The 115,343-nt window shown below is 45.4% G+C and carries 83 protein-coding genes and 2 tRNA genes (1 of these 85 only partly in view); 44 read left to right on the top strand and 41 right to left on the bottom strand.

All coding sequences use genetic code 11. The features are described 5' to 3' along the window. Positions 1 to 138: 138 nt before the first annotated feature. The 6 genes from ABD960_RS11455 to ABD960_RS11430 form a co-directional block, all read right to left on the bottom strand. On the bottom strand, positions 139 to 693 hold the full coding sequence (locus tag ABD960_RS11455; protein WP_345331291.1) for an acyl-CoA thioesterase: 555 nt from the start codon (positions 691 to 693) through the stop codon (positions 139 to 141). Positions 694 to 701: 8 nt separating this feature from the next. Then, positions 702 to 2,357 (bottom strand): M28 family metallopeptidase, encoded by a 1,656-nt coding sequence (locus ABD960_RS11450; RefSeq protein WP_345331290.1) that lies wholly within the window; start codon positions 2,355 to 2,357, stop codon positions 702 to 704. A gap of 130 nt (positions 2,358 to 2,487) precedes the next feature. Beyond that, on the bottom strand, positions 2,488 to 2,877 hold the full coding sequence (locus tag ABD960_RS11445; protein ID WP_345331289.1) for a hypothetical protein: 390 nt from the start codon (positions 2,875 to 2,877) through the stop codon (positions 2,488 to 2,490). A gap of 159 nt (positions 2,878 to 3,036) precedes the next feature. Next, positions 3,037 to 3,669 carry a uridine kinase family protein gene (locus tag ABD960_RS11440; RefSeq protein WP_345331288.1) on the bottom strand — a complete coding sequence of 211 codons (633 nt, stop codon included), beginning with the start codon at positions 3,667 to 3,669 and terminating at the stop codon, positions 3,037 to 3,039. Continuing rightward, positions 3,662 to 4,651 (bottom strand): DPBB and LysM peptidoglycan-binding domain-containing protein, encoded by a 990-nt coding sequence (locus ABD960_RS11435; protein ID WP_345331287.1) that lies wholly within the window; start codon positions 4,649 to 4,651, stop codon positions 3,662 to 3,664. The genes ABD960_RS11440 and ABD960_RS11435 overlap by 8 nt, the downstream gene beginning before the upstream one ends. A gap of 21 nt (positions 4,652 to 4,672) precedes the next feature. After that, positions 4,673 to 5,434, bottom strand: a complete 762-nt coding sequence (locus ABD960_RS11430; RefSeq protein WP_345331286.1) for a DUF4905 domain-containing protein — start codon at positions 5,432 to 5,434, stop codon at positions 4,673 to 4,675. 98 nt (positions 5,435 to 5,532) lie between these two features. Between ABD960_RS11430 and ABD960_RS11425 the strand changes: the two genes are divergently transcribed. Continuing rightward, entirely contained in the window at positions 5,533 to 6,012 is a 480-nt protein-coding gene (locus tag ABD960_RS11425; protein WP_345331285.1) for a Dps family protein, read from the top strand. A gap of 155 nt (positions 6,013 to 6,167) precedes the next feature. On the opposite strand, the gene ABD960_RS11420 is transcribed toward ABD960_RS11425, so the two are convergent. Both ABD960_RS11420 and ABD960_RS11415 read right to left on the bottom strand, forming a co-directional pair. Beyond that, positions 6,168 to 7,634 (bottom strand): OmpP1/FadL family transporter, encoded by a 1,467-nt coding sequence (locus ABD960_RS11420; protein WP_345331284.1) that lies wholly within the window; start codon positions 7,632 to 7,634, stop codon positions 6,168 to 6,170. Positions 7,635 to 7,670: 36 nt separating this feature from the next. After that, the gene (locus tag ABD960_RS11415) at positions 7,671 to 8,576 is read right to left on the bottom strand and encodes a hypothetical protein (RefSeq protein WP_345331283.1); all 906 of its coding nucleotides are present in this window, start codon (positions 8,574 to 8,576) and stop codon (positions 7,671 to 7,673) included. A gap of 104 nt (positions 8,577 to 8,680) precedes the next feature. Here ABD960_RS11415 and proS point away from each other — a divergent pair, with 104 nt between their 5' ends. Continuing rightward, a complete protein-coding gene (gene proS, locus ABD960_RS11410) occupies positions 8,681 to 10,153 on the top strand; it encodes a proline--tRNA ligase (protein WP_345331282.1) in 1,473 nt (490 codons plus the stop codon). A gap of 57 nt (positions 10,154 to 10,210) precedes the next feature. On the opposite strand, the gene ABD960_RS11405 is transcribed toward proS, so the two are convergent. Beyond that, positions 10,211 to 11,269, bottom strand: coding sequence for an endonuclease/exonuclease/phosphatase family protein (locus tag ABD960_RS11405; protein ID WP_345331281.1), 1,059 nt, complete (start codon positions 11,267 to 11,269; stop codon positions 10,211 to 10,213). Positions 11,270 to 11,380: 111 nt separating this feature from the next. Between ABD960_RS11405 and ABD960_RS11400 the strand changes: the two genes are divergently transcribed. Continuing rightward, a complete protein-coding gene (locus ABD960_RS11400) occupies positions 11,381 to 11,899 on the top strand; it encodes a hypothetical protein (RefSeq protein WP_345331280.1) in 519 nt (172 codons plus the stop codon). 109 nt (positions 11,900 to 12,008) lie between these two features. Here ABD960_RS11400 and ABD960_RS11395 read toward each other — a convergent pair whose 3' ends face one another. Further along, positions 12,009 to 12,491, bottom strand: a complete 483-nt coding sequence (locus tag ABD960_RS11395) for an NADH-quinone oxidoreductase subunit B (RefSeq protein ID WP_194102738.1) — start codon at positions 12,489 to 12,491, stop codon at positions 12,009 to 12,011. Beyond that, on the bottom strand, positions 12,481 to 13,104 hold the full coding sequence (locus ABD960_RS11390; RefSeq protein WP_345331279.1) for an NADH-quinone oxidoreductase subunit A: 624 nt from the start codon (positions 13,102 to 13,104) through the stop codon (positions 12,481 to 12,483). The genes ABD960_RS11395 and ABD960_RS11390 overlap by 11 nt, the downstream gene beginning before the upstream one ends. Between ABD960_RS11390 and ABD960_RS11385 the strand changes: the two genes are divergently transcribed. The 7 genes from ABD960_RS11385 to ABD960_RS11355 all read left to right on the top strand — a co-directional run bounded on the left by ABD960_RS11385 (position 13,103) and on the right by ABD960_RS11355 (position 20,027). Beyond that, entirely contained in the window at positions 13,103 to 14,317 is a 1,215-nt protein-coding gene (locus ABD960_RS11385) for a BaiN/RdsA family NAD(P)/FAD-dependent oxidoreductase (RefSeq protein ID WP_345331278.1), read from the top strand. The genes ABD960_RS11390 and ABD960_RS11385 overlap by 2 nt on opposite strands. 66 nt (positions 14,318 to 14,383) lie before the next feature. Beyond that, entirely contained in the window at positions 14,384 to 15,157 is a 774-nt protein-coding gene (gene kdsA / locus ABD960_RS11380; protein WP_345331277.1) for a 3-deoxy-8-phosphooctulonate synthase, read from the top strand. Positions 15,158 to 15,230: 73 nt separating this feature from the next. Next, positions 15,231 to 16,166, top strand: a complete 936-nt coding sequence (locus ABD960_RS11375) for a KpsF/GutQ family sugar-phosphate isomerase (RefSeq protein WP_345331276.1) — start codon at positions 15,231 to 15,233, stop codon at positions 16,164 to 16,166. Between the two features lie 83 nt (positions 16,167 to 16,249). Next, positions 16,250 to 17,578 carry a nucleotide sugar dehydrogenase gene (locus ABD960_RS11370; protein WP_345331275.1) on the top strand — a complete coding sequence of 443 codons (1,329 nt, stop codon included), beginning with the start codon at positions 16,250 to 16,252 and terminating at the stop codon, positions 17,576 to 17,578. Between the two features lie 264 nt (positions 17,579 to 17,842). Next, positions 17,843 to 19,246: an undecaprenyl-phosphate glucose phosphotransferase gene (locus ABD960_RS11365; RefSeq protein WP_345331274.1), complete on the top strand. Its 1,404-nt coding sequence runs from the start codon at positions 17,843 to 17,845 to the stop codon at positions 19,244 to 19,246. 110 nt (positions 19,247 to 19,356) lie between these two features. Beyond that, positions 19,357 to 19,438: transfer RNA gene (locus ABD960_RS11360), tRNA-Leu, on the top strand. Positions 19,439 to 19,553: 115 nt separating this feature from the next. Then, complete coding sequence (locus ABD960_RS11355; RefSeq protein ID WP_345331273.1) at positions 19,554 to 20,027, top strand: hypothetical protein; 474 nt, start codon at positions 19,554 to 19,556, stop codon at positions 20,025 to 20,027. Positions 20,028 to 20,052: 25 nt separating this feature from the next. Here ABD960_RS11355 and ABD960_RS11350 read toward each other — a convergent pair whose 3' ends face one another. Genes ABD960_RS11350 through ligD form a run of 3 tightly spaced genes read right to left on the bottom strand, consistent with a single transcriptional unit; the run spans position 20,053 to position 23,986 of the window. Beyond that, entirely contained in the window at positions 20,053 to 20,811 is a 759-nt protein-coding gene (locus ABD960_RS11350) for a DUF72 domain-containing protein (RefSeq protein WP_345331272.1), read from the bottom strand. Then, positions 20,811 to 21,248 carry a hypothetical protein gene (locus tag ABD960_RS11345; protein ID WP_345331271.1) on the bottom strand — a complete coding sequence of 146 codons (438 nt, stop codon included), beginning with the start codon at positions 21,246 to 21,248 and terminating at the stop codon, positions 20,811 to 20,813. Before ABD960_RS11345 ends, ABD960_RS11350 begins: the two co-directional genes overlap by 1 nt. Before the next feature lie 2 nt (positions 21,249 to 21,250). Continuing rightward, on the bottom strand, positions 21,251 to 23,986 hold the full coding sequence (ligD, locus tag ABD960_RS11340; protein WP_345331270.1) for a DNA ligase D: 2,736 nt from the start codon (positions 23,984 to 23,986) through the stop codon (positions 21,251 to 21,253). Positions 23,987 to 24,203: 217 nt separating this feature from the next. Here ligD and ABD960_RS11335 point away from each other — a divergent pair, with 217 nt between their 5' ends. After that, a complete protein-coding gene (locus tag ABD960_RS11335) occupies positions 24,204 to 26,177 on the top strand; it encodes a tetratricopeptide repeat-containing sensor histidine kinase (RefSeq protein ID WP_345331269.1) in 1,974 nt (657 codons plus the stop codon). On the opposite strand, the gene ABD960_RS11330 is transcribed toward ABD960_RS11335, so the two are convergent. Further along, positions 26,178 to 27,752 carry a Na+/H+ antiporter gene (locus ABD960_RS11330; RefSeq protein WP_345331268.1) on the bottom strand — a complete coding sequence of 525 codons (1,575 nt, stop codon included), beginning with the start codon at positions 27,750 to 27,752 and terminating at the stop codon, positions 26,178 to 26,180. Positions 27,753 to 27,924: 172 nt separating this feature from the next. On the opposite strand from ABD960_RS11330, the gene ABD960_RS11325 reads away from it, so the two are divergent. The 7 genes from ABD960_RS11325 (at position 27,925) to ABD960_RS11295 (ending at position 38,663) form a co-directional block, all read left to right on the top strand. Continuing rightward, complete coding sequence (locus ABD960_RS11325) at positions 27,925 to 29,286, top strand: M28 family metallopeptidase (RefSeq protein WP_345331267.1); 1,362 nt, start codon at positions 27,925 to 27,927, stop codon at positions 29,284 to 29,286. Positions 29,287 to 29,391: 105 nt separating this feature from the next. Continuing rightward, on the top strand, positions 29,392 to 29,733 hold the full coding sequence (locus ABD960_RS11320) for a HopJ type III effector protein (RefSeq protein WP_345331266.1): 342 nt from the start codon (positions 29,392 to 29,394) through the stop codon (positions 29,731 to 29,733). Positions 29,734 to 29,769: 36 nt separating this feature from the next. Further along, positions 29,770 to 30,354, top strand: a complete 585-nt coding sequence (locus tag ABD960_RS11315; RefSeq protein ID WP_345332811.1) for a Crp/Fnr family transcriptional regulator — start codon at positions 29,770 to 29,772, stop codon at positions 30,352 to 30,354. A 102-nt stretch (positions 30,355 to 30,456) separates the two neighbouring features. Continuing rightward, positions 30,457 to 31,353: an SDR family oxidoreductase gene (locus ABD960_RS11310; RefSeq protein WP_345331265.1), complete on the top strand. Its 897-nt coding sequence runs from the start codon at positions 30,457 to 30,459 to the stop codon at positions 31,351 to 31,353. Between the two features lie 207 nt (positions 31,354 to 31,560). Further along, complete coding sequence (locus ABD960_RS11305; RefSeq protein ID WP_345331264.1) at positions 31,561 to 31,983, top strand: response regulator; 423 nt, start codon at positions 31,561 to 31,563, stop codon at positions 31,981 to 31,983. A gap of 327 nt (positions 31,984 to 32,310) precedes the next feature. Further along, positions 32,311 to 33,825, top strand: a complete 1,515-nt coding sequence (locus ABD960_RS11300) for a GAF domain-containing protein (protein ID WP_345331263.1) — start codon at positions 32,311 to 32,313, stop codon at positions 33,823 to 33,825. Further along, positions 33,822 to 38,663 (top strand): chemotaxis protein CheB, encoded by a 4,842-nt coding sequence (locus ABD960_RS11295; protein ID WP_345331262.1) that lies wholly within the window; start codon positions 33,822 to 33,824, stop codon positions 38,661 to 38,663. The genes ABD960_RS11300 and ABD960_RS11295 overlap by 4 nt, the downstream gene beginning before the upstream one ends. A 278-nt stretch (positions 38,664 to 38,941) precedes the next feature. On the opposite strand, the gene ABD960_RS11290 is transcribed toward ABD960_RS11295, so the two are convergent. From ABD960_RS11290 to ABD960_RS11265, 6 genes are all read right to left on the bottom strand, one after another. Continuing rightward, positions 38,942 to 39,265 (bottom strand): hypothetical protein, encoded by a 324-nt coding sequence (locus ABD960_RS11290; protein WP_345331261.1) that lies wholly within the window; start codon positions 39,263 to 39,265, stop codon positions 38,942 to 38,944. Positions 39,266 to 39,401: 136 nt separating this feature from the next. Continuing rightward, positions 39,402 to 40,763: an FGGY-family carbohydrate kinase gene (locus ABD960_RS11285; protein ID WP_345331260.1), complete on the bottom strand. Its 1,362-nt coding sequence runs from the start codon at positions 40,761 to 40,763 to the stop codon at positions 39,402 to 39,404. Then, complete coding sequence (locus ABD960_RS11280) at positions 40,764 to 42,038, bottom strand: sugar isomerase (RefSeq protein WP_345331259.1); 1,275 nt, start codon at positions 42,036 to 42,038, stop codon at positions 40,764 to 40,766. A gap of 59 nt (positions 42,039 to 42,097) precedes the next feature. Then, positions 42,098 to 44,212: a bifunctional aldolase/short-chain dehydrogenase gene (locus ABD960_RS11275; RefSeq protein ID WP_345331258.1), complete on the bottom strand. Its 2,115-nt coding sequence runs from the start codon at positions 44,210 to 44,212 to the stop codon at positions 42,098 to 42,100. A 25-nt stretch (positions 44,213 to 44,237) separates the two neighbouring features. Continuing rightward, positions 44,238 to 45,311: an L-rhamnose/proton symporter RhaT gene (gene rhaT / locus ABD960_RS11270; RefSeq protein WP_345331257.1), complete on the bottom strand. Its 1,074-nt coding sequence runs from the start codon at positions 45,309 to 45,311 to the stop codon at positions 44,238 to 44,240. Positions 45,312 to 45,446: 135 nt separating this feature from the next. Continuing rightward, entirely contained in the window at positions 45,447 to 46,475 is a 1,029-nt protein-coding gene (locus tag ABD960_RS11265; RefSeq protein ID WP_345331256.1) for a GntR family transcriptional regulator, read from the bottom strand. Between the two features lie 245 nt (positions 46,476 to 46,720). On the opposite strand from ABD960_RS11265, the gene ABD960_RS11260 reads away from it, so the two are divergent. From ABD960_RS11260 to uxuA, 7 genes are all read left to right on the top strand, one after another. After that, on the top strand, positions 46,721 to 49,366 hold the full coding sequence (locus ABD960_RS11260) for a family 78 glycoside hydrolase catalytic domain (RefSeq protein ID WP_345331255.1): 2,646 nt from the start codon (positions 46,721 to 46,723) through the stop codon (positions 49,364 to 49,366). Between the two features lie 235 nt (positions 49,367 to 49,601). After that, on the top strand, positions 49,602 to 50,369 hold the full coding sequence (locus tag ABD960_RS11255; protein WP_345331254.1) for an NUDIX hydrolase: 768 nt from the start codon (positions 49,602 to 49,604) through the stop codon (positions 50,367 to 50,369). 169 nt (positions 50,370 to 50,538) lie between these two features. Further along, on the top strand, positions 50,539 to 54,684 hold the full coding sequence (locus ABD960_RS11250) for a hybrid sensor histidine kinase/response regulator transcription factor (RefSeq protein ID WP_345331253.1): 4,146 nt from the start codon (positions 50,539 to 50,541) through the stop codon (positions 54,682 to 54,684). Between the two features lie 136 nt (positions 54,685 to 54,820). Next, entirely contained in the window at positions 54,821 to 56,008 is a 1,188-nt protein-coding gene (locus ABD960_RS11245) for an endo-1,4-beta-xylanase (RefSeq protein WP_345331252.1), read from the top strand. A gap of 107 nt (positions 56,009 to 56,115) precedes the next feature. Beyond that, entirely contained in the window at positions 56,116 to 57,231 is a 1,116-nt protein-coding gene (locus ABD960_RS11240; protein WP_345331251.1) for a glycoside hydrolase family 43 protein, read from the top strand. A 48-nt stretch (positions 57,232 to 57,279) separates the two neighbouring features. Further along, positions 57,280 to 58,092: an SDR family oxidoreductase gene (locus ABD960_RS11235; protein WP_345331250.1), complete on the top strand. Its 813-nt coding sequence runs from the start codon at positions 57,280 to 57,282 to the stop codon at positions 58,090 to 58,092. A gap of 32 nt (positions 58,093 to 58,124) precedes the next feature. Then, positions 58,125 to 59,318 carry a mannonate dehydratase gene (gene uxuA, locus ABD960_RS11230; protein WP_345331249.1) on the top strand — a complete coding sequence of 398 codons (1,194 nt, stop codon included), beginning with the start codon at positions 58,125 to 58,127 and terminating at the stop codon, positions 59,316 to 59,318. Positions 59,319 to 59,342: 24 nt separating this feature from the next. Here the strand turns inward: uxuA and ABD960_RS11225 are convergent, their stop codons facing one another. Continuing rightward, positions 59,343 to 63,506, bottom strand: coding sequence for a hybrid sensor histidine kinase/response regulator transcription factor (locus ABD960_RS11225; protein WP_345331248.1), 4,164 nt, complete (start codon positions 63,504 to 63,506; stop codon positions 59,343 to 59,345). Between the two features lie 287 nt (positions 63,507 to 63,793). Here ABD960_RS11225 and ABD960_RS11220 point away from each other — a divergent pair, with 287 nt between their 5' ends. From ABD960_RS11220 to ABD960_RS11205, 4 genes are all read left to right on the top strand, one after another. After that, positions 63,794 to 65,752 (top strand): family 43 glycosylhydrolase, encoded by a 1,959-nt coding sequence (locus ABD960_RS11220; RefSeq protein ID WP_345331247.1) that lies wholly within the window; start codon positions 63,794 to 63,796, stop codon positions 65,750 to 65,752. 2 nt (positions 65,753 to 65,754) lie between these two features. Beyond that, positions 65,755 to 66,606, top strand: coding sequence for a sialate O-acetylesterase (locus ABD960_RS11215; protein WP_345331246.1), 852 nt, complete (start codon positions 65,755 to 65,757; stop codon positions 66,604 to 66,606). Between the two features lie 371 nt (positions 66,607 to 66,977). Further along, entirely contained in the window at positions 66,978 to 70,040 is a 3,063-nt protein-coding gene (locus tag ABD960_RS11210) for a SusC/RagA family TonB-linked outer membrane protein (RefSeq protein WP_345331245.1), read from the top strand. Positions 70,041 to 70,051: 11 nt separating this feature from the next. Next, positions 70,052 to 71,971 (top strand): RagB/SusD family nutrient uptake outer membrane protein, encoded by a 1,920-nt coding sequence (locus ABD960_RS11205; RefSeq protein ID WP_345331244.1) that lies wholly within the window; start codon positions 70,052 to 70,054, stop codon positions 71,969 to 71,971. A 72-nt stretch (positions 71,972 to 72,043) separates the two neighbouring features. On the opposite strand, the gene ABD960_RS11200 is transcribed toward ABD960_RS11205, so the two are convergent. Both ABD960_RS11200 and ABD960_RS11195 read right to left on the bottom strand, forming a co-directional pair. After that, a complete protein-coding gene (locus tag ABD960_RS11200) occupies positions 72,044 to 73,618 on the bottom strand; it encodes a glycoside hydrolase family 43 protein (RefSeq protein WP_345331243.1) in 1,575 nt (524 codons plus the stop codon). 12 nt (positions 73,619 to 73,630) lie between these two features. After that, positions 73,631 to 75,769 (bottom strand): alpha-glucuronidase family glycosyl hydrolase, encoded by a 2,139-nt coding sequence (locus ABD960_RS11195; RefSeq protein WP_345331242.1) that lies wholly within the window; start codon positions 75,767 to 75,769, stop codon positions 73,631 to 73,633. 271 nt (positions 75,770 to 76,040) lie between these two features. Between ABD960_RS11195 and ABD960_RS11190 the strand changes: the two genes are divergently transcribed. Then, complete coding sequence (locus tag ABD960_RS11190) at positions 76,041 to 77,978, top strand: sialate O-acetylesterase (RefSeq protein ID WP_345331241.1); 1,938 nt, start codon at positions 76,041 to 76,043, stop codon at positions 77,976 to 77,978. 83 nt (positions 77,979 to 78,061) lie between these two features. Here the strand turns inward: ABD960_RS11190 and ABD960_RS11185 are convergent, their stop codons facing one another. After that, the gene (locus tag ABD960_RS11185; RefSeq protein ID WP_345331240.1) at positions 78,062 to 78,976 is read right to left on the bottom strand and encodes an alpha/beta hydrolase; all 915 of its coding nucleotides are present in this window, start codon (positions 78,974 to 78,976) and stop codon (positions 78,062 to 78,064) included. 831 nt (positions 78,977 to 79,807) lie between these two features. On the opposite strand from ABD960_RS11185, the gene ABD960_RS11180 reads away from it, so the two are divergent. The 6 genes from ABD960_RS11180 to ABD960_RS11155 are packed head-to-tail and all read left to right on the top strand — an operon-like array spanning position 79,808 to position 92,460. Next, a complete protein-coding gene (locus ABD960_RS11180) occupies positions 79,808 to 82,987 on the top strand; it encodes a SusC/RagA family TonB-linked outer membrane protein (RefSeq protein ID WP_345331239.1) in 3,180 nt (1,059 codons plus the stop codon). A gap of 12 nt (positions 82,988 to 82,999) precedes the next feature. Continuing rightward, a complete protein-coding gene (locus ABD960_RS11175; protein ID WP_345331238.1) occupies positions 83,000 to 84,907 on the top strand; it encodes a RagB/SusD family nutrient uptake outer membrane protein in 1,908 nt (635 codons plus the stop codon). A 35-nt stretch (positions 84,908 to 84,942) separates the two neighbouring features. After that, on the top strand, positions 84,943 to 87,969 hold the full coding sequence (locus ABD960_RS11170) for a SusC/RagA family TonB-linked outer membrane protein (RefSeq protein ID WP_345331237.1): 3,027 nt from the start codon (positions 84,943 to 84,945) through the stop codon (positions 87,967 to 87,969). 21 nt (positions 87,970 to 87,990) lie between these two features. Beyond that, positions 87,991 to 89,751 (top strand): RagB/SusD family nutrient uptake outer membrane protein, encoded by a 1,761-nt coding sequence (locus ABD960_RS11165; protein ID WP_345331236.1) that lies wholly within the window; start codon positions 87,991 to 87,993, stop codon positions 89,749 to 89,751. A gap of 27 nt (positions 89,752 to 89,778) precedes the next feature. Beyond that, entirely contained in the window at positions 89,779 to 90,753 is a 975-nt protein-coding gene (locus ABD960_RS11160) for a DUF5627 domain-containing protein (protein ID WP_345331235.1), read from the top strand. A 24-nt stretch (positions 90,754 to 90,777) separates the two neighbouring features. Further along, positions 90,778 to 92,460, top strand: a complete 1,683-nt coding sequence (locus ABD960_RS11155; RefSeq protein ID WP_345331234.1) for an endo-1,4-beta-xylanase — start codon at positions 90,778 to 90,780, stop codon at positions 92,458 to 92,460. Between the two features lie 69 nt (positions 92,461 to 92,529). Here ABD960_RS11155 and ABD960_RS11150 read toward each other — a convergent pair whose 3' ends face one another. The 4 genes from ABD960_RS11150 to ABD960_RS11135 form a co-directional block, all read right to left on the bottom strand. Beyond that, the gene (locus ABD960_RS11150) at positions 92,530 to 92,877 is read right to left on the bottom strand and encodes a nuclear transport factor 2 family protein (RefSeq protein WP_345331233.1); all 348 of its coding nucleotides are present in this window, start codon (positions 92,875 to 92,877) and stop codon (positions 92,530 to 92,532) included. 33 nt (positions 92,878 to 92,910) lie between these two features. Beyond that, the gene (locus ABD960_RS11145) at positions 92,911 to 93,828 is read right to left on the bottom strand and encodes a helix-turn-helix domain-containing protein (protein ID WP_345331232.1); all 918 of its coding nucleotides are present in this window, start codon (positions 93,826 to 93,828) and stop codon (positions 92,911 to 92,913) included. Positions 93,829 to 93,909: 81 nt separating this feature from the next. After that, positions 93,910 to 94,680, bottom strand: a complete 771-nt coding sequence (locus tag ABD960_RS11140; protein WP_345331231.1) for an SDR family NAD(P)-dependent oxidoreductase — start codon at positions 94,678 to 94,680, stop codon at positions 93,910 to 93,912. Between the two features lie 135 nt (positions 94,681 to 94,815). Next, positions 94,816 to 95,865, bottom strand: coding sequence for a helix-turn-helix transcriptional regulator (locus ABD960_RS11135; protein ID WP_345331230.1), 1,050 nt, complete (start codon positions 95,863 to 95,865; stop codon positions 94,816 to 94,818). A 113-nt stretch (positions 95,866 to 95,978) separates the two neighbouring features. Here ABD960_RS11135 and ABD960_RS11130 point away from each other — a divergent pair, with 113 nt between their 5' ends. Continuing rightward, positions 95,979 to 96,803, top strand: coding sequence for a hypothetical protein (locus tag ABD960_RS11130; protein ID WP_345331229.1), 825 nt, complete (start codon positions 95,979 to 95,981; stop codon positions 96,801 to 96,803). Between the two features lie 121 nt (positions 96,804 to 96,924). Here the strand turns inward: ABD960_RS11130 and ABD960_RS11125 are convergent, their stop codons facing one another. Genes ABD960_RS11125 through ABD960_RS11095 form a run of 7 tightly spaced genes read right to left on the bottom strand, consistent with a single transcriptional unit; the run spans position 96,925 to position 104,950 of the window. Then, entirely contained in the window at positions 96,925 to 98,310 is a 1,386-nt protein-coding gene (locus tag ABD960_RS11125; RefSeq protein WP_345331228.1) for an MFS transporter, read from the bottom strand. A gap of 51 nt (positions 98,311 to 98,361) precedes the next feature. Then, on the bottom strand, positions 98,362 to 99,144 hold the full coding sequence (locus ABD960_RS11120) for a gluconate 5-dehydrogenase (protein WP_345331227.1): 783 nt from the start codon (positions 99,142 to 99,144) through the stop codon (positions 98,362 to 98,364). Between the two features lie 12 nt (positions 99,145 to 99,156). After that, positions 99,157 to 99,993 carry a 5-dehydro-4-deoxy-D-glucuronate isomerase gene (kduI, locus tag ABD960_RS11115; RefSeq protein WP_345331226.1) on the bottom strand — a complete coding sequence of 279 codons (837 nt, stop codon included), beginning with the start codon at positions 99,991 to 99,993 and terminating at the stop codon, positions 99,157 to 99,159. 31 nt (positions 99,994 to 100,024) lie between these two features. Further along, positions 100,025 to 101,203 (bottom strand): DUF4861 family protein, encoded by a 1,179-nt coding sequence (locus tag ABD960_RS11110; protein WP_345331225.1) that lies wholly within the window; start codon positions 101,201 to 101,203, stop codon positions 100,025 to 100,027. A 4-nt stretch (positions 101,204 to 101,207) separates the two neighbouring features. After that, the gene (locus ABD960_RS11105) at positions 101,208 to 102,401 is read right to left on the bottom strand and encodes a glucuronyl hydrolase (RefSeq protein ID WP_345331224.1); all 1,194 of its coding nucleotides are present in this window, start codon (positions 102,399 to 102,401) and stop codon (positions 101,208 to 101,210) included. Continuing rightward, the gene (locus ABD960_RS11100) at positions 102,398 to 103,666 is read right to left on the bottom strand and encodes a BNR repeat-containing protein (RefSeq protein ID WP_345331223.1); all 1,269 of its coding nucleotides are present in this window, start codon (positions 103,664 to 103,666) and stop codon (positions 102,398 to 102,400) included. The genes ABD960_RS11105 and ABD960_RS11100 overlap by 4 nt, the downstream gene beginning before the upstream one ends. 57 nt (positions 103,667 to 103,723) lie before the next feature. Then, positions 103,724 to 104,950, bottom strand: coding sequence for a DUF2264 domain-containing protein (locus ABD960_RS11095; RefSeq protein ID WP_345331222.1), 1,227 nt, complete (start codon positions 104,948 to 104,950; stop codon positions 103,724 to 103,726). Between the two features lie 266 nt (positions 104,951 to 105,216). Between ABD960_RS11095 and ABD960_RS11090 the strand changes: the two genes are divergently transcribed. The 4 genes from ABD960_RS11090 to ABD960_RS11075 all read left to right on the top strand — a co-directional run bounded on the left by ABD960_RS11090 (position 105,217) and on the right by ABD960_RS11075 (position 108,905). Then, positions 105,217 to 105,924 carry an adenylate/guanylate cyclase domain-containing protein gene (locus ABD960_RS11090; RefSeq protein WP_345331221.1) on the top strand — a complete coding sequence of 236 codons (708 nt, stop codon included), beginning with the start codon at positions 105,217 to 105,219 and terminating at the stop codon, positions 105,922 to 105,924. Positions 105,925 to 106,021: 97 nt separating this feature from the next. Continuing rightward, positions 106,022 to 107,542, top strand: a complete 1,521-nt coding sequence (locus ABD960_RS11085) for a PepSY-associated TM helix domain-containing protein (RefSeq protein ID WP_345331220.1) — start codon at positions 106,022 to 106,024, stop codon at positions 107,540 to 107,542. Between the two features lie 161 nt (positions 107,543 to 107,703). Next, on the top strand, positions 107,704 to 108,408 hold the full coding sequence (locus tag ABD960_RS11080; RefSeq protein ID WP_345331219.1) for an SGNH/GDSL hydrolase family protein: 705 nt from the start codon (positions 107,704 to 107,706) through the stop codon (positions 108,406 to 108,408). An 11-nt stretch (positions 108,409 to 108,419) separates the two neighbouring features. After that, the gene (locus tag ABD960_RS11075) at positions 108,420 to 108,905 is read left to right on the top strand and encodes a hypothetical protein (RefSeq protein WP_345331218.1); all 486 of its coding nucleotides are present in this window, start codon (positions 108,420 to 108,422) and stop codon (positions 108,903 to 108,905) included. Between the two features lie 54 nt (positions 108,906 to 108,959). On the opposite strand, the gene ABD960_RS11070 is transcribed toward ABD960_RS11075, so the two are convergent. The 5 genes from ABD960_RS11070 to ABD960_RS11050 all read right to left on the bottom strand — a co-directional run bounded on the left by ABD960_RS11070 (position 108,960) and on the right by ABD960_RS11050 (position 112,496). Further along, complete coding sequence (locus ABD960_RS11070) at positions 108,960 to 109,124, bottom strand: hypothetical protein (RefSeq protein WP_345331217.1); 165 nt, start codon at positions 109,122 to 109,124, stop codon at positions 108,960 to 108,962. Positions 109,125 to 109,141: 17 nt separating this feature from the next. Then, positions 109,142 to 109,582, bottom strand: a complete 441-nt coding sequence (locus ABD960_RS11065; RefSeq protein ID WP_345331216.1) for a tetratricopeptide repeat protein — start codon at positions 109,580 to 109,582, stop codon at positions 109,142 to 109,144. A gap of 68 nt (positions 109,583 to 109,650) precedes the next feature. After that, positions 109,651 to 109,723, bottom strand: a tRNA-Lys gene (locus ABD960_RS11060). A 66-nt stretch (positions 109,724 to 109,789) separates the two neighbouring features. Continuing rightward, positions 109,790 to 111,181, bottom strand: coding sequence for a M16 family metallopeptidase (locus ABD960_RS11055; RefSeq protein WP_345331215.1), 1,392 nt, complete (start codon positions 111,179 to 111,181; stop codon positions 109,790 to 109,792). Positions 111,182 to 111,185: 4 nt separating this feature from the next. After that, on the bottom strand, positions 111,186 to 112,496 hold the full coding sequence (locus ABD960_RS11050) for a M16 family metallopeptidase (protein WP_345331214.1): 1,311 nt from the start codon (positions 112,494 to 112,496) through the stop codon (positions 111,186 to 111,188). 213 nt (positions 112,497 to 112,709) lie between these two features. Here ABD960_RS11050 and ABD960_RS11045 point away from each other — a divergent pair, with 213 nt between their 5' ends. The 3 genes from ABD960_RS11045 to ABD960_RS11035 form a co-directional block, all read left to right on the top strand. Continuing rightward, a complete protein-coding gene (locus ABD960_RS11045; protein WP_345331213.1) occupies positions 112,710 to 113,309 on the top strand; it encodes a TetR/AcrR family transcriptional regulator in 600 nt (199 codons plus the stop codon). 118 nt (positions 113,310 to 113,427) lie between these two features. After that, the gene (locus ABD960_RS11040) at positions 113,428 to 114,609 is read left to right on the top strand and encodes an efflux RND transporter periplasmic adaptor subunit (protein WP_345331212.1); all 1,182 of its coding nucleotides are present in this window, start codon (positions 113,428 to 113,430) and stop codon (positions 114,607 to 114,609) included. An 82-nt stretch (positions 114,610 to 114,691) separates the two neighbouring features. Further along, on the top strand, positions 114,692 to 115,343 hold the start of the coding sequence (locus ABD960_RS11035; RefSeq protein ID WP_345331211.1) for an efflux RND transporter permease subunit. The gene runs 2,528 nt beyond the window's last position; only the first 652 of its 3,180 coding nucleotides appear in the window; the start codon lies at positions 114,692 to 114,694; its stop codon lies off the right edge, out of view.

Raw genomic sequence — 115,343 nt, 5'->3', positions numbered from 1 at the left:
TGTTAAAGAATACTGATCTAACTTAATTTGTGTGCAATCAAAGTGGTTATGTAAATCAATATATATATTGCCGTTATTAAATTCAGCCAGATTTTCAAATAGCTCAGGCTTCAATAATTTAACTTGATGCACTTGATTTTAACTTTTTCGTTGAATGATGCAACGTTCGTTCTTCAACAATTCCTCTGACTCGGCTATCTCGTATACCGATTTCATGCGCTTCTCCTCAGTTTTATAATATTTCTTTAATTCCTTGCGGTGATAGGCCTGGTAAAACCGGCGTACTTCTTCATCGGTTTGTAATATGAGGCCTGGTACAGGTAGCGTATTACGGTGCTCATCCATGGCTACCATGGTAAGATAGCTGGTGTTGGTATGCTTTACGTGTTGGGTGGTCACATTTTCAGAGATCACCTTGATGCCGATAACCAGCGAGGTTTTGCCCACATAATTAACCGAGGCCATAAGCGATACCAGTTCACCAACCTCGACAGGCGCTAAAAAGTCGATGGTGTCAACAGACGCGGTAACGCAGTAGGCCCCGGCATGTTTGGCGGCGCAGGCGTAAGCTACCTTATCCATCAGTCCCATAATAATACCGCCGTGTATCTTGCCTCCAAAGTTAGAGTAAGCGGGTATCATCAATTCAGTAAGCGTAGTTTGAGAGGCGGCTACGGTTTTAAAATCTTCCATGTCTACAGTTATTTACCAGCCATTGATTTTTCGCGGATCGCTCTGAACTCTGAATTCTTCTTCCATTGCGGAAAGGTGGTCTCGCCGGCCAGTTTAGCGCCGATCCGGTACAGGATATTTGCGGTTTGCGTCATGCCGCTCAAATCCATATCGCGCGTATAGTTATCTGACGGTTGATGATAGTGCTCGGCATTAAATGTGTCTGCCTGTTTTGTGCCCCATTCGCGGCCATGTTCCTTGTTGTCGGGGCCGGTATGCATATCTAAAGCAGGTACGCCTACCTTGGCAAAGTTGAAATGATCCGAGCGGTAATAACCCCCAGCCCAAGGATTGGGATCGGCTTCGACTGTTAAGCCTTGTTCCTTGGCTATGGCTTCCACATAGTCTTCCAAATCGTTCTGGCCTCTTCCTGTGATAGGGATATCCTTACTCTCGCCATCGGGTGAAAGGGCATCCATATTCAGATTTCCAACAGTTTTATTCAATGGGAATAGTGGATGTGAACCATAATATTCCGAACCCAATAAGCCTTGTTCTTCGGCTGTTACCGATAAAAATACTATGGAGCGCTGAGGTTTTTCTTTAGCGTTTTTAAAAGCTTTTGCCATTGCAAGCAAAGCGGCCGTTCCGCTGGCATTATCAACCGCGCCATTGTAAATGCTGTCACCTTTTGCATCCGGCTGACCAATGCCCAGGTGATCCCAATGCGCCGTGTAAATAATGTATTCATCAGGCCTGGTGCTGCCCTTTAACACCGCCGCTACGTTATGCGAGGTAGAGTATTTTAATTTATTGACAATACTAATAGTAGTTGTGGTTTTAAGCGGGACCGCTTTAAATTCTTTTTTACGGGCATAAGCGCGCATATCCTCAGTAATACCTGCACCGGCTAATAACTTTTTGGCTGTTTCCTCACTTACCCAGCCTTCCATTTTGCAGCGGGAAAGGTGCTTGTCATCCTGTTGCAAATAAAGTTTCGAACCAGAAAAACTGGTGTTCACCACGCTCCATGGATAGCTCGCTGGTTCTGATTGATGGACTATTAGCACACCCGCGGCACCCTGGCGGGCAGCCTCTTCATATTTGTACGTCCAACGGCCGTAATAGGTCATGGTATCGCCGTGAAATAGCGTACGGTTGCCCGACTTAAATCCCGGATCGTTCACCAGCACCACTACGGTTTTGCCTTTAACATCTAAACCCTTGTAATCATTCCAACCATACTCCGGCGCTACAACACCGTAACCTGCAAATACCAGCGGAGAGTTTTTTATCTCTACGGATGATAACTCCTGCCGGGTAGATGCCACGAAATCAGTACCGGGTTTTAATGTTGCCGATGTTTTGCCATTCAACTGCATGGCCGTAGGCGTGCCGGTAATTTCAACCAAAGGCACATCCTGAAAGTAGCTGCTGTTGTTAGCTGGCTCTAAGCCTATTTGCTTAAACTGTGCAGCCAGGTAATTTATCGTTTTGGTCTCGCCCTCGGTAAAAGGTTTGCGGCCGGTAAGCGAATCATCCGCCAGCGCTGAAAGATAACCGCGAATGTCATTATCGGCAATAGGGCCGGTATCTGTTTGGCTATCTGTTTTTTTGTTATTGTTACAGCTAAACCAAACTGCGGCGGTTAACATCAACCAAAAGATTAAGGCGTTGCGTTTCATGGTGTTCATACTCAAATGTAATAAGCGCATTTCAAAAAGACAATTTTACAGCAATAGATGATTGGTGTATTAACAGAAAAGGGTTATCAATTAGCTGATAACCCTTTTCTGTTTGTTTTATAATGTTGTTCTAATCGGCGTCTTCGTCAGGTGTAAAATCCTTGTCTGAGCGCGAAGCTTCGTAATCAGGTTCACCGTCCTGTTCGTCGCTCTTAAAATTCACTTTGTCGTTTTTTTCGTCAGACGGTTCTGTGCGGGCGAAATACGCATTGGTATAACCCGCGTTTTGTGACGGGTTATTAGGCGCATCGCCGGAAGGCGTATTGTTCTCCTCGCCAAAAGCATGACCGCCATAACCGTGGCTTTCCATACCCGGAGCATCGGCCTTCTTTACCTCGCCACCCAATATCGATTTTTTTAGGTTCTCCTCTTTCAGGTTGCTATCATCATCAACCGGATAGGCATTAGCTTCGCTATTCGGGTTTTTGTTTTTCAATTCATCATCGCTGTAAGCATTCATAACATTAGTTATTGGTACTCATAAATAAGCTTTGGTTTGATGAAATTGTTTTTATAATTGATAGATTGTAGTTCATAGTTGATAGATCATGGTTCATTGTAAAGAAGCTGTTTTCTATATTCCAACTATTAACCATAAACCATCAACCATGAACTACTCTCAAAACACTTTTGCGCGTATTTCCTTCGCTATTTCTTCCGTAACACTGATAATGTCTTCAGCTACATGGCCGTTATTGATAACCACCTTGTGGCATTCATTTTTATACGGCAGTAAGTACTCTTTATATGCAGGCACCACGTGGTTAATCCATTTATAGTGCACATCGTCGTTTGAGTAGCCGCGCTCTATCAAGTCACGTTTTAAACGGCGTTGCAGGGCAACATCTTCATCCGCATCAATAAATACCTTCAAATCCAGCATGTCGGCAATTTTGCGGAAATGCAGGATAAACAAACCCTCAACAATCAGTATCGGCGCTGATTTTATTTCGAGCGTTTTTGGCTTGGCGTTGGGGTTGTTAAATGTGTACTCAAGTTTGTTGATGCTTTGGTTGTTCAGCAGTGCCTCAATATCGTTTTCAAAATGGGTATGGTCAATGGTATCGGGCAGGTCAAAATTATACAGCTTATTTTCCTCGGCCGTCATGGTATGTCCAACCGGAAAGTAATAGTCATCCTGCGATACAAGGGCAACCTCGTTGTTACTGAAATGCTTTAAAAAACACTTTAAAAAAAAAGTTTTGCCAGAGCCGCTGCCACCGGCTATGCCAACTATATAGGGTTTATTCATTCGTAGTACCGTAGCTTAAATTTACGTGGAAACGTTTATCAAGCGCGCCTAATGATTCGGCTACATTTTTAGTCATGACAATGATAACGTCCTTGGTTGATTCGTTATCGGTAAAGCGGCCAACAACCTTTGCAAATGTGGTACGGTTGGTCATGGGGTTGATAATCTTGATCACCGTGCCGATAGGAGCTGTACGGTGCAGCACCAGTTTCTTGTTCGGGTCAAGTCCGGCCTCTTCCATCCAGGTGGCCACGCCTTTTTCATTCTTTTCGTACAAGCCGTAACGGTTTGGGCGAACACCGGCGCCTACGGAGTCGGTTGTTGATACGGGCATCGGTTCTGTCGAGTCGCGCACGGCGGCAACTTTACTGGTGTCCGGCATGGTAACTACCGGGGGCGGGGTAGTGGCGGTTTTGTTGGCACGCACTTTAATAATTTGCCCGGCGGTAAGCGATTTTTTTGTGAGCTTGTTAATGTTTACAATATCATCAACCGTTGTATTAAAGCGGCGCGCAATGGCAAACAAAGTTTCACCGGCTGATACCTTGTAATCCTGGTATTCGGGGATGTTGCCTGCGTCCGCGTTCGGTTGAGTTTGTTGCTGCGCTGCGGGTGTGTTGTTAGCTGGCGTTTTTTGTGCTGGCTGTTGCGCAATCGGCCTGGTTTGCGTTTGTTGCTGTTGGACGGGTGGGGTAGTAGTAGCTACCTGTTGCTGGCCATCTTCATAAGGTAACTCAGTAGGTACTTTAATTACATTGCCGATGCGCATAGGCGCGTTGTTGTTAAATTTGATGATCGCGTTTGGCTTTACATTGTAACGGCGGCCGATGGCGTAATAATTATCTTTTGGATCTATTTTATGCAGGATGATCCTTTTTCCGTTCTGGTTTTCAACGCCAATTGAATCAATTACGTTACCTGCAAATACGGGGACTGAAAAGGTAAAGGTTGATATCAATAATAAAGGGAGCTTAAATTTCATAATGTTTTATAATACAATAAATTATAATTCCAAAACCAACAATTCGGTTCTGTTTTTCAGGCAGATAAGCCAATTTTTATGTAATACAAACGCCTCGGGCTGTAATTTTTGTATACCGGTCATCAATAATTCTTCGTAACAAATACGGTTGTTGTTAAGTACGAACAACCATTGTTGCAATACCCCGCCGTTACGGGTGTGCAAAGATACAATTCTGTAACCATTGTGCTCAATATAATGTATCAAACCACCTGCAGGCTCTAAATGCTGTAGCGGTACAGGCAGTTGTTGTATCGGCAGGTACTGCGGAACGTCAACCTGTTTTAAAAAATCATTATCAGTAATACAATCATAAGGCCTTAACACTTTACCCGTTTCAATATCATGCACATAAAGCTTTTTGGGCAGCATTTGTGTGTTGAATAATACCGGTCCGGCATCGCTTAAATGGTCGTAAGCGAGCGAGAAATTGCTCCACATTTCCGATCCGTACTTAGCATTTATGGCGGTAATGCCTTTGTGTACCGGGGTACTTTCACTTTGGAAATAGTGCAGCAGCAACACGCCGTTATGGATGGTTTCCATGCCGGTGAGCCAGCGTTCGTGCGTGGTGTAGTTCTCAAAATTTATCTGTGCGCCAGGCAGATCGATGGCGGCAAAGCTTGTCGTTCTGTCAGCCTCGTTCCGTATCTCGAGTGCCAGAGTTGCAGTTACCTCATCAATATCCATGCGCCAGATAACGCCGTTAAAGCTTTTTTGTATGAAGGGTTTCCATGCTGTCATAAGTTTGCAAATATCCCCATAATTATTAAAAACTGCTTAGCTTTGGTACAAACATTGACTTTATATACCTGTTAAACACAAAACCACAATTAAATAATATGGACGCTAAAGAAATAAGCCTCGAAGAACGTAAAGTAAAACCGGTTGTTGATTTGTTAAATGACCTGTTAGCTAATTACCACATTCATTACCAAAAACTAAGAGGCTGCCACTGGAATATTAAAGGACAAAACTTTTTTACCCTGCACCTTAAATTTGAAGAGCTATATACCGAGGCGCTTACTACTATTGATGAGCTTGCCGAAAGGATTTTGACCTTAGGCAAACCACCGCACAGCACCTTTGCCGATTATATCAAAGAATCATCAATCAAAGAAATAAACACTATAGGTATGAAAGATACCGATATGGTGCGTGCTATTATTCAGGATATGGCTACTTTGATTGCTATGGAACGTGAGATATTGGATGTAACCGCCGATGCGGGCGACGATGGTACCAACGACATGGTTAACCGCTTTATGCAATTCAAAGAGAAAACTACCTGGATGCTCCGTTCATTTGTGAACGAAGATTAAGGTTTAGATTTAAGATATTAGATTTGAGACCTTAAAATAAGCTCATAAAATAATATAAAAAGAGAAGTCCCGCTAAATTTAGCGGGACTTCTCTTTTTAAAAACATGCAGTTTAAAATTCTGTTAACTCCCAAATTTCGAAAATTCAGGTTCAGATCAGAATCTGTAACTTACTGTCAGATACAAATTATCGTTTGTGCGGTTTATAGTAGCTGACGGACTTGCGTCACCTACCTCATAGGGGAAAACTGTGTTTGAGCCGGTGCTATGCAGATAAGTAGCATCAATAGAGTAATGGCCCGAACGGAAGCCTAAACCACCTGATGCGGTTTTAATATTGCTGCCATTATCTTTCATCGGGTTGCCAAAAATGTTGTAACCACCACGTAAATAAGCAAACTTACCTAAACGCGCTTCGGCACCAAAACGGGTATTGATAGCACCTTTATAGAAGGTGCGAATGTTCGGGTTATCTTCATATTCAGCATCATAGCTATCATTACTCATCAGCTTCGCGGAGCTGTAATCAACGTACTCCACATCGCCGGTTATAAAACCATAGTTTTTAAAGAAGTAAGCAATACCGCCAGCTACTTTCAATGGCGTGCGCAGGTCATAATTCAAAGTATAAACCTCTGAGTTACGATAGCTCTTGTCGCCGCTTATATCGGTGGCCAAAGTTTCTCGGTAAGTGTCTTCCATATTATACCAGGTAGGCGAGGTAAAGTTAAAGCCTAAACGTAGCGCCTCAACGGGTTTATAGATCATACCCAATTTAATATTGGCGCCCGTACCCCGCGTGGCCTGATCCTGCATGAAAGCCGATTGAAAGCCTCGCGTTACGTCTGTATTGTTTTCTAATAACGAAACATCACCGCTTTCAGAAAATACTTGTGTAGAATTATAGTTTATAGTAGCGATACCTAAACTTGCACCTATGTAAAACTTGTTGCTGTTGTTTGCGCCAAGGGCAAGGTTAAATTCCGATTGTCCGCCGGTGCGGGTAATCACGTTGCGCTGTATTGCATCCGTATTACCATTGATGATAACGTTGCTGCCATAAGCGTTGCCATAAACGTCAATCAATTTATGTGCAAAGGCCCAATCCGCCAATAAATCTGTACCGCTGTTATTTGCTCTGTCAGCATAATAATCACTTATCGAACTTGACCCATTGTTGCCACCGTAAGTGGTATTATCATAAAAATTATTAGTGCGGCTATACCCTAAACCGAAGTTAAGACTTAACCAACCCTCTGTTTTTTTCGCTCCGCGTGCAGTACTCAGCTGAGAGTAAAAAACGGCCGCCGCGTTATTCAGGTTGCCATTGTTCTTACTATCGTTAGTGGTATTGCCGAGGTAATCACTTTTTGATTTGAACATGTTGAACTCCGGCGTCACGCTGATCTCAGACCTTGTAAAAAAACCCAGGCCGGCCGGGTTGCCACTAACTGAAGTAAGGTCGCCACCTACGGCAACGTTGGCATTACCTATTGCCTTTATACGAGCGGTTGAACCGGGTTGTGTGGTTGAAAACCTCAGCGCATCCTGAGAATATTGGGCAAAGCTACTTTTGGCGATGGCTACCATAGCCATCGCACTTAGTATATGTTTGAATTTCATTTGTTAATATAGGTTAACGTGATAATTGGATGAATATTAGTTGCGTGAAGGACGGCCGCCACCACCACCGCCACGTGAGCCACCACCTGACGAACCGCCACCAAAGCTTGATGGAGATGAAGACGGACGCGAAGTTGGTTGCGGCTGATATGATGGTTGCGCCTCGCGTGTAGGCCTTGTTACACGGCTATCGCCGCTCACATCTCGGCCTGCGCCATTACTACCTCGGCCTGTGTATGATCCGTTTGCGCCGGTGCCGCTAAGCCTGTTCGGGCGGTTTGGATAATAAGCTGCGCCATTGTTGTTACCCATACTGTTACGGCCGGCTGTTAAACCACTGCGCGGATTGCCTGAACCTCTGATAGGACGGGCATTGCCTGATGAACGGTACGCAGAGTATACGCCCCAGTAAGGTGAACCACCCCAACCGGTGCCCCAGTAAGAATAACCTAACCCACCGTAACCAAGTCCGTAGCCATAACCACCATAACCCCAGGGCGAGTAACCCCATGGAGAATAACCATAGCCGCCCCAGCCGTAACCTACGCCTAAACCCCAGCCGCCATATCCGTAACCTAAACCAAGGCCCCAGCCGCTGCCGTAACCTGGTCCGTAAGGGCCATAGCCATAGTACAAATTATCGTAATAACCGAACGGCGAAAAATAACCGAAGCGGTTTATGCGCGATGAATAATCATCGTAGTAATAATACTCATCATCAGTTGTGTAGTAATCATCCTCGTAGCCGTCGCTGCCCACACCCGGATCCTCGTTGCGGTAAACGGGGCGTGCCGCGTAAACCGGTGCGTCACCTGCTTTGGCCTGGGTATGATACACATCGTCATCGCCAAAACTCTGGTTGGAAGCCAGTTTGGTGGTTGAGCATGAACTCAGTGCTGCAGCGCCGAGTAATGCAATTCCTATGGTAATATGAAGTTTCATGTATATGTTTGGTAAAAAGTTCGAACTCGGATAAATTTTAAATGTATAAATTTGGCGGCGTTATATATTAATCTAACGGTCAAATTTCATTCCACAAATATAAAATGAGCAAAGGCATTATTAGTAAAGACGAAGATTATTCGCAATGGTTTAATGAGTTAGTAATAAAAGCTGACATGGCTGAATATTCGCCCGTGCGCGGCTGCATGATCATCAAGCCTTACGGCTATTCGATATGGGAAAAGATGCAGGCCGTGCTCGATAAAATGTTTAAAGATACCGGTCACAGCAATGCTTACTTTCCGCTTTTAATACCAAAATCATTCTTCTCCAAAGAGGCGAGCCACGTTGAAGGCTTCGCTAAAGAATGCGCGGTTGTAACTCATTATCGCCTGAAAAACGACGAGAACGGGCAAATTATTGTGGACGAGGAAGCAAAACTGGAGGAAGAGCTGATCATCCGCCCGACATCCGAAACCATTATCTGGAATACCTATAAAGGTTGGATACAATCGTACCGCGACCTGCCCATACTGGTTAACCAGTGGGCCAACGTAATGCGTTGGGAAATGCGCACCCGTATGTTTTTACGTACCAGTGAGTTTTTATGGCAGGAAGGCCATACTGCGCATGCTACGGCTGAAGAAGCTGTTGCCGAAACCGAACAAATGTTGGATGTGTATGCTGACTTTGCCGAAAACTGGCTGGCCCTACCTGTAGTGCGTGGCCGTAAAACGGCCAATGAGCGTTTTGCAGGCGCGTTAGATACTTATTGTATTGAGGCTTTAATGCAGGATGGTAAGGCTTTGCAGGCCGGTACCTCGCATTTTTTAGGGCAAAATTTTGCCAAGGCATTTGATGTGAAGTTTGCTAATAAAGAGGGCAAGCTTGATTATGTTTGGGCTACTTCATGGGGCGTATCAACCCGTTTAATCGGTGCTTTAATCATGGCGCACTCAGATGATGCCGGCCTGGTATTGCCACCGAAACTGGCACCGATACAAGTAGTTATTGTGCCGATTTATAAGCATGATGAAGAGCTGGAAAACATCAGCGCGTATGTTAAAACCTTAACGACTGAATTAAAGGCAAAAGGCATCTCCGTTAAGTTTGATAACCGGGATACGCAGCGCCCCGGCTTCAAGTTTGCTGAGTACGAATTAAAAGGTGTGCCGGTGCGTGTGGCCATTGGTAGCCGCGATATGCAGAACGGCACTGTGGAGCTTGCCCGACGCGATACCAAAACCAAAGAAACCGTACAACAGGAAGGTTTGGCCAACGTGATTGAAGGATTACTGGATGAAATACAGAGCAACATTTATAGCAAGGCCTATAACTTCCGTGAAGAAAATACTACCGAGGTGGATACTTACGAGGAGTTTAAGCGTTTACTGGATGAAAAACCGGGTTTTCTATCGGCACATTGGGATGGCACACCCGAAACGGAGCAACGTATCAAGGATGAAACTAAAGCTACCATTCGCTGCATCCCTTTGAATAATAAGCAGGAAGAAGGTAAATGTATACTGACCGGCAAGCCATCAACCCAAAGAGTATTATTTGCCAGGGCATATTAATACCTGCCTGATAATATAAAACGGGGTTAAGTGATATTCACTTAACCCCGTTTCTGTTTAGTCCTTTTCTACTTCCTTTTCCAGTATTTCTTTAGCTTCTTCAATGTCTTCGTGGTCGGCATCGGGGCCATCTTGAACACGTTCAAGACGCTTGTTAAATATCAGGTGGGTAAATATCGGGTAATGGTCTGATCCGTTGTAGGGCAGGCGGCGCATTTGTACCAAGCCAAACTCGGCCGAACAAAAAATATAATCAAGCGGAAAACGCAAAAACCAGTGCTTGGCCGAAAAGGTACTGTAAAAGCCGCGGCCTTTACGCACATCAAGCAGATCGCTCACCTTGCTGAAAAGAGTAGTGGTATAGCTCCAAGCCACGTCGTTCAGGTCGCCAAAAACCAGAATGGGTAATTCGCAATCACGGGCCTTTAAAGCGATCTTCATCAACTCTTTATCCTTGGCGGTAGAATATAGGCTTTCGCCCGGTACCGGCGGCTCAGGATGCAAGCCCCACAGCTGTACCTTTACGCCGGATGGCAGATGAATTATAGCTTCTATAGAAGGAATGTCGTTTTTTATGAGATAGTTAACCTTTCCATCGCTCAGCGGAAAGCGGCTGTAAAAAAGTAGTCCGTAAGTGTTATCCAGCGGTGCCTTGAGCATATGCGGGTAGTCCGCTTCGAGTTGCTGTACGCCCGCTTCCCATTTGTCGTCTGTTTCCAGCAGGAATATCACGTCCGGATCGGCGCTTTTAATCTGTTCAAGCAGGCGCTGATATTGTGTATTGTCCTGAAATACATTGGCAGATAGTACTTTAATTTCGTTTTTTTCATCGCGGCTTTTTATTCCGCGCACTTCTTTAGGGGCGAAAACAGTGTAGTTATATATTTTAAATATCAGGTATATGATTGCTGCGCATAATGCCGCGAGGGCATAAATATTTATCTGCCGGGTAAAAGAATAAAGTATACCCCAGCCAATAAATACTGCTACACAAATAATAAATTTTTGGAAACGTGGATATTCCAATGAGCGAAACACCCAGTAGCTATGTTTAATGAGCGGCAAGAAAACAAGAAATACAAGCAGAAAACTTGTGATGGTTAAAGCTAAATACATATTGTGGGTTCAAGGTACTATGCCTAAACCGGCATTTCACTTATTAAATTACTGCTATTAAATGTTATAACGGTAAAGTTGTTTTAATTTTTTATGTTTGATAACCTTATTATGAAAAAATACAACCTTATCCTAAAAATTATCTCGTGGCTGCAAATAGTAGGCGGTATAACAGGCTTGCTGATGCTTGCCTATTTGCTTAGCGGAACAGGTGCGATTAATGGACCAATACTGCTGATATTTACAACAGGCTTATCACTGTTCATCTTCTCAATCGTTTCAGGCGCAAAGCTTCTTCATGGTGCAAAGTATGGCGTGTTATTTACTATCATAAATCAAATATTGCAACTTGTACATTGGAAGATGCTTGGTTACGGGTTTGCTTATAGTTCAGGCGTACAACTGGCGCTTGGCTTTAATGAAGGTAGCTTGAAATTTAATTTAGGGTTGATACAATCGAATTTTTCAATGGCGATTAAATCAAATGAAGGGTTTACCTTTCAACTAAATATAGCAGCTCTAATAGTATTAGTTCTTGTTATTGAATGTGTACGCCGACAAAAAAATCAACAACAAAAAGAAGAGAATACAACTATTTTTGATGAGCCGGCTACCGAGGAGAAACTTTAATCAATGAATAAAAGATGCATTTTTGCTGTTTTTTGAACGCCATATGAAAAGCTAATAATACTAAGTAATAAAAATAGCAAAGCCTGGTAATGAGTATCCAAAAACTCCATCATATCCTAACCAATTGCTCAGTTTCAATCTTTTTCTGTAGTTCTAATATAGCGCCTATCAATGCTTCGGGGCGTGGTGGGCAGCCTTGTACGTAAACATCAACGGGTATAACACGGTCAACACCTTTTACTACGTGATAACCGTGCTGCCAGTAAGGGCCGCCGCAGTTGGAGCATGATCCCATGGAGATAACATATTTAGGATCGGGCATCTGCTCGTAAAGGCGTTTAATGCGCTCGGCCATTTTAAAGGTAACGGTTCCCGCGATGATAATTACATCTGCCTGGCGTGCTGATGGACGAGGAAATACGCCAAACCTGTCCAGATCGTACGTTGATGCCATGGAGCCCATCATCTCGATAGCGCAGCAGGCAATACCAAAACTCAATGGCCAAAGGGATGACATACGCGCCCAGTTGAGCAGGTCGTTCATTTTGGTTACTACTAAACCACCACTTTCGTTCGTTAAATCAGGCGTCATTTCCGGGCTTTTTAAAAGTTGGTTTAAACATAGGTTTGCGTACAGGAGCTTCGGCATTAGCCACGGCAGCGGTCGGTGCAGCAACAACTGTCGGTTCGGCGGCTATAGCTTCGATACTAAAGGGCTTTACCTGGTAAACACTTTGCTCAAGGTTTATTTTTTCGTACAAAGCGGCAGGAATGTTTACACCGCTGCTTGGCAGGGTAACCTTGGGTTTTATCCATTCCAGGTCGCCTTTGCGCCAAACGTACACCAGGCCCAATATCAGTATGCCTAAAAATATGAACATCTCAGCTAAGGCGAACCATCCCCAGCGGCTATCAGCGGCTATCAGTTCATGATTGCCGAATACCGTAGCCCAGGGAAAAACGAACACCATCTCTACATCAAACAGCAAAAAAATGAGGGCAATAACATAAAAGCGGGAGTTAAAGGGCAGCCATGCGCTGCCGGTTGGTTCCTCGCCGCACTCGTATGAGGATAGCTTTAAATCGTTAGGGTTTTGCCTTGACAGTAGCTTGTTCAAAAAAAAGGTTAAGCCAACGGCTAAAAAACCGACAATTAAAAATATCATTATCTTGCCAAATTCGGATATTTGCGAAACCTCGTGCATGACAGCAAATTTAATAAAACAAACAGATTTTGACGCTATAATAATTGGAGCGGGCGCCTGCGGACTCATGTGTGCCGTACAAGCCGGCTTTTTAGGTAAGCGTGTATTGATATTGGAAAAGAACGACCGTCCCGGTGCTAAGATACTCATCAGCGGTGGCGGCAGGTGTAATTATACCAACCTGTACGCTTCGGCCCAACAGTTTATATCGCAAAACCCGCACTTCTGCAAATCGGCCTTCGCGCAGTGGACAGTAGATGATACCATCAGTTTTTTTGAGGCTTACGGCATCAGCGGAAAAGAAAAAACATTGGGTCAGCTATTCCCGGAGACGGATAAAGCGCGTGATGTAGTGAATATATTTGCCAACCTTTGTGCTGATTTGGGTCAGCAAATCTACTATTATGCCACGGTGAAAAGTATTGAACAAACCGATAATGGCTTTGAGATTGTATACGAACAGCACATGCGCGAGCAAAAAATATCCGCGCCCAAAGTAGTTATGGCTTCGGGCGGCTTGCCAGTTGTTAAGCTGGGCGCTACAGATATTGGGATGCGCGTAGCACGCAAATTCGGTATGGCAGTTGTTGATACAGCGCCCGCGCTGGTACCATTAACTATTACCGGTAAGGATCAGCCCTGGTACGAGAAACTATCAGGCAACAGTATTTTTTGCCGGGTGTGGAATGATGAGGCAAGTTTTGAGGAGAATATCCTGTTTACCCATTGGGGGTTGAGCGGCCCTGCTATATTGCAAATATCATCGTACTGGAAACCCGGTGAGTTTATTTATATCGATTTGCTGCCCACCCAAAATTTAACCGAACTGATACAGCAGGAGCGAACCATCAACGGTAAAAAGACTTTGCTGGCCTTACTTTCCGGATTGTTTACCCGCAAGTTTGCCGATGCGCTTGCCGATAGGCTGCCGGTGCAAAAAAATCTGGCATCGTTAAGCAAGGCAGATGTTGATGTGATAGAAAGCCTGATACATAATTTCAAAGTGAAACCGGCAGGAGATAAGGGGTACGATAAGGCCGAGGTGATGCGCGGAGGGGTGTCAACCGATGAACTATCATCCAAAACACTGGAAGCTAAAAAGGTGCGCGGCCTATATTTTGGCGGCGAGTGTGTTGATGTAACCGGTTGGCTGGGTGGCTATAATTTTCAGTGGGCATGGGCAAGCGGTTTTGTTATAGCACAGGCACTGTAAGCCAAATTGTCATAAATTTATAATTGGCTCGAATTTTAGCATCTTTGCTGATATTAATATAGCATTATGTTGTTTGAACAAATACGGCAAAAGCCATTCTTTATATTAGGTCCCTGCGTTATGGAGAGCCAGGAACTGCTATACACCGTTGCCGAAAAAGTTGCCGAAGTAGGGCAAAAATTTAATGTGCCGGTAATATTCAAATCATCGTTTGATAAGGCTAACCGTACATCTATCCACTCATACCGTGGTCCGGGTTTAGAGAAGGGTTTAGAGATGCTGAATAATGTAAAGGAGCGCTTTGGCTTACCCATATTGACCGATATACACGAAAGCCACCAGGCAGCAGTAGTGGGCGAGGTGGTTGATGTGTTGCAGATACCAGCCTTTTTATGCCGCCAAACCGATCTGTTGGTTGCTGCCGCGCAAACCGGTAAAATTGTGAACGTTAAAAAAGCGCAGTTTCTTTCAGGGGCGGATATGTTTTATCCGGCCCAAAAGGTAATTGAGGCCGGTAATAACCAAGTGATATTGACCGAGCGTGGTAACATGTACGGCTACAATAACCTGGCAGTTGATTTTAGGAATATCTATGATATGAAAGCTTTTGGCCACCCCGTTTGTATGGATTGTACCCACTCGGTACAGCGCCCGGGTGGTGCAGGCGGCAAAACCGGCGGCGACCGTACCTTTGTACCCATGATGGCCCTTGCCTCTAAAGCATTTGGCGCTGACGGTTACTTTATGGAAGTACACCCCGACCCCGACAATGCTCTAAGCGACGGCCCCAATATGCTCAAACTCCACGACCTGGAAAAAGTAATAGCAACACTGGTGTAATTTAGAGTAAATACAAATCGCAAAGCAAAATTCTGTCAATTCTCTAATTCTGAGAATTCAGGTTCAGAATAAAATGAAAAATATCGCCAAAAGAGTATTTGATATCGAAATAGAATCGCTTACGCATGTAGCCGGTTTGCTTGATGACGCTTTTGACGCGGCTATTACTACCATACTCGGCAGCAGTGGCAAAACCATTGTTACCGGCATAGGTAAATCAGGCCTTATCGGTAAAAAAATAGCGGCAACGCTGGCCAGCACCGGTACGCCAAGTTTTTATATGCACCCGGCTGAGGCCTTTCATGGCGATCTGGGGATGATCAGCGAGCATGATGTGGTGTTGCTGATCTCGTACTCCGGCGAGTCAGACGAGGTGCTGAAACTCATCCCATTTCTTAAATGGCACAACAATATTATTATCGGTATTACGGGTAATCCGGCATCAACCATTGCTAAAAATAGCCATCATCACCTTAACGTGAAAATAACCCGCGAGGCTTGTCCGCTTGAACTGGCGCCAACCTCATCTACCACAGCTATGCTGGTAATGGGCGATGCCCTGGCAATAGCGCTGATGGAGGCACGCAATTTTAAACATGAGGATTTTGCCCGTTTTCATCCGGGGGGGAGCCTGGGGCGTAAGTTATTAACAAAGGTAAAAGACGTTATGCGGACGGATAACCTGCCTTATATCGATAAAAATGCGTCCTTTACCGATTTGCTGATGCGCATGTCGGCCGGACGTTTGGGTATGGTAATGGTAGGCAACAGTGCGGGTATTCAGGGTATTGTTACCGATGGCGATCTGCGCCGTGCGCTGTTGAAGAATAGTGACACCACTGCCTTGAGGATAGCGGATATCATGACCACGTCGCCCATCATCATCGGTAGTGACGAACTGATGAGCAATGCCGAGCAGTTGATGATCGATAAAAAAATTACCACCCTTTTGGTAGGTAACGCCGAGGAGCGCACCGTTGAGGGTGTTTACCAAATCTACAATCAGTAAAAACAAAATACAGGCTGCCTGTATTTATGCATAATTGACTTATTCAACCTGAATGCTGTTGTCGCAGTGTGTTTATTTATAAAATGACAGATACCGTTAGTCCATCATCCGTATTTATATCGCCTCAAAAGGTTCAGATAGCAATTATTGGTCTTGGTTATGTAGGCTTGCCGTTAGCGGTGGAGTTCGCTAAAAAATATCAGGTTTGGGGTTTTGATATCAGTGCCGGGCGTATTGGCGAATTACTTGAAGGGTATGATCGTACTTTGGAGATTGCGGAAGAAGATTTAAAAGCCGTATTAAACAGAAGGGATGATGATACGGGCCTGCAACTAACCTCGAACGCTGAGGATATAAAAAGCTGTAATGTTTACATCGTATCGGTACCTACACCAACCGACAAGCATAACCGCCCCGACTTAAGCCTGATAGAAAAAGCCAGCGAAACCGTTGCCCGCGTATTTACTGATGGTGATGTGGTAATCTATGAGTCAACCGTTTACCCAGGAGTAACTGAAGAGGTATGCGTGCCGATATTGGAGCGCGTTTCGGGATTGAAATTTAACCAGGGCTTTTTTGCAGGCTATTCGCCTGAGCGTATTAATCCGGGTGATAAGGTGCACACACTTACCAACATCCTTAAGATAACATCGGGTTCTACCCCTGAGGTGGCTGGTTTTATTGATGATTTGTACCGCAGCATCATCACGGCAGGCACACATAAGGCGCCGAGTATTAAAGTTGCCGAAGCCAGCAAGGTGATAGAAAATGCCCAGCGCGATATCAATATCGCCTTTGTGAACGAGCTATCAAAAATATTTAATTTGTTAGGGATAGATAGCAATGATGTGCTTGAAGCGGCCGGTACCAAATGGAACTTTTTGAAATTCAAACCCGGGCTGGTAGGGGGGCACTGTACCGGAGTTGACCCATATTACCTCGCGCAAAAAGCCCAGGAAGTAGGTTATCATCCCGAAATAATATTAGCCGGCCGCAGGCTTAATGATGGCATGGGTACCTATGTAGCCTTAGAGGTTATCAAGCTGATGGTAAAAAACAGCATACCGGTAAAGAAAGCCGAGGTGCTGGTGTTAGGCTTTACCTTTAAAGAGAACTGCCCCGATGTGCGTAATACCCGGGTTATTGACATTGTAAAGGTACTCGATGAGTTTGAGACTAATTACGTTGTGTACGATCCATGGGTTAACCCTGCCGAGGTTGCAGCGGAGTACGGTATTACTACAATTGCCGATAAGCAAGCGCTTGATAAAAAATACGACGCTGTTATTGTTGCCGTAGCGCACGATGAATTCTTGAAGCTTGACTATAATCTCTTAAAAAGAGATCAGAATGCTGTGATTTATGATTTAAAAGGACTGCTCAACAGAAATATAATCAATGGCAGGTTGTAGCGGGTGCGCGTTCACCATTTTAATATTTATAAAATATTTATATTTAATATTAAATTAATTTCAGGTGTTGCTTAATGTATAGATATTTGAATATTAATTAATTCGCGTACCGTTAATGAAAAGGTTAATTTGTGTGATTTTATTAGCAGGGGAATTTAATTTTCTTAATTTTGTTGGTGTCAGGGCTGAAAATTCATAATATTAAGGTTTAAATTTTAAAAACTTAATAATTTTTAGCTGTCTAATTTACAGTTATTCGTTTCTATGATCCATAGGTATACTACTTTTATTAAAGCTATCAACCTAACTATCGATTACATCATATTGAATTTAAGTATGGTGATCGCTTATTTGATAGAAGATAAATCATACATCTCCTGGATCAGTAATAAAAACTACCTGCCTATTGTATTGGTTTTTAACCTGATATGGTTGCTTTCTGCAAATATTACCGGGCTTTATGAGCATGTGTTGAATAAGGATTCCATCCGTACCTATCGCGGATTAATAAAGACTTATTTTTTATTTGTAAGCTTTATTTGTTTTACCATTATCATACTCATCGGCACCAAGGCATACTTCATCACCCGCGAGTATTTGTTTTATTCGCTTGCATTATTCGGGTTTCTGTTAGGTTTTTGGAAACTGATTTTCTTAAGCATTCGCCGAAGCGACCGGGCGTTGTTGCTTGATTCGCGAAGTGCCATCATAATAGGTGCGGGGCGTATTGGTAACGACCTGGCTAACTTCTTCAACACCAACCCAAGCCGTGGCTATCGTGTGGTAGGCTTTTTTGATGATAACCCCGCCAAACTACGCAATGAGGAACTTTATCTCGGTAACACTAACGATAGCATCAGCTACGCAATAAGTAACCGTGTAGACGAAATATTCTGTACGCTGCCCAGTACCGAGGCCAAAAAAATAGAACGGTTAATGCTTGAGGCTGATAAAAACCTGATCCGTTTTAAATTTATACCCGATTATTATGATTACGGTATAAAGCCAACGCTCATACAAAGTTTCGGGCACATACCGGTTATTTCTATCAGGCCCGAGCCGCTTGAAAATATCCTGAACCGTGCTATAAAACGGTTTTTTGATATCGGTTTTTCGCTGTTTATCATCTTATTTGTATTTAGCTGGCTGTTCCCGATTTTGGCTATCATTATTAAAATGCAATCAAAAGGACCGGTGTTTTTTGTTCAGGCGCGTTCAGGTCGTGATAATAAGTCGTTCAACTGCTACAAATTCCGCAGTATGAAGGTTAATAACGATTCGGATAAAAAGCAGGCCACTAAGGACGACGACCGCGTAACCAAGATAGGCAAGTTTATGCGCAAGACCAGCTTGGACGAGTTGCCGCAATTTTTTAACGTGCTGATTGGCAATATGTCGGTTGTAGGGCCGCGCCCGCACATGCTTAAGCATACCGAAGAATATTCTGCATTGATTGACCGTTTTATGGTGCGCCACTTTTTAAAGCCTGGTATTACCGGCTGGGCACAGGTACGCGGACTGCGCGGTGAAACTAAAACCACCGAGGACATGATGGCGCGCGTTGAAGCGGATGTATGGTACCTGGAAAACTGGTCGTTCCTGCTGGATATGAAGATCATATTCCTGACATTTTGGAACGCAGTACGCGGCGAAGAGAATGCCTACTAATCATACAAAAAAAATAATTGCAAGAGGATTAGCTACTTACCTTGAAAGTTTAAATTCTATTTTAATAATAAGTAAATAAAGCTATCTTTGCAGCCTGTAAAAATCCTAATGCGGAAGTGGCGTAATTGGTAGCCGCACCAGACTTAGGATCTGGCGCCGCGAGGCGTGGGGGTTCGAGTCCCTTCTTCCGCACAAACAGACATAAAAGCAGCCCGATAAAGGCTGCTTTTCTTGTTTTAGCGCTATTTTATATTATCACGCTGAAAATATCGGTACTTTAAAGCATCTTATTTATTATTTTTGAAAAATGACCGATCTGAACGAATATGAATGTGAGATGCTGGATGTTATGCTGGAATCATTCGGCGTTCCGGATAGCTTAACACGTCGGCAAATATTAAGTCTTTTCGACCAAGACGAGGCCGCTGCCTTTGCCATGGTACAGGCCTTGATACGCGAAGATCTGGTGGTAGTATCAGGCAGCCATGGTGAGTTTGAGTTGCCCGAGAAACTCATACTAAAACCCAAAGGCGAAAAGTTTTTGAAGGAGGGTGGCTTTACTCGTCGCTACCATTTAGAGCAGCAACGCCCTAACGAAGTGGGCGGCACGCTTGCCAAACTACAGCAGCAAAACATGCGCCTGCAAAACGAGAAGCTGGCCAATCAATCCCAGGTAATTGATCTGAACCGAAAGGTACAATCGCTTAAGATCAGTTTATACGTTTGCCTGGCGCTGATCATCATCGCGTTTTTAATAGGCTATGTTGTAGGTAACAAATAATTTTCGGATATAAACCCCTCATTTGCTATCCGTCAGCAAGCACCATGTTGCGCAGTGTAATCAAATTGTTTACCGCGTCTCCAACGGTATTGTTAAAGTAAGCGTATACTGATTTGCCATCATCAAGCCATTCATTAACATAGGAAGCATATTCGGCTAAATAATCATCCGTATAACTCCCCCGGTATCCACCATCAGGCCCATGAAAACGCAGGTAAACGAAATCAGTATCAGGTTCCTGTAAAGGAGTAGCCGATGCAGGCAGATCATGCAATACTAATGTAGCATTAAAGTCGCTGAGCAATTGATACACGCGGTCGGTATACCATGATTTATGACGAAATTCAACGGCCGTTCTCCAGTCATTACCGCTGTTTCTTAAAACGCTTAGCAAATATTGCACCCGGTGAATATGGTTTACCTGTAGCGATGGCGGAAATTGAATTAGCAAACATGCCCGTTTATCGCCGGCCTGCTTTATTATCTCAAGAAAACGCACTACATCAGCAGGATCAAATTCCAGACCTTTATTGTGGGTTATCCGCTTCCATAGCTTGTACGTAAAGCGAAAGTTATCCGGCACATCGTCCGCCCATTTTTTTACGGTTGAAGGCATGGGCAACCTGTAAAACGTGCTGTTTACTTCAACGGTGTTGAACAAGCTGGCATAATAACACAAGCGACTTCTATCCTTAAACTCATCCGGAAACTGTAGCTTGTTCTTCACCGGCAACTCCACATTGCTGGTGCCCGCATAAAACCGGGTAAGCTCTTCGGGCAGCATTATTTCCGCAGCGCTTTTATGGTTAACGCGGTAACTATGCCACCAAACAGATAGTAAGCAACCGTCATACCTGTTGTTTTGGATGTTTTAGTTACCGGTGTGTCACTTAATCCTATTTTTTCAGGTAGCGTCACGGCTCCTAAGCCCGCCGCGAGCCCCAATGCCGCCCCACGTGCAAGCAGGTGTTTCCTTTTGCCTAAGCCTATGGTGCTATAGTAAAGTGCATTACTGATTAAATCGCCGCCCAGGGCTGCTGCATACAGCTTATCGCCACTTAGCGGTTGCCCACCTGCTGCTTTAATAGTTTTGTTCACTCCCTCTTCGCCAACTAGATCAACACGTGGCGCGTTATGGTCAATTCGTTTCAGGGTTTCGTGCAATATATTGAGGGCCACTGCACCGGCAAGGCCGCCTATCATATTTTTAATTACGTTCATGATTATTTGAATATGCTTTGTGCTTTTTTTAGTGTTTTTTCCAGATCAATGCCTTTACCTAAAGCGCCTTTAAACAGGTCGCCGGTTTCTTTAAGCCGGTCCTTGGCGTTATTAATATGAAAATCGCGCATGGTTAGTCCGGGCTTCACTTCATCCCAGCTAAGCGGCATAGATACGGTGGCGCCAGGCTTTGGCCGTAACGAGTAGGGGCAGGCTATGGTTGCTCCGGGCCTGTTCTGCAAAAAGTCGAGATACATTTTACCCTTTCGCTTGCTAATCATGCGTTCCAAACTGGTGTAATCAGGTATCTGCTCATGCACCTGCTGAACAATCAGCTTGGCAAACATTTGTGTCTGGTCATAATCATACTTGGCACCCATAGGTATGTATATGTGTATACCTGTTGATCCCGATGTTTTAGGGAACGATGGTACGCCGATCGCGTCCAGCACTTTGTGTACTTCCTGCGCCGCTTCTATCACCTGGTCAAACGTGTTTTTGTCCGGGTCAAGGTCAATCACGCAATAATCAGGATTGTCCGGTGATTGCGCGCGGCTAAACCATGGGTTCATCTCTATACAACCCAGTGAGGCCATCCACAGCAGGTATGATTCATCCGACCCGACCAGGTATTCCTTATGCTCGCCATCGCTGGTGGTATAAGGGAAGGTTTTGGTAATCCATTCGGGCGCCTTGCCCTTTACGTCCTTTTGATAAAAACTTTTGCCATGAATACCATTAGGGAAACGGTTGAGTGACATCGGCCTGTCAACCAGGTAAGGCAAAATATATTCTGCTACGCGGTAGTAGTAGTTAAACATATCGCGCTTGGTGATGCTGTCTTCCGGCCAATATACTTTACTCAGGTGGGTAAACTTAATATCGTGCCCGCAAATTTTGCGCACCTGGGTTTCATCTTTTGGATTGAGCAGCGTTTTGCGGTGCTTATCCTTAGGCGGTTTTATGGCTTGATGCGATTTTTTTGGTTCGGCATCTGTTTCCTCAACGGTATCCTGGGTGTCCTGCGGGGTTTCCAGCGTTACATCTTTCGCCTTTTTATCAACACGCATGCCTTTAAATGATGCCTGCCTGAAAACGCCGTCGCTGGTTACTTCGGCAAAGTTGATCTCGCAAACTAATTCGGGCTTTAACCAAGTTGGTTTGGCGCCCATACGCTGCGGCCTGAAACGCGATGGTTTATCCACATCCGGCTCTACATCAAACGGAACTTTGTCTGTTATCAGCGGCTTAAACTGCTCCATCATCTCTTTTTGCAGCTTGTCTGAAAAACCGGTGCCTACCTTGCCGGCGTAGCGTAGTGTCTTGCCATCGTAAACGCCTAAAATCAGTGCACTGAAAGCTTTGGATGTACCCGCATTTTTAGTGAAGCCGGCTATAACCACTTCCTGGCGGCGCTGTACTTTTATCTTGAGCCATTCTTTCGAGCGAAGGTCGGACGTGTAAACGCTGCTGGCTTTTTTGGCAATGATACCCTCGAGGCCGATCTTCTCTGCCGCCTCAAAAAACTCAACACCGTTAGCGGCGAATGATTTACTCTGGCGGATGCGGTCGTCATCAGTTGGGATAACGGATTGCAGGATAGCCAGGCGCTGATCTAATGCTAATTGAGTTAAATCTTTTCCTTCATACCAAAGTATATCAAACACGTAATACACCAGGTTACCATCAGCTTCGCTGCGCCAGTTTTGCAGCGCGCCAAAGTCGGATGTGCCTTTATCATTTAAAACCACAATCTCACCGTCAATTACAGCATTGATTTTCCAATCCTCTAGTAACTTGTTGATCGGATAATATTTATCAAACGGAATATTGTTGCGCGATATCAGTTCCGCGCTATCCTTATCAATCACCGCAATGGCTCGGTAGCCGTCCCATTTTACCTCGTATAGCCAGTCAGCGTCGTCAAAAGGTTCATCAACCAGGGTAGCCTTCATAGGCTTAATTTTGACTGGCGCTTTTAATTTGGGGGCTGATTTTAACAAGTCGTCAACGTTAAGGTCAGGTTTTTCGCTTTCCTGAGTTTCCTTTTCCAGCTTATCGTCGGCCATGGCCGGTTGCCGTTTTTTGGCTGCCGGTTTTTTAGCTGTCTTCTTCGGCTTTTCTACATCTTCTTCGTGCCCGTTTTGCCAAACCTTTTCGCTGGTTTTTTCCATCATAGCGATGGTTTTGTTGGACAGGACTGATTTATCAAGCTTAGTGACATCTTTCTTTGAAGCGAATTCATCCTTATGCTTAATAAGCAGCCAACCGTTTTCGCCCATGCCGTGCGTTTTTACCAGCGCGAACTCACCCTGTAGTTTTTCGCCATGCAAGCGTATTTTCAACGAGCCTTCCTTTAACTGTTTCAGCAGATGCTTCTCCTGGGCTTTTTTACCTTTGATTTCTTCAATAGGTTCGTAAGTTCCTTCGTCCCATACAATAACAGTACCGCCGCCGTATTCGCCTTTGGGTATAACACCTTCAAAGTTACGGTAATCGAAAGGGTGGTCTTCAACCATCATAGCCAGCCTTTTGTTCTGCGGATCGGTTGACGGGCCTTTGGGCACCGCCCAACTTTTAAGTACACCATCCATCTCCAGCCTGAAATCATAATGCAGGCGGCTGGCATCATGCTTTTGTATCACAAACATCAGGTGATCTTTATCCATGCTGCGGCCGGCTTTCGGCTCTGAGGTTTTGCTGAAGTTCCTTTTCTTCTCGTACTCCTTAAGGCTCATAATTTCTACCTTTAATTGAATATTTTTATCAACAATTAAAATGGCGGCGGGTTTGACCTTTCCAATAAACACTTTATGCTATGGCAACTATTATGTGCAGATGAAGGGTTAAACTGCTTTATGGTGCAGTACGATTTATGCGGTACTATGTAACGATGTAATGGCGTTAATTTAAAATAAGGCTAAATGCGTATTTTTGAACACGTTTTCCTGATTAATGCAAGCAATTGGTGCTATACGGTATTTATTGACCCGGTGGATTGGCCTGGCCATGTTGGTTATCATAACCACTACGGCTTTTGCCGGCAACACTCCGAAAACCGTGGAGGACTACGAGAAGCTTGTAATTCAATACAGGTTTTCAGTACCTGATTCAGGTGTTTTTTACGCCAAAAAAGGGCTTGAGCTAAGCCGACGACTACGCAATAAAAAAGGCGAGGCAGTGATGCTTACCCATTGGGGTATTATTGATGAGAACCAGGGCCGTTTCTCAGCCGCGCGGCAGAAATATCTGAAAGCCATTCATCTATATGAGCAAATTAAAAATGGTGACGGTATTGCCGGCGAGATAATCAGGTTAGGCGTAGTAGAGATGCGCCAAGGCAGCTTTGATAAGGCCACGGGTTACTTTTTCAGGGCTCTGCGTATGCACGAGAAAAACAATAACAGGCCCGGAATTATGGAAGCCAACATCACGCTGGCCGAGGCCTACATGGGCCAGTCAGAGTACGACATTGCATTAAGCTATCTGAAAACAGCCGAATCGATCTCGAAAACGCTACCGCTTAGCGGCCTTACGCTTTATATCTATAATAATTACGGTGTAGTTTATACGGCAACAGGTGAGATAAAAAAGGCCATTAACTATTATGAAAAAGGTATTGCGCTAAGCAACGTGCCGCAATATGCAGGACTAAACGTAACGTTGCTTAATGGCCTCGGCATGGCTTACGCTAAGGCAGGCAATACGGCAAAGGCGGCAGAAATACAGCTCACCTCTTTAGAGCGGGCGAGGCGGATAAAAAACTACCTGCGCGAACTGCAAACGCTTAACGGGCTGGCCGATACTTACAAGCTTCAGGATGCTGATAAAGCGTTATCATACTTAAAACAGGCTGTTACCCTGGCTTATCAAAAAAAGGCGAGCAAGATAGCGATTGAAACCTTGCAGCGTATGGCCGCCATATACCAGCAACAAGGCAATTACAAAGCCGCGTTTGAAGTGAACAGGCGTGAACGCGCGTTAAGCGACAGCCTTTTTAATTTGGCCCGGGCTACTGAAATTGCCAACCTGCAATCCAGCTATGATCTGCAGAAAAGCCAGTCAAGCGTGGAAAAATTAAAATACGTAAATAATGAGCAGCGCTCTCAGCAACGTGTAACAATCTTTATAGCGATTGCCGTAGTTGCCATACTGGTAATTGTAATTATTTTTTATGCCCGTATACGTGCCTATAACAAACAATTGCAGCAACTGAACGCCGACCTGGTAGCCAGTAACCAGAGTAAAGATAAATTATTCTCCGTTTTAGGGCACGATCTGCGCGCGCCGCTGGCTACGTTAAAGAATTTTTTGTCGTTGCTTGAGGATGATGATCTCACTGCGTCGGAACGTAAACAGGTGGTTACTGAATTACAGCATAATTGCGATTCATCGTTGGATGTGCTGAACAAATTGCTGCGCTGGGGGCAATTGCAGCTGAAAGGCAAGCAGGTAAACGCGGTTAGTTTTGATCCGGCTGAGATTGTGGCGCAGAACCTGCGCCTGTTTAAAAACGCTGCTGCCGAAAAACAGATCATCATCAACACAAAAATCGCGCAGGATATTACCTTATATGGCGATGCGGATCATTTCGATTTTATCATCCGTAACCTGCTTTCAAACGCTATAAAATTTACCGGAACAGGCGGTTACATTATGGTTGGCTGTTTAGCCGGTGCCGAAGAAGGCGAACTGGATTTTTATGTTAAGGATAACGGCGTTGGTATGCCCGCTGAACAGGCCGCGCAGGTTTTTAAACGCTTGAATGCCAGTCAGCGCGGCACACACGGCGAAAAGGGGACCGGCCTTGGTTTAATGCTTTCATATGAGTTTGTACTGGCAAACAACGGAAATATTAAAGTAAGCAGTGAGCCTGGCAAAGGCACAAGCTTCACGTTTACTTTCGGGCACTCGCTTGGAATGTTATAGTTACAGATACTTCAGCTTCTCTTCTTCCAGATCCAGAAACAACAAATGCTTGCGTATCACTTCCTCGGTAATGGCAAAAGTTTCGAGGTTGCGTTTTATGAGCCAGTTGCGCTGCTGTTCAAGTATCTCGCTGTACACATCTTTGGTTTCGTCGGGCATATCGGCGGTGGCCGGTTCATCGCTGTTTAACCGCCACTTTTGAGCCATTTGCTGCAGTACCGGGTGATCGTGCAGACCTTCAGGATATTTCTTCTCGAGATGATTCAGCGCAAGCTTATTTAACTGCCTGCGTAGCTTGGCGTACATCTTTTCTTCGGGCAGCTTTTCATCCGGGTCGGTAAGCCCCATTTTGCGGATCAGCAAAGGCAATGTAAGGCCTTGCAACAGCAGAGTGGTAAGTATAACGATGAATGTGATGAATAAAATGAGATTGCGCTGTGGAAAAAGCACATTATCGCTCAAGTGTGTAGGTATGGACAAAGCCGCCGCCAACGATACCACACCGCGCATACCTGCCCAACCCAGTATGAACGGCGTGCGAAAGCCGGGATGCCGGTCGTCTGCCACCGTAATAAAGTTACGGGCTATAAGCGTTACAAAAACTGCCCCATAAGCAGCAATGATGCGGGTAATTATCAGTACGCCGGTAACCAGCAGGCCATAACCGATAGCGGCTTTCATACTCACGTTCCCTAATTCAGCGGTAATTTGCGGCAAGTCGAGCCCGATAAGTAAAAACACCAGGCCATTGAGCAAAAAGCTCAGGCTTTCCCATACGTTAATACTCCGCAAACGGGCGGTGCTGCTTAAAAAATTATGCCGGCGGTATGACAGGAACAAACTGGCCGCCACTACGGCAAGCACACCCGAGCTGTGCACTTCTTCGGCACAGATATATATCGCATAGGGCGTTACCAGCGTGAGTATAATATCCATATTGGCATCGGTGGGTAAAAGTTTATGCACCTGCATAACCAGGTAGCCTATTACGATACCGGTCATAATTCCGCCAATAACCATCCACACAAATGATAGCGCGGCCTCATGCCATACAAGCTGCCCGGTGCCTACTGCTATAAACGCGAAACGGAATATAATAAGCGATGAAGCATCATTTAGCAGGCTTTCGCCTTCTAATATAGAGGTTAGCCGCTTAGGTGCTTTTACGAATTTCAGTATGGCAGCGGTACTCACGGCATCAGGCGGCGATACGATGCCACCTAACAGTAAGCCAAGCGCAAGCGTAAAACCCGGTATCCAGTAGTTAGCAACCAGCGCCACCGAAAACGCGGTGAAAAATACCACCACAAAAGCAAAGCTGCTCACAATACGCCGCCAGCGCCATAGCTCTTTCCACGAGGTTTGCCAGCCGGCCTCGTAAAGCAGCGGCGGCAGGAAGATGACGAAAATCAGCTCCGAATCGATATGCACCTGCGGAATGCCCGGTATAACACTCAGCGCCAACCCGGCTAACACCAGCAGAACCGGGTAGGCTACCTTGATGCGGTTGGCCAGCATAACAATTAAAACAATGGCTACGGCAAGCGATAGATAGAACGGAAAACTGTCTAACATAAAAAATGAAAAAGCAGGTTAGTTGATGTATAAAGGTAATCTACTTTTTTAAAATCGGATACATGGTGGTATTTAAACGCATTAACGCTGTACTGCAACTAAAAAGATACATGGCGTTATAGTGTTATTATTGATATACCATCCTTATTTTTAACAGATACATTTTTACACGATGAAGAAATGCTTACTTATTGTAATTGCCGCCTGTACGGTAAACCGTATGTATGCCCAGTCGCCGGTGATCATTCAACGCGATGCCGAGATCGCCTCGATGGTTTCGGAGGTATCTGCAGATTCCATGAAGAATAACATAGTCCGGCTGGTAAGTTTCGGCACGCGTAATACACTTAGCAGCACTACAAACCCTCAACGGGGAATTGGCGCCGCGCGGAACTGGATATTGAGCAGGTTTAAAAGTTTTACTGCCGCATCCGGTGGAAGGTTTACGGTCGCGTTTGATACAAGCACTTACAAACCTGATGGCAAACGTATTGACAGCACGGTAGTGCTCACCAATGTAGTTGGCGCGTTAAAAGGTACCGACCCGAACGACCATCGCATCTTCGTTATTAGCGGGCATATGGATAACATGCGGAGCAGCGTGATGGATCGCACAGGTATAGCACCCGGCGCAAATGATGATGGCAGCGGTACAGCCGCCGTTATGGAATGTGCCCGGATTATGAGTAGGCACAAATTTCCGGCTACGATAATTTTTGTGGCTGTTTGCGGAGAGGAGCAGGGCTTGCTGGGCGCCGGCTTTATGGCTGCCAATGCCAAACGCAACAAGTGGCACATAGAGGCCGTGCTGAACAACGACATAATGGGCAGCAATAACAGTAACGAAACCAATATCATCAATAATACGCGCGTTCGCGTTTTTAGTGAGGGATTGCCTGCGTTTGAACTGAACGAGCAAAAAGCAGCGGCCATACGCGCCATGGGGTTGGAGAACGACGGCCCATCGCGGCAATTGGCCCGTTATGTGAAGGAAGTTGGAGAACGGTATGTAGATAACCTGGAGGTGGTAATGATATACCGGCCCGACCGTTTTTTGCGCGGCGGCGATCACCTGCCTTACCAGCAACAGGGATATGCTGCCGTACGCATAACCGAAATGAACGAGAATTTTAACCACCAGCATCAGGATGTACGGGTAGAGAATGGCGTGCAGTATGGGGATTTGCCAGAGTTTATGGATTATGAGTACCTGCGAAAAAATACCGCCATGAACCTGAGTAACCTGGCTAACCTGGCCAAATCGCCGCAGGCACCGCAGGACGTTAATATAGCGGTTGTGGCGCTCAGTAATTCTACCGAGCTTAGCTGGAGGGCGCCAGCCGGCAAGGTAGCCGGTTACTATATACTGATGCGCGAAACAACCAGCCCGGTATGGCAAAAAAAGATATTCACTGCCGATACTAAAATTAAGTTGCCTTACTCAAAGGACAATTATTTTTTTGCCGTACAATCTGTAAGCGCTGCAGGTAACGAGGGCTTGCCTGTTGTGCCGACGGTAAGCCGTAAACGATAATTGATACGATTATTAAATTCAAGGTGAGCGTAACGTAATGATATTGTAGTTTTGCGAAGAAGATACATCAGCTACTTGATTAGCTGCCTCGATACAATTTATATAATGAAAGATCAACTGGATACACTTTTGCTTAAAGCAAAACAAAATACCCTCGCCTTTAGCGAGGTGCTCGAATTGATAGAAAAGTACTATCAGCACACACCAACAGCATTTAAAAACGGTGATGTGTATAACGAAGCTTCACAAAATCAGGGTAGTGCCAGGGTTTTTGGTTTTGCACAATTGAACCAGCTAAGCGCTGAGAACACGCTGCTTTTATTTGCAGAGCACTATCGCGCTGTTTTAGCCGACCCTGAGGGCAATGCGCATCAAAACATCAGGCAGTTTATGGCACATGGCTGGAATGGTATCGCGTTTGAAGGCGAGCCTCTTGCCGAAAAGTAATACAACAGCTGCTTAATTTTATAACGATTGGATACCATGATTTCCGGCTTTAAAGAATACATGAATGCGCACGCCATCACGTTTACCGACGATGAGATGGAGAGGATAATCGGTGCAGCAACCATCACTACATTAAAAAAGAAGCAGTTTTTACTACAGGCAGGCGATGTGTGTCGTTATAAGATTTTTGTGTTGGCAGGCTTTTTAAGGATGTATGGCATTGGCGCTGATGGCGAGGAGCATATCATGCAGTTTTCGCCGGCTATGAGCTGGACAACGGATGGCGAAAGTTATAACAACCGTATACCATCCAATTACAATATTGAAGCACTTGAAGAAAGCCGTGTAATGCTATGGACCAAGGATAGCTTCGAAGAATTAGTGAAAGCCATACCTTCACTTAAACGGTATTCTGATAAGCTGATCACCCAATACCTTAACCTGAGCCGTAACCGGCTTTACAAAACCATTAGTGCCACGCCCGAAGAAAAATACGAAGACTTTTTAAAAAACTATCCGGGCATCCTCAATAAGGTGCCGTTGCGCATGGCGGCATCCTATATCGGCGTATCCCTTAAAACGCTTAGCCGCATACGGCAGGCACAATTACAGCGTGTTTAAAATAACGTCAAATGTCCTTTTTTAAGGGTGTGTGCAATGCGCAATTTTGTGTTCAATAAATGCGGCTATAAAGGCCTCATCATTAAACATAAAATTAAAACTATGCGTGTATTTGTAACCGGAGCCACAGGTTTTGTAGGCTCAGCTGTAGTAAATCAGCTTTTAAGCGCAGGCCATAAAGTATTGGGGCTTGCCCGTTCTGAATCATCAGCACAAAAACTTATTGAAGCGGGTGCCGAAGTGTATTTGGGGGCACTTACGGATATTGAAAGTTTAAAAAGCGGCGCCGCGCAAACCGACGGCGTTATTCACACCGGCTTTATTCATGATTTTAGCCGTTTTACCGAAAGTTGCGAGATTGACCGCCGCGCCATAGAAGCTATGGGCAGCGTTATGGCTCATACCGGTAAGCCATTTATCATTACTTCGGGTTTGGCGCTGATTTCAACCGGCAGACCGGTAACAGAAGCGGATGAAGTAACGCCCGAAAACAGTAAGAGCCCGCGCAAAGCGACGGAAGAAGCGGCCAAAGCGGTAGCTCAGTCGGGCGTCAACGTGTCTATAGTGCGTTTGCCGCCATCTGTACATGATGCGGGCGATCATGGTTTTGTGCCTATACTGATCAATCTTGCCCGCGAAAAAGGAGAAGCAGCCTACCTGCGCGAGGGCCAAAACCAATGGCCTGCCGTTCATCGGCTTGATGCCGCGGTGCTGTATCAGTTGGCTTTGGAGAGAAACGCGCCCCGAGCGGTATACCACGCGGTAGGTGAGCAGGGCATTCCATTTATTAAAATTGCCTCAACGATCGGCGAAAACCTCAACCTGCCTGTGGTAAGCAAAACGCCGGAAGAGGCTGCTGAATATTTTGGCTGGTTCAACTACTTCGGTACAATTAATACCCCGGCATCCGGTGAGCAAACCAAGCAGGTTCTCAGTTGGCAGCCAACGCATATCGGCTTAATTGAGGATATGAACTCGGGCGCATACTTTGCTCAATAATTAATAATGACAGTAATGATAAAGGCGGTTTCTCTACTTAACAGGGATACCGCCTTTGTATTTAAAAAGTTATATGTGCGATGATTTACTTCCCCAATTTTCTACATTTTTATACCCATGGTGTAAAATGTACACCTTGATTTTAAGTTGGTAGGCGTTTAACTAAAGAGAAATCATTTGGCACGTTGATTGTAAAAATTTATACAAATGAAAATAAACATGTGTAAAACGCTGATGATTGATGATAACCCGATGGAGCACTTAATTATGCAAAAGATGTTTGACCGGTATGAAATTTTTGAAGACTCGGTACATACGTTGGATGCAGCCCTGATCATCAACTTCCTCGAAGAAAATCATGAAGATATTTCTGTTTTACCAGATCTTATTTTCCTCGATTTGAATATGCCTTATAGCGGCTGGCAATTTTTAACCGATTTGGAAAGCCTGATGCCTGCTTTACAAAAACAGCCGCATGTTTTTATAGTAAGTTCGTCTATTGATGGTAGCGATAAGCAACGCGCAACAACGTTTGCAGCCGTAAAAGGGTTTATAAGTAAGCCTGTAGTTAAGCAAAAGCTCGAAGAAATTGCCGGTCAGTATCTTCCCGGCAAAGCCTGGGTTAACTAATACCCCTGCCATATAGCCTAAATATCGGGGTGGTTATAAAGCCCTGAATCAACCTGTAAAAACCTAAACACTATTTCGTCATATATATCGTTTTTTTTCTTTCCCTTTGTTAAATAGTATGTATTATTTTACGTACGGTTATCATAATGCATAATATTGCCTTAACACTGGTATAGCCAAGGGTTGTGCTTATTATTGAGGCAGCTGTTCATAGTAAAATATTTATATTATTTTAGCCGTTACATCTGCTGTTGATTTTTATTAGCCGAAATTCCGCTCTTGTCATTGATATGATCCTCAGCAAACTTATTGTTGTTAAAAGCTAATATGGCTGAAAAGAAAAATTATGATTCTGATTTTTGCGGTAACCTTCCCCTAAATCATATAAATGTTATACAGGATTACGGCTATTTGCTGGTGTTAGAAGCCGGATCGCTAAACATTATTCAATGTAGCGATAACCTGACTGAACTGCTTGAGCTGCCTGCAAAGGAATTGATAACTAAAAATATAAGTGACTTAGCCGGGCCGGATCAACTTGATAAACTTAAACAGCGTTTAGATGATGCTGTGCAAGCCAAAGCCCCGCTCACATTTAACCTGCATGGCCACAGTATGGAAATACTGATACATGTAAAAGAGGGTTATGTGATTTTAGAGATGGAGAAAAAACTTGGCGCCGACCGGGTTTTTACCGAAGCATTTGAAGAAGTTAAGCTGGCCATTGCCCGCCTTGAGGCGTGCCAAACCGCAGAGGAAATTTGCAGGGTAGGCATCGCTGAAATAAAAAAGATAACCGGGTTTGATGGCGTGATGATGTACCGGTTTGATGAAGATTGGAACGGTACTGTAATTGCCGAGGAAAAGACCGGCGACCTGGAACATTACCTCGGGCTTACTTTCCCCGCTTCTGATGTGCCGCGGCAGGCCAGGCAGTTGTACCTTAAAAATCCGTACCGTTTAATACCCGATCGTACATATAAACCCATCAGTCTTTACCCGATAGTTAACCTGGTTACCAAAACCTTTACCGACCTGTCTGACTGTAATGTGCGTGGTGTGGCCGCTGTACACCTGGAGTACCTGAAAAACATGGGTGTAACAGCGTCAATGTCTATCCGCGTAATTTATCACGGGCAATTATGGGGGCTTATAGCCTGCCACCATATTACGGATAAATATTTAAGCCTTGAAGTATGTTCAATTTGCGAATTGTTGTCGTCCATCATATCGGCGCGCATTGAATCATTACTCCATAAAAATGAGGCTGACGTAGAAACTGAACTGCAAAAAGAACAAACCCTGCTGATGGCCCGCGTGTATGCCGAGGATGACCTGATAAGGGGTTTGCTTACTGAAGATCAGCCAAATATAACTGAACTATTTAATGCCAGCGGCGCTGTAGCCGTTATTAATGGTGTTGTTTGGGGCATTAAAAACATTCCGGATCAGGAATTTGTTGAAAACCTGATTTTATGGTTACAAACCAAAAGGGTAGAACGTGTGTTTGCTACAGACCATTTGCCGGAGCTTTATGATGATGCTTTGCCTATAGCCGAAATAGCGAGCGGAATATTGGCCATACCCGTTGACGCGGACCGTGGCGATTTTATTATTTGCTTTAGGGGCGAGGTTAAACGCGAAATTAAGTGGGGAGGCAACCCAGATCAGGCTATAAATTTTGAGCTCGACGGAAAAAATTATCATCCGCGAAACTCGTTTAACCTGTGGCAGCAAACGGTGCATCAAACATCGCCGCCGTGGACGGCGCAGGAAATGGCAGTGGCAGAAACGATGCGCAGCTTTATTTATGAATTCCAGACAAAAAACAACAAGTTTTGAGAGCTAAAGGCGTTAAGGATACCGGGAAAAATGATGTAAACGATCGTTATATCATTACTATAGGTGCTTCCGCCGGCGGCTTGGAAGCCATACACGAGTTTTTTGATCATATGCCGCCTAACTCAGGCTTTACGTTTGTGGTCATCCAGCATTTATCGCCCGATTATAAGAGCCTTTTGGTAGAACTGGTTGCCAAGCACACCCACATGAAGGTGATGGAAGCAGGTAACGATATGCTGTTAGAAAAAAACTGCGTTTACATCATCCCTACAAAAAAAACGATGACCATTCGTCATCGTAAGCTGCGTTTGGCAGACAAGGTTAAAGATAAATCGCCCAACACGGCTATCGATACCTTTTTGTTCACCCTTGCAAATGATGTTAAAGAACGGGCAATAGCCATTATACTATCAGGTACTGGCTCTGATGGTAGCAAGGGCATAGAAGCAATCAAAGAGTGCGGCGGCATGGTTATAGCGCAGGATCCGGCCACAGCCAAGTTTGATGGTATGCCCAACAGCGCCATAGCTACGGGTAATACCGATTTTATATTGGCGCCGGCAAATATGCATACCGAAATTTATAATTACGTAAATCATATATATGCGCCGCAACTCGAAAAGGAGCTTTATGAAGATGAGCACCTGAACGAGATATTTGATATTGTATCTACACAAACCGGGCAGGATTTTAACCTGTATAAAACTCCAACTATCCTGAGGCGTATAGCCCGCAGGCTGGCCGCTGCCGATTTGCATAACCTGCAGGATTATATCACTTACATTAATCAAAAGCCCGCCGAAGCTAAAATATTGGCCAAGGAGTTTTTGATTGGCGTTACCAAATTTTTTAGAGATAAGCCGGCTTTTGAGAAGCTTAGGGAAGAGGTAATACCAGAAATCATCGCCTCAAAAGATGAAGGTAGTACCATCAAAATATGGGTTTGCGCATGCAGTACCGGAGAGGAAGCGTATTCAATAGCTATTGCCTTTCAACAAAAGCTGGAAGCATTGAGCCGTCAGGTTGATCTTAAAATATTCGCGACAGACCTGGACGAGGAAAGCATACGCATCGCCTCAAAAAATTGTTATCCGCCATCAAGCGTTAAGGAGATTGACGCGGATACGCTGCGAAAATACTTTGTAAAAAATTCGGATAATACCTATTCGGTAATACCTGATATACGCAAGAAGATAGTATTCGCGGCACATAACGTTATCAAATCGCCGCCGTTTATAAAGAACGATCTGATATCGTGCCGTAATATGCTGATTTACATGAACACCGTGTTGCAGCAAAAAATACTGACTACTTTCCATTATGCGCTTCAATCAGGCGGTTACCTGTTTTTAGGATCGAGCGAGAACGCCGGCAGCATAATGGATGGTTTGGTTGAAGTGAGCGCCAAGCTGAAAATCTATAAAAAATCGGGTAATATAAAATATAGCCTGCACCATAGCTATTCTACAACGGTGCCCTCGCCTTTGCCTGCGCAGCCACCATCAAAAAAAATACAGAATAAGCAGGCTGAACCCACCCGTACCGTTGCGGATGAGTTCCAGAGCCTGATTATCGGGCAAATGGGTTATGTAGGGGTTTTTATTGATAAGTCTTTCCTGATCAGGGAAACGATTGGCGATTTTACCCGGTTTTTAACCTTGCCCAAAAAGAAGCTTGAGCTCAACCTGCTCAATATGGTTAACCGCGAAATATCCATATTGCTGAGCACAAGCATCCGCAAGGCCTGGAAGGATAACGAGACCAAAACGATAACCGGGCAGTTAGAAGGTAAGCGCGTTTTGCAAATGACCATTAAACCGCCCGATGAGCAATCGCCTAACGGGTACACGCTGATACTGCTTAACGACGCGCAAATTGACGTTCCGCTTAAAAATGTTCAGCCCGCAGATATAGATCACCTCACCTCGCAGGAAGAATACCTGATGGAGATGGAGACAGCGCTCACCGAAACGCGCTCAAACCTGCAATTGGCAATGGAGGAGATGGAGACGACTAACGAAGAATTGCAATCGTCCAACGAGGAGTTAATGTCGGCCAATGAGGAGTTGCAATCAGGCAACGAGGAACTGCAATCACTGAACGAGGAGTTGCACACGCTGAATACCGAGCATCAGCAAAAGATACGAGAGTTGCTTGAGCTGAATGAGGATCTGGATAACTACTTCAGGAGCACTACTATCGGGCAGATATTTATTGATTCGAACCTGTTAATCCGTAAGTTTAACCCGGCGGCGGTGAATATGATCAATGTGATAGAGTCTGACATTGGCAGGCCTATCAACCATCTGTCAAACAATATTAAGTACGATAGCCTGAATAAGGATATACATACCGTACTGGCCAATAATACGGTTATTGAAAAAGAGGTTACGCTGCATAATGGCAGTAACAACCTGATGCGTATAATGCCTTACCTTAAAAAGGGAGGCAAGGTTGATGGCGTGGTGATTACTTTTATTGATATTACGGCCATCACTAAACTGAATAACATGATAGCCGGCGTTTACAACGCCAGCTCGGCCGCTATATTGGCATTTCATGCTGAAAGAGGCAAAAATGGCGAGGTTACGGAGTACCGTTGTATATCATTCAATAACGCGGCAAAAGATCTTTTCCAAAAATCAGCCGAAGAGCTTATGGCGCATCCGGCACTTGGCGATTTCCCGCAACTGGACAGAATATTCCCAGCTGGCAGCCTCGAGCGTATATCCGTAAATTCGCCATTGCAAACCGAATTGCAGATAAGCGGCAATATGTGGCATCAGCTAATGGTAGCTAAAATGGCCGACGGCGTGGTAATGAGCTTTACCGATATCACCAAGCGCAAGCTTGCCGAACAAAAGCTTAAAAATAACTATGCCGAGTTGGTGAAAGCACGCGAGAGCCTGCGGACCTTAAATGTAAGCCTTGAAGAAAAGGTACAGGAACGTACCCGCGAACTGAGCGAAAGCGAAGAGCGGTTCAAGTTTGTATCAAAAGCTACTAATGATACCATATGGGATTGGGACCTGGTTACCAATACCATGTGGCGGAGCGATAACTTTACCAGCATGTTCGGCTACGAACTATCTGACGAGACAAAGAAAATTGATTTTTGGTTCTCCCATATCCATCCTGACGACCGCAAGCGTGTTGAGGCGAGCGTATATGATGCCATCAATAACCACGAAAGCAACTGGTCTGCCGAGTACCGTTTCCGCAAAGCTAACGGCGAATATGCCATTATACTTGACAGGGGCAGCATACTTGAAGATGAACTGCGAACACCTTATAGGTTGGTAGGTTCAATTATTGACATCAGCAAGCTTGTTGAAACAGAAAAGCGGCTTAACAGCAGCGAAAAGAAATTTGGGAAAGTGTTTGAGTCGAACATGATCGGCATGTTGTTCTCCAATCTGGATGGCGCTATACTCGAAGCTAACGACGCCTTTTTAAACATGCTTGGGTATAATAGGGCGAGCCTTGAGAATGGTGAGCTTGACTGGAAAAAAATTACGCCCGACGAGCATATGGCCATTAGCAATGAAGCTGTAAGACAATTGCGTGAGAACAAAATATGCCCGCCTTTTGAAAAGCAATACCTTAAAAAGGATGGGTCGTTGCTATCGGTACTCATGGGGTCGGCATTGCTTGAGCAGGATAGCGAGACCACTGCCGTTAGTTATATTATTGACATTACCCGGCAAAAAGAAGCCGAGCAAAAGCGCCAGGAACTGCAAACACGCCTTAACCAGCAGCAGCAGGAGTTCTCAAATATATTTAGCCACGCGCCCGCGTTGATTGCCATTAAACGTGGTAAGCAACTGGTGTACGATTTTGTGAACGAGGCCTATGTGGAATTTTTTGGTTCAAAACATACCAAGGGAAAAGCTACCAAACTGAAGTTCAGCGCGGATGACCTGAACTTTGAGGAGATTGAAAAAGAAGTTTTTGCCAGCGGCAAAACCTTTGAGGGCAAGCAGATCAAAATAGACCGCGAAAAAACTTCCGGCAATCAAACCGGACAATGCTGGATGGATATTACCTTGACGCCGGTTTACAATTATGATGGCAGCCATATTGATGGTATTGCGTTTTTTGGCTTTGAAGTGACCGATATTGTGCTTGGCCGCATAGCTACCGAAGAATTAATGCGCCGTAAGGACGAATTTATGAGCATTGCCAGCCATGAACTAAAGACACCTATCACCAGCATGAAAGGCTCGTTACAGATTGTTCAGCGTATGATTGATAAAATGGATGTGAGCGAGAACCTGGTACATTTTATCGATAAGGCTTCGCATCAAACGCAAAAGCTTACTAACCTGGTTGACGACCTTTTGGATGTAACCAAAATTCAGGAAGGTAAAATGGTGTTGAACTATCAGCAGTTTAACGCTATTGATATGATTAAGGAATGTATTGAAGACGTTAAAGCTCCCGGTATAAAGCAAAAATTAATATTTACTCATAAGGATGATATTGTTATCAATGCAGACAGGCCGCGTATTGAGCAGGTAGTGCATAACTTTTTAACTAATGCCATCAAATACTCGCCGATGGCTGACAATGTGGTAATTAATTGTTCGGTGGAGAAAAAGATGTTTAAGGTAGAGGTAACGGACTTTGGTATCGGCATACCACCTGAAAAACAACCTTATCTGTTTGATAGGTTTTACAGGGTGCAGGAGTCGTCGCAGCAATTCTCCGGCTTAGGATTGGGGCTGTATATCTCCGCGGAGATTGTAAGGCGTCATCGCGGTAAAGTAGGTATTAAGAGTACCTTAGGTGAGGGGAGCACTTTCTGGTTTAGCATTCCGCTATCGGCAGAAAAATAATTTATTTAACAGAAGTATATTTCATCGCATAAAAACAAAAAACCGATCACAATGACTTACGTCAGCGGATCGGTTTTATTATTTCAAGGTATATGTAAGACTGATCAGTTTATGGCGTGTTCAAAACCTGTTAGCACAATACCAGCCCGATTTTGGATTCCGTATACAATTTGGTGTAATGTATGGTTTTAAGATCAGGCCAGTTAGCGTTAAAAAATAGCGATACTATCTTACAGCCTTTTTGATTTGCGGGTTTTTTCCACGTAAGTTTCATAATGTTATGATGCTTTAGCAAGTACAGGTAACGTAACTTTTTCTTGTTTCCGGCTAAGTTTTACCGTTTTAGGCTGGGTGTCCATATCGGCATATTTAGCCTTTAATTTATTAATCAGTTCAAAACTAAACGCATCATTCAAAGGCATGTGATAGTGGCCAACGGTTTTTGGGTGTAGTGTTAAGCTATCTGCGGTAACCATCAGGCTTTCGTGGTTAATAAGCGTTAAACCTGTTTTTTCATTGGTAGCATACACAACAAAGGTATCGATCCTTCTTCCGTCGGGAGTGGTGTACACCACTGTCGCATTTTCTTGAAACTTAGTCATGTTATACTATTAGCTAAATGTATGCCAAGTTAACGGTTAGCTTAATCGTATACTTGCACGCTAAAAACGCCGTACTTTATAACGTACACAGTGACTGTTTTTGTTTGGCAATTTAAACAACCCGCCTGTATGCAAATCAGGAGTATCGTTTGAGTGAAATCAAATCAGCGGGATATGGATTGTGATTCCATCCATGATGAATGGCCAATGCAGCGCCTATCGCCGTAGCCTGCGGCATACCGGCTGCATACACTTCCAGGTGCGGGAATGCCGATGCCAGCAGGTGCATAAAAATCTCGTTTTTACTAAAACCGCCATCAACAAACAGATACTTTACCGGCGTGCCATTCATCACCAACTCGGTTGATGCCCTTTGCTTGCTCACGATATCCGTCATCAGCCAATAATAAGCCTCAATGTCGTTATTAAACATTTCTAAATTTGTGTTGTCAGTTGTTGGGGATGACTGGTTAAGTGATCCTCTTGTTACCGCTTGCTTGCTTTGCATTTTATCAGCGATAGCTTTGTCAAACGTAAGCTCTTCGTATTTTTTTACAGATTGACCGAAATGAGCAGCAATTTGTGCTAAGCGTTGCTCGTATTCGGGCCCTGCGAAATAACGTGCAGCCTTTACCGGCTTGCCCTCGTATTGTATATAATTAAGGCAATCCTTTTCGAGCTGTTCCGTGGTAAGTGGCGTCTGGTCAAATGGGTTTAAGGTAATGCTCCAAGTGCCTGTCGAGAGTAAAACGAAGGGTTTAGTAAAGCTGATCAGATAGGGGATAAGTGCTGCCGAGCTATCATGCAGGCCGGTACCAACGTGCATATTATGGCCATTAAAATCAACCTTAACTACGTCATTGGCAGTCTTTAAGGGCGGGAGCACTTCATTTAATTTTTCTTCGTAAACCCAGCGATGATAATCGTTTAAAGCAAAATCCCACAATGCGGTATGGCAACCGATGCTGGTAAGCTCTGACACAGCCCGGCCAGTTAGCAAAAAGCTTAGATATTGGGGTAAATGCAGTGCGGCTTCTATTTTTTTAAATACTTCTGGTTGCTGGTGCTTCAGGCAATACAGCTGCATACCCGAGTTAAGATTGCCCAAAGCAGGTGATGCAGTTTGTAGCGCGATTGCTTCGGGTTCGCCATAAGTATTATAAAACTGACGGCTCAACTTGTACGGATACGGTTTTAAATAATTGTAGAGCGGCGTAAGTACTTCGCCATGCTGATCGATATAAACAAAACTGGCCCCGTAGGCGGCAAAGTTAACGGCCTTTATCTTATAAAATTCAGCTTTTAACACTTTATTCAGATTATCACGAACAAAAGCACGCAGCTTCTCGATGTCGTCGCAGGGGTAGCCATCCTCGTCAATTACCTCATCAATCCTTTCGGAGTGTTCAAAAACAACCTGGTAATGCTCGTTAAAGAGCAACAATTTTTTGTTGGTTTTACCGATGTCAAAAACAGCAACTACAGGTTTGGCGCTCATTTACAAACCGGTTGTTACAGTTTTAAGCCCACGTTCCTGTATCAGGTTTTCTCGTACCTTAAGCGAGCGGAAAACCTCCAACGGTTGTAATGCACCGCCGGCCCGTAGCCTTGCCTCCGCGAGCAACGGCCTCACATCGGTTCGGTAAGCGTGCTGCAAAATTTCCTGAGCCCGGGCAACATCATTATTGAGCTGGGCTTGTTTAAGTTTGTCCTGATCAACTAAAAGCGCTTGTGCATAGGCAATCTTAATAGCCTCTACCGATTGCAGTAAATCTTCAACCGGGTCCTTAACATTGTGTGATGCATCTATCATCCAGCCAATGCCGGTGGCATGGTTTAAATTACGGGCATCCAGGCCTTCAACCAACTCATTAAATATCAGGTATAACTGGTAGGGGTTGATACAGCCCACCGTCAGGTCGTCGTCTCCATACTTAGAGTCGTTAAAGTGAAAACCGGCAAGCTTACCTTCCATGAGCAATAGCGAAACTATTTGCTCGATGTTGGTATTAGGCAGATGATGGCCAAGATCAACCAGCGTACTTGCCTTTGCACCAAGTTTATTGGCTAACAGGTAGGATTGCCCCCAGTCGCCGATGGTGGTGGAGTAGAAGTTAGGCTCGTAAGGTTTGTACTCTATCCATATCTTCCAGTCATCGGGTAAGGCGGCATAAACCTGCTGCAAGCTTTCGAGCGTGGTTTGAAATGCATTACGAAAATTAAGCTGCCCGGGGAAGTTTGATCCATCAGCCAGCCAGACAGAAAGCGCCGTTGAGCCAAGCTCCTCGCCATATTTTATTACTTCGATATTATGTTCAACCGCTTGCTGCCTTACTGCTTTGTCCACGTGGTGCAGCGAGCCAAATTTGTAGCTCAGCGCTTGATTCGGCTGATCTTGGAACGTATTGGAGTTCACAGCGTCAAAATGTAGCCCTAATTGCGAGGCCAGCGCCTTTATGGACGGCGCGTTATCGGGAATATCCCAGGGTATATGCAAAGAAATGGAATTACTGGAGCGGTTGAGCGCGTGTATCAAACCTACGTCCTCAATCTTTTCTTCCAGGCTGCGCGGCTCGCCACCACCCGAGAATCGCCCGAAACGTGTTCCACCGGTACCGAGCGCCCAACTTGGTATGGCAATGTTAAAAGCAATCAGCTTTTGAATGATCGTTTCAACGTTATTAATTTCATCCGCCAGGTAATTAAACCGGCGCTGATGCGAGGGGAATGCGTCGTTATTGATGTTTTGAACAGTCTCCTTATTTATTTGCATAGTATAATTCAGGTTATTACCGGGCCGCGATTGGCGCACAGCCCGGTGTAATTTACAATTTAACGCACAAACCCTGCAGCAACGCCGCCATCAACATTTATAATGTTGCCTGTTGATTTATTGAGCAGGCCACCCGTTATGGCTATACATGCGTTGGCGATGTCCTCAGGCAAAATGATCTCGTTGAGCAACGTGCGTTTGGCGTAATAGGCAGGCAACTCATCAACAGTAATGCCGTAGGCTTTAGCACGGCCTTCGGCCCAACCGCCTGCCCATATATTGCTATCGCTTATCACGGCATCAGGGTTAATAACGTTTACACGTATTTTATCTGTACCGAGTTCGGCAGCGTTTAGCCTGCTTAAGTGCAGTTGAGCGGCTTTGGCGCTACCATAACCGGCATTGTTAGGACCGCTTACCAAGGCATTTTTACTTACAATATTAATGATGTCGCCCCCGATGGCCTGCTTTTTTAGTATATCAACAGCTGCTTGCGTTACTAGGAATTGTCCTTTTACTAAAACATCATATAATAAGTCCCAATCTTTTTCGGTATGGTCGGCAATGGTTTTTGATATGGAAAGGCCTGCATTGTTTACAACAATATCCACCCCGCCAAAGGTCAGCGCCGCGGCATCAAATGCTGCCTGTATCTGGTTTCTATCGGTAACGTCTAAAACGGCGGTTGTATAGGCATCTTTACCAAACTCCCGGTTAAATTCATCTGCGGCGCTGTCCAGGCGTTCTACATTCATGTCATTCAAGATAACTACCGCACCTTCCTGAACAAATTTTTTGGCTATCGATTTGCCGATACCACCCGCGCTGCCGGTAATAAGCGCCACCCTGCCTGAGAGTATTTTGGGTTTAGGCATACGCTGCAGTTTAGCCTCTTCCAGCAGCCAGTATTCAATATCGAACGCTTCCTGGCGGGGTAGTGAAGTGTATTCGGAGATGGCTTCGGCGCCTTTCATTACATTGATGGCGTTTATATAAAATTCAGCGGCTACACGTGCAGTTTGCTTATCCTTGGCAAAAGTGAACATACCCACGCCCGGGTATAAAATCACCACCGGGTTAGCATCCCTTATGGCCGGACTGTTAGGGTGTTTGCAGGTGTTGTAGTAGTCGGTATACATTTGGCGATAGGCCTTAAACGCAGGTGCCAACTGGTTTTTTAGAGACTCAACATCATTCAGTTCAGCATCTTTTTCCAATTCCAAAACCAGCGGACTAATCTTAGTACGTAAAAAGTGATCGGGGCAACTGGTACCAAGCGGGGCAAGGCGGTCGAGGTCATTTGAGTTGATGAATTCAAGCACGCGGCTGTCATCCGTAAAATGTCCTACCATGCGTGTTTTTGATGAGCAGAAGCCCCTTAATATAGGCGCTAATGCCGCGGCTTGCTGCTTCCTGGCTGTTTCATCAAGGCTTTCTATGCGTTGCCCACCAAAGGTCGGACCTTTTTTTGCATAATTATCTTCTAAATAAGCTGCGCATTTTTCAATTACTTCAAGTGTGTTGATATAGCTCTCGTATGCAGTATTGCCCCAGGTGAACAAACCGTGCGAACCCAACATAATACCCCTTATACCCGGATTAGCATCAAGGCAGGCCTTAAGTTGCAGGCCAAGCTCAAACCCGGGCTTTTTCCATTCCACCCAACCAATAGTGCCGCCAAATAATTCTTCTGTTATACGCTTGCCATCCTTTGCTGCCGCGATGGCGATAGCTGCGTCGGGATGCAGGTGGTCAATATGTGCGAAGGGCAAAAATCCATGCAATGGTGTATCAATAGACGGTGCTTTTGACGAAAGATCGAATATGCAATGGTTAAACAACTCCACCATTTCGTCCTCATGTTCAACGCCGCGATAAATGTTCTTCAGGCTGCGCAATCTGTCTAAGTAAAGAGCTGCAAGTCCGCTCTTTTTCAGCGTGCCTAAATCACCGCCTGATCCTTTTACCCACATCACCTCAACCGGATCACCGGTAAGCGGATCATTAGCGGATACTTTGCAGGAGGTATTGCCGCCGCCGTAATTGGTGAGGCGCAGGTCGGCGCCTAATAAATTCGAGCGGTATATCAATAAAGCTACTTCGTCGCCGGCGAGTTTAGCAGCCTCGGCTTCGTTCCATAAGTAACTTACATGTTTAAATTGCGTAGCAGACATATTGTGTTTTTATAATTATCAGGTTTTATTTTAAAGAGTTACCATAGCCAACCAACAGCACCGATATAATGATGGTGATGATGCCGGTTATCAGCGTTTTTTTTGCTTTTCTGCTTACTCCCTTCCATTCCTTCAATGCCAGGCCCCATAAGTTTGCAATTAAGATGATAGATGCCATGTGTAGTATCCACGAGCTGGCGCCATTGCCCAGTTTGCTTTCGCCCATGCCGTAAAAAAAGAACTGCATAAACCAGGTAGTACCTGCTAATGCCGAAAAGATGTAATTTTTAAGCAGTGGCCTGCTGCTATCAGTATAGTTAGCGAATGTTTTGTTGCGCGCATTAAGTACCATACACCAAATAAAGTTGGTAGTAAATCCACCCCAAAGTATAACCACATAGGTAACATTGTTGGAGAAAAGGAAGTTACCTTGCTGCGGGTGTTGAACCTGCCAGGCGGCGTTGGCCACGGTGGCCATGGTTTTACCTGCTTCGATACCGAAATTGAAACAAGCACTCAGCACGCCTGATACAATTGCGACAAGGATACCGAGGCCAAAACGATAATCCTTATTCTTAGCTTGCGGATTTACCGCCAGATCACGTTCTTTGAGCATTCCCGCCCGGCCGCATATTATAATGCCTGTTACGCACACCAATATACCAAGCAACACTACTTGCCCCCAAGGGTTCTGCACCATATCGGTTATGGTGTCTTTACCCGGTTGCGGATTAAAATTATAGTATACCGAAGGTATTATTGAGCCAAACACGGCGCACAAACCTAAAATAATCGTACTCCCTAATGATACACCCAGGTACCGCACCCCGAGCCCGTAAGTTAAACCGCCGATTCCCCATAGCAGGCCAAAAAAGTAGGTAAGCAATAGTATGTTGCCATTGGTTTGAGCAATAATATGGGTAAAGTTGGGTATGGTTAGCCAGGCGGCCAACGGCGGAACAATGATCCATGAAAACAATCCGCCCGCTATCCAAAAGCTTTCCCAGGCCCAGCCTTTTACTTTTTTGTAGGGGATATAAAAGCTACCCGAGGCAAAGCCGCCTATAAAGTGGTAAATGATACCGAAGATAACCTGCATTGCTAAAATTTAAGTTTACGTAACCGGCTGGTCGCACAATAACATTATTATGCGGGGGTTGGGCTAAGGTAGTTTTAAGGCATCAGCAAACTATCCTTTACCGTCTTATTATATAAGGTATAATTGTTTGGCTATTTATAGCGAGTTGCGCACCACCACGTTAAAAGGTACGGCATAATGGCCTTTTTCGTCACTCATCACCAACTCCGCGGTGCGTGTTCCTAAAGCAACAAAATCTGTTGAAATGGTTGTTATGCCATCCAGTATAACTTCTTTAATATCCGTTTCATTGTACGATATCAGTCCCACATCCTTACCAATCACATAAGGTGTATGCTTTATCTTTCTGATAAGCTTTATCAGGTCATCTTCAGCTACGTTGATATATACCGTTGCCGGGCTTATCTCATGGTGCTCAAGTGTAGTCAGCACTTCAAAATCAAAAGCCAGGTCAAGGCAAAAATTCTCAAAACCGCGAATAATACCCTGAGAGTAATAAGCGCCATCCGGAAAGATCAGCTTTAGCTGCCGGTATTTTTTTAAATGATCGTTCAGCCGTAAAAGCGCGCTGTAAATGTCGTTGGCAAAGTCTTCGTACACCGCCGCGAATTCGCCGTTAATACTCATCGGCAGCTTATCCATAATGATGAGCTTGTTTTTGGGCAGAGAATTAATGAGGCGATAGCTCTCTTCGTAATCATCAATAAAATAAGGCAGAATTACCAGTTTATGGTAGGTCTCAAGCGCACGCTCGTGCAATATCTTTTTAAACAGGTAGGGGTCGTTATTATAAACGTAAAAATCTATTGAGGCATTACTGCCAAGTGTTTCTACAAAAGCATCGTAGATAATTTTTTTATGGGTGCTTAATTTGTTAAACAGCAACAGTACACGGGTTGGGTCGTTAAATTCCGTGTGGTTCACAAAGCAGCCTTTACCAGGTATAGTGGCCACGATGCCGGCCTTCTTCATGTCATTATAAGCCCGTTCAATTGATCCTCTTGACAGGTCAAGCGCTATACTCAAGTCATTTATTGAGGGCAGCATATCTCCTTTAACCACATCACCGGCTTTTATGCCTGCAATAATGCAATTGGCCAATTGCCGGTACTTTGGTGTAACGCTGTATTCATCAATCATAATTATCTTCAGATAGTTCTTCATTGGTTGTTTATAATCTTTCGGCTGAACGAAGTTTCTACGGTAAAGCTAACGTAATGAGTTTAATTAACCATCCCAAACTGTTCGCGCATAAAAAGAGAGTAGGGGATAGTTCTTCTTTTTCAAATCAATATGTTTGCTATACCAGTAAAGTAAACCTGCTTTAATAAAGGTAACATGCTTAATTTGTATGTACTTTAAAGCATCCGGTTTTGCCTGGCACAACCAATATATTTTTATAAACCCGCATGAAACCTAAATTTATACCATCTATTATTTTTTTACTGACTGTAGCGCATCTGCCTGTATTGGCGCAAAAACTCAGCGTAACAGCTTTACAGGTTGAGCACCAGGTTAAGCCCCTTTCTGTAGTGCCGGATGTACCGCGCCTTAGTTGGAAATTAATCTCAACGGTAAAAGATACCAGGCAACAGCGTTACGAGATCAGAATCAGTACGACCGACAAAGTTGCCAGCGGCAAAAGTCTGCTTTGGAAACAAAGTAAGGACAGCGATCAATCGGTACTGGTAAATTATGAAGGCCCGGCGCTTAAGCCCGGCCAGCGCTATTATTGGCAGGTGCGGGTAAAGGATAACCATGGCAATCAATCCAAATGGAGCGAGGTGCAATACTGGCAAATGAGCTTAAAGGCTACCGACTGGAAGGCCAAGTGGGTTGCGGTACAAGGTGCAGATACGGCACAGGCCAGCCCCATGTTTCGGAAACAGGTTGATATCGGTAAAGCCGTTAAAACGGCAACGGCCTATATAACAGCCAAAGGCATGTACGAGGCCTATATAAACGGAAAAAAAATAGGCGACGCTTATTTTACACCGGGATGGACAAGCTATAAAGATCATTTGCAATACCAGGCTTATGATGTTACTGCTTTACTAAAAAAAGGGGGCAACGCACTATCGGCAATACTTGCCGACGGTTGGTACAGGGGCGGGCTTACCTGGGATCAGAAAAAGAACTATTACGGCGATACCCGCGCCTTGCTGATGCAGATTAACGTGCAATATACCGACGGCAGTACCAAAACCATCGTAACTGACGAGAGCTGGAAAACATCATACGGCGCATTGCTCAAATCAAGCCATTACAATGGCGAGGTTTATGATGCACGCAAAGAAAAGGCTGGTTGGATGGCAATAGGCTACAACGAAGACAACACCTGGGCACCGGTCGCCATAAAAAATTATAATTATAATGATTTAACCGGCATGAGCGGGCCTGTTGTTAAGCAACACGAACGCATAGCGGCAGTTAAAATAATCAAGACCCCGCAGGGTGACTTGGTGGCAGATTTTGGCCAGAACCTGGTTGGTTGGGTTGAAATAAAAACCCAGGGCCCGGCAGGTACCCAGATAAAGCTTACTCATGCCGAAGTTTTGGATAAAGCCGGTAACTTTTATACCGATAACCTGCGCTCGGCAAAACAGCAAACCGTTTATGTTTTAAAAGGAAATACAGAACAGGTTTATTCGCCTAAGTTTAGCTTTCAGGGTTTCCGTTATGTAAAGATTGAAGGTTTCCCGCAGGAGCCGAAGCCCGGTGACCTGACAGCTGTGGCATTATATTCGGATATGCAGGTAACCGGTACTTTCAAAACATCAAACCCGCTGTTGAATCAACTGCAACACAACATTGTATGGGGGCAGAAAGGAAATTTTGTTGATGTGCCTACGGATTGCCCACAGCGGGACGAGCGCCTCGGCTGGACGGGAGATGCCCAGGCGTTTTACAATACCTCAGCCTATAACATGGATGTAAGCGGATTTTTTACCAAATGGCTTAAGGATGTTAAAGCCGATCAGCATAAGGATGGCAGCGTGCCGTTTGTGGTGCCTGATGTGTTAAACCAGTCAGACGCCGGGTCAGCGGGTTGGGCTGACGTGGCTACCATTATCCCCTGGGGTATGTATGTGAGCTATGGCGATAAACGCATATTGGAAGACCAGTACACCAGCATGAAAGGGTGGGTAGATTACATTACCTCCCGCTCAAGAAACAACTTATGGAATACCGGTTTCCATTTTGGCGACTGGCTATTTTACCGCCCGGATGACGATAACGATGGCCGCGCGGCGGTGACCGATAAATACATGATTGCCCAATGCTTTTACGCTAATTCAACACAGTTATTAGCCAATGCTGCCCGGGTACTCGGCAAAACAGAGGATTTTAATAAATACAACACGCTGCTTAACAATATAAAAAAGGCTTATGTAAATGAGTATGTAACCGCGGGCGGCAGGCTTATCTCCTCAACGCAAACGGCTTATGTACTGGCTTTGCAGTTTGATATGCTTCCCGAAAATCAACGTGCACAGGCGGCAGACCGTTTGGTGGCCAACGTAAGGGATTACGGCAACCACCTTACCACCGGTTTTTTAGGAACGCCTTACCTGTGCCATGTACTTAGCCGGTTTGGCCATGCCGATGTGGCTTACGATCTTCTGATGCAAGAGAGTTACCCTTCGTGGTTATACCCGGTAAAAATGGGCGCCACTACTATTTGGGAGCGTTGGGACGGCATTAAGCCTGATGGTAGCTTTCAAACACCGAATATGAACTCTTACAATCATTATGCCTATGGCGCCATTGGCGATTGGATGTACAAAAACATAGCAGGTATTCAGCCGGCTGCACCGGGTTACAAAAAAACTATGATCAAGCCAATTATAGGAGGTAAGCTTACCTCGGCAGAGGGATCGTTAGATAGTGATTACGGACTCATCAGCAGCAAGTGGAAAATTGAAAATGGTAAGTTTAGTATCACGGTGATTATTCCGCCTAATACTATTGCGGATGTGTTTGTACCTGATGCCTCAGGCAAATCGTACAAACAACATACGGTTGCCAGCGGCGAACATACATTCCAAAACTGATTTTAAATCCCGTGCATTATATATACCGAGCCCGCGTTATCGCGGGCTTTTTTTGTTTTTAAAGGTGGATTTAATGTATGATACGCATGGAAAATAATGCCGGCTATAAACATTAGTGCTAACAATTTTATGATTTGTAATATCCAGGCCATGCCCTGCAAATTAGTTTTGTATAAGTAAAATATTTAATCGCTACAAAAAGCGATTAAGTACAAGTTTATCTAACTAAAACAAGGTGGAATTAATAGAACATGGCGTTACAAATTTAGCAAACAGTTATCCGGACAACAGCTGCCCTGTAAGGCCACATAAGCGTAAGGCTCGTGTGCTGTTAACTGTTGAATGTTTAGCTTTTTGTTTTCAGGATGATTTTTTAAAAATACTGCTGTTTAAAGGCGATTGCAAAGAATTAAGTAAGTGGAGTTTCGCGTATGTTACTGTGGGCGAAAGTGAAAGCCCCGATGATACCGCCCAACGCCTTATGTATAATTCAACAGGAATATCAACCACCTTTCTGGAGCAGTTGCATACCCGCGATGGCGTGATTAAATCGCCTGGCGAACGGGTGGTTTCCATAACTTTTATCGCCTTATTAGATGCTTCCCGGCCGGATAAATCTGTCGATGCTTGTCTGGAAGGCCATTGGTTTACGCTCGATAAAATGCCCAAACTCAGGCACGATCAGCGGGAAACGGTCAATTCAGCCATCAATCATTTGCGGTATAAAGCAGCCTTACACCCTTTGCTGTTTGAGTTGCTGCCAGAGAGGTTTACGTTACCACAAATACAAAACCTTTACGATAGCGTTTACAATGCACACATTGATAAACGTAACTTGAGCAAGCGCATACTTTCAACCGGTTTATTAATAAAAACCCCTGAAAAGGATAAATCGTCAAAAAAAGGTGCCAGTTACTATTGTTTGAATAAAACGCTTTATAATCCCAGGTCACTATCATTGATAAAACTTTTGCCTAATCTGCACACCTTCACCGGTAGATAATTTACAGTTAAAAATTATTAAAATCTTATAAGTGTAGCAAGAGCCGGCAAAGCCATTATATTTGTTATTAACCAATAATTAACGCCGAAAAGCTAAACTTACGCATTAGTTTTTTTGACGATAAAGCGTTGATACCAATTATGAATTTATGGCCTTAAGATATTGCTGCTTGTATATTGTTATTTTTGTTTGCTCCATCGCGTCGGTATTAGGGCAGGGGGAACCTTCATTTGTGGCGCTCACCACCCGAGATGGTTTATCATCGAATACCATAAGCGCTATAACGCAGGACCGGGCCGGGCTAATGTGGTTTGGTACTATTGATGGCCTGAATAAATTCGACGGCACAAACTTTACGGTTTATACGCATAACGATAAAGACAGTACCACAATACCTACCAACGAAATAACCTCGCTGCTCGAGGATCGCTCGGGTACCTTGTGGGTAGGTACTGATAACAGCGGCATTGCCTGGTATAATGCGCGAAACGATTCTTTCGTCACCATAAAAATTGACAATGCGCTATCGCGTAACACACAGCCAACGGCCAAAGCCTTACATCTCGATCATGCAGGGAATATATGGGTAGGTAGCTTTAACGCTTATTATATTATCAACCCTAAAACAAAAAAACTTGTAACCTATAAAATTGCAAAGTACCTGCCTAAGCCTGTAAATACGTTGATGGTGTTATCTTTTTTTGAGGACCGCTTTCATCGCATGTGGATAGGTACCAATGGCGGCTTGCTGCGTTATGATATCAGGAGTAAAAGGATGCAGCGCTTTCTGCATAACACGAAAATAACCGGCAGCCTGAGCGATAATAACGTAAAAACCATTGTGCAGGATAGAACCGGCGCGCTGTTTTTTGGCACCAACAAAGGCTTAAATAAGCTGATGCCCAATGGTAAAAGCTTCCAAACCTACCGGCATGATGATAAAAATTCAGGCTCCGTTAGCAGCGATATTATTTACGCGGCTATTGTAGCGCCGGATGGTAAGTTATGGCTGGGTACAGAAAACGGGCTTAGTATTTTTAATAGCGGATCATCCTCGTTTCATAACATCCGGCCTGACAGGCGCATGTCGTTCAGCCTATCGCATAAGTCGGTTAAGAATTTGTTTTTGGCGCAGCGCGGTATAATATGGCTGGGCACGCACCAGGGCGGCGTAAATAAGTACGACCCCAATTTGGCTTTGTTCAGCCTCAAACGCAGTTTCCCGTTTGATCCCAATGGCTTGTCTTCACCATTTGTAACTGCGTTTGCTGAATACCAGAACAACCGCTTTTTTGTGGGTACTGATGGGGGCGGTTTGAATTTGTTTAACCGTAAAACCGGCCTTTTTGATCACCTGGATATTAAAAGTAAGATCGATCATTCGGGCGGGCCGCTATCCATATTAACGCTTGAATTGGATCAGCATAAAAAATTATGGATAGGCACTTACCAAAACGGGCTTTTTAATTACGATCCGGTTACAGGCAAGTACAGCCAGTACCTGGTGGGTGATGGATCGGGCTTAAGCCAGAACGATATCTTCGTTATTCGGCAGGATTCGCGGGGGCTGATATGGGTCGGCACCAATGGCCGCGGCGTTGATGTGTTCAATCCGGCTACGAAAAAAATGCTTAATTACGGCGTCCAATCGCAAGCCGGTAACACGAATATTTTGCCCCTTAACGGCTTTATGCGCGCTATTGAGGAAGATAATGCGGGCAATATATGGCTTGGCTCAAACGGAACCGGTATTGCCGTATTCCATCCGGATAACAAGAAGTTTACAGTTTTCAATAAAACCAACAGCGGTTTATCAAACAACGTGGTGTTGAGCATCTTGCATGACCGGTTGGGTACTACCTGGGTAGGCACTAACGGTGGCGGGATTAACCGTTTTAACAGCAAGACAAAAAAGTTTAGCCACCTGTGCGAAACCGAAGGGCTTGCAAACGGTATCATACATAAGATATTGCAGGATGAAGCCGGGTTGATATGGGTAAGTACAGACAAGGGCATAAGCAGTATTGACCCGGCAACTAACAAGATAAAAAACTATAGCAGGCCAAATGGCGTGCAGGATAGTCCGTTTATGTTTAGCGCGGGTCTTGCAGCATCAGACGGCGAACTTTACTTTGGCGGGCAAGACGGCTTCAACTACTTTAAGCCAGCCGAACTGCCAGTTAACACTTACATGCCCAGGCTGCTGCTAACGGATTTAAAAGTGGGTAACAAAACCGTGCTGCCAGGCGAGGATTCGCCTGTAAAGGAGCAAATTAGCGTAGCAAAACAGATTGATCTGGATTACGGGCAAAATTTTTCAATAAGTTACATTGCGCTTAATTACACTGCGCCGCAGCAGAACAACTACGCCTACCGTTTGTCGGGCCTTGATAAGGACTGGAATTATGTAGGTAAGGAAAAAACCGCTTATTATACCAACCTCGATCCGGGCGATTATATTTTTCAGGTGCGAGCAAGCAATAATGAGGGCGTTTGGAGCAAGCACGTAACTTCTGTTTTGGTACACATACATCCACCTTTGTGGCGTACACCGTATGCCTATGCGGCTTATGCATTACTTTTTTTATCGTTTTTGTTTTACACCAGGCACCGTGGCATTCAAAAAATTAAAAACCGTTTAGCCATTGAGCAGGAAAAACTCAACGCCAAACGCCTGGTTGAGCAGCAGCGTATTGAGGCAGAACGCATACATGAGCTTGATGAACAAAAAATTAAATTTTTAACCAATTTAAGCCACGAGTTCAGAACGCCTATATCCTTGATAATGGCGCCGGCCGATAAGCTGCTAACCCTGCCGCACCAGGCGGTAGCTACAGCGCAGATCAAAATGATACGCCGAAACGCACGCCGGTTGTTGAACCTGGTAAATCAACTGCTCGATTTCAGGAAAATGGAAGAGCAGGAGCTGAAGCTGAATAAACAAACCGGAGATCTGGTCGCGTTTATTAAAGAGGCGGCCGAAGCGTTTCAGGATCTGTCGGACAAAAGAAAGATTGCACTTACCATATCGAGCGATGTTGATAGTCTTATATCACAGTTTGATCACGACAAAATAGAACGCATCATTTTCAATATCCTGTCAAACGCGTTCAAATTTACCGGCGAGGGTGGTTCTGTATCGGTTAGTCTTTCAGTAATAACCGGTGATGATAATTTGCCCAATGGCTGCCGTATTGTGATAACTGATACAGGCATAGGCATCGACAAGGAGCACCAAAGCCGCATATTCGACCGCTTTTTTATGGAGAATAAGCCTACGCAGGTATTAAACCAGGGCAGCGGAATTGGCCTTTCGATAGCCAGGGAGTTTGTTCAGCTTCATGGCGGCGAAATAACCGTGAGCAGTGAGCTTAACATAGGTACATCATTTATAATTACCCTGCCGTTAGCTGATATTGAGCCACAACAGGTTTCGCAGCAACTGATGAGCCAGGATGACGATGATTTTACGCTAAAGGAAGATAATAATGTTAATACTGTAAGCGATACCCGCACTAACCAAGCCACCGTATTACTGGTTGAAGATAACCCCGAATTCCGTTATTACTTGAAGGACAGCCTGCAGAAGTATTACCACATTGTTGAGGCTGCAAACGGCCGGGAAGGCTGGCAAAAGGCATTGGCAACCCACCCCAATTTAATTGTTAGTGATATAAGCATGCCTTTTATGGACGGTATCCAGCTTAGCCAGAAGCTGAAAGCCGATAAACGTACCAGCCACATACCGGTAATATTACTAACCGCTATCAGTGGTGAAGAAGATCAGATAAAGGGATTGGAATCAGGGGCTAACGATTATCTGACCAAGCCATTCAATTTCGGGATATTGAATACCAAGATCAAAAACCTGCTTAAGTATAACCGTTCGCTAAAGGATGCTTACTCCAAACAGATACAGGTTAAAGGCGATGAGATCGAAATTGAATCGACCGATGCCAAATTGTTAAACAACATCGTAAAATATATTGACGAGAAATTGAACGACCCTGATCTTTCAGTTGAAGAATTGAGCAGGCATGTAGGCATGAGCCGCGGATCGTTATACCACAAGCTGCTGGAAATGACAGGGCTTAGTCCGGTTGAATACATCCGCTCAGTAAAGCTTGAGCGTGCGGCCTTACTGCTGGAAAAAAGTGATTATAACGTTGCCCAGATAGCTTACATGACGGGTTTCGGAACACCAAGCTATTTTTCGCGACTTTTTAAAGCGCGGTACAAAGTTTTGCCTTCCGAATATATTAATATAAAGCGCAAGGAGAACAAATTGCACGCCGAGAATAATAACGCTATGTAAGGGGTTTAACAAACTTGCCGCTGTTTAATTGGTTTAAGCGGATATACTTAACATTTGAACTATTAATATCACTAAAATTGGCAGTATCGGGTTTGGGTTTTAATCAACTTTACGGCCTATATCAACCAGTTACAGTATGATGAAATTCTGCGAAAAATCGCTTGTTAGTAAATTTGTAAAAAATATAACCCTTGTGTTCGCGCTTGGGAGTACACTTGCGTTAATGCAATATGTGTTGCCCAAAAAAGACGCTACAAAACCAAATGCAAAGGCGTTAGCTGCGGAAAAGGGACTGAAGGATTATTATCGTAATTATTTTACGGTAGGGGTGGCCGTTAATATGGCGGCGATACAGGGTGCCGAGGCCGATCTGATTAAAAAAGAATTTAACAGCATCACCGCGGAGAATGATATGAAGATGGGACCTATCCATCCGCAGGAAAATGTGTATGATTGGAGCCGCGCCGACGCTATCGTTGATTTTGCGGTAAAAAATAAAATACGCATACGTGGCCATAACTTGTTGTGGCATACCCAGGCCCCTGCCTGGATGTTTAAAGACAGCGAGGGCAACCAGGTTAGCAAAGCTGTTTTGCTTGCCCGCCTTAAAGATCATATTACCACGGTAGTTAACCGCTACAAGGGCAAAATTTACGCCTGGGACGTAGTTAATGAAGCCATAGACGATAACAAGGACACTTATTTTCGCAATACGCTATGGTACAAAATATGCGGCGAAGACTTTATTGCCAAAGCTTTTGAGTACGCCCACGCAGCCGACCCATCCGCAGCTTTGTATTACAACGATTACAATAGCGAGGATGAAGTAAAGCGCGAGAAAATATACAAGCTCTGCAAATCACTCAAAGATGCAGGCGTACCGATACATGGCATAGGTTTGCAGGGTCATTGGAAACTGAATGACCCCTCACCAGAAATGCTGCGTAAGGCACTTGACAGGTATGCCTCGCTTGGCTTAAAACTCCAGGTTACGGAATTGGATATCACCGTGAGAACCCGTTTTAAACCGGGAGCTCCTGCATTGCCGGCCGACTCCGGCCTGACGCCCGCACTGGCGCAGCAACAGGCAGACAGGTATGCCGAGATTTTTAAAATTCTGCGGGAGTACAAAGGAGTTATTACCAATGTTACCTTCTGGAATGTGTCTGATAAGCACAGCTGGCTCGATTTAAGGCGTGGCGGCCTTGCCGGTGGCGCCGCCGCGGGCGAAGTAACCAGCAGAAAAATTGTTAAAGCTTACCCATTGTTGTTTGATGAACAGCTCGGGCGTAAAAAAGCTTACTGGTCTGTAGTCAATTTTTAAAGGCTGAACATCTGTTGGCTTATTATAAACATTTGTTTTACTGATGTCGCAAACGCCCGGTTAAATTTGAACAACATTATCTCCTTATAATTTTCTATAAACCTATTATGTCAGTATTAAATAAAGTGCGTTTTGGTATGCCGTTATACCTCGCGGCTATCGGGGTGTTAATATCCTGCAACTCATCCAGTTCATCTGCCGGTAAAAATGATACTACCGCAACCGGGGCTGATACAATTGCGAAAGTGAAGTTTTTATCCCCGCCGCTTGTAAAAGATATTTACACTGCCGATCCGTCGGCACATGTGTTTAACGGTAAAATTTATATCTATCCTTCGCACGATTATGATGCAGGCATAAAAGAGAACGATAACGGCGACCATTTCGCGATGAAAGATTACCACATCTTTTCGATGGATAGCATTGGCGGGCCGATAACCGATCATGGTGTAGCGCTTGATGTAAAGGATATTCCGTGGGCGGGCAGGCAGCTTTGGGCGTCCGATGTTGCGTACAAGTCCGGTACCTATTACCTGTATTTTCCGCTTAAAAATAAACAGGATATCTTTCAGATAGGGGTGGCCACATCCGAAAATCCGGCCGGGCCGTTTAAAGCCGAACCCGAACCTATTACGGGCAGTTATAGTATTGACCCGGCTGTATTTACCGATACCGATGGCAAAACCTACATTTATTTCGGCGGTATATGGGGCGGGCAATTACAGCAATGGGCTAACGGCAAGCGGGTGAACGATTCAAAAACGGATCTAAAAAATGATGATGCTCCGGCACTATCGTGCAAGGTTGTTCAGCTAAAAGGGAATATGAAAGAGTTTGATGGCGCACCGAAGGATGCCCTTATACTGGATAGCCTGGGTAAGCCATTGCTGGGCAAAGATCATGACAGAAGATTCTTTGAAGGATCGTGGATGCATAAGTACAATAACAAATATTACTTTTCATACTCTACCGGCGATACGCATTTGCTTTGCTATGCCATTGGCGACTCGCCAATGGGGCCGTTTACGTATAAAGGCGTTTTCATGAAACCGGTTCAGGGGTGGACAACACATCATTCCATCATAGAATTTAAAGGTAAATGGTACATTTTTTACCATGATACCGAGCTGTCCGGTAAAACACATTTACGTAATATCAAAGTAACTGAGTTGACACATAATGCCGACGGTTCCATTGCCTTGATTGATCCCTTTGTTAAATAAGTTTTTAAGTAAGGGTATTGATGCATAGCCATTATTTACTTTTGGCAGATGGAGATGTTTTCGTTAAAAAATAAAGCTATTATAGTAACCGGGGGCACCGGAGTTTTGGGCGAGGCCTTTATAAATGGCATAGTTGATGCCGGGGGCGCTGTAGGTATACTCGGGCGTAACCGGGCAGTGGCAGAGCAAAGGGCGGCGGAAGTAATCAATCGAGGCGGCAGGGCGATAGCCTTGGTAGCCGATGTGCTTGACCAGGAAAGTCTTATTTTGGCAAGGGAAAAAGTGCTTGAAGCGTTTGGCCGTATTGATGGGTTGGTTAACGGCGCGGGCGGTAACAAACCTGCGGGTGTTATTAATCCGGCGGATGATATTTTTAAGCTGGATATGAATGGCCTGCGCGAGGTAATGGACCTTAATTTGTGGGGAACCATGCTACCTGTGCAGGTATTTGGCGAGGCTATGGCCAGCGGCGGACAGGGCAGCATAGTAAATATATCCAGCATGGCATCGCAAACGGTTATCAGCAAGGTGTTGGGCTACACGCTGGCAAAAACAGCCATAGATGCTTACACCCGGTGGTTCGCCGTGGAAACGGCCGCCCGTTACGGCGATAAACTGAGAATGAACGCGCTTGCACCGGGCTTTTTTATCACCGAACAAAATCGTAACCTGCTTACACAACCCGATGGCGGTTTTACCGCACGCGGGCAGGCGGTTATAAGGCAAACGCCGTTTAAACGTTTTGGCCAACCTGATGAATTGGTAGGTGCCTTGGTTTGGCTGTTGAGCGACGCATCAAAATTTGTTACCGGTACAGTTGTAAATGTGGACGGCGGCTTTGCTGTGAATAGCGGGGTATAGGGCATGCCTGAATTAAATAATCAACCTGTTATATGAATGTACAAAACCTGGAACAGACCTTCAGGTGGTTCGGTCCCGATGATCCCGTTGAGCTTTCGGCCATAATACAAACAGGCGCTACCGGCGTAGTTACCGCCCTTCATAATATTGAAGCCGGAGAAGTTTGGCAGCCGGAAGCTATTGCACAACGCAAGGCATTGATTGAAAAGGCTGGCCTCCGATGGTCTGTGGTGGAGAGTGTAAACATTCATGAAAGTATTAAAATAGCCTCGCCATTGCGCGACAGTTATATAGATAAATACATTAAAACGCTGCAGAACCTGGGCAAGGCAGGCATTAAAACGGTTTGCTATAACTTTATGCCGGTATTGGATTGGACGCGTACCCACCTGGATTACCGGCTGCCTAACAATGCATCCGCTTTGCGGTACCATGCACCGGCGGTTGCCGCGTTTGATCTATATGTCTTAGAACGTGAGGCCGCTCTCAAGGAGCATACGCTTGAGCAGCAACAAATAGCAAAAACCTATCTCAACGGACTTACCAACAATGAGCGCGACGTACTTGTGCGCACCATTATGGCGGGCTTACCCGGTACCGATAAAGTTTACACCATACCGGAGTTCAGGGAATATCTAAAAAAGTATGCATTTGTTGACGCTGAAGCTTTAAAAGCAAATCTTACCTATTTTTTGAAAGCTGTAGTACCCTATGCGGAGCAGGCCGGCATTAAATTATGCATTCATCCGGATGACCCGCCGTTCCCGATACTGGGGTTACCCAGGGTAGTGTCCACCGAGGATGATCTGCGTGATGTTATTAACGCTTATCCCTCCGCCAGCAACGGTATTACTTTTTGTACGGGATCACTTGGTGCCCGCGCAGATAATGATCTGCCTGGTATGATAGAACGATTGGGGGCGTATATCAACTTTCTGCATCTGCGCAACGTGCATCGTGAAAACGATGGCAGTTTTTATGAAGATGATCATCTGGCAGGCAGTACCGATATGTTTAAGGTAATGCAGGCCGTTATTAAAGAGCAGATAAAACGCGCAAAAGATGGACGTGAAGACGTATGTATACCTATGCGCCCAGATCATGGGCATAAAATACTGGACGACTTCAGGTATGATACATACCCCGGCTACTCGGTTATTGGCCGGCTAAAAGGCCTTGCCGAATTGCGGGGACTTGAAATGGGCATAAAGCGCAGCCTCATATAAAGTCTCTCCATAAGGGATTAGCTATTATGCATCCTGTAATTTGCGCTTCGCCTCAATATATTCCGACGGTACCATGTTGTATTTTTCTTTAAAAGCCTTGGTGAAATAATTCGGAGTGGAGAATCCGGTCTGGTAAGCAATCTGCGCTATATTCATGTCGCTTTTCTCGAGCAGAACGGCGGCCTTTTCCAGCTTAACCGACCTGATAAATTCAACCGGAGACATACCTGTAATGTCCAGCAGTTTTTTATACAATGAAACCCGGCTGATAACCAGCTCGCGGCTCAGGCCTTCAACAGAAAGCTGCGGATCGGTAAGGTTATGCTCAATATATTGCATCACCTTATTTAAAAACTTTTCGTTTTCTGATTCGATCACCACATTACCGGCCGTAACCTGTAACTGCCGCGAATAGGTTTCGCGCGCGTTGCGGCTGTAGGTTAAAAGATTCTTGATTTTTACCTCTAAAACCGCGAAATTGAATGGCTTGGTAATAAAATCGTTAACGCCCGATTCCAGCCCTTTTATCTGGTCGTTCTCCGCGTTGGATGCGGTAAGCAATATCATGGGTATGTGTAAAGTACGCTTGTCCGCCTTAAGCTTTTTGCCCAGTTCAATGCCATTCATCAGGGGCATGTTAATGTCTGACACGATCACATCCGGGTGGCGTGATAGCGCCATTTGCCAACCTTCTTTTCCGTTTGATGCTTCGTAAATGCGATAGTGCGCCTTCAGGTTATCTTTCAGGTAAAACCTGAAATCCTCGTCATCATCAATAATTAAAACAGAGGGCATGTTCACCAGTTCATCAGCTGGCAACTCGGCTGGTGCAGGCTCAACAACTGCAAGGGGTTCTATTGCAATAATTTTTGGATAAGGTGTCGCTGTTATTTCCACATCCGATTCGGCAACCCGCAGGGGTATCTCAAAAACAAAACGACTGCCTTTTCCCTGCTCGCTTTCCGCATAAATTTGTCCGTCGTGCATCTTTACAAATTCACGCGTAATGGACAGGCCAATGCCCGAACCCTGGTTTAAAATTGCAGGTCCGGTCTCCGTCTGGAAAAACCTGTCAAATACTTTTGCCAATACATCGGCCGGTATGCCTATTCCTGTATCAGTAACAGAGCAGACTACATTAACCTTGTCTGTACCATCCATTTCGTTAACAGCAAGTTCTACCGTTACAAGGCCACCTTCCTGCGTGAATTTAAAGGCGTTTGATAGCAGGTTGAAAAGTATACGCTCTACCTTATTGGCATCAAAATAAACATAAGCTTTGCGGTTGGGTGTTACAAACCTCAGGTTGATCTGTTTACGTTCTGCCAGGTCAGTAAACGAGTCTGTAACCTCGCGTATATATTGCACAATTTCGCCGCGGCCGAGTTTTAGCTTAAGTTCATCCTCTTCCATTTTCCTGAAATCGAGCAATTGGTTAACCAGGTTAAGCAAACGGCGGCCATTGCGCTTTATAAGCCCCAGTTGCCCGGTTAATTCAGGCTCCTTGATCTTATCCAACAGATTATCCACCGGCCCTACAATTAACGAAATCGGCGTACGGAACTCATGGCTCAGGTTGGTCAGGAATTTGATCTTAAGCTGATCCAGTTCGCGCGTGTGTTCAGCTTCGCGCCGCTGGCTTTCAATGGCTTGTTTGGCTTGCTGTCGTTCCTGTTGCAATGCGAACTGCGTTTTAAGCTTGCGTATACCCCTGTGCCTGATGTAAAACAAAAGCGCGAGGCCAGCCGCCAGGTAAGTAATAAACGCGTACACCGATAGCCAGAAGGGAGGTGCCACAATGATCCTGACCGTTCGGCCGGTATTGTTCCAGAGCCCGTCGTTATTGCTGGCTTTAACCTGAAACTCGTAAGTGCCCGGGTTAAGGTTGGTGTATGATGCGGTATGTTCTTTACCCGCGGTTATCCAGTCGCGGTTAAAACCGATCAGGCGGTATTTATATTTGTTTTGCTGCGAGTTGGTATAGTTAAGCGCCACAAAGCTGATGGAAAAACTTTGCCGGTAATCCAGGTGAATTTCTTTTGCCAGTAATATCGGTTCCTGTATGGGGCCTTTATCGGCCGGCATAACGCGTTTATTATCAACTTTAAGTTCAGTAAGCACAACAGGCGGAACGTTTTTATTCCTGTTCATGCCAAGCGGGTTAAAATGATTAAAGCCATCCTGGCCGCCAAAGTACAGTTCGCCGTTTGAATCGCGCAGGCCGGCACCGCGCACAAAGGGATTGTTCTGTAAGCCGTTGTGATGGGTATAATTAACAAAGCTTTTTATTCCCGCATCAAACGAGCTGATGCCCTGGTTGGTACTCAGCCACAGCCGGCCGTGGCTATCTTCCAGCAGTTTTTGAACCACGTCATTGGCCAGCCCGTCATTTTCAGAGTAGGTTACAAACTTATCCGACGCGGCATTAAGTAAGCTAAGCCCGCCGCCGCTGGTACCTGCCCAAATTCGCCCGCGGCTATCCTCGAGTATCGAGAGCACATAATCATTAGGTAAATTATTATTAGTTTTATTATAGAATTTAAATCGGCGGGTAGCCGGGTTCCAAACGGAAATGCCACCGCCAAATGTACCCACCCACATTTTACCCCGGCGGTCTTCCGCAAACGCCCTGATAATATTGTTTACCGGATATCGCGTATCATTAGGCCTGCTGAAGTCGTTGGTTATCTTGTCGATAACCTGTCGTTTAGGGTCGTAAATATTGATGCCGCCGCCGTTGGTGCCTATCCATATATTGCCCTTGCTATCTTCTTTAACACAAAAAATGTCGTTAAAATTCAGGTCGAGATTACCCGTGCCCTTCGTAAACTGTCGGTAGGCTCCGGTGGTGGGATTATAAGCAAAAAGTCCATCGAGGTATGTGCCGATCCACAACTGTCCGTTCTTCGCCATTTCAAGCGCTAATACGGCCATACCATGAGGCGTCCCGGCGCGTTTAGGCGTAATGTTGTTATGATCGAAAAGGCCGGTTTCGGGATGGTACAAATTCAAACCGCCACCATCTGTACCTATAAATATCCCTTTACCTTTCCATTCGGCAAACGAGGTTACTACCGAGGCGCTTAAACCCCTGTTATCAAAAGGGTTGCTTTCTTTTTTGCTGAAATAGCTGAAGTTTTTGTCGTACTTGTTTATCCCGCCCTGAAAAGTGCCCAGCCAATATATCCCCAGTTTGTCAATATAAATCGATCTGATTGACCTGCTCGACAGGCTGCTTTTGTCGCGTTTATCGGGCTTGTAAGTTGTAATCACGCCGGTCTCGGTATTCAGTATATCAAGGCCTTCTTCGGTCGCCAGCCAAAGATCATTGTTACTGCGGTCAGGCGCTATGGCATAAACAATATCGCTGCTTAAGCCGCCTTTAATATTATGGTTATGCTTTAAGTTGATAAAGGTTTTACCATCGCTGTTCAACTTGCTTAAGCCGCCTACGGTGCCAATCCACAAATTGTGTTTACTATCCTCGGCTATCGATAATACCAGGTTGGCTGCCAGGCTGTTTTTGTCGTTACCGTTATGTCCGTATAAAGTGAATGTTCCCGTTTTGCTATTGTAACGGTATAGGCCTCTGTCGGTGCCAAACCACATTTGCTGCCTGCTGTCTTTATACGCCGACAGAAATACCTTTGTAACAGGTTTTCCGGCCACGTTGATGCCGGTTGGTATGCGCTTAACTTTGCGTGTTGTAATATCAATGCTGAACAAGCCGTCGTAGCATCCAACCCATACATTATCATTGCCATCGCCGCATATTGATGTTACAGCGCCGCCGATAACATTGCCAGGCATCGAACTGAAATTGAAGAAAGAGTCGGCATTCCGGTTATACACGCTTAACGAACCACCGTTGGTGCCAACCCATAAAGTGCCACGCTTATCCTCATATAGCGCGGTTACATGGTTTGCGCCAATGCTCAATGAATCACCCGCCACGTAACGGTATATGCGGAAGTTGGTACCGTCAAACCTGTTCAACCCATCCTCGGTGGCAAACCATAAAAAGCCGTAACGGTCCTTAAGTATAGCGTATACCGTGTTTGATGATAAGCCATCCTTGGCTGTAAGGTTACTGAAGTTTAAGGGGTCGTTTTGAGCGCCGGAATAAAAAGGCGCGAAAAATAAAAATACAAACAACAGTATGGCGCGTGGCGCGGCTATCTTCATCATATTAGGGCGGCAGGGATGCCGGATTGGTTTTGATATATCTAAAATTAGCTATAAAACCCGAATGCCGAAAGTATCAAACGTGTTGCTTTTAATGCGGATAGATAGGTGGTTTTGGTGTAACTATCTTTTAATTAGATAATTGCGTTTATTTTGATAAAATGCGCTACTCTTTTACTTAACATTTGTGCTATAAAAAAAGACAATTGCAGTATCGCCGATATATGGTTAATGCCATTTTTGTTCATCAGTTAAAACCTGGCGCACAAATACCAAACCCCTGATAGTATATGAGTAATATTTGCCGGCTTGCAGCCGCTCTATGTTTATTTACGCTGAACCTGGCCGAAGTATCGGCGCAGCAATCCAAAAAAACAGATTCGTCGGCCTTTTATCAATCGGTTAAAACTTACGTAAACCCCGTTTTACCCGGTGATCACCCAGACCCAACTTTGTTAAAGGTAGGCGAGGATTTTTATCACTGCGGATCAACATTCCATTTTAATCCTTACCTGCCTATCTATCATTCAAAGGATCTGGTACATTGGGAAGTCATCAGCAGGGTTTTGCCTGCATCAAAGGCCGCCTGGGTAGGCGATAAGCCCTCAGGTGGAATATGGCAAGGCGCTATAACTTATTTTTATGGCAGTTACTGGATATATTTCTCGGCAGGCGGCCAGTGGTTTTGTAAAGCGCAATCTCCTAAAGGACCATGGTCGGCACCGGTTGAAGTAAAAACAAACGCTGTAACGGGTAACCTAGGTTACGATAATTCTATTTTTGTTGATGACGATGGTAAGCCTTACATGGTAATTAAAAACGGACAAAAAGTAAACCGCCTGCAGGCGCTTGGGCAAGACGGCCAGCTTACCGATACCGTGATTAACCTCGACTGGATAAACGCTAAGCTGCAATACAGTTGGGCGGAAGGCCCGGTAATGAGCAAACGCAATGGCTATTACTACTATTTTCCGGCGGGCGACGTATCGGGCGGGCAATATGTAATGCGGACTACGGCCTTAACTAGCGATTCTACAAAATGGGAGCGTTTGGGCGACTTCTTTAAGCCGATTACCGATGCGGCAGTGGGCTTTCGCAGGCCTAATCATATTTCCGCGCCGTTTATGCTGAACGACGGTACCTGGTGGACGATAGGGCAGAGCTACGAAAAATACGACAGGGATGATTGGTCTGGCACGGGCAGGCAAACGGGTTTGTACCAGGTGATATGGGAGGGCGACAGGCCTTGGGGTGTTGCGCCAACTACGCAGCCCCTGTTAATGCCAAATTTGCCTTATTCGGCCATTCCATGGCGTAGTGTAACCACCGATTATTTTGATGGCAATGAACTCGGGCTGTGGTGGCATTTTCTTACTAAAAAGGCATCGGCAAATTGTTCGTTGACAGACAGGAGGGGCTGGGTAAGGCTAAAGCCGGATACCACCCGTACGCACCTGATGCAAAAGGAAACCGACCATTTTTATACAGCAATTACCAGGGTGGAGCTTAACGCTACCGACACCGCAGCTAAAGCGGGCCTGTACTTAACCAACGGCAATCAGCGGGTAACTGTACGGCTGTATACTGGTTATGCCGATGGTAAGCAGATCATTTTCCGTACAGATTCAGTCACACAATCAATTACCAATACGTTTGGTGATGTGGTTTGGCTGAAAATTGAACGTAACGGGCATATGCTGCAGGCCTATTGCAGCGGTGATGGTGAAAATTGGGTAACTGTCGGGCGCACGGTAAGCGCGGTTAGTTTGGATAAAGTACAACCTAACTTTAACTCGTGGGTGGGCACCAGCCTGGGCTTATTTGCCGAAGGCAAAGCTGCTGACTTTGATCTGTTTATTTGTAAAGACGGCCTGTCGGCATTACCGGCGACTGGTTACAGTAATTATTTCGGGGTCAGAAAAATAAAAGGAGAAGTGGCAGACGGCGTCACCAATACATCAACCTATGGCGGTTGGTTAATGCTTTCAGGAGTTGAGTTTGGTAAACAGTCGCCCGCGGTGGCAGAATTAACAGCAACTGCCACCGGTAACGGCACTATAGAGGTTTGGATTGATGATTTGAAACATGGAAAATTGATTGCGAAAGTTCCGGTTACGTCAACCGCGGTAGCGAAAGTATTTAACGCCACAATAAAAAATGTTACCGGCCAGCATGACGTTTTCCTTAAATTCCCGACCGGAAAACCTGGACAGATCGTTATAAAAAGCATCAAATTTAAATCAAAGTAGAAATGCTTAAAATACTTAAGCTTGCAGGTTTATTTACCTTTATAATGTTTTCAGACCAAGCTATGGCGCAGGACCCGAAGATGTATATTTTTTTGTGTTTTGGTCAATCGAACATGGAAGGCAACGCAAAGTACGAGGCGCAGGACACTACTGTTGACAGCCGTTTCCGGGTACTGCAAGCCGTTGATTGCCCCGACAGGGGCCGCAAAAAAGGTAACTGGTACACCGCGGTACCGCCGCTTTGCCGTTGCAACACCGGCATCACACCTGCCGATTATTTTGGCCGCACACTTACTGCCAATCTGCCTAAGGATGTACGGGTAGGCGTAATTAACGTATCAGTAGGTGGCGCAAGGATAGAGCTTTTTAACCAGCAAACAAGCCCCGGCTATATAGAAACAGCCCCGGGCTGGATGAAAGCCATGGTGGCGGAGTACAATAATGATCCGTATGGGCGTTTGGTGGAACTTGCAAAGATCGCGCAACGTTCAGGTGTTATAAAAGGTATTTTATTACACCAGGGCGAATCAAACACGGGCGATACTTTGTGGACAAAAAAAATAAAGATTATTTACGATAGGCTAATAGCTGACCTTAATCTTAAGCCTAACCAGGTGCCATTATTGGCTGGTGAGATGCTGGGTGCAGACCAGGGCGGCATTTGCGCCGGCATGAACAGCATTATAAATACCTTGCCGCAGGTTGTACCTAATGCCTATATTATTCCCTCTGCCGGATGTAGTGCCGCTGCTGATAAGCTACATTTTGACGCTGCCGGTTACCGAACACTTGGCAGGCGTTACGGCGAAAAAATGCTTGCATTGTTAGGTTACAAGGTTAAGGGAAGCATGTAAAAAGCAAAGTTTTAGTTTAAATAGTTTAACCGGTCCGGTGGTAAAGAAAATCCTTTATCGCCGTGACCGGTTTTTTTGCTTACAGCATTTACTGAAAGACGTTTTTGAACATTAGTTATATAACATTTGTCAATTTGTTATACCTGTCAATACGCTTAAAATTGACCTTTGATATGTTTAAACGCAGGTAACTGTGGTTAAACCGCCAATTGTAAACCAGTTATTTTTATAAACCAATTTTCTCTGATTGTTCAGGCTAACCATTTTTATTATAGTCTGCAATCGATTGCGAAGTAAGATGGCATGTCGGTCAACCAATTTTTAGCAAGCCAATTTTATGAACTCATAAATGAACACCTCAACAAAAAATTATGAAAGAAAAACTACGAACATTTAAAAAGCCATCGCTGCTCTTGCTGCTGATGCTGCTCACGGGGATAAGCGCGTTTGCACAAACCAAAAAGATAACGGGCAAGATAGTAGATGAAAAAAATCAACCGTTGCCCGGCGCAACGGTTAAGGCACAATCCAGTAACGTATCAGCCGCTACAGATGCAAATGGTAATTTCAGCATTAATCTGCCGGCGGGCGAGCAAGCGGTTGTAGTGTCATTTGTGGGCTACGCCAATATGGTACAAACGTTAAACGGGCAGGATCAGCTTACCATAAAACTAAACCCCAACAGTAAAAACCTGGAAGATGTGGTGGTGATAGGTTACGGTGCCCAACGCCGAGAAGCGGTTACAGGCTCGGTGGCATCCATCGGTGGCGAAAAAATGCGCGAAGTACCGGCGCCAAATATCAGTCAGGCCATACAGGGCCGGCTTCCGGGTGTTGATATATCGCAAACATCAACACGCCCCGGGGCTACAACGCAGATACTCATCCGTGGCCAGCGCTCGTTAACCGCCAGTAATGACCCTTTGATTGTGCTGGATGGTATCCCGTTTGTAGGTTCACTGGCCGACATCAACCCTAACGATGTTAAAAGCATTGACATATTGAAGGATGCCTCGGCCACGGCTATCTATGGCTCGCGGGGTGCAAACGGTGTGATAATTATTACTACTAATCGCGGGCAGATGGGGGGCAACGCTAAAATTACGTATAATGCTTATTACGGCAGGCAGGAAATTTTTGCCCCTTACCCGATGATGAACGGATCGGAATTTGTAGCGCTGCGTAAAGCCGCCGGAAAATTTACCAACGGAGCCGATGAAGCTGATGACGTAAATATTGATTGGCAAAAGCTTTTATACAGAACGGGCACTGTTAACAGCCACGATGTCGGCGTATCCGGCGGGAGCCAAACCGGCAGCTATAATTTTGGCGGCGGTTATTATAAAAACGAGGCCGTAATACCAACCCAACAGTACACACGTTATTCGCTGCGCGGCTCAGTAGATCAGCAGGTTGCCAAAATTTTTAAAGTTGGATTTACAACCAATAACAACTATAACCTTACCGAGGGAAGCCAGGTAGGTATCTATGGTGCTTTGAGCAGTTCGCCTATAGCTAACCCCTATAATGCCGATGGCTCGATTAAACGAACCATAAAAATGCCGCAGGACGAAACGTATGTTTTAACCAAGGATATTGTAAATAATTTACAGGATCAATGGCTGAATGAAACCCGCGGATTTGCTACCTATAATTCACTTTACGGCGAAGCACAGATACCCTGGGTAAAGGGCTTGAAATATCGCGTTAATGTGGGTTTGGATTTTATACAGAACAACAATGGTAATTACACCGGACAAGGCATAAACAGCTCGGTACCAACTTCGCTATCGGTAGCCGGAGTAACCAATTCGCAAAACTATCATTGGGTGGTTGAAAACCTGTTGACCTATGACCGTACGTTTGCCGAAAAACATAATTTTAATGTGACGGCTCTTTACTCTGAGGAGCAAACTAAATACAACAGTTCCTCAATGTCGGCTAAAAATATTCCGTCAGACGCTTTTCAGTTTTATAACCTTGGCCAGGCAACCGGCGAAATTACCATCGGTAATGGCAATTATAGTTTGAGCGGCCTACGCTCATATATGGGGCGCGTAATGTATTCGTATGACGATAAGTATCTGATATCGGCTACGTTGCGTTCTGATGCTTCATCACGATTGGCGCCTGGTTATAAATGGCATACCTATCCGGCCGTATCATTAGGCTGGAATTTGAATAACGAATCATTTATGAAAGATGTTACCTGGCTTAACCGCGCTAAGGTGCGCCTGGGTTATGGCCAAACCTCTAACCAGGCTGTAAATGCCTATCAAACGCTTGGCGCCTTGAACACACGCCAGTATAATTTTGGCGAAACCAATTATGCCACCGGTTATTACGTAACCCAATTGCCTAATCCGGCACTGGGCTGGGAGTATTCTGAAAACTGGAACTACGGTTTAGATTTCACCTTATTTAATAACCGCTTATCCGGTACGGTTGAATACTATGTTAATAACACTAAAGACTTATTGCTGAGTGTGGGCTTGCCGCCAACCTCTGGCGTTAACAGCTATACCGCCAATGTGGGCAGAACACAAAACAAAGGCGTGGAGTTAAGCTTGAACGGCACCATCATCAACAACAAAAATGGCTGGACCTGGGATTTAGGTGTAAACATTTACGCAAACCGTAATAAGTTAGTCGCGCTTGCATCAGGCCAAACGAGGGATGAGGGTAACGGCTGGTTTGTAGGCCATAATATTAACTCCATTTTTGATTACGAGTACCAGGGCTTATGGCAGGAGGGCGACCCTTACCTGAACATACTGGAACCGGGCGGCAACGTAGGCATGATCAAGGTAAAATATACCGGTCCGGTTGATGCCAACGGCCAGCCAACACGCGCCATTGGCGCCGCCGACAGGCAGATCATCGATGTCGACCCTGATTTTCAGGGCGGCTTTAACACCCGTGTAGCTTATAAGGGTTTCGACTTTACCATGGTTGGTGCGTTTAAAAGCGGCGGTGTGTTAATCAGTACACTTTATGGATCAGGCGGATACCTGAATATGCTTACAGGTCGCCGTAACAACGTTAAGGTTGATTACTGGACGCCCGAAAACACGGATGCCCGTTATCCTAAACCGGGCGGCATCCAAAGTGGTGATAATCCTAAATACGGCAGCACCCTGGGTTATTTTGATGCATCATACCTTAAAATACGTACCATGTCGCTTGGCTATAACTTAGGTGAGTTACTGCCCAAGAGCTCAAAAATAAACATACGTACTTATTTCACGGTGCAAAATGCATTCGTGCTGTTCTCACCTTATCACAAGGAATCAGGCATGGATCCGGAAACGAACTCTTTTGGTAACGAGAACGCCGCCGTACCGCTGCCCGAATCACAACGGAGGTTCCTGACCATCGGCACCAACACGCCATCAACCCGTAATTTTATACTTGGTCTTAACGTAACATTCTAAAACCTACTGAGATGAAAAGTTTAATAATCAAAAATATTTTAAAGTGTGCCCTGGCAACCTCAGTGTTATTAGCCGGTTGCAGCAAGGTGCTTGATGAACAGCCACGCAGTGTGTTTACCCCCGAATATTTTAAAACCGAGCAAGGCGTAGTTGGGGGGCTTACCGCCATGTACAGCCACTTGCGCAATATTTATGGGCAGGCTTATTATTATAATTCGGGCGTTACCGGTACCGACGAGGCTACCTGGGGCCAAAGTGCCGACGGTAACTTTAAAGATATGGATAACTCGGGCGTAGGTTCAATTTTATCTACAAGCTATCCGTCGAGCATACTATGGGGCGAGGCTTTCCCTAATATAAATACCGCCAGCGGTGTTATTGAGAACGCGAGCGCGGTAGGCTTATCATCCGCGCTGATTGCAGAGGCCAGGTTTTTCAGGGCGTTTGATTACTTTTTGCTCGTACAAACCTTTGGCGGCGTACCGCTGGATTTGGGCGCGGGCGAACTTAAGTTTAATACTACGCCTACACGTAAATCGGTACGTAATACCGTTCCGGAGGTGTATACCAAAGCTATCTTTCCTGATCTGCTGCAGGCCATTACCGATCTGCCGCAAACCGGGCGCGTAACCGGCGGGTTAACCAAAACAGCGGCAAGGCTGATATTATCCAAAGCTTACCTTACCTACGGCTGGTGGCTGCAAAATCCGAACAGCATACCAACCTATCCGGCGACTGACCGTACCGACCCGGACGGACATAACGCGCAATGGTATTTTCAGCAGGCGTACGATATAGCTGTAACAGCCATTGATGACCCGGGGCCGTTCGGCTTACAGCCTACATTTTACGATGTTAACCTGGCGCAGAATGATCGTAATAAAGAAATGGTGCTTTACGCCGATCACACCCAGACCAGCGAGAAATACAACGGCGGCAGCCTTACCTTCGGTAGTGGTGGCGCCCCTGATAATTTTGCCGGCTGGATGATGACCTGGAACTATCCGAACATCAAAAGTTCGGGTGTAAATTCGGTTCTGCGTGAAGCCGATCAGCATTTGGGCCGCCCTTGGGTACGTATGGCGCCAACCATCGAAGTACTTAAAAATACATTTGCCGATAAGGTGAACGATTCCAGGTACGACGGTACTTTTACCACTGTTTACCGCGGTAACTGGAATAAAGCGGGCAACACCTCGCCAACGCTGATTAATGCTAACGGCTTGCCTATTGCTCCCGGCGACGCGGTACTTACATTTTTGGATAACGATAACCCCAACATAACCTATGCTACCGAGAACGCCAACGTAGGTGCGGGCGTGTTACCCGGCCGTGCCGATTTCGTGATCTCTCCGGGCGCTATAAGCCGTATCATCTATCCCGGTTTATGGAAGCTTGGCCCGTACCGTACAGACAAAGGCAACGGATTGGGTGAAGCCAACGCCGGAAGCACCCGCCCGTACCCGATACTCAAATTCTCGGAATTGTACTTTATAGCTGCTGAAGCAGCGGTTAAGGGCGCAACAGTACAAGCCGGTAAATCAGCCAACGATTTAATAAATGTGATACGTGCCCGTGCCGGTAAATGGCGTTTTGATAACAATGGCAATAAAACCAAAGTAGAGGATAATAGCGCTGCCATGGTAGCCGCTACCCCTGCAAATATTGATTTGAACTACCTGCTTGCCGAGCGTTCGCGTGAGTTTTACGCCGAAGGCGGCCGCTGGTTCGACCTGGTGCGAACACAAAAATGGGCCGAGCTTGCCGCCTCATACACCATAGGCGGCACCAACTTTGGCGATCATACTCCGGTTAAAGTAACCCGTACAATTGATAACCACCTGTACCTGAGGCCTATTCCGCAGGGGCAGATTGACGGTTTGGAAATGAGCGCTGCCGAAAAAGCTGCATACCAAAACCCGGGATATTAATTATGGTGCGGGCGAAATTAAAGGGGCTGACCATTATGGTCAGCCCCTTTTTTATCGAATTAAAAGATGTGTTTATTGGTTTAATATCGATGTGTTGATGCGAAAGAAATCAAAATCGGCATAACCACCGGGTTTAGTTGTTGAAAAATTAAACAGCCCAAAACGGTAACCCATAAAGTGCGGCAGGCTGTACACCATTTTTAAAGGTTCGCCTATTGGCGTCCACGTTTTTCCGTCAAGGCTGTAGTAAAAGTAACCCTTATCCGTACGGTTGCGGAAATCGCAATCAGCCCTGAAGAATATTTTGCTTTGCTTGGTTTCTACACGAGCTTTTTCAACAGGTGTACCGCTTTCGCCGTTAACCATCACGATGGCATAACCGCCGTTTTGGGCTTTAACGCCTACCCAGCCATAGTTCTTTTGTAATAACAATAGTCCGGCGCAATCACCATCACGCAGGTGCGAGAGATCAATAGCTGTTACAGCTGATGATGTAGGCCCGATAGTGCGTTGCGTCAACGTATTACAGGCGGATAGCACGCTGCTGTCAATCCGTGCCGTTTTCAGGCGTAAATATCCTTTTCGTTCTGTTAACGACCATAGTTTGTTATCCGGGTTATGGTTCCACTGCCAAACCAGTGGTAGGGTAGTTATTGGTTTATTAAATTCATCATTAGATACTATGCCGGGTATCAGGCCGCGGCTTGCAGGCAGATCGAGCACTTCAGGCACTTTGCCATTGGAACCTAAAACCGGCCATCCATCCTTCCAGGTTACAGGCACCAGGTAGGGTATACGGCCAACCGCGCCCGCGTCCTGAAAAAGGTAGGCATACCATTTGCCCGCCGGAGTACTGATAAGGCCGCCTTGCGCAACGCCCTTATCCTGCAAAGCCACGCGCCCTTCATAAGGTCCGTCAATTTTATCTGCACGATGAACAATAACCGTGCGCATACCGCCGCGCGGCCAGTTGATGTTTAAGATATAATACTTGCCGTTCACCTTAAAAAGCTGCGAACCTTCGGCCAGTAAGCCCCGGTTCGGTTCGGTAGGCAAATCCGCATTTTCAATAATAACGCGTGGTTGTGTACCCGGTTTAATACCCGAAAGGTCGTCAGCCAGTTCGGCTAACATTATCTTGCCGCTGCCGTATACCATGTAGGTTTTGCCGTTGTCATCAAAAAATAAAGAATGGTCATGTAGCGATGGCGCGAACGATATCTTTTTCCAGGGGCCGCGTTCAATGTTCTTTGTAGAATAAATATAGGTTTTGCCCGTAGTGCCCGAGAAGGTGCTGACATAGTAAGTGTTGTTGTGAAAACGGATGCTGCTAGCCCATGAACCTTTTCCATAGGTACTTTTTCCGTTAGCTAAACTCAGCTCATCCGTGTTATCCAGCACGTCATACGCATAGTTTACCAGTTTCCAGTTCACCAGGTCGGTTGATTTCATGATCGGGATACCCGGGTTCATGTGCATGGTTGTACTGCTCATGTAGTACGTGTTTCCTACCCGGATAATAGACATGTCGGGCACATCAGCATGGATGATAGGATTACTTGCCTGTTGCCCGAAAGCATTAGGTAAAGTAGTTATCGATAAGGAAAGTATTATAAATGTGTTTTTGATCAGGGTTGATAAAGTCATTAGGATAATTGGTTAAGGCAAATATTTGAATTTTAGATCTTTATAATATTGCAGGTCGTGGTCCGGTTTTGTATACCCGGCAGGCAATGGCAATTTAGAGAAAGTTTGAAAATAAAGCACGCAGGCGTTCCGCCACCAAACAGCTTCCTCTGCCTGAATAGCTAACAACTGCTTAACTTCGTGATACCTTGTGCTGTCGATCTTTCCATTAACCGAAGCCCATGTTTTTTGCATTCCGGCAACGTCCGCAGCGCCTTTGTAATAGCGTTTCACTACCTCGTTCCACAAAGTCTCGCCATTTTTTAAATGTGTGTTCCAGCCAACGTGATGAAACCAGAGCAAATACTTCTCGGGCGTAGTTTCAACCTTATTCAGGCTATCCCGCAAGGGTGGATAATATTGTGCAATGGCGTTGCTTCCGGTCGCTGTACGGTCAAATCCCATCCCGGCAGAATCAGCTTTATGATAATAAACCGGGTTCCAATCCGCGCGCGAAAGATTATTTACCCACGGTGCCGGTCCGTAATGCGCGTGTGTACCCATTATGTGGTGCAGGCCAAGCGGCGTCATATAATTAACCGCCGTCTCGCGCGATGCCAGCATCATGCTGGTAACGGGTTTAACAAAATCAGGTTGATTGGAAAAAGTCATCTTCAGCCAATCGCGCGCGATATCTGCCGCGTTTTGATCCGGATTCCAGGCCAGGCGACCAAAGGCATACCAGTTAGCCTGCGCAAACGGATGCCCGCACCAGTTTATATCTGTACCGATGTTAGCCACGCCGGCAATTCCTGTTAAAGAGTTATTTACAGGTATGCTGATGATCTTCGCGACCGTTGAACCGTGCCCCTGGCTGTATGTATCGGCATCCAGGCATTCCTTAAACAGGGTAGCCAGGTAAACCAGGTGTGTTGAAAAGCCCAGGTATTCCTGCGTAATTTGAAACTCCGGCATTATCTGCGTCTTAGTCATAGCTCCAAAAAGCGGGTGGAAGGGCTCCCGCGGCTGAAAATCAATAGCGCCGTTCTTAACCTGGATGATGACGTTGGAACGGAACTTCCCGTCCAGCGGTTTAAACTCGTTGTAAGCTTGTTTGGCGCGATCATCGGGCGTTTTATCATCATAAACAAAGGCACGCCACATTACGATGCCACCGTGTGGCTTTAAAACATCGGCCAGCATATTCGCACCGTCGGCATGGGTTCGGCCATAATTTTGAGGGCCGGGCTGTCCTTCTGAATTGGCTTTAACCAGGAAACCACCAAAATCAGGGATATGCCGATAAATCTCGTCCGCTTTTTGTTGCCACCATTGCTTAACGGTTGGGTCAAGCGGATCGGCGGTTTTCAATCCGCCTGTTTCAATAGGCGCGCTGAACTTGGCTGACAGGTACAATTTAATGCCATATCGCCTGAACACGCCTGCCAGTGCCGCGTTTTTTTTCAGATAATCTGTCGTGAGTATAAGCGAGTTTGCATTCACATTATTGATAACCGCCCCGTTGATGCCAATTGAAGCATTTGCCCGTGCGTAATCAATATAACGAGGATCGATGTAACCCGGCAGTTTGTGCCAGTTCCAGATGGAAAATCCGGCATAGCCGCGTTCAACCGTTCTGTCCAGGTTATCCCAATGGTTTAAAATCCGTACCTGTAATTTCGGGCTTTCAGTTATATTGATATTGGCAAGTGTTTGTTGTGTTTGCAGCAGTCGAAGTAGATGGAAAGTGCCGTATAAAATGCCCTTGTCATTTTTCGCGCCTACAACCAGGCATGGCGAATTATTCAGGCTGATTGTTTTGATAACGTACCCCTCATTACTGGTATTGTTTATCAATTTGTTAAGTGCCGGAGTAAGCTGTTTGCTGCCACCTTTTACAAATATCAACCTTAAACCCTTACCTGGCGCGTTAACAAAAGCGGGGCTATAATTAAGCAGGCCTTGCAACGCGTTTTTAAGCTCTGTTCGCGCTGATTGTATAATAGGCGAATTCCCTGTTTCAAAAACAACAGAAGCTATTTGTTGCCTGTACTGCCGGGCGAGCGTGACGTTCTCCACCGGATCATACCGCAGCCACAGGCGATAACCGTTATCAGCGTTAGCTGCACTCGTTAGCAAGCAACACAACCAAAATGTGTAAATAAATTTCATAGGTTTTATATAGGCCGGCACATTACCGGTTATGGTTTATAATTAAAGGTAATAATACTAAACCATGCCATAGCCGCTGTGGGATGAATGTTTAAAATACTGGTGCGAATGTTTAATAAAACCTTACGATAAACATTCAGGAATGAAATTTCGGTTTAAAGAACCGGCGATGATTAACATCTGTGGCCTTAAATTAAACAAACATGGTATTTGCACTACCTGCAGGTAGATAGTTTTGTGTACCAATTATAACCAGATAATATTTAACCCGATGATCTATTTTAAGCGCTTGTTAGCAGTGCTGTTTTTTTGCCTGGCCTGTAATAAGCTTTACGCGCAGATCAGGTTGCCGCATTTAATTGGCAACGGCATGGTTTTGCAGCGTGAAAAAAAAATACATATATGGGGCTGGGCCTCTCCGCAGGAGAAAATTGCAATTACGTTTGCTGATAAAACTTATCACGCCGTAGCCGACGGCGCCGGAAAATGGCGGGTGCAAATAAAGGCCATGAAAGCAGGCGGCCCTTACAAAATGCAGCTTGATGCAAGCAACCATATAACGCTGGATGATGTTTTAATAGGGGATGTGTGGTTTTGCGCTGGGCAATCAAACATGGTAAACCCGATGGAGCGCGTTAAAGAAAAGTATCCCGAAGATATTGCTTCAGCAGATTATCCGCAGATACGTAATTATTTTGTGCCAACCGCGGCTGACATTAGTGCTGAACATGATGACCTGCCGCCGGGGCAATGGAAGCGGGCAACGCCGCAAAATGTAATGGAATTTGGCGCGGTAAGCTATTTTATGGCTAAAAAGCTTCATTTAAAATATAAAGTGCCTATCGGTATCATTAATTCCAGTGTAGGCGGAACACCTATAGAAGCCTGGCTGAGTGCCAATGCGGTAAAAACATTTCCATTACTTAATAACCGGCTTAGCCGGTTACGCCAGCGGCTCAAGGATGATACTCTTAAGGTTAATACTCCTGTAAAAGCTAACAATAAAGGCGTTGATGAAGGCGTAAAGGCTAACCCGAAATGGTACGATACCACCTTTGTGCCCACCGGCTGGAAACCCTTTTGGCTGCCCGGTTTCTGGGCCGATCAGGGCGTGCGTAACCTTAACGGCGTCGTGTGGTTCCGTAGGGAGATTGAAGTGCCTGCCGCTATGGCGGGCAAGCCGGCCAAGCTGTTTGTAGGCCGCATAATTGATGCGGACGAAACCTATTTAAACGGCGAAAAAGTAGGCGCTATAACTTATCAATATCCCCCGCGACGTTACGAGGTCAGAGCAGGATTGCTCAAGGCGGGTAAAAATATATTGGTAGTACGTGTAAGCAATTTTACAGGCAAAGGCGGTTTCGTACCTGATAAACGTTACGAATTGACGGACGGTGTACATCATGTTGATATAAGGGGAGACTGGTTGTACAAAGTAGGGCAGGTGTTTAACAAGCCAAATGGCGAAATACAAGCAGGCAATAACAATGTAGTTGCGCAAAATGAGTCGACAGGTTTGTATAACACAATGGTCAATCCGGCCACGAGCTATCAAATAAAAGGGATAGCCTGGTACCAGGGCGAAAGTAATATCGGCACTGCAAATTATGGGTCGTTGTTAAAGGCGCTTATTGCCGACTGGCGGCAAGCCTGGAACGACCCAGAACTGCCTTTCCTGGTGGCGCAACTGCCCGGTTTTGGCGATGTTGAATATTCGCCTGCGGAGAGTGCCTGGGCGCTGATACGCGAGGCGCAGCTTGAGGCACTTACCTTAAAAAATACCGGTTTAGCTGTGGCCATTGATGCGGGCGAGTGGAACGATATTCATCCCCTGAATAAAAAAGATATTGGCGAAAGGCTGGCGCTGGCCGCCCAAAAGGTTGCCTACGGTGACGCGCAAACACTCAGCCCGGGCCCCTTATGCAGCACGGCTACTACAGATGGCAACCATATTACCCTGACTTTTATAAATACCGGTAACAGATTAACCATTAAGGGCAGCGATAAATTACAACAGTTTGCAATAGCCGGTGCAGATAAAAAATTTGTTTGGGCGGATGCGATGATAGTTGGCGACAAGGTTATCGTATCAAGTCCGGACGTACCTAATCCTAAATACGTACGCTACGCCTGGGCTGATAACCCCGACGGCGCTAACCTGTATAATCAGCAAGGATTACCGGCCTCGCCATTCCGTACTGATAAATAATATCGGCACCAAGCCTTAAATATTTTCCAAATAAAAAACGCCTGTGTCAAGCAGGCGTTTTTTATTGATGAGATAATTGGTAATTAATTATTAGCAGGCGCGGTATTCATACCCATTTCGGTGTATTTCGCGAAGTTTGATGAATCAACGGGTTTAAAGATGAGTTGCGAGAACATAAACAACCCGTTTTTCCATATTTTAAAATCGTGACCGCCGGGTTCAATAAAGTATATATGTGGTACTTTCTTCTCATCCAGGTATGCATGGGTGCGCTGGCTGAATGATAACAGGCCATCGCTTGCCCCGCATGAAATAAATAATAGTTTAAGCTGCTTTTTCGCTTTCTCGACATCCGGCACCAGTTCTTCGGGCTTACGCGTATTTGGGGCTGGCGAAAAGCTGCCTACCCACGCAAACTTGTCCAGATTACCCAGTCCGAAATTAAGCGCCTGCCCGCCACCCATTGAAAGGCCGGCTATAGCGCGGCTCTCGCGTTTGGTTATTGCCGGGTAGTTTTTTTCGATATAGGGAATAAGATCATTTAACAGATCCTGCTCAAACGTAGCGAACGCGGCCACTTTATCAGGCGCCATTATATTTCCGGTAGCACGGTCGTCTTTCATGGCACGGCCGTTAGGCATCACTACAATCATCGGTACAAGTTTGCCCTGAGCGTACAGGTTATCTAATATCACCTGTGGTTTACCGCCGTTCAGCCACTCTTTTTCGTCGCCGCCAATGCCGTGCAACAGATATAGCACCTGATATTTTTTTGATTTACTGTATCCCGGCGGTGTATAAACTAAAGCCTTCCGGTTAGTTCCTACCGTTGCAGATGCATAGGTTATCGTGTCGATGTTACCGTGTTGGATGTTTTGCTGATAAGTGTCGAATCCTGCGGTTGCGGGTTTCACAATATCCTGTGCTTTTGTTTCAACAAATCCGCTTGTTAACGAGGCGGTGAGCAGTAATAGAATCAGCCGTTTTTTATTTCTCATGATTTAGTATTTGGTTTGATTAGCATAGCAAACTTATTATAAAATATCCTGCCCCCATCATACAATTGTGGTGAATTGGTGGTACAAATGTTAAGGTTGTCATCCTACATTTCCACTATGTTAAACAAATTGGCAATGCCAAAAATCCTGCATTAACAAATCTAATCGGCATTTTTCGATGTAAAAAATGTGGGTTTTATGCGTCAGCAGGCCTTGTTTGCTTCACAGTTAACATAAATGCTATCTTTCTAAACATTTCAGCACGACAAAAAAGTGCCTTGCCGATAGCTTCGCTTCCATAAACTTTCCAACGGGAACCTGAATTATTCTTTTTTAACATGATGATGAAAATCTATCCGCTTTCCACTGAGGGCGGCACGGCAACAATTTGCCGGAGTTCTTCATCATTTAGCGCTCATTGCTTGCCGGTTGGTCGGCACATCAATTATGAGTTTGGAATCATCAAATCAGCGGAAAGTTACAACTGCATAAACCCTAAGCCCAGGCCCCAAGTAAATGCAGCTATTTTATGTGCCGACAGGAATGTGTACGCCACCAATTATTACCATTTATAAAATTGACTTACATGATTAAAGTGCTGATTAACCTTCGGGCTTCGCCGTAGGCGATGTTGCAAGCCCTCATGCATCTCTGGCTCGGATAGCCGGGATTGTAGCCAAACAACCTGTTGATTATTAATTAAACCCGAATTATGAAAAGATTTTTACTGCCAGCCTCTATGGCATTCTATGCTTCAGTGTATTCAACTAATCTCGTTTCACACCTCAAATAGGTATTGTCAGGCATATCGCCAAAACAACAAAAAACTTCATGATGAAAACCAATACCAAAGTGCAAGGCGACAATGGCATAATACATTGGCATTGCCGCTCAATTAAAATATTTTACGTATTGCTGGCGCTTACTCTACTTGTTCAGTCGGCGCGTGCGCAGGGGCTGCGTACGGTGAGAGGGCAGGTGTTTGATCAGCAAAAGAACACTGTAATAGGCGCGAGTGTAACCATTAAGGGTACACAAACCGGTACACAAACCAACGCCAAGGGTGAGTTTGCCATTAAAGTGCCCGACAACCAGCAGATACTGGTTATCAATGTAGTCGGCATGTTATCCCAGGAGGTAAACGTTGCCGGTAAGGATTTTGTAACCGTTAGCCTTAAGGATAATGTATCGCAATTAAGCGAGGTTATTGTAAACGTGGCTTACGGGCAGCAACGCAAGCAAAGCGTTGTTGGCGCCATTGTGCAAACCGATAGCAAAACACTCGAGCGTACAGGCGGCGTATCAAGCTTGGCCGCCGCGCTTACGGGCAACCTGCCGGGTGTGGTAACTACTGCCAGTACCGGTTTACCCGGCGAAGAGGACCCGCAAATATTAATACGTGCGCGCAGTACTTGGAACAATGCAAGTCCGCTAATATTAGTGGATGGTGTTGAGCGCTCCATTAACAATATCGACATCGGTTCAGTAGCCTCTGTATCCGTACTTAAGGATGCCTCGGCCACCGCGGTGTTTGGTGTGCGTGGTGCTAATGGTGTAATACTGGTTACCACTAAACGCGGCAGAGAAGGCAAAGCCGAGATCAGGGCATCAGCCAATACGGTGATGAAATCGGTATCGAAACTGCCTGGCAAGTACGACTCGTATGATATGTTCAAAATACGTAACCTCGCCATAGAGAATGAGCTTGCATTGCGGCCAACTGCCTGGAACGATTACATGCCGCAGGATATCATCTCCAAATACCGTTCACCCGCAAACGAAATGGAACGTGAGCGTTACCCTAATGTTGATTGGGTAAATACACTGTTTCGTGACGAGGCCATGTCATACAACGCCAATCTTAATATAAGTGGCGGTACCAAGTATGTAAAGTATTTTACCAGTGCCGATTATCAAACCGAAGGTGACCTTTTCAGAACGTTTAACAATAACCGTGGTTATAACGCCGGTTATGGCTTTAACCGTTTAAACGTGCGCAGTAACCTGGATTTTAGTATTACGCCAACCACCACCTTCCGTACCAATCTGGCCGGATCAAGAGCGGTACGTAAGCGGCCTTGGATCAACATTAACGAGTATAATACATGGGGAGCAGCCTACTATACCGCGCCCAACCTGTTTTTGCCGCAATACGCTGATGGTACCTGGGGGTATTATGCGCCTAACACCGGCCAGGGTACCAACTCCGCCCAGATTTTGGCTACAAGCGGCGCGGAGATGCTGACCACCTCACGCATTACTACCGACTTTATTTTGGAGCAGGACCTGAGTGTGATCACCAAAGGCCTCAGCGTAAAAGGTACCCTGTCAATTGATAATACCTTTATTGAGAATAGCCGCGGTATTAACGACGCCAACAATAACACGCAGCGCAAATACATCGACCCGCTTACAGGCGCCGTAAGTTACGCGGTTGACAAAGATGCCAGTACGCAGTTTGCGTTTGAGGAAAGCATCCGCTGGCTGGCCAGCGGGGGCGCGGTTGATGACGGCGCTACACAACGGCGTATGTTTTCGCAAGTGCAACTTAATTACGCTACAAAGATTGGCTCCCAGCACGATATTACCGCCATGGGGCTTTGGAACCGCGATCAAACCGCACGAGGCAGCATTATTCCATCATACCGGGAGGAATGGGTATTCAGAACTACTTACAGCTATAAAGGAAAATATAACCTGGATTATAACGGCGCTTACAACGGTTCCGAAAAATTCGCGCCCGATTACCGTTTCGCCTTCTTCTCATCGCTCGGTGCTGGCTGGATGATCTCGGAAGAGAAATTTATTAAGCCGCTGACTTTTATCAGCATGCTGAAGCTTCGCGCCTCGTACGGTACTATTGGTGATGACAGCGGTTCACCGCGCTTCGCGTATCTGTCTGAATGGGCATTTGGCGGCCGCACCCGTTTGGGTACTTCCGGCATACCGGCTGAGCAGAGTATTTATAACTGGTATCGCCAAACCACCGTGGGTAACCCTAACGTGCGCTGGGAGAAGGTGGCAAAGTCGAACATAGCGGTTGATTTTAGCTTTTTTAACGACATGCTAACCGGCAGCGTTGACTTTTTCAGGGATAAACGGACAGACATCCTGAGTTCTGGTGCCGCCCGTGCCATACCATCATACTACGGTGCTACAGCGCCTACGGCTAATAAAGGTAAGGTAAACGCCCAGGGTTACGAGGTTGACCTGCGTTTCAACAAACGCATAAACCCTGATCTGCGCTTGTGGACGAACGTAAACTTTACCCATGCTGAGAATAAGGTAGTAGAAGCGGACATTCCGGAGTTGCTGCCTGATTATCAGAAAAGTACTGGTAAGCAAATATTTCAAACTAACTCATACGTAAGTGCCGGTTATTATAACACCTGGGATGAATTGTATGCCAGTACCGCGCATGCCGACAACGATAACCAGAAGATACCGGGTAACTATTATATTATTGATTACAATGCCGATGGTGTTATTGACGCGAGCGACAATATTCCTTATGGACACACCGGCAATCCGCAAAATACCTACAACGCTACTATCGGTTTCGACTGGAAGAACTTCAGCATATTCGCTCAGTTTTACGGCGTAAATAACGTAACAAGGCAGGTGGTACTTACCACGTTCGGTTCGCAAAACACCATCGCTTTTGATGAGGGTACATACTGGTCAAAAAGCAATCCGGGAGCGGATGTGCCTATCCCGCGCTGGGCATCAACGCCGAGCGGCTACCAGTCGGCAGACAGGTATATGTTTGATGCATCATACATCAGGCTAAAAAATGCTGAGATAGCCTACACCTTTAACCAAAAATGGGTTAAGCGTGCCGGTATGTCTAGCCTGCGCATATTTATAAACGGTAATAACCTGTACGTGTGGACAAAAATGCCTGACGACCGCGAATCAAACTTTCAGAGCGCGGGCGGGCAGGCCTGGGCATCGCAGGGCGCATATCCAACTATCAAACGCTTCAACCTTGGGGCAAACATCACCTTCTAACTGCTGACCGTTATGAAAAGAAATATAAAAATAATCGTTTTGTCGGGCATGATTTCGCTTGTCAGCGGAACGTTTTCCTGCAAAAAATATTTAGACAAAAGTCCGGAGTCTATCGTATCAGAAAAAACGGCCTTTAAGGATTTTACCAATTTTCAGGGGTATACAGAAGAATTATACAATTGCATACCCGATTTTACCAACCGTTACTGGACAAACAGCTGGAACTGGGGCGATGATGAGATACAATCATCCGCACTCAACTTTCATTTTGTGAACAAGATTGATAACGGCGATTTCTGGGGCTGGCAACGCGAGTTTGACGGCTGGGGAGCCGGCTGGATGGACGTGAATAACGCTAATACTAATGACGACCGCTTTACCAAGGGCCTGTGGCCGCTGGCATGGTACGGCATCCGCAAGGCTAACCTGGGTTTAGAGAACATGAACCTGCTTACCAACGCCACTGATGAGGAGCGCAACCTGATAAAGGGTCAGTTATTATTCTTCAGGGGATGGTTTCACTTTCAGCTGATGCAGTATTTTGGTGGTTTACCTTACATTGATAAGGTATTACCTGCCGACCAGGACCTGCGCTCGCCACGGTTAAAATACCAGGAATGTGCGGAAAAAGCCGCGGCTGACTTTAGGGAGGCTGCCGATTTGCTGCCGCTTAACTGGGATAATACCGGACCGGGTGGCCGTACGCCGGGTAAAAACCAGCTGCGTATTGATAAAACAATGGCCTTGGGTTATCTGGGCAAAAATTACCTGTGGGCAGGTAGTCCGCTCATGAACTATGAGTCGACAGGCAGCCGCACCTACAACGTGGAACTTTGTAAAAAAGCAGCGGCGGCCTTTGCCGAACTGCTTAAGCTTAGCGAGAGCGGCCAAACCCCTTATAAGCTGTTGCCGTTTGACCGTTATTACACCAACTTCTACACCTTCGGCCAAAACTGGCAAATGCCGGGAGGCGGTGGTTCTGATGGGTTAGAAGCCATTTTCAGGGGACCATACTGGGATGCGCATGGCTCAACCTATGGTACCGCTAAGCAATATACACCGGGGCCAACTATTGAAGAAGGCAACGTGGTGTTCGCGCCAACGGCTAACTACATTAATAATTATGGCATGAAGAACGGGCTGCCGATAACCAATTCGGCACAGGCCGATGCCGAGTCGGGGTACGATCCGCAATACCCTTGGCGTAACCGCGATCCGCGTTTTTATAATGACATTGTGTTTGACGGGATCAAACTGGTTAAAGGCTCACTGCCGTCAACCGTTCCGGAGTTTAACCGTTACGCCAACCTGTTCACCGGCGGCAGCAGCCGTGATGAACGTGTGGGCAGCCGTACCGGTTACCTGCTATACAAATTCACGCCTATAACTTCTAATAAGTTTGATCAAGGGTACGCTTACGGGCAAAATCTCAACATCAAGGTACCGTACATGCGCCTGGCCGATATATACCTGATGTACGCGGAAGCGGTTACCGCGGGGTATAGCTCGCCTTCGGCTAAAGATCCGTCATACGCCAAATCAGCTGTTGATGCTATCAATGTAATTCGCGACAGGGCAGGTGTAGGGCATGTCGCCGCCAGGTTTTTAGGCTCGGCAGATGAGTTTATGAAGGAGGTGAGGCGCGAACGCGCGGTAGAACTATCGTTTGAGGGGCACCGCTTTACTGACCTGCGCCGCTGGCTGCAACTTATTGAGCTGCCATACACGCTAAAAACCGCTATTGAGTTTGATCGTGCCGCTCCGCTTGATCCATCTAAGGATCCGAAGGATAGCCGGGTGGTTAATTTTCGCGAGCGTACTATACTTCAGCGTCCTTTTAGCGAGAAACATTACTGGCTGCCGCTTAAGCGCGCGGATGTAAGTATGTATGCGGAGTTTAAACAGAACCCGGGTTGGTAGCGCACTGATCTACACATTATTAAACACATTTAACAATGAAGTATTCAAAAATAGGAATGGTATTGTATGTTCTGTTAGCGCTGATAACCAGTGTTGTACAGGCGCAGGATGCCGCCAATATAAAAATAAATGCGGTTGTGCGCGGGCAACGCAACGAGCCCGTAAAAGGCGCCAGGATAAACAGCCAGAACAATATTATCAATCTGACGACTAATGACGCGGGCGAGTTCTCGGCAGATATTCCGCCGCTGACATTGCTCAATATTACAGCGCAGGGTTTTAAGCCATTGTCAGTAATAGCTACCGATACCTTAAAGACCATCGTACTATCAGAAGAGGAGCAATTGGTGCAGGTGGCATTTCAAAAGGTGTCAAACAAAGATCTGCTGGGGGGCGTGGCCAACGTCGATTTTAAATCGGTTTTCGAAAAAAACTTTTCGATATACGGCCTTGAAGGCATGGAAGCGCAGGCCGCAGGTTTTAACGGCAATATATGGGGCATGAACAGTTACCTCGTGCTGATTGACGGCGTTCCGCGCGAAGTGGATAACGTGATGCCATCGGAGATTGATGAGGTAACGTTCTTAAAAAGCGCATCGGCAGTAGCCTTATACGGTAGCAGGGGAGCCAAAGGCGTTTTGCTGATAACCACCAAACGCGGCGGCAACAGCGAGCAGAAAATTAACGTGCGTGCCAACGCGGGCATAAACGTACCCAAGAGCTACCCCCAATATTTAGGCTCGGCAGAGTACATGACTTTGTATAACGAGGCCAGGGTAAATGACGGGCTAGGTGTTTTATATACCGATGAGACCATTTACAACCATGCATCCGGCATAAACCCGTATCGTTATCCTAATGTTGATTTTTATTCATCGGAGTATTTAAAAAGCAGTTTTGCAAGGTATGACCTAACGACTGAAATCTCTGGCGGTAACGAGCGTGCGCGTTATTACACCAACGTGGGCTTTTGGTCAACCGGTTCGCTGCTTGATTTTGGTATGGCAAAAAACACCTCTAACGACCGTTTTAACGTGCGTGGTAATGTTGATGTTAAGCTGAACAGTATACTAAAGGCCACTGTTGATGCAAGCGCAGTGTTTTACAGCGGGCAGGGTGTTAACACCGATTATTGGGCAAGTGCGGCAACTATACGCCCTTACCGCTTTACGCCGCTTATTCCGCTAAGTTTTATTGAACCGGGCGATGAGGCCACGCAAATTATTGCCGCGGGCAGCGCTAACATTATTGATGGTAAGTATTTACTGGGCGGTACGCAGCTGGATCAAACCAACCCTTTCGCGGCTATTTACGCGGGTGGTAAAAATAAGTTTGTAAGCCGCCAGTTTCAGTTCACTACAGGTATTGAGGCTGATCTGAAAGGCATCGTGAAAGGGTTGACCTTTAACGCCAATATGGGTGTTGATTATCTAAACCGCTATAACCAGGGGTATAATAATGGTTATGCCATTTACCAGCCTAACTGGGCGTCGTATAACGGTAAGGATGTTATCGGCTCGCTAACCATGTTTGGCACCGACACCAGGTCGGGCATCGAAAACATATCCGACAGCTGGTTCCGTCAAACGCTTTCCTTATCGGCGCAGTTAAACTACCGTACCTCTATCAAGGAGAAGCATAACATCTCGGCCGTATTGTTAGCTGCCGCTTACCGTCAGTCACAATCAGAGGTGTATCAAAACACCACCAACTCAAACACAGGTTTGCAGCTGAGCTATAATTTCAAGCAAAAGTATTATGCTGATTTTACCGGGGCGATGGTTTATTCGCCAAAGTTTTTGGGTGATAAAGCTTACGGTTTTTCGCCTACCGTTTCACTCGGATGGCGCTTAAGCGAGGAAGACTTCCTGAAAAATTCCACCGTTATCAACAACCTGAAATTAACCGCTTCGGCAGGTATACTGGTAACTGACCTTGATGTTGCTGATTACTACCTGTACGAAAGTATTTATACGCAGCGTGAAGGCTCGTACTATAGCTGGAACGACGGTACGCTTGCACAAACCACAGACTCGCGCAGGGGCAGTAACCCTAACCTGACTTTTGCCAAGCGTAAAGAAATTTCAGTTGGACTTGAAGGCGCTTTTTTTGGCAACAAGCTGATGCTCGCCACAAACTTATTCCGCAATGAGCTGGTAGATATGGCTATCCAAAGTACCTCGCTGTTCCCGAGCTATTTCTCGGTTTTCAACTCATCATTCATACCTTATGTGAACTTCAACGGCGATCAGCGTACCGGTTTTGACCTCGACCTGCGCCTTAATCAGCGCACCGGCGATGTTAACTGGACGATAGGTACCATTGCTACTTATTACAAAACCAAGGCAACCAAGCGCGCTGAGTTCTATACCGATGCGTATCAGAACCGCCAGGGTAGGCCGCTTGATGCGATATGGGGACTGCAAAGCGATGGCTTTTATGCCGATGCTGCTGAAGCTACCGCCGCAAATACCGGTAATGGCCTGCCTCAACCCGCTTTTGGCCAGGTAAAAGCAGGAGACATTAAGTATAAGGACATCAACGGTGATGGTATAGTAAACCTGCAGGACGAGGTTGACCTGGGTAAGGGGGGATGGTTTGGTTCACCGCTTACGCTGGGCCTTAATCTTACCGCCCGCTGGAAAAGCTTTACATTCTTCGCCCTGGCTACCGGCCGTTTTGGTGCCAAGGCAATGAAAAACAGCTCATACTTTTGGGTTGACGGGCAGGACAAATACTCGGAGGTAGTACGCGGACGCTGGACGGAAGAAACCAAAAATACCGCTACTTACCCGCGCCTAACTACGCTTACAAGCGATAACAACTTCCGTAACTCTGATTTCTGGCTGTACAGTACTGATCGTTTTGATTTGACAAAGGTCCAGATTTCATACAATCTGCCTGAGACATTACTTAAAGGCAAGCTTTTAAAAAGTATAGGTATGTATGTTACCGGCTTTAACCTGCTTACTGTTGCCAAAGAGCGTAAACTGATGGAAATGAATATTGGCGCGGCTCCGCAGGTAAGGTTATACAATCTGGGTGTAAAAGCGGGCTTTTAAGGCCATATAATGAAAACTGATATGAAAAGAATTTCAATACTATTAATAACTGTTTTTGCCTTGTGCGGCTGCAAAAAATTTGTAGAGCCTGCCCTGCAAAACAACGGCAAGTTTGAAAATATATATGATGAGCCTTTACTTGCGCATGGTTTGCTGCTTAACGGTTACACCCGTATACCAACAAACGGATGGACGTTTAGCGATGTTGCAACCGATAATGCGGTAACTAACGACTTGAATAGCGGCTTTTCAAAAATAGCCACCGGGCAATGGACGGCCAGTTTTAACCCGCTTGATCAGTGGACTAACTCAAAGGCTGCCATACAGTACCTCAACATGTTTTTGACCGAAGCCGACAAAGTTACTTTTGACGCGCTCGACCCAAAACTCAACCAGATGTTTAAGGACAGGCTGAAAGGTGAAGCATTTGGTTTACGTGCGATGTTTATGTATTATATGTTGCAGGCGCATGGCGGCAAAGCGGGCGGAGAACTTTTGGGTTTCCCGATACTGTTGCAGCCCGAAACTCCATCGTCAGACTTTAACCAGCCGCGCGCTAAGTTTGATGACTGCATGAAGCAGGTTTATGCTGATCTGGAGCAGGCTGAAGAGTTGTTGCCGCTTGATTACCGGGATATCTCATCACCGTCAGACATTCCTGCTAAATACAGTGGCGTTGCTACAGAAATTTACAATCGTGTGTTTGGCAGGCTGTTCAGTCAGCGGTTTACGGCGCGCATTGCAAAGGCCATCCGTGCTAAAGCGGCGCTGATGGCGGCAAGCCCGGCTTTCGCGGAAGGCTCAAGCACCACCTGGGAAAATGCGGCGAACTATGCCGCAGCGGTTATCGACCTTAATGGTGGCGTTAACGGCCTGGCAGCTAACGGGCTTACCTGGTACGCGGGTGGTAGCGGCAACCAGATTGATGGCCTGGGTTCGGGTGCTAACCCGCCCGAAGTAATGTGGCGTACATCCATCGCGCAAAATAGTGATCTGGAGGCCAGTCATTTTCCGCCAACACTATCAGGCAGTGGGCGCTTGAACCCAACCCAAAACCTGGTTGACGCCTTTCCGGCAGCCAATGGTTACCCTATTGATAACACAGCCAGCGGCTATAACGAAGCTACACCATACACAAATCGCGACCCAAGGCTGGCTTTATACATTGTGTTAAATGGCAGCACTGCCGGTCCCGGGTCATCCACCATTTATACCGCCACAGATCGTAATACCAATGATGGGCTTAACAAGGTGGAAACATCAACCCGTACGGGTTATTATATGCGTAAACTGTTAAGGCAGGATGTTAACCGTAGCTCCAGCTCTATCAGTAATCAAAAGCACTATAACCCGCACATACGCTATACCGAAATTTATCTCATTTATGCCGAAGCTGCAAACGAGGCTTGGGGCCCTTTAGCCACCGGCGGACATAGCTATTCTGCTTATGACGTGATCAAAAAGATCCGCCAGCGCGCAGGTGTGGGCCTGAATAATGGCGACGCATATCTCGAATCAATCAAGGGAGATAAAAACGCCATGCGTACGCTGATCAGGAATGAGAGAAGGCTGGAGCTATGTTTTGAAGGTTTCAGGTTTTGGGATTTACGCCGTTGGAATGCCAACCTGAACGAACCGGCCCTGGGCGTAAATATTATGCAAAGCACATACACACCGATAACGGTGGAAAACCGGGCTTATGCAAGCTTTATGAACTATGGACCAGTACCATATAGCGAGATATTGAAGTTTAAAGCGCTTCAGCAAAATAACGGCTGGTAATTAAGTGTAACGATTAAAAAGATAAAAATGAGAAGATTAATTAATATAGGCCTTTTAGCACTGTTTGCGTTTTCGTCGTGCAAGAATGAAAAATGGGACTTTCCGGACTACGGCGTGCAGTCGGTTTACTTTGCGTACCAATACCCGGTACGCACGCTTACCATGGGGGAGGATTTGTTTGATACCTCACTTGATAACGCGCACAAATGCCAAATAATGGCTACAACCGGCGGTGTTTATTCAAACGAAAAAGATATCACCATCAACATCGCGGTGAATAACGATTTAACGCAAGGGTTGAAGTTCAATCCGCCTGACTATAGCGGAGATGTGCAGCCGATGCCTGCCTCTTACTACCGCCTGGCTTCTGACAGGATCATCATCCCGAAAGGTAAAATCGCGGGTGGGGTAGAGGTACAATTTACCGATGCCTATTTTAATGACCCGCAGTCGACCAAGGTTACCTACGTAATACCGATAACCATGACCGGTGTAACTAATGCAGACTCCATATTGCAGGCCAGAAAGTTTACGCTTTATGCCATTAAATATATCAACACCTGGACGGGTAATTACCTGCGTCGGGGGCGCGACGAAATGGAAGGTAAAAACGGAAACACTGATTTAACCAAGACCATTGTAAGGCATAACCAGTATGTTGAGCGCGATGAGGTTAAGGCCCTAAGCACCCGCACGCTTACGCAGGCCGTGTTTCCATTGGTTTACAAGGGCGCCGGCAATGTAGATGTAAGCTGTCCGTTGTTGCTCACTTTTGATAACGAAGGCAATTGCACCGTAGCTGCGGCAGGCAGCGGTTACACCGCGACAGGCAACGGCAAGTTTGTAAAGCGCGGCGAAAGGAACAGCTGGGGCGCGCAGGATCGCGATGCTTTATATCTGAATTATAGGGTAGATCTGACCGATATGCGGGTGGCTACTACCGATACATTGGTAATGCGTGACAGAGGGGTTAAGATGGAGACCTTTAACCCGATTAAATAACAATACTTAGATCAGAAAGATAAAATGAAACAATTGTATAAAGCAACGCTGATCCTGGCCGGTTCAGTAGTTTTAGCATCATGTTCTAAATACGAAGCGCTTGATTATGAAGTAGCAAAGCCTGCTACGATAGCTGACCAGGAACAGATAGACGCTTACGAACCTTTAAAAAGTTACCTGGACAGGCAGGCTAACCCTGCATTTAAATTAGGCGCCGCGGTATCAATGAATGATTATGTGAGCAAAGGCCTGATGTACCGCCTGGTTAACTCCAACTTTGATGAGATAACGTTGGGTTACGAAATGAAACACGGCGCCGTAGTACAGGCAAACGGAGAGCTGGCGCTAACGCCGGTAACTAACTTGGTGAGTATTGCCAAAAATGCAGGCTTAACGGTTTACGGGCACACGTTGGCCTGGCACGCCAACCAAAATGCTACGTACCTAAAAAGTTTAATTGCGCCCGTTATCACATCATCAACCGGGCCGACGTGGGATTTGGTAACCGGTGCCGATTTTGAAACCGACGCCGCGACAAACTACCAGGTGAACGCAAATCTAACCACGAGCTTTACCGCCGCCGGAGAGGGAGCAGGCGGAACCGGTCGTGCGTTTAAAATGACAAACGCCACCGTACGGGCCAATGACTGGGAGGCGCAGTTCTTTTTAAAGTTTTCGCCGGCTGTGGTTGCAGGCGAACAATATGAGCTAAGTATGAAGGTGCGTGCTGATGCCCCTGCTTCATTCAGCACGCAAGCACACGTTACGCCGGGTGCCTATAAACATTGGGATTTTTTTGGTACCATATCGGCCACTACCCAATGGATAACTTACACCAAACAAATTACGGTAACTCAGGACATGGCTACCAGCGGGGCAATTGCCTTTAACTTAGGTAAAACCGCCACTAATTATTACTTTGATGATATCACCCTTAAAAAGTACAACGCTACAGGCGGGCAGGTTAAAGTAGAAAAAACTGCGGAAGAAAAACGTATGCTGATCATCCAGGCAATGGAAACATGGATAAAAGGTATAGTTACCGCTACCAAAGATGACGTAAAGGTGTGGGACGTAGTAAATGAGCCTATGGATGACGGCAAGCCGGATGAATTGAAAACAGGCATTGGCCGAACCACTGCTGCTGACGAATTTTACTGGCAGGATTATATGGGTAAGGATTATGCCGTTAAAGCCTTCCAGTTTGCGAGGCAGTATGGCAATGCTACTGATATTCATTTTATTAATGATTATAACCTGGAGTACAGCCTGGCCAAATGCCGCGGGTTAATAAACTATGTAAAATATATAGAAAGCCAGGGCGCCAAAGTTGATGGCATAGGTACTCAAATGCATATTAACGCTAATGCTGATCGTGAAAAGATTGTAGAAATGTTCACGCTGCTTGCCGCTACCGGCAAACTGATCAAGGTATCAGAATTGGATATGGGTATCGCCGCGGGCGTAAAAACGCCGCAGGCTACAGCTGCAGATTACGCTGCGCAAAAGGAGATGTACACCTTTGTTATTCAAAAGTATTTTGAAATAATACCTAAGGCGCAGCAATATGGCATCACTATATGGAGCCCGCTCGATAGTCCGGCAAGTTCATTCTGGCGGGCAGGTGAGCCGATTGGCTTATGGACTGAGGGCTATGTGCGTAAACCCGCTTACGTTGGCGTAGTTGAAGGGCTCAAAAAGAAGTAATTTAAACCTGATGTATGAGCAAAACGCCTGTTAAAAATTTAACGGGCGTTTTGTTTTTTTTTAAGCATTTCATATCGCGATAACGAATGCTTTTAAGGCAGCCATCTGGCCATCACGAAACTCCCATACATCGCAATACGAGTAGTTAATCAACTGGCCTTTCTCATCCTTCATGCTGATAAGGCCTACCGAGGTTACAAAATCGCCCTCGGCGATTAAATTTTGCACATCGAAGCTGGGCGGTTCCACATAGGCATCCTTCATGTATTCGCGTATTGCGTCTTTGCCTTTAAGCACCTGGTCGCCTACAAATTCCCATACCACGTCGTCTGTACAATAGGTCAAAAAACCTTCGTTATCGCCGGCAGTTACGTAACTGTTGGCCTTTGTTAATGTGGCTTTATTGTCTGATTCCATAGTACTTTAAATAAACTTTACGGTCAAAAAGTTTTAATTAAAGGTTGACCGGAATTCAACAGGCGAAAGCCTGGTCTTCATCTTAAAAAGCCTGCTGAACGATTGCGAATGCTCAAAGCCCATCCGATAAGCAACCTCGCTAATAGTCAGGGTAGTGGTGGTGAGCAACTCTTTCGCTTTTTCTATCAGTTTTTCGTGGATGTGCTGCTGCGCGTTAAGCCCGGTTAGCGAGCGCAGCATGTCGCTTAAATAGTTTGGCGTGTAGTTTAACTGCTCGGCAAGGTATTGTACCGTTGGCACACCTTGGTTTGCCGGGTTATCGACATTAAAATAACCATTAAGCAACTCTTCAAACTGTTGCAGCAGATTGTTAGTAGCCGCCTGCCTGGTTAAAAACTGTCGCTTGTAAAACCGCTTCGCGTAGCTCAACAACAATTCAATCTGCGCTATTACTACCTCCTGACTAAAATCATCGATACGGCTGTCGAGTTCCTCGCGGATGATATTGAAAATTGACGATATGGTTCCCCTTTCCTTTTCAGAGAGGTGCAACGCCTCGTTAGATGCGTAAGTAAAAAACCCATATTGCTTTATTTTAGCCGCAAGCGGATAACCCTGCAAAAAATCGCGGTGGAAAATGAGCGAATACCCCTCGTTGCCTTTGTAAACCGCTGTACTGCCAACCACCTGGTTAGGCGCGGTGAAGACCATGCTTCCTTCGTCAAAATCATAATATCCCTGGCCGTATCTGAATTTACCGCCAAGCTTTTCAATAAACGAGATTTTATAAAGCGTGGTAACGTATGTAACCGGCAGCTTGCTCAGGTTTATTCGTTCATCCCGTGTATCAAGCAAAGAAATCAGCGGGTGAACCGGTCCGGGAATATCGAGCATCCGGTGTATCTCCTTTATAGATTCCAGTTTCAGTATCTTGGGCGACTCAAGTTTCATGATGTAATGATAATAAAAATACGACCGGTAGCTTTTCAGCCGCCGGTCATATTTAAAATGGATTGAGAAATTTGCAATTAATTACCAGGGGAGCTGGCCTTCGGGACCGGTAAAGGTGCCGGTCGGTCCGTCGGTTTCTAAAGCCACACGTATCGGCTCGCGTGAGCCAACTTCCAGGCTGTCTGTTCCCTGAAAATTGTTTAAAGCGGTAGCGGTATAGCCCGGGCTGGTGGCGTTCACCTTGATGTTCTCTTTTTCCAGTTCGAGCGCGAAAGCTACCGTAACGGCGTTAAGCGCGGTTTTAGAGGCGGCGTAAACAATACCAAAATGTTCACGTGCCCAGCAAGCCGGATCAGATATCCAGGTGAGCGAGCCTAATCCGCTGGAAACATTTACAATGCGGGCGGCTTCTGATTTACGCAGCAAGGGCAAAGCCGCCTGGGTTACGGCTATCACGCCAAAAACATTAGTTTCCCAAACGGTACGCACTTCATCGAGCGATACGTTAACCGCTCTTCCGGTACTCATCAGTTCTTCAGGATTTTTGGGTGCTGTCCCGGCATGAGAGATACCTGCGTTATTAACCAGCAAATCCAGCCTGCCGTATGCTGTTTCAATTTGTTTTATAGCGGCGTCAACACTTTGTTGCCGGGTTACGTCCAGTTGTACGGCCTTTGCCTTTTCGCCGATTTTGGCGGCTGCCTTTTCGCCGTTTTCAAGTTTACGCGAACCCACGTAAACAATATAGCCGTTAGCGGCCAAAGCCTTGGCTATTTCGTTACCTACACCCTGGTTAGCACCGGTTACCAGTGCAATAAGCTGTTTGTTTGATGATGCTATTTGATTTTCCATAAGATTAAAAATTTTATGAAAACAAATGTCAGCATACCGGTATATAGCGCTGTAACCAAATCAAGGAGACTTGTAACCAAATTGAAAATTACATCGTAGCGGCTTAAGCTGCTTCTTATCAAAAATATAAACTACCTAATCCATATCATCTTCAATAGAGCTGACTGCCGGTACATTTTCATAACGCGCCAATGCTTTTTTTAGGTTGGATTTAATTTGCTTGACCAATACACGCGGGCCGAGCACCCGTATCCTGTTGCCAAAGCCGAGGAGTTCGCGTTCAAGTTCAAAATTGAGTATTACTTTAATGCTGAATATTTTGCCGCCATCTTTCTCCTTTAGTAGTTTTTGGGTGTGGTGCAGGGGCTTGGTGATCACATACGGAGCGTTGTCATTATCTATCCAGAAAATAACGTCGCAATCGCGCTGTCTGGGCGTTTTGGTTACACCTATTACGTCGTTATAATAAGTAGCCAGGTCAATAAGGTTGTTCTTAACGTAGGCTTCGTTGTGTATTTCAATGGTTTGGATACGGTCAAGCGCAAGGTTTAGCAATGCACCGCCGCGGCCATGGCGCTGGCCAAGTACAAACCAGCGGTTACGGTATTCCTTTAAAAGATATCCGCTAAAGCAAAAGGTATTTGCCGCCCTGGCTTTAAACGACTGATAGGTTATACAAAGTGTTTTTTTGGCCACAATAGCCTTGCGGATAACCTCTATCCATTCCAACCCCTTCAGGTTATCGTTCTTTTCAAAATCAATAACCGGCGGACTATGGGTTTTCTGCGCGTATATTTTATCTTCCAGCTTGCTTACCATTTCATTGAGGTCGCTAAAATGGTTAAAGCCCTTAAACTGCCTGAGCAGGCCGGATACCTCGCTGAGCACCTGCATATCCTGCGAACTGATCGGGCTGTTCGTGATGCTGTAACTTTTGTCGGCATAGGTGTAATACTTTTTATCAGTAACAATAATCGGCGCTTCGTAGCCCAATTTGTTGCTGCGCATCATCTCAATATCAGCCTGTATGGTTCTGCGGCTAACGCCGGTATCAATGCCCTGGTACTCGTAAATAGCATCGCTGCAGGCGTCAATCAAATCGTCGAGCGTCCATTTGCGGTGGCGGTTTTGCAGGCAGTTGTCAATGGTACGGTAACGGATAAGCGCATTACGGTTAACAGGCATGGCAGAATATTTTTATAAATATTGAAAATACTTTTTACTGCGCAAATACACTGCGCAGAAGCATTTTTTATTTGTGTCATTAACAATGGGTTACTATATAATATTGAACTTAAATGCTATCGCCAAAACCTGAAGAATTTGTATTACTGCTTGATGTCTTTCGAGAGGGGCTCATCCTGAATATAATTACAGTCAACGATGTAATATCGTGGGCTGATGATATTATCAGGAATACGGATGAACCTGATTATTTTTTTATCGATGTATCGTTGAGCCGCGATAAAAACAACATGATCGAAATTATAAGTAAGTACACCGCAGAGATAAATAGCCCTATTTGCGTCCGTGTTTTGTTGGGATTATTGTACAGGAAATTTATAAGTGAAAATTCTCCTTCATCAGTTGAAAAAACCGCCAGGCTGCTCGAATCGTTTACAAGTTTTGATTTGCTCACGAGTTTTGAAACCAATTACCTATACCAGTTTGGCGATTTCGACCTGTTTTATTTAAACGATGCAGCACTATTGGAGGTTGAAATCATCAACTTTTTAAAGGAATACGATCCGTTTACGCTGGATAATTATCTTGAGTGGACCAAGATTAACGTTGAGGTTGAAACTGTATTAACGATTAAGGCCACCGAAGTCAATGCTGCCGCCATAAGAAAGCAGTGGGAGGGATATTCAAAAAGTATAATTTCGGAAAACGGCATTTCTGCTGATGCCGTTGCCACTTCAATTGGGGAGCAATGGGAGGAGAATTCAAAAAGTATAACGGCAGAAAACGTTGTTTACGCCATTATACTTTTCCTCACGTTGTTACTTTTAGCGACGTCATCTTATGTATTTAGTGTTGAATGGGGCATGCTTTGGCCAGCGTCCATAGTGTTAGTTGTGTATATAGTAAAGTGGTTTGTTAAACGGTTTATAAAATGGTAAGTAATATCGGAGCGGTTTATTTAAACCTCGAATCATCCGTACAAACGGTTCGTAGCTAATAAAATGCCATAGCTATAGGCTCCTGTCCGCATTTTCAGTTAGGTGGCCGCGCCGATGTACTTTAATCCAATACAACAGGGTTATATTTAGGCACCAATGTTTTTATTACGCTCCACGCTATCAGGTAAGCTACAGCCGAAGCGGTGAAAACAATGGTGTAGCCGGTTTCTATGTGGCCAAGCGCTTTATAATGATCGAATAGGGCTCCGCTGATTTTCGATACCACAACACCACCCAAGCCGCCTGCCATACCGCCCATACCTACTACCGAGCCGATGGCCCTCTTAGGAAACATATCGCTTACCGTTGTAAAAATGTTCGCGCTCCAGGCCTGGTGAGCCGCCGCGCCAATGCCGATGAGTACAATAGGTATCCAGTAGGAGATATGGCCCAATGGCTGTGCTGCCAAAATTGCCAGCGGGAATATTGCGATAACGAGCATTGCCTTAACCCGTCCTTCAAAAACGTTATGCCCTTTTTTAATGAAGTACATCGGTAGCCATCCGCCGGCAACGCTACCGGCCATACTTAGCGTATAAACTGCTGCCAGGGGTATCATAACGCCTTCGCCCACTATATTGTATTGCGCTTTTAGATAGGCCGGCAGCCAGAATAAAAAGAACCAGAATACGCCATCGGTAAGCAGCTTGCCGGATATAAATGCCCAGGTTTGTTTATAACCCAATAGCTTGAACCATGATATCTTACTTTCTAATACGTCGGTTAGCTGTTTTTCGGCTTGTGCAGCGTCTTCCCGGTCATTGGTGATATATACCAGCTCCTCTTTGCTTAGTCGTTTTTGCTTCTCCGGTTTCTCATAAAATACAAGCCAGAATATCAACCATAAAAAACCGAACGCGCCCACCAATATAAATGCCGACTCCCATCCCCAGTTTGCGTATATCCAGGGAATGGTTAGCGGTGCAAGTACAGCGCCAATGTTGGCGCCCGAGTTAAAAATACCTGTTGCGAATGACCGTTCCTTTTTGGGAAAGTATTCTGCCACAGCTTTTATCGCCGCCGGAAAGTTGCCCGCCTCGCCAAAAGCTAGTAGCGTACGGCTTACTATAAAGCCTGCAACTGAAACCGAGAAAATGGATATCCCGGCCAAACCAAGCAATGAATTAAATGCTTCGCCAATCGGGATGGAAAGCGCATGGATCATGGCTGCTACCGACCAGATGACGATTGCCCAACCATAACCCCATTTAGTGTCCAGCCAATCTACTATACGGCCGGCAAACAACATACTAAGTGCGTAAGCAAACTGAAAAACGGCTGTAATATTGGCGTAGTCGCTATTTGTCCAGCCAAACTTTTCCTCCAGATAAGGCTGTAGTAAGCTGAGTACCTGCCGGTCGAGGTAATTGATAGTAGTAGCTACAAATAATAGTGCGCATATCGTCCAGCGGTAGTTACCTGCTGGTTTAATATCTTTTTGGTACATAGGTTTATTGGCGGTTTTGGTTAATTGGTTATGCTTACATGGTAGTATAGCTTATTCGTTAGAAGGTTTTCCTATAGTAGCTAATAATCCGCCATCAACATAAATAATTTGACCGTTTATAAAGTTGCTCGCGTCTGATGCTAAAAAGATCGCCGTTCCGGCCAAATCCTGCGGATTGCCCCAACGACCTGCCGGTGTCCGGCTGATGATAAACTCGTTAAACGGGTTACCATCAACACGTATGGGCGCTGTTTGGCTCGTGGCATAATAGCCGGGGCCAATCCCGTTAACTTGTATGTTGTAGGGTGCCCATTCTGTTGCCAGGTTCTTTGTCAGCATTTTAAGACCACCCTTTGCCGCTGCATAAGCGGTAACATTGGTGCGCCCAAGCTCGCTCATCATGGAGCATATATTAATTATCTTACCGCTGCGGCGGATAATCATACCCTTGGCCACCAACCGGCTCATGATAAAGGCACCCACAAGGTCAACATCTATCACCCGCCTAAAATCTTCTACCGGCATATCAACTGCTAAAACGCGCTTTATAATGCCTGCATTGTTCACAAGTATGTCAATGGCGCCGTGTTCGGCTTCCATTTTGGCCACATGCTCAATAGCTGCAGCTTCATCTGTCACATCAAACACGTAGCCCGATGCTTCAAAACCTTGTGCTTTATAATGAGCCAGTGCATCAGTAAGTTTAGCAGGCGTTGTACTGGTAATAATCAATTTTGCCCCTGCCTGTGCCAGCCCTTCAGCCATAGCCATACCTAAGCCATGTGTGCCGCCGGTTATTACGGCTGTTTTACCTTTTAAGCTAAATAGTTCCATGCAATGCCGTTATTATTTAAGTTCATTAGGCGCTACGCCATCCATATCGCCATAGTCCAGGTTTTCGCCGGCCATGCCCCATATAAAGGAGTAATTGCTGGTGCCGCAACCTGAGTGTATACTCCACTCCGGACTAATTACCGCCTGTTGGTTCTGCATAAAAATATGGCGGGTTTCCTGCGGTTGCCCCATAAAATGGCTTACGGTTTGCCCCTCAGCCAGGTCAAAATAAAAGTAGGCTTCCATGCGGCGGGTGTGGGTGTGCGATGGCATGGTATTCCAAACATTGCCCTCGTGCAGTTCGGTCAGCCCCATCTGTAGTTGGCAGGTTTTTACTATACTGTTTACTATAAGCTTATTTAAGGTGCGGCGGTTAGCTGTTTTTTGCTCACCCAATTCAATAATTTCTGCGTTATCCCTGTTTACTTTTTGGGTGGGATAGGCATGGTGTGCCGGTGCCGAGTTGATATAAAAATAAGGTTGCTCATCACCAGGGCGCTCGAATATTACTTCTTTTACACCACGGCCTATATACAGTGCTTCTTTTTTTGATAGTTCATAAGCTGTACCATCTACCTTTACCACGCCTTTGCCACCAACGTTAATGATGCCCAACTCTCTGCGTTCCAAAAAGTAATCGGCCTTAAGTTCGTCAATGGTTTCAAGAGCAACGGCTTTGGTAACCGGAAAAGCGCCGCCAACTATATACCTGTCATACATGGTGTAAACCAGGTGTATGGTATCATCTTCAAAAAGGGTGGGAATCAAAAAATGTTCGCGCAGTTCTTCGGTTGTATATGCTTTTGCATCTTCCGGGTGATGCGCGTATCTGAATTCTGATTTAGTCATTATGCTGTTATTATATGTGGATATATTAGGATTATTTGGTTGTTACGATTAGCGGATGCGCCACAATTTCAGCTTGTTTCTTAAGCATATTCTCCCAATCGGAGCGGTTTTGTACATGGCCGCTTTTTTGCCAGGCAAAGCCGGCGTAGTAAGTTACCTTGCCCGATGGTTTGGTTAGTACCAGCAGGTTGCTTTGATCCGGCGTTTTAGTTTTATTGGCGAATGCTTTTTGAATAACTTTAGGATCAATAACAATCCCTTGGCCAATATAAACGCCATCAATCTGCTCGTGGTGACTAAAAATGCCTGCTTTTTCATCGATACCGGTTTGTCCCTCATTTCTATGCAAGGTGATGCCGACGGTATAATTGGGCAACGGCTTTTTAGACCGGTAAGCGATGACGAATTTACTGAAGTTACTACCCACATCAAGAGATATACGCTTGTTTTCGACGACCAAATACGGACCGTATGGTGCATACGTAAGTTCAAAAATAGTGCGCAATGGCCCTTCGGCTACGGTTTTATGTGTGACGAAATTTTTTGAAACCAGCAGGCTGTCATTAACCCAAACACCGGTTCCGCCGGTGCCACGGCTTGCACCCACATGGTAGGGGTCGTAACCTTCGCCATGGTCGGTATGATAAAAGCCCGGATCGGTGAGATAGCCATTATACCATTTATTGATCACTGGCGTCGTGGTACGTTTTAGCCAAAGATCAACACCGCTGCTCAGCGTGCCATTTTCCAAATGCTGCTCTGTACGCCTTTGAGCATCCGGACCATAAGTTCTGAAGGCTACACGGTCGTTCTCCCAGGCGTAATCATCTGTACGTTCGGGTACAAAACGCGAGTAAGCAATCAATTGGCTTTTTGGCAGGGCCAGGTTTTTATCTGCAAACAAAACAAAATCCGCTTTGCCGTTGGCGTTAACATTGGCTAAAAACAATAGCTCATCAGGCTTACCATCGCTGTCGTTGTCTACCCATTGAACGGGTTCAGGTTTGCCGGTTTGTTTATTTTTAATGCGGATATGCTGTAGCTGCTTTCTTTTCAAAAAGCCGGAGAGTTTTATTACATCAATGCTAACCACTTCAGTCCTGTCAAAACCAAGGGTATTGCTAACCGATACGTTTAATACTTGTTGAGCGCAGGCAGACTTATACAAAAAAATTGTGGCGGCAACCAGCAGGTACTTGGTTAATCTCATGGGCTTATTTTAGCTTTTTTAAACGCATAAGCGCTTCAATAAAATAAAAATCGCCATAGCTAAGCGGCACGTCAATCTCCGTTTTGTTCGGCATATTACCCACTCCGTGCTTTAATAAAAATCCACCGTTGGTGCCCGGTTCGGCAAAATATTCTTTACCTGATAAAGCTGTTAAAATGGTTTTTGCTGCCGCGATGTATTTGTTTGCCAGTTTCTTGTCTACATAGCCGCTTAACTCCAAAAGTGCCGACGCGGTTATTGCGCCTGCCGAAGAATCATGCAATGCATTCGGGATGCCCGGCGCCTGGTAATCCCAGTATGGTATCAGGTTTTTGGGCATCTTAGGGTGGGAGAGTATATAGTTGGCAATGCGGTTGGCTTGCTGCAAATATTTTTTGTCTTTTGTATCGCGATAAGTAGCGGTATAGCCGTACAGCCCCCATGCCTGCCCGCGGGCCCATGATGAGTTGTCGGCTGCGCCCTGATTGGTGATGCGTTTGGTAACCTTGCCGGTGGTAGTGTTGTAAACCACTTCGTGGTACGAGCTGTAATCGGGCCTGAAGTGATTGGCCATAGTTGTATTAGCATGGTTAATGGCAATGTTTTTATAGGTAGCATCACCACTAAACCTGCTTGCCCAAAACAGTAGTTCCAGGTTCATCATGTTATCTATAATCACCGGCATTTCATCGGCCCCGGCATGATTCCACGGAGAGCTGTCCCATGAGCGTATGCACTTAGCCGCCGCATTATACCGTGTAATTAATGATTTCGCACTCTGCATCAATACGTCTTCGTATTCCTTTTTAGGGCTTAACCGCTCCGCATTCCCAAAACTGCAATACATCATAAACCCCAGGTCATGGGTTGATTTATTGTATTGTTCCTTCTTCAGATCCTCTAAAAATGCCAGGGCTTCAGCCTTAAGTGCGGGTGCACCGGCCGCCTCATCTAGGTAGAGTAAAGTGCCGGGGTAAAAGCCACTGCACCACCAGTCAGATCCGCTGGTTTCGAGCTTATCGCCGTTTGCATGATAGGTTTTAGGGTATTGCCCGGGTTTCACCTTTTCGCTTAATAACTGATATTGCTTTACCGAGGCATTGAATATGACATCGGCGTTTTTAACCGGGTTATTTTGCGCGTAACCCGTCACAGTAGTTGCGATGGATAGCGCGGTAACATACAGGTGTTTTATCATTGCAGAAGATTGTTTATTTCGATAACATTTACAGGCTGCGTCGCCGCGTTTGCTTTACCCTCACCATCAACCTGAATGTTATTTTGTACAAATAGATGTAGTTGTTTTTCAGTTTTCCATAGTTCAGTATCGTAAGTAGGTTCCCAGGAGCCAACAGCTGCCGGGGTAACATCTTTAATGAGCCATTTATTACCGGCTATATTATCAGTTACCGCGATGGATGCTTTGCTGCCCCGTTCGTCATCCCTGAATATCAGCGCGGCCGAAAGTTTGCCCTTTGATCGCCAGGCAACAATCTGTGGCCGTGATATCGGGATGCTCTTTGTACCGAAGCCGTTGAGGCTAAAAGCCGTTTTTCTGAAGCCGAGGTTTGCAACCAACCAGCGGCCATTGTTCAGGTAAATAATATGGTATTGCGGTACAGAATCGCCTTTTTCACAATAATAGGTGGCAATGTACGGATTGCTTTTATAATCAGCAAACATGCTGGTTTGATTTATAAGCTGGCTTTGCTGCGGAATGCGGCAGGTATATTCAGCAGACGCAGCGGTGATGGGCAACTTATATTTTTCGCCCGTGGAGCGCTGCCAGGTTAGTCCGCCATCTTCGGATCGCGTATAACACATATCGTGGTTACTGGCCACATCAGGGCTTTCGCGCCATACCCATGATACATGGATCACGCCATGCTCATCAACAAAAGTTTGCCAGTAAGCGCTACGTTTTCCCTCACCATCAATCAGGTTGTTTTGTACGCGCAACCAGCGTTTACCTTTCAAGTCGTATTTATTGATGACCAGGCTACCATTACCCGAATGGCCGTTGCGGAAAAGAAATAAAAGATCGCCGCCCGGCAGGCGGTAAAATTCAGGATAGCTTACCAGGTTTTCATTTGTACCGGTCATTGGCCTTTTCTCGCCCAGTGCAAGCCCGCCCGGTTTTTTGCTGATGCAATAATTTAATGGTCCGTCATGATGGCCCCATGTTACATGCAGGTAACCTTCGCCATCAACCATTATACTGATGCTTTTATGCGCATCGGCCGCGTCTCCGGTGTATTGCGTACGCAAGGTTTGCCATTTTGCCGACCCAAGTTTTCTCTTTGCCAACACTACATGCTGGCTGGTATCATAATAAGCGGCAAATTGTTCGCCCTTAAAACTCACCAGCGAATTTTTGCGGAAGATGACAGTATTGATAGAGTTATTTGCCCAGCCATCAAAAGCTACAGTACTGGTTTGTGCCTGGCATAAAACGCATATCAAGCTAAATATTAGAGTTGTAAATAGGTATTTAAATTTAGTGGAAGACTTGTTCATAAATTATTTTTTAAGATCAAGCGCATGGTCTGCATCCGCGTTTTGGCCTGTCCAAATTTTAACTGATGTCCACGGTTGGGCAGGTGATGTCCAGAATTCATCATCGGCAGGTAAGCCCAGCGGTAAAAAAATAGCGGACGATATGTACAAGCTGCCGGTGGTAATGTAAAAGTCGGCGAGGCCCGGCTGTTGGCCATGTAAGCCTATGTTAAGCCAGCCGCTCTTATTAAAACTGCGCTCGGCAAGCGTTTTTTTAATAACTGCTGTAAGCGCGCATCTTACTTGTGCCGGTTTTAAATTTTCAGGCAATTGTTTTGCAAGCGAAATATTAGCCAGGTGATGAAACACACCGCTTCGGTAAACAATCGAACGGCCTAACGTGGGGTAGGTGCCGTCAGTATTAATCAGGCGTTCCTGTATCTGTGCGTAACGCCGGCCGGCTGCAAGCTCAAATTGCTGTTCTTTTTGATAGCGTTTATCATTGGTATTCAACACCTCCAAAATTGTACTCAAAAACGGATGGATCACGATGCTGTTATAATAATCCATATTAAACTGCATACCGTCTGAATACATGCCATCCCCAACGTACCAGTGTTGCGTAAACTCGCGGATGGCATATTCCAGCCGTACGGCATCGTAACTTAAACCGTATTTGTAAAAGAACGCCTCGATCATACCGCTAAATAATATCCAGTTGCTGTAAACCGGCACGGTTTCACGTGTAAGGGTAAAAGCGTCTTTAATTTGCTGCTTTACCTGCTCGCTGCTGTTTTGCCAAAGCCAGGGGCAGCGTATCAGCGCGTAAGCTACAAAAGAGGCGTCAACCAATGGTTGCCCGCCGCGCCATTGCATATAATCCTGAGCTCGCGGATTAACCGCATTAGCCATCGCTTTAAGCGCCCAGTCGCGATGTTGGCTGCGGAGTTTTTGTTCTGTAATGCTGCCGCCTTCTGTTTGTAACCAGGGGGATATGCCACATAATGCGCGGCCAAAGGCTTCCAGGTAAGCGACCTTTTGCCTCGATTCGCGGTTGTCGATCTTGTCGGCAAATTCAACCGGCATGACTTCCTTTAAGCGGTCGGCAGCAAGGTTTTCCATAACAGGCCGTGCCACTTTATCCATATATCGGAGCCATAATTCACGGTCAGCAACACCGCTTTTTGACTGTGCCAGAGCAGTATGACATAAAGCGTATAAAATTATTATGAGATACAAAAAGCCACGCATAAATTATTCAGATTGAAAGATCAGGCTAAAGCAAAGCTTATCTATTGGTTAAAATGCAAAGGCAAGTTAAACTTAAATCTTCATAATTGTTTAAACAACACTTTATTTTTAGTTTGCTCGAACGTTTAATAAAAGGTTTAAAGCGCTTTGCCATCGCATTGTCTGTTTTGCGTCAGCCGGGTATCAGGCTTTGTAAATAGTGCGTTTTGTTTAAAATGTTTTGCGGAGGTTTGCGTCATCACAGGTATACAGCAAACAAAACGGTTATGAAAAACGATCTGAACTTAGCGCTGCAAGGCTGCTGCCCGGCAATTATCCCCACTTTAACTAATGTAGTTGACACAGAGCAGGAACTGGCTATCTTGTTTTTAGATATCCGCAACTTTACCGGCTTAATGGAGTCGCAAAGCACACAGTCGGTGATACAAGTGGTGCGCAGGCTGTTCACCGGTTTCAATCAGATCATCAAAAATTTTAGCGGTAAGGTAGTTGAAGTTGCAGGCGATAACCTGTATGCTGTATTTGGCTTGCAAACCAACTTGCGCGAAGCTGTAAATAATGCATACCAAGCCGCGCGTACCATGTTTCAAACTATTGAATTATTTAATGACGCTTATGCGATACCCTATTACGGCAATCCGTTAGAGGTAGGGGTGGGCATACATTCGGGTAAGGTCTTCGTAGGCGAGTTTGGCCTTGATGCTCCTGCACAATTATCAGTAATGGGCTTGCCTGTGAACATAGCCGCCCGGCTGCAAGCTAAAACCAAGGAATTGAACAACGATATGCTGATATCTGAAGATGCCTTTGCCCACTTGGAAACCGCTGATGTTAAGTTTGATCAGCAAACTGTTCGTTTACAAGGCGTTCCGCATGGTCAGCAAGTACGTTTAGCGGGTAAGCCCTATGCTGCGCAAAATACATTACCTGCAGCAAACATGGATATGGATTACCTGCTGGCTATTGCCGGATAATATTTATACTCAGGTTATTGATAAGTAGAAGTATAAATGCTTTATTTGCACTTAATTTTTATTAAGTCTAAATAGTGTTAACTTCCTGTCAATTTAAATGAGCGGTAAAAAAACTTCCTGGGCATCACATCAAAAACGTTGGTTTGGTAAGTGGCATGTTTATCTGGGCATCATTGCCGGTTTTATCATCGCTTTTGTTGGCCTGACAGGCAGCATATTGGTTTTCAGGGAAGAGATAGATGCAGCGCTCAATCCGCAATTGTTCATCGTAAAACCAACCGGCAATAAAATTCCGCCTGCCGTTTTACTTCCAAGTTTTCAGCAAGCACATCCTGCCTATAAAATAAGTTATTTAGCTGCAGATGACACCAGCGCTACAGCCACTTACGAAGCGTATGACGCGGCTACTGGGCTGGAGATATTCATCAACCCATACACAGGCAGCGTTCGCGGTGTCAGAAAGCACGATTCCGGCTTTGTGGGTGTGGTGACAGAATTGCACCGAACTTTGCTTATACCCGTGGCCGGCAGGTATATAGTTGGCATGGCAGCTATTTGTTTGCTTATACTTACAGCAAGCGGGTTAAGGCTGTGGGTGCCTCAAAAGTTAAAACAACTTAAAGCCGCGCTTTTGATTAAACAGCGGGCAAGTTTTAAACGGCGGAATTATGATCTGCACCGGGTGGTTGGCCTATACAGTTCGCCGGTGGTGTTTGTGCTGGCGCTGACCGGCGTTTGCATTACATTTTCGGTTGTTGTTATCCCGATGTTATTTTTGTGCTCGGGTAAAAGTCCGCAAGGCGTTCAGCAATTGTTAGGTGCAAAATCGCACTACCAGGCAGGCGTTAAGCCGATACCGCTTACCGAATTGGTTAAGAAGGCAGAAGCCGCAATGCCTGGCGCTAAAGTTTTAGGCTATGCCGTACCTAAAGATACAACCGCCAGTTACCGGTTTGATATGATGAGTTCCGGTTTACCCCACAGCGGTAAACGCGAGATGGCCCTGCTCGATCAATATACAGGCAAGCTGTTACTCAATAGCCGTACTGATTTTCCGGAAGTTGGCAACGCTTATCTGAGTTGGCTCACGCCGCTGCACTATGGTACGTTTGGCGGTTTGCCAACTCAAATACTGGCTTTATTGGGTGGATCAATGCCGCTGGTTTTATTTATAAGCGGTGTTGTTATTTGGTGGCCACGGTTTAAAAAGCAGGGCGGTAAACAGGTGCAAAAAAACGCGTTACGTGTTGTTGTCGTATCAGAAACGTCAACAGATGATGACATGGAGAAGCGAACATCGTTTACCTTTCGTTTAAAAAGAGGATTTAAATATGCCTTGCTTTTTATAGGGCTTACCGTATTGATGGGGACGCTTTACGGCCTGATCAGCGGGCTACCCATACGGCCGGGACTGGCTGCAATGGCCTTTTTAACAACCTTAATACAGGTAAACCTTGCATTGGCCGTAGTTTGTTTTTTGATTTACGCGCTGCTGTTTTATCCGTTTGGCAAGCGCAGCCGCATATGGCCGGGCTACCTGGCATGGTCGTTACCGTTTGCGTTGGTTTACGGTTTATTTTACCATCTATGTTTTAATATGGGGCTGAGCATATTTTAAATTGGCAATACACTTATTAATGGTTAATTAAATCATAACGCTGGTATAAAAAGCATTGTCAATATAAAACGTATCTTTCCGGGAACTACTATAAATAAATTTTTCCTGATATGTGTGCTGCAACACGTCGATCATTTTTGAAAAGTGCCGCTCTATTAGGAGTGGCAGCCGAAATACCAACTTTCGTAAAAGCAGGGGCAGGACCTGCCGATAATAAGACACCTACCGATCTGAAAATACTTTTTCAGGGCGACTCCATAACCGACGGAAACCGCACCCGCGATAACGACTGGAACCATATTATGGGGCATGGTTATGCTTATTTAATATCAAGCCGTTTATGGTTTGACAACCCGGAGCGCAAGTTTCATTTTTTTAACCGTGGCGTGAGCGGCAATAAGGTGGTTGACCTGGCCAAACGCTGGCAAACCGATACGCTGGACATTGAATCCGATGTACTGAGCATACTGGTTGGCGTTAACGATGTGCTGGCCATGCTGCGCGGACACGAGGGCTTTACCGCCGATAACTTTGAAACTGATTACCGCAACCTGCTGAAACAAACTACCGAAGCCCTGCCCAACGTTAAGCTGGTAATAGGCGAGCCCTTTGTATTACACGTAGCCAAAGTAAATAAAATGTGGGATCAATGGCGTACCGAAACCGGCAAGCGCGCCGAAGTTGCTAAACAACTCGCCAGTGAGTTCAACGCCGTATTTGTGCCTTATCAGCAAGCCTTTAACAATGCCCTTAAAAAAGCCCCGGCCGATTACTGGATATGGGACGGTGTACACCCCATGCCCGCCGGCCACGAGCTAATGGCAAGGGAATGGTTGAAAGCGACTAAGGGGTTGGGGTTGGTGTAAAGTTTATCATTATGTTAGAAGCAGTTAGCAAGGACATAAATAAGGAGTACATTGCTGCGGTAACGGCATATGAGAAATGTATATCTGCAGATGTATTAACACCATTAGATTGTTATATTAATCTCGCTTTTCTTTATTGGGCATTTGCTTGCGAGCACATAGAATTTAATATTCCTAATAGTATCCCGGATGAATGGGGAACAGTAGGTAGTAAAAGGTGCTTTGAAATAATTGCAAAAGGTATATCGCTTTATCCTGATAGTGTTGAGGTACACTTTTGGCGACGTTATTTTAAACACAGATTATATCATGACGATTTTACAGAGCAAGAATGCAAAAATATTATAGAAAACTACAGCGATAAAAGTGTTGTGCCGTTTTTCTTCCTAAGGTTATTTGACAGGGCTAATTACAAAACGGAAATATTAATTTTGTTACAGCAGGCATTGGGAAACCCAACTGCTAAGAATTTATATATTAAATCTTTTCTGAATTAAATTATTTAACGCTTGTTATGAAATTAGTTCGACCCTTTCGTACAAAATATTAGATTATTTCGTTACTGTTTCGCTTAGGTTATAAATATAGCTTTGCTTCTTAAAGTTTTGATAGAAATAACGCTCAGATGCCAATCCGGAAGAAATTGCCGGATTTGTCGATATCCTTGCATCAAGCTCTTTTAATGCCGCTTCTTTTCCTCGTGTAAGCGCCAGCAATAATAAATACCCTCTGATTAAATTTGTATTTTGAGGGTTTTTAGTAAGATAAGTTTTAAATTTGATTGAGCCGCTTTATAGGTATAATTTGCAGAACCGGTTAAACCTAACTTCTCAAAAACGATGGCCTTTTCTACCAATATTGCAGGAGCGTTATTTGTTAGATAAGACACCTTCTGGAATACGTTCAGTTCTTCTTTATAACTTTTTTTATAATCATAAGCTAATGCCAAATTTCTGTATCCTAACAAATATGTCGAATCACATTTTATGGCTTTTTCGTAAAAATATATTGCTTTATCCAGTGCCAGTGTATCACCGTTTTGATAATTGGTAAGATATTCTGTGCCTTTAGTATTTATATTAATGCAGTCGGGATTTAGCTTATTAGAGGGGTTTTCATTGCAAGAACAACAAACTAACAGATAGCTTAAAAATATTATGTTTATATATTTCATACACTGATTATATAAAATCCGATCAACACAATAAAGGCCTTTCAGGTAATTCTGAAAGGCCTTACCGGTGACCCCGCTGAGGCTCGAACTCAGGACCCACAGATTAAGAGTCTGTTGCTCTACCAACTGAGCTACGGAGTCGTTATAAGGGTGCCCGTTTTTGGGCACCGCAAATAAACGATTTATTTCTTAAAATTAAAGGCAATGTTAAAAACCATCTGCCTTAATTTGCTTTTCGGTGACTTTACCGTACTTTTCGGAAATCTTCTTAATATCGGCTGATTTGCCTACCAGCACAAACTGCAGCTTATCCTTCGGGAAGTATTTGGCAATGATCTCCTTTGAGCGGGCAAGGTCGAGCTTGTCAACATTGGCCTGAAAATCATTAATGTATGATTCAGTGAAGCCGTACCAAAACATCTGCGTCAGCAGGTCGGCCAACTGCCCCGAGGTTTCATATTTCGGCGGGAACAGTCCTTTTACATAATTTTTTGCAGAGGTAAGCGATTTTTCATCCAGTCCTTTTTCATGCAGACGGTTCAACACTTCAAGAGCCTTATCAATGGCCGCCTCGGTTGTTTTGGTAGCCGTAAATGTCGAAATATAAAAGGTACCTGAGTTTTTCAGCGGGTTAAAGCTGCTGCGTGCGCCGTAGGTTAAACCGGAGTTTACCCGCAGTTCGTCGTTTAGCATCGAGGTAAAGCGCGCGCCAAACAGGGTATTTACAACGTCAATCGCTACGTAATCCGGGTTATCGCGCTTAATGCCAAGGCCGCCGATTAAAAAGGTGGTTTCGCGTGCATCTTCCTTGTTAACCAGTAAAACACGGGCTTCGGTTGGGGCGGTAACGGTTGCCGGTACGCTGATCTGTGCAGCGCCTTTGTTGTTCCATTTGCCGAAGTATCTGGTTAGCTTTTGTTTCATATCAGCAGCCTTGAAGTCACCAACCACCGCAATAGCCGAACGTTGCGGAATGTAGTTGTTGTTGTAAAAAGCTTTCAGATCGGCAGCGGTAAGTTTACCCACCGTTGCCGGGCTGCCGCTTGTGCTGTTGCTGTACACATGTGCGCCATAAATAAAATTATCCCAATAGGCGTTGATCACCTGTCTTGGGCTTTGCTTAGCCTGGTCTAAACGGGCCAGTACGCGTTCTTTTTCCTTGTCAAATTCAACAGCCGGGAAGGTTGGCGCGGTCAACACCTCGCTTACAATGGCCAAAACCTTATCGGTATTTTTAGCAGCGAATTTAGCGCTTAGTGAGGCATACTCTTTGGTGGCATAGCTGTTCAGGTCAGCCCCCACAAAGTCAAGTTCCTCTTCTATCTGGTTCTTGGTAAAACTTTTGGTGCCATATTGCAAACCCGCAGCGGTAAGGGAAGCCAGGCCATGCTTATCGCCATCATAAATAGCACCCGCAGGCAATACGGCTGATACACTGATCAACGGTATCTCGTGCTGCTCCATCAGGTAAACGGTGAGGCCGTTAGGCAGCGTAAATTTTTGGTAGGGCGGCACCTTAAATGCCGATTGCGCATGGGCGGTAATAGTTACTGCCAGCAATAGCAGCGCGCATATAGTATGTTTAAATATCGTTCTCATAAGGTTATTTTACGGTTGATTTGGCTACGCCGATGGTACGGTTGGTTTGTTTAAGATACTTGGCTGCCACGCGTTTAATATCGGCGGCTGTAACCTTGTTAAATTCGGCAGGTGCATCAAACAGCTTTTTATAATCGCCAAAAAATAACTCATAAGTACCCAGCGAATTTGCTTTGCCGTTAATGGTTTCCAGTTGCTTGTAAAGCTGTACCAGTTTCTGGTTTTTTACTTTTTGCAGCTCGCGGTCAGTAACACCCTGCGTAATGATCTTGCCGATCTCTTCGTCAATAGCCTTTTCAACCGCTGTTTCGTTTGATGTTTTGGCAACTACGCCATATATCATAAACAAGCCCGGATCGAAGCTCTCATCAAAGCTGGATGAAATGCTGGTAGCCAGTTGCTTTTTATCCACCAGGGCCGAATATAATCTGGATGAATTACCGCTTGATAAAATATCGCTCAAAATGCTCAGGGCATAGTAATCGCTGTCGCGCGCGGCAGGGGTGTGGTAGCCCATCAGCAGGTAAGGCACGGGCAGGTCTTTTTTAAATTCTACGCGGCGCTCGCCCAATTGCTCCGGCTCTTTCAGGTGAACTACCGGCGGCGCGGGTTGTGCCGGAATGGAGGCCATATATTTATCTGCCAGTTTTTTTACGTCGGCGGTTTTAACGTTGCCGCAAATAACTACTACGCAGTTATTGGGGGCGTAATAGGTGCGGAAGTAACGTTCCAGGTCTTCTTTCGTCCAGTTGTCAATGTCGGTTTGATAACCGATAACCGGCCAGTGGTATGAGTGCTCGGTAAAGGCGGTTGAATAAATGAGTTCGCTCAATTGCTCCCACGGACTGTTCTCCAAACCTGTACTTTTTTCAGACGATACTACACCGCGCTCGCTTTGTACCATTTTCGGATCGATGGTGAGGTTGGCAATGCGGTCGCTCTCCAGGTCGAACATGGTCTCCATAGCCGATGCCGGGAACCAGTCGGTATAAACCGTAACGTTTTGTGTGGTATAGGCATTGTTGGCGCCACCGTTAAACTCCATGGTGTTATCAAACTGTTTAGGGCCGAATTTTTTAGAGCCGTTAAACATCATGTGCTCAAAAAAGTGGGAGAGGCCGGTAATGCCCGGGTACTCGTTGCGCGAGCCTACACGGTAAAACAGGTACATGTTAGCATTGGGGATGGAGCTGTCTTCCATCACCAAAAATTTCATGCCGTTGGCAAGGGTAAAGGTGTTCACATCGGCCGGTTTGCTTTGCCCAAAAGCAAATGAACTGATGGCCATCACAACAGCGGGTAAAAATCGTTTCATGAAGTCAATTAAATAGAGATGCAATATAGCGGTTGGCGATTGATTTTATAGATATGTTAACAAATACTCCGTAATTGCTGTGAATGTGGCAAAAATAGATGCGCATTTGTCACGCGATTATAATAACTATACCTTGGCCATTGTAAACTCTTGCATAATCAATTAAAACAATGTTACCTTTGCTAACACTGTTAGGTTGTACATTATAACACAATGGGAATATTAGAGCGCAGGCAGCGGCAGAAGGAAGAAGTGAAGCATGATATAATTTGTGCTGCATGGCAAATGGTTGAAAAAGACGGATGGAACGCTTTGTCTATCCGTAAAATAGCTGATGCCATTGAATATAGCGTGCCTGTTATTTATGACCATTTTGAAAACAAGGAAGCCATATACCTTGAATTTGCAAAAAAGGGTTTTCGTAAACTCTCCAAAAAGATGATCGATGCGAAAGACGCGCACGATGATCCGGCTGAACAAATAAGGGCGATGGCTGATGCATACTGGGACTTCGGCATTAATAACATGCAGCTTTACCAGTTAATGTTTGGAATAGGCATGCAATGCTGCGAAATAAGCAAGGCAATGCCCGAGCAGGAAAAATTCAGGGCCTTAGTGATGGAGCCGATAGAGGCGCTCATTAAAAAAAGTAAACGTACTGATATTAATTCCTGTTTAAAGTACCACACGTTCTGGTCTGTAATGCACGGCTTAATATCGATCAAGATCACCGGCAATTCCCCTATTGACGATGAGCTTAACAAAATGGTTTTGGATGATGCCATAGCAGGCTTCACAAAAAATATGCTGTAGCGTAGTCTAAAATTTTTTCGGTCATTTCCTAACGGTGTTAGGAAATATAACAATGTTTAAACATTTAATTAATAGTACTTTATAAACAAGTAATCATACACGCTAAACATATAAATTCATGAAAACGCTAAGTAATTCTATCCTTTCAATCAGGCAAAATGTGCCACTCTTCGTGTCCATCGCCGCCTTGGTTTTATATAGCAGTTGCAGTTCATCAACGCCGGGGGCAGGTGCCCCGCCACCACAGGAGCTTCCGGTAATAGCCGTTGAAAGCAAACCGGTTACCACTTACAGCGAGTACACCGCATCACTTGAAGGCAACCGCGATATTGAGATCCGCCCACAGGTGGATGGCTACCTCGAAGCCATTTACGTTGACGAAGGCGCGCAGGTGCATAAAGGCCAAACGCTCTTTAAAATTGATGCACGCCCGTTCCGCGAACAACTGAACACGGCTAAGGCCATGTTGCTTTCCGCACAGGCATCGCTTGAAACCGCCTCTATCAACGTAAGCAAGCTAACTCCGCTGGTTGAAAATAATGTAGTGTCTGATGTGCAGTTACGTTCGGCAAAGGCTGCTTATAATGCTGCTAAAGCGAATGTTGCCCAGGCACAGGCGCAAGTTGAATCAGCTAAGATCAACCTTAACTATACTAATGTTACCGCTCCGGCCGATGGTTATGTAGGCAGTATCCCTTTCAAAACAGGTAGCCTGGTAGGCAAAGTTCAAACCGAGCCGCTTACCGTACTGTCAGAAAATAAAGCCGTTCACGCTTACTTTACCATGAGCGAGGTTGACTTTATCAACTTTAAGGAGCACTACGCCGGTAATACTATTGAAGACAAGATCAAGCATTTGCCTGAAGTAGAATTATTATTGGCCGATAACAACATCTATCCGCAAAAAGGCAAGGTTGAACTGGCTAAAGGGCAGTTTGATAAAACAAATGGTACCATCAGCTTCAGGGCTACGTTTGCCAACAACAACGGGCTTTTACGTTCAGGTAATACCGGTAAAATACGTATCCCAAGTGTAACGAGCAACTCATTACTGGTGCCGCAGGAGGCTACATTTGAATTGCAGGACAAGGTGTTTGTTTACGCGCTTACCGATAGCAACAAAGTAGTTGGTACGCCACTAACGGTTACCGGTACAAGCGGTCATTTTTACCTGGTATCAAAAGGCCTTAAGGCAGGCGACAAGATTGTTTACAAGGGGATTGACAGGCTGCGCGATGGCGTACAGATCAAACCACAGGTATTGCCTGCCGACAGTGTACTGAAAACAGCAGCGCTGTAAGCTAAATAGTTCATTCTAAATACATAATACCTTATTAACTGTATCCCCCGGTAAGCGCCGGGAGGTACTTAATACCACAATCATGCTTAAAAAGTTTATAGAAAGGCCCGTCCTTTCAACAGTGATCTCCATACTTCTGCTCTTATTGGGGATCGTATCGCTGTTAGGTTTACCTATCACGCAGTTTCCTGATATTGCGCCGCCAACGGTACAGGTTACGGCCTCTTATCCGGGTGCAAATGCCGAGGTGGTTGCCCGTTCGGTAGCTACGCCTATTGAGGAAGCCGTTAACGGTGTGGAGAACATGACCTACATGACCTCAAACTCCAGCAACGACGGATCCATGACCCTGAACGTTTATTTTAAACAGGGTACCGACCCGGATATTGCCGCGGTGAACGTACAAAACCGTGTATCAAAGGCATTGAGCCAGATACCGCAGGAAGCTGTACAAACCGGTGTATCAACACAGAAGGTACAAAACAGTATCATTATGTTCGTGGCGCTGGCCAGTAAGGATACATCATATAACGAAACCTTTTTACAGAACTATATCAAGATCAACCTTATACCCCAGTTGCAACGTATCCCAGGCGTAGGCCAGGCGCAGCCATTTGGTACGCACGATTATTCGATGCGTATATGGTTAAAGCCTGATCGCTTAACAGCCTATAACCTGGCACCGGCTGATGTAACAAATGCTATCCAGGATCAAAGCTTGGAAGCCGCTCCGG

It is taken from the genome of Mucilaginibacter defluvii, assembly GCF_039543225.1.
Classification (GTDB): Bacteria; Bacteroidota; Bacteroidia; order Sphingobacteriales; family Sphingobacteriaceae; genus Mucilaginibacter; species Mucilaginibacter defluvii.
This window is presented reverse-complemented; position numbering and strand designations above follow the sequence as displayed.

Coding starts and splice junctions, on each gene's coding strand:
- ABD960_RS11455 (WP_345331291.1), bottom strand. CDS start 693: ATGGAAGATTTTAAAACCGTAGCCGCCTCTCAAACTACGCTTACTGAA.
- ABD960_RS11450 (WP_345331290.1), bottom strand. CDS start 2,357: ATGAAACGCAACGCCTTAATCTTTTGGTTGATGTTAACCGCCGCAGTT.
- ABD960_RS11445 (WP_345331289.1), bottom strand. CDS start 2,877: ATGAATGCTTACAGCGATGATGAATTGAAAAACAAAAACCCGAATAGC.
- ABD960_RS11440 (WP_345331288.1), bottom strand. CDS start 3,669: ATGAATAAACCCTATATAGTTGGCATAGCCGGTGGCAGCGGCTCTGGC.
- ABD960_RS11435 (WP_345331287.1), bottom strand. CDS start 4,651: ATGAAATTTAAGCTCCCTTTATTATTGATATCAACCTTTACCTTTTCA.
- ABD960_RS11430 (WP_345331286.1), bottom strand. CDS start 5,434: ATGACAGCATGGAAACCCTTCATACAAAAAAGCTTTAACGGCGTTATC.
- ABD960_RS11425 (WP_345331285.1), top strand. CDS start 5,533: ATGGACGCTAAAGAAATAAGCCTCGAAGAACGTAAAGTAAAACCGGTT.
- ABD960_RS11420 (WP_345331284.1), bottom strand. CDS start 7,634: ATGAAATTCAAACATATACTAAGTGCGATGGCTATGGTAGCCATCGCC.
- ABD960_RS11415 (WP_345331283.1), bottom strand. CDS start 8,576: ATGAAACTTCATATTACCATAGGAATTGCATTACTCGGCGCTGCAGCA.
- proS (WP_345331282.1), top strand. CDS start 8,681: ATGAGCAAAGGCATTATTAGTAAAGACGAAGATTATTCGCAATGGTTT.
- ABD960_RS11405 (WP_345331281.1), bottom strand. CDS start 11,269: ATGTATTTAGCTTTAACCATCACAAGTTTTCTGCTTGTATTTCTTGTT.
- ABD960_RS11400 (WP_345331280.1), top strand. CDS start 11,381: ATGAAAAAATACAACCTTATCCTAAAAATTATCTCGTGGCTGCAAATA.
- ABD960_RS11395 (WP_194102738.1), bottom strand. CDS start 12,491: ATGACGCCTGATTTAACGAACGAAAGTGGTGGTTTAGTAGTAACCAAA.
- ABD960_RS11385 (WP_345331278.1), top strand. CDS start 13,103: ATGACAGCAAATTTAATAAAACAAACAGATTTTGACGCTATAATAATT.
- ABD960_RS11390 (WP_345331279.1), bottom strand. CDS start 13,104: ATGCACGAGGTTTCGCAAATATCCGAATTTGGCAAGATAATGATATTT.
- kdsA (WP_345331277.1), top strand. CDS start 14,384: ATGTTGTTTGAACAAATACGGCAAAAGCCATTCTTTATATTAGGTCCC.
- ABD960_RS11375 (WP_345331276.1), top strand. CDS start 15,231: ATGAAAAATATCGCCAAAAGAGTATTTGATATCGAAATAGAATCGCTT.
- ABD960_RS11370 (WP_345331275.1), top strand. CDS start 16,250: ATGACAGATACCGTTAGTCCATCATCCGTATTTATATCGCCTCAAAAG.
- ABD960_RS11365 (WP_345331274.1), top strand. CDS start 17,843: ATGATCCATAGGTATACTACTTTTATTAAAGCTATCAACCTAACTATC.
- ABD960_RS11355 (WP_345331273.1), top strand. CDS start 19,554: ATGACCGATCTGAACGAATATGAATGTGAGATGCTGGATGTTATGCTG.
- ABD960_RS11350 (WP_345331272.1), bottom strand. CDS start 20,811: ATGCTGCCCGAAGAGCTTACCCGGTTTTATGCGGGCACCAGCAATGTG.
- ABD960_RS11345 (WP_345331271.1), bottom strand. CDS start 21,248: ATGAACGTAATTAAAAATATGATAGGCGGCCTTGCCGGTGCAGTGGCC.
- ligD (WP_345331270.1), bottom strand. CDS start 23,986: ATGAGCCTTAAGGAGTACGAGAAGAAAAGGAACTTCAGCAAAACCTCA.
- ABD960_RS11335 (WP_345331269.1), top strand. CDS start 24,204: ATGCAAGCAATTGGTGCTATACGGTATTTATTGACCCGGTGGATTGGC.
- ABD960_RS11330 (WP_345331268.1), bottom strand. CDS start 27,752: ATGTTAGACAGTTTTCCGTTCTATCTATCGCTTGCCGTAGCCATTGTT.
- ABD960_RS11325 (WP_345331267.1), top strand. CDS start 27,925: ATGAAGAAATGCTTACTTATTGTAATTGCCGCCTGTACGGTAAACCGT.
- ABD960_RS11320 (WP_345331266.1), top strand. CDS start 29,392: ATGAAAGATCAACTGGATACACTTTTGCTTAAAGCAAAACAAAATACC.
- ABD960_RS11315 (WP_345332811.1), top strand. CDS start 29,770: ATGATTTCCGGCTTTAAAGAATACATGAATGCGCACGCCATCACGTTT.
- ABD960_RS11310 (WP_345331265.1), top strand. CDS start 30,457: ATGCGTGTATTTGTAACCGGAGCCACAGGTTTTGTAGGCTCAGCTGTA.
- ABD960_RS11305 (WP_345331264.1), top strand. CDS start 31,561: ATGAAAATAAACATGTGTAAAACGCTGATGATTGATGATAACCCGATG.
- ABD960_RS11300 (WP_345331263.1), top strand. CDS start 32,311: ATGGCTGAAAAGAAAAATTATGATTCTGATTTTTGCGGTAACCTTCCC.
- ABD960_RS11290 (WP_345331261.1), bottom strand. CDS start 39,265: ATGACTAAGTTTCAAGAAAATGCGACAGTGGTGTACACCACTCCCGAC.
- ABD960_RS11285 (WP_345331260.1), bottom strand. CDS start 40,763: ATGAGCGCCAAACCTGTAGTTGCTGTTTTTGACATCGGTAAAACCAAC.
- ABD960_RS11280 (WP_345331259.1), bottom strand. CDS start 42,038: ATGCAAATAAATAAGGAGACTGTTCAAAACATCAATAACGACGCATTC.
- ABD960_RS11275 (WP_345331258.1), bottom strand. CDS start 44,212: ATGTCTGCTACGCAATTTAAACATGTAAGTTACTTATGGAACGAAGCC.
- rhaT (WP_345331257.1), bottom strand. CDS start 45,311: ATGCAGGTTATCTTCGGTATCATTTACCACTTTATAGGCGGCTTTGCC.
- ABD960_RS11265 (WP_345331256.1), bottom strand. CDS start 46,475: ATGAAGAACTATCTGAAGATAATTATGATTGATGAATACAGCGTTACA.
- ABD960_RS11260 (WP_345331255.1), top strand. CDS start 46,721: ATGAAACCTAAATTTATACCATCTATTATTTTTTTACTGACTGTAGCG.
- ABD960_RS11245 (WP_345331252.1), top strand. CDS start 54,821: ATGATGAAATTCTGCGAAAAATCGCTTGTTAGTAAATTTGTAAAAAAT.
- ABD960_RS11240 (WP_345331251.1), top strand. CDS start 56,116: ATGTCAGTATTAAATAAAGTGCGTTTTGGTATGCCGTTATACCTCGCG.
- ABD960_RS11235 (WP_345331250.1), top strand. CDS start 57,280: ATGGAGATGTTTTCGTTAAAAAATAAAGCTATTATAGTAACCGGGGGC.
- uxuA (WP_345331249.1), top strand. CDS start 58,125: ATGAATGTACAAAACCTGGAACAGACCTTCAGGTGGTTCGGTCCCGAT.
- ABD960_RS11225 (WP_345331248.1), bottom strand. CDS start 63,506: ATGATGAAGATAGCCGCGCCACGCGCCATACTGTTGTTTGTATTTTTA.
- ABD960_RS11220 (WP_345331247.1), top strand. CDS start 63,794: ATGAGTAATATTTGCCGGCTTGCAGCCGCTCTATGTTTATTTACGCTG.
- ABD960_RS11215 (WP_345331246.1), top strand. CDS start 65,755: ATGCTTAAAATACTTAAGCTTGCAGGTTTATTTACCTTTATAATGTTT.
- ABD960_RS11210 (WP_345331245.1), top strand. CDS start 66,978: ATGAAAGAAAAACTACGAACATTTAAAAAGCCATCGCTGCTCTTGCTG.
- ABD960_RS11205 (WP_345331244.1), top strand. CDS start 70,052: ATGAAAAGTTTAATAATCAAAAATATTTTAAAGTGTGCCCTGGCAACC.
- ABD960_RS11200 (WP_345331243.1), bottom strand. CDS start 73,618: ATGACTTTATCAACCCTGATCAAAAACACATTTATAATACTTTCCTTA.
- ABD960_RS11195 (WP_345331242.1), bottom strand. CDS start 75,769: ATGAAATTTATTTACACATTTTGGTTGTGTTGCTTGCTAACGAGTGCA.
- ABD960_RS11190 (WP_345331241.1), top strand. CDS start 76,041: ATGATCTATTTTAAGCGCTTGTTAGCAGTGCTGTTTTTTTGCCTGGCC.
- ABD960_RS11185 (WP_345331240.1), bottom strand. CDS start 78,976: ATGAGAAATAAAAAACGGCTGATTCTATTACTGCTCACCGCCTCGTTA.
- ABD960_RS11180 (WP_345331239.1), top strand. CDS start 79,808: ATGATGAAAACCAATACCAAAGTGCAAGGCGACAATGGCATAATACAT.
- ABD960_RS11175 (WP_345331238.1), top strand. CDS start 83,000: ATGAAAAGAAATATAAAAATAATCGTTTTGTCGGGCATGATTTCGCTT.
- ABD960_RS11170 (WP_345331237.1), top strand. CDS start 84,943: ATGAAGTATTCAAAAATAGGAATGGTATTGTATGTTCTGTTAGCGCTG.
- ABD960_RS11165 (WP_345331236.1), top strand. CDS start 87,991: ATGAAAAGAATTTCAATACTATTAATAACTGTTTTTGCCTTGTGCGGC.
- ABD960_RS11160 (WP_345331235.1), top strand. CDS start 89,779: ATGAGAAGATTAATTAATATAGGCCTTTTAGCACTGTTTGCGTTTTCG.
- ABD960_RS11155 (WP_345331234.1), top strand. CDS start 90,778: ATGAAACAATTGTATAAAGCAACGCTGATCCTGGCCGGTTCAGTAGTT.
- ABD960_RS11150 (WP_345331233.1), bottom strand. CDS start 92,877: ATGGAATCAGACAATAAAGCCACATTAACAAAGGCCAACAGTTACGTA.
- ABD960_RS11145 (WP_345331232.1), bottom strand. CDS start 93,828: ATGAAACTTGAGTCGCCCAAGATACTGAAACTGGAATCTATAAAGGAG.
- ABD960_RS11140 (WP_345331231.1), bottom strand. CDS start 94,680: ATGGAAAATCAAATAGCATCATCAAACAAACAGCTTATTGCACTGGTA.
- ABD960_RS11135 (WP_345331230.1), bottom strand. CDS start 95,865: ATGCCTGTTAACCGTAATGCGCTTATCCGTTACCGTACCATTGACAAC.
- ABD960_RS11130 (WP_345331229.1), top strand. CDS start 95,979: ATGCTATCGCCAAAACCTGAAGAATTTGTATTACTGCTTGATGTCTTT.
- ABD960_RS11125 (WP_345331228.1), bottom strand. CDS start 98,310: ATGTACCAAAAAGATATTAAACCAGCAGGTAACTACCGCTGGACGATA.
- ABD960_RS11120 (WP_345331227.1), bottom strand. CDS start 99,144: ATGGAACTATTTAGCTTAAAAGGTAAAACAGCCGTAATAACCGGCGGC.
- kduI (WP_345331226.1), bottom strand. CDS start 99,993: ATGACTAAATCAGAATTCAGATACGCGCATCACCCGGAAGATGCAAAA.
- ABD960_RS11110 (WP_345331225.1), bottom strand. CDS start 101,203: ATGAGATTAACCAAGTACCTGCTGGTTGCCGCCACAATTTTTTTGTAT.
- ABD960_RS11105 (WP_345331224.1), bottom strand. CDS start 102,401: ATGATAAAACACCTGTATGTTACCGCGCTATCCATCGCAACTACTGTG.
- ABD960_RS11095 (WP_345331222.1), bottom strand. CDS start 104,950: ATGCGTGGCTTTTTGTATCTCATAATAATTTTATACGCTTTATGTCAT.
- ABD960_RS11090 (WP_345331221.1), top strand. CDS start 105,217: ATGAAAAACGATCTGAACTTAGCGCTGCAAGGCTGCTGCCCGGCAATT.
- ABD960_RS11085 (WP_345331220.1), top strand. CDS start 106,022: ATGAGCGGTAAAAAAACTTCCTGGGCATCACATCAAAAACGTTGGTTT.
- ABD960_RS11075 (WP_345331218.1), top strand. CDS start 108,420: ATGTTAGAAGCAGTTAGCAAGGACATAAATAAGGAGTACATTGCTGCG.
- ABD960_RS11065 (WP_345331216.1), bottom strand. CDS start 109,582: ATGAAATATATAAACATAATATTTTTAAGCTATCTGTTAGTTTGTTGT.
- ABD960_RS11055 (WP_345331215.1), bottom strand. CDS start 111,181: ATGAGAACGATATTTAAACATACTATATGCGCGCTGCTATTGCTGGCA.
- ABD960_RS11050 (WP_345331214.1), bottom strand. CDS start 112,496: ATGAAACGATTTTTACCCGCTGTTGTGATGGCCATCAGTTCATTTGCT.
- ABD960_RS11045 (WP_345331213.1), top strand. CDS start 112,710: ATGGGAATATTAGAGCGCAGGCAGCGGCAGAAGGAAGAAGTGAAGCAT.
- ABD960_RS11040 (WP_345331212.1), top strand. CDS start 113,428: ATGAAAACGCTAAGTAATTCTATCCTTTCAATCAGGCAAAATGTGCCA.